We start from the raw sequence: 115,343 nt of genomic DNA, 5'->3' as shown, positions 1-115,343 counted from the left end.
CATGGACCGCGTGCCCTACATGGCCCCGGGCCTCGTCGGCCCCGAGAAGGCCGCCCGCGGCAAGACGCCCACGGACGTCTGGTGGCACACCATCGTCAGCCCCAACGGCAAGGAGAAGACGGGCTACCCCACGCAAAAACCCCTCGGCGTGCTCCGGCGGATCATCCGGATCCACTCCGAGGCCGGGGACCGGGTGCTCGACTTCTTCGCTGGCAGCGGGACCACCGGCGAGGCCGCGGTCCGGGAGGGGCGCGACGCCCTGCTGATCGATCGCAACCCCGAGGCCGTGGAGGTCATGCGCGCTCGGCTGGCGCAGTGGTTGATTGCGAGCGAGCAGGGCGACGAGGCGCCCCAGGAAGCCGCCGACGCCGACGCCGACGCCGACACGAACGCGACGCTCGACCAACCTGCGGACGCGCAGGCGGCCTCGGGAGCCGAGACTCCTGCGGCCCCGGAGAACGCCGAGACTTCTGCGAGCCCCGACCCCAGCCCCTCCCCCGCAGCGCAGACTTCCGACGCTCGAGCGCCTCGCTCGTCGGAACACGACGAGCGCGCCCAGACCGGCGCGCACACGCAGCCCCACGCCGAGCCCCCTGCTCTTGCGCCAAGGCCCGCGTCAGGCTGCGCCGAGCTCAGCGACCCCTCCGCGCAACCTCCAGCCGCCGAGCCCGCTGCTCCCGCGCCAGACTGCGCCGATCCCAGCGAGCCCTCCGCGCCCACGCGCGCGCCTGCGCCAACGAGCGCGCCCGCCGAGGGGCCGACGAGCGCGAGCGAGACCAGCGAGCCCTGACTGGCGCCCGCCGGCCAAATCGTCCAGCATCGCCCCATGGCCGAGGACACCTGGCTGCGCATCCAGGAGCGCTTCGTGTCCGTCCAGGGCGAGGGCGCGCTGGTCGGCGTGCCCAGCAGTTTCATCCGGGTCTCGGGCTGCAACCTGCGCTGCGCCTGGTGTGACACGCCCAGGACCTCGTGGGCGCCCGAGGGCGAGGCCGTCGAGCTCGACGCGCTGGTCCGCTGGTGCGCCGCCGGCCCGCGCCACGTGGTCTTGACCGGCGGCGAGCCCATGCTCTTCGCGGCCTCGGCCGCGCTCAGCCAGCGCCTGCGCGCCGCGGGGCACCACCTGACCATCGAGACCGCGGGCACCCGCCGCTGCCCGGGGATCGCCGCCGACCTGATGTCGATCTCGCCCAAGCTCGGGCACAGCACCCCTTGGGACCGGGCCCGCGCGCAGGCCAAGCTCGCCCTCGCCGAGCGCCACGAGCGAGACCGCCTCGACCTCGCCGTGCTCCGCGAGCTCACCGCTGGCTTCGCGTGGCAGCTCAAGTTCGTGGTCCGCTGCGCCGACGCGGCCAGCGTGCGCGCGGACCTCGACGAGATCGAGGATCTGCTCGCCGCGCTCGAGATCCCCGCGAAGCACCGCGACCGCGTGCTGCTCATGCCCGAGGGCGTCGACGCGGCCGACCTCGAGGCGGGCTACCGCGTGGCCGCCCCCCTGATCGTCGAGCGCGGCCTTCGTCTGGGCCTGCGCCTGCACATTCAGCTCTATGGCAACCGCCCGGGGACCTGAGAAGATCCACGCGTGCCCGTCCTCGCCCCCACCATGGCCCGCGCGAAGCTCGACCGCGCGGCGGTCTACCTGCGCGCGGCGGCCCTGGCCACGGCCTTCGCCCTCGGCTTCTTGGGCCTGTGCTCCGGCGTCGACCTCAGCGAGCGCCCGCTGGCGGACGAAGGCCTGTGGGCCAAGGCCTACTACGCCCTGAGCTTGTTCGTGATCGGCGGGACCGACCTCGGCACGCCGATCGGCGGCCCCGCCTGGGGTCGCGCGATCTTGTGGGCCGCCTACTTTTTCGCCCCGCTGATCACCGCCAGCGCCCTCGTCGAGACCGCCCTGCGCATCCTCAACCCCGCGGCCTTGCGCGTGCGTCGGCTGCGGGGCCACGTGATCGTCGGCGGCGGCGGGCGCCTGGCCCTGCTCTACGTCAAGCGCCTGCGCGAGACCGAGCCCCACGTGCCCGTCGTCGTCGTCGAGCGCGACCCGGCCGCCCCGCGCCTGGCCGAGCTCCAGGGCGTCTACAAGGTCACCATCGTGCTCGGCGACGTGCGCAGCGACGAGCTCCTCACCGCCGTCGCGGTCGAGCGCGCGCGCCGGGTGATGCTGCTGACCGGCGAAGACTTCGCGAACCTCGACGCCGCCGCGCGCATCGCCGCCCGCGCCCCCGCCCTCCACGGCCACATCGCCGCCCACGTCTCCGACCTCGGCTTCATGCACGCCCTGCCCCCGGGCGCCGCCACCGACTACGAGATCTTCAACGGCCTCGAGTCCGCCGCCGTCCACCTGGTCAAGGAGAGCCTGCTCGCCCGCTTCGAGTCCACCGCCTACCGCGACCTGGTGATCCTCGCCGGCTTCGGGCGCTTCGGCCAGACCGTCCTCGACCAGCTCCAGACCCACGCCAGCGGCAGCTTCTCCGCCGTGATCCTCGTCGACCTCGAGGCCGAAGCCGAGGCCCGGCGCTTCGCCGAGCGCCCTGGCTTTGGCGACTACGCCTGCCACGTGATCGAGGGCCACGTCGGCGACTCGCTGATCTGGTCGGCCGTCGACGAGGTCATGGCCCGGGAGATCGGCGACCCGGTGATCGTCGTGGGCACCGGCTTCGAGGGCACGAACTTGCACGTGGCCCTGGACCTGATCCGCCGCTACCCGGGGGCGCACATCACCGTGCGGACCTTTGGCCAGTCGCCCTTCACCCGCCAGGTCGCCGAGGCCACGGGCCTGCACCCGATCACCTTGGGCCGGCTGATCGCCGGCGCCATGCCCCAAGCCTGGTTCGAGAGCTGAAGCCCCCTCTCAAACCACCCACGAGCCGGAAGGCGAGCGTTTGGGGTGAACGGAGGGCGGCTCGCCGCCCGCAGCCCCTTTCAAACTAGTAAACCCGATTGAGCACCATCTCGAGCTGCACGGAGCTCAGCTTGGCCCCGAGCGCGCGAAAGAAGGCCACGCTGACCCCACGATCGTCCCCGTCGTCGACCTTGTCGATGGTCAGCGTCGGCCGCCGGGCCGCCTCCTGGCAGGCGCGGACCAGCTCGGTGCCGATCCCCCTGCGGCGCAGGTCCTCGCGCACCGCCAGCTGCATGAGCTCACCGGCCTCGGGCTCGAGCACCGCGTAGCCCACGACCTCGTCGAGCCACAGCGCCTCGATAGCGACGCGCCCGGGCGTCCGCGCCACCGTCCAGGTGCTCCCGCCCCAGGCGGGCAGCAAGGTCCAAAAGCTCGCCCAAAGCGCGCCGTTTCGATCTTGCGCGGCCCCAGCCTCGGGGCCGAGGTGGACCTCGAAGCGCAGCTCCTCGATGAAGCGCTGGGCTCGCTGGAGGCGGGGGAGCTCGAAGCAAAACAGGTGGCGGTCGACGTCGAAGCCCAGGCGCTCGTAGGCGGCCCGGGCCCGCGGGTCGTCGAAGCGGACCTCGATCTGCATCTGCGTGACCTCGCGGTGATCGAGGGCCAGCTTGAGCCAGTCGAAGAGGGCCGTGAGCACCCCGCGGCGCTGAGACCCGCGGCGCACGGCGGTCAGCGCCCCATAGGCGCCGATGTGCTCGGCCGGCCACTCGTCGATCGCCGTCGTGATCGCGCCGATCAGCTTGCCCTCGTGGAAGGCTCCAAAGCTCGCGCTCCAGTCGACGCCGCGGCGCTCGAGCAGGCCGGCGAGGGCCTCGACGCCGAGCTCCCCTTCGAGGGGCGGGTAGACCACGAAGGCGTCACGGACGAGATCGTGGACCGCGGGCAGCTCGGCCTCACGCAGCGCACGGATCTCGAGGGCCGGCCTGCTCGTCACCCGTCTACGGTATCAGCTCGCGGGCCGGCTGGGATCGCGGGGCCGTCATGGCACGCGACAGATACAGCGCCCGCTCTCGTCCTCCGAGCCCCCATCCTCCGAGCCCGTACCAGCGTCCGGGTCTGCTCCCGTGTCACCCGTGTCCGTCCCCGTGTCGGTGTCCGTGCCCGTCTCGCCCGTATCGGAGCCGCTCTCTCCCGTGTCCGTCTCGCTCTCCCCCGTGTCCGTCTCGCCCCCCTCGCTGACGCAGCTCCCACCCACGAAGCCCTCGCCAAACACCTCGAGCTCGACGCAGAGGCGACGGCAGCGGTCGATGGTTCGCCGGCCCCACACGCAGGTGTCGATGATCTCCACGTTGACGCACAGATCGTTCGCCTCCTCTTCGCAGGTCGTCCCTGGGCCGTAGCCACACAAAAATTCCGGCTCGGGGTCCCCCGGCAGGCAGCCGTAGCCAAACTGAAAGCCCTCGGACTCGCAGGCGAAGTCGGCGTAACCCGAGACCTCGATCCAGCGCTCGCCGTTGCAGGCCCAGACCGCAGAGTTTTCGGGCGAGGGCGCGTCCTCGTCGACGACGCAAGTCAGGCTCTCGAGCTGGTCCTCGCCGCAGGGCAGCTCCGGCGCCTGAGCCCCGGTGTCGTCTGTCTCGCCGGCGGTGTCGGTGACCGCTTCGTCGGGGCAGCAGCTGAAGTCATCGAGGTCCTCGCTGCACCAGTCGTAGCCGCCCTCGCACACGCAGGAGTGGTCCGCGAGCAAGACGCTGTGGCTATCGGGATCCCCGCAACCACTGCGGTCGCCGCCCACGCCAGCTTCGGCGCTCTCGCCCGAGCGGCAGGCGAAGAGCGAAAAGATCGCGGCCAAGGCGACCGCGGGCGCGAGGTGAGCCAGAGCGCGCACCGCCACATTGTACAGCGCCAGGTGTACGTGCCAGAGTCCTCGCCCAGTCATGCACGACGCGATCGTGATCGGCTCGGGGGTCTCGGGCCTCAGCTGCGCCAGCGAGCTGGCCGACGCGGGTCTCCGCGTGCAGGTGTGGACCGCGGCGCCCCCGGAGCAAACTACCTCGCGGGTCGCGGCGGCCTTTTGGTACCCCTTCCGCGTCGACCCCGTGGAGCGCGTGGTCCCCTGGTCCGCGCACAGCTACGAGCGCTTCGCCGAGCTCGCGGCGGATCCGCAGCTCGGCCCCCAAAGCGGCGTGCTCATGCGCGAGGCCCTGGAGATCTTCCCGACCCCGGTGCCCGACCCGCCCTGGTCCCGCGCCGTGGACCTATTCCGCTACGCCCTGCCCGAGGAGCTCCCGCCCGGCTACGGCCACGGCCTGGTGTTCACGGCCCCGGTGATCGAGATGCCGCGCTACCTGCCCTGGCTGGCCGAGCAGGTCACCGCCGCCGGCGTCGAGATCCTCATCCGCCGCCTCGACAGCCTCGCCCCGGCCCTGGCCGCCGCGCCGATCGTCGTCAACACCACCGGCCTGGGCGCGCGCGAGCTCGTCGACGACGCCCGGGTCTACCCCCTGCGCGGGCAGATCCTCAGCCGCAGCCGCGGCGCGCTCGACCGCGTGCTCATCGACGAGCACAGCGAGCGCGGGATCACCTACGTGGTCCCACGCAGCGAGGACGTGATCCTCGGCGGCGTGAGCGACGAGGACTCCACCGAGCTACGCGAGGACCCCGAGCAGAGCGCCGCGATCTTCGAGCGCTGCGCCTCGCTCGAGCCCCAGCTGCGCGCGAGCGAGGCCCTCGACGTCTTCGTGGGCCTGCGCCCGTGTCGTGACGAGGTCCGCCTCGAGGCCGAGCGCGTCGACGGTCGCCTGGTGATCCACAACTATGGTCACGGGGGCGCCGGGGTGACCTTGTCGTGGGGCTGCGCCGCGGAGGTCCGCGAGCTCGCGACCGGGCGCTCGGCCTAGTGTGCGCGGCAGAGGACTTGAAGGGTCCCAGGCGCCGGACCGGTTGCTGACGAGGCGCGAGGAGGGAGTTTGTCGAGCACAAATGACTGACGAGCAACGAAGTCAGCGGCCGGTGCTCCAAGCCTGGGGCCCTTCAAGTCCTCTGCCGCGCACACTAGGAGCCCCTCAGACCCGCCGGAGGACGTCGAGGCGCTGCGGCGCCAGAAACTCCCCGCCATTGTCCGCGTGGTAGCCCTCGAAGCGCGAGCGCACCGCGGCCAGCGTGGCCTCGTCCAGCGCGTGGTCGGTGTGCGTCGCCCCGATCACCCGCTGCTCGAACACCTCGTAGCTCGAGAAATTCATCGGCAGCAAGAAAAAACGCTCCTCGACGAGCTCGAAGCCCCCGGCCTCGACCGCGCCCTTGAGCGCCGCGAAGGCCCGCTCGCGCACGAAGGATTCGTCGTGAAACAGGCGCAGGACCTCGTTGAACTCGCCCGCGAACACCGGCTCCGAAACATAGGCGACGCCCCCGGGCCGCAGGACTCGAAGCAGCTCGCGCATCGCCTGGGCCATCGCGTCGACTGGCACGTGGTGGAGCGACTTGAACATGAACACCATGTCGAAGGCCTCGGCCTCGGCGGGGATCGCCTCGGCGCCGCCGAGCCCGAAGCGCAGCTTGTCCATCGGCTCGGCCGCGAGGTTCTTGGTGTGCTGAATCCTGTCCATCTCCAGGGCGACGATCGACTCGACGTGGGGGCTGGCGGCGAGCAGGCGCGCGTTGTGGCCGTCGCCGCAGCCGAGGTCGAGCACCCTGCCGCCGACGCGCTCGAGCCAGGGCGTGAACATGTCGGCCTCGCTCGCGCGCTCGTGGACGTCGTCGCGGATCAGTTGCATCGGCCTCGATATAGCCCGGACGGCTGCCCCCCGCCATCGCGCACTCGCGGCCTCCAGCGCGGCGGCTCGAGCCCTCAGCGCGCGTCGATCTCGATCGCCCTCAGCCGCGTCTCACCGACGAGCTCCCGAGCCCGGGCCACGCCGATGTCTTCGTCGAGCGCCTCGTCCGTCTTCAGCGCGAAGATATAGCGGCTCTGCGCCGGGCCCTCGACGCGGCAGGCGACCCAGATCCCGGTGTAGTCCTCGCCGCCCTCGACGTCACAGATGAGGCCCGAGAAGTCGGCGACGGTGTCGAAGATCGTCCCGACCTCGACGCCGCGAGGATCCGCGAGGCCGGGGCCGAGCAAGGTCAGCGCTTCGAAGGGCTCACCGATCTCGGTCATCACCACCGCGACCTTGACGGAGCCGCGGTGGATGAACGAGCCATGGCGCCGACGCGGGCGAAGTTCGAAGTCCGGCAGCGCCGCCTCGATGACGGCCGCGCTGTTGAGGTCGCCCGCATGCAAGGCGTGCTCGGGCGCGCCGAAGATCTGGGCCAACAAGGCGGGTCCAGGCTCGGGCTGTTCGGGCTGTTCGGGCTGCTCGGGAGCGGGCGCCTCGCTCTCCGGCTCGACCGCCGGCTCGACCTCGGGCACGGGCGCCTCCGCGTCGGCCTCGTGCGCCTCCCTGTCCTTCTTCGGCGCGGTGCAGGCCGAGAGCGAGAGCAGCGCTGTGAACACGACGAGGCCTCGTCCATTCATGACGACGAGGATACCCCGCCGCGCGGCCGAGCACGCCGACCATGGCCGACAGATTCGCCGCTCACGCCAGCGGCGCGACGGCGTAGCGCCCGTAGGCCACGAACGCGACCAGCAGGAGCATGACGGCGCTCCACAGCAGCGGATTCTCGCCGCTCAACGTCAACGACTGCCCCGCATACACCCCGGAGATGATCAGCGTCTCGATCGCCAGCACGACCGCCGCCGCGGGGGTCAGCGCTGGCATCCACTTCGTCGCGGCGGGGACGATCAGCAAGACCGCGCCGATCATCTCGACGACGCCGAACACCAGCCAGCCGCCGCTCGGGATCGCGGGGAACTGACTGGCGAGGGTCTCGCATTGAGACGCCTTGTAGTATCCGCCTGCGAGATAGAGAAGGCCGAGGATGGCCTGAAGAGCCCAAATGACAATATTCATGCGTCTCCTGATCCTTGCTCGAGGATCGTTTCCAGTGCCCCGTGCATCAGCTTCCAGCCGTACGCTGCCCCCTTGAAAGCCTGGCTCTGCTCGAACCCAGCGTGCTCGAAGCGCACGCGCGTCCCGGCGCCCTCGGCCTCGAGGCGGTAGTGCACGCGGGTATCCAGGAAGTCACCGACGACCCAGGTGAACGAGAGCTCGCTCGGAGGGGCGCAGGTCAAGACTTCGCAGTGGACGACGAGCCCGCGCTCCAATTGGCGGGACGCGAAATGTGAATCGATGGCCGACTCGCGGCTCGAAGTCATTGGGGTACATCCACTCGGCCAGCGCCTCGCGGCTCGTCAGCGCCCGCCAGACCGTGTCTGGGTCGTGCGGGAACCACATGTCGCGGCGGATCGTGTGTGTCACTGGTCCGAGCCTTTCGCGAGGTGGCGGGCCAGACGATCGAAGTTGTCGTCCCAAAACCGCTCGTAGTGGGCGATCCAGTCGCGCACGGGGCTGAGCTGCTCCGGCACGAGCCGGTAGCGGCGCTCCCTCCCGCAGCGCTGCTCGGTGACGAGCCCCGCTTGCAGGAGGATGCGCAGGTGCTGCGAGACCGCTGGCCGGCTCATCTCGAAGTTCGCTGCGATCGCTTTCACGGGACGGTCACCGTCCACGAGGAGGTCGAGCATCCGGCGGCGCGCGGGGTGGCTGATCGCGCCGAATACTCCAGCTTGGCCAGCTTGGCCGGTCTGGCTCTGCATCATCACGAACCCATGATAGGTAAGGGCATGCTTACCTGTCAGCAAAATGCGTCTGCCCGTGAAATTCGCCCGAAAATGGCGAATTTCAGGATCGAGAGCCCGCGATCGCTAGCCACGAGTGCTCGAGTGTCAGGCCAGGAGCCCGACGCCAGGCCAGCTACTCTTCGACCCAAACACGCAGATCCTGGATCCCCCAGGTGTTCTGCCCGTGGTTGTGCAGATGCATCATCACCGACGCGCCCTCGGGCGCGTCGAAGGGCGCGGTGAAGCTCTCGGTGAACACCTGCGCGCTGCCGGGGATGTCGATCCACGTCTCCCACAAGAGCTCGCCATCGACGTGCACGGCGAGGTGCGCCTGAGCCGGCTCGGGGGCCGTCAGGTTGAAGTGGTAGAAGTCGAACTCCATCTCGGCGCCCTCGCGGATCTGCGCCAGGCTCGGCTGGCTCAAGGCGAGGTAGTTGCAGTAGGTGGTGTCGACCTCGAGCAGGGGATCGTCGACGTCCTCGCCCTCGATGTACCAGCCCGCGATGCCACACTCGACGCTCTCGGGGCGTTCGTCGACGAGGGGGTCGTCGGGGGCGTCGACGGTGATCCAGTTGGCGTGGTCGATGAGCGAGACGAAGCCGGCGTCGCCAGCCTCACTGGCCTCATCGGCGCTCTCGCTGTCTTCATCACCGGGCGCGGTGCAGGCGAAGAGCGCGGTGCAGGCGAGGGCGCAGCGAAGGGCGAGGGCGCGCGGCATGGCCCGAGCATAGCCGCTCGCGGCCTCTCCCGGCCGCGTCCCTTGGACGCAGGGCAGGTGATCGCGCCTAGTCGAACAGGCTCGAGATCGAGTCGCCGTGATGGATGCGCTTGATCGCCTCGCCGACCAGCCCGGCGATGCCGAGGACCTCGAGCTTGGTGCAGCGCTCGAGCTTGTCCTGCTGCGGGATCGTGTCGCACACCCAGACCTTGGAGATCACCGACTCGTTGAGGCGCTGGATCGCCGGGCCCGAGAGCACGCCGTGGGTCGCCGCCGCGTAGACCGCCGAGGCGCCGTGATCCATGACGGCCTTGGCCGCGTTGCACAGCGTCCCCGCGGTGTCGATCATGTCGTCGACCAGAATCGCCCGCTTGCCCTCGACGTCGCCGATCAGGTGGTGAACCTGGGAGACGTTGGGCGAGTCGCGGCGCTTGTCGATGATCGCCAGCGAGCAGCCGAGGAACTTGGAGTAGGCGCGGGCGCGCTCGGTGCCGCCGGCGTCGGGCGAGACCACGACAGTGTCCGAACCACCGAGGCCCTCGCGCTGGAGCGCCTCGCGGACCACCGGGGTCGCGTAGAGATGGTCGAAGGGGATGTCGAAGAAGCCCTGGATCTGCCCGGCGTGAAGGTCGACCGAGAGCACCCGGGTGGCGCCCGCGGCGGACAGCAGATCCGCGACGAGCTTGGCGGTGATCGGCGTGCGCGGCTTGACCTTGCGGTCTTGGCGGGCGTAGCCGAAGTAGGGGATGATAGCGACGATCGCGCCCGCGCTGGCTCGCTTCAGCGCGTCGATCATGATCAACATCTCCATCAAGTTGTCGTTCGGCGGGGAGCAGGTCGACTGCACGATGAAGCAGTTGACCCCGCGAACGTTCTCGCCGATCTCGACGAAGATCTCGCCGTCGGAGAAGCGCGAGACCTTGGCCGCGCCAGCAGGGATACCCACGTACTTGCAGATCTCGTTGGTGAGCGCAGGGTTGGCGTTGCCGCCGAAGATGGAGATCAGCCGATTCACGGGGCTCCCGGTCGGGTCTGGAGGTTGGGGGTGCGATCGCTAGGGGGAAAGGGACTGGGGCGGTAGGAGTCGAACCTACGTATGTCGGTACCAAAAACCGATGGCTTAACCACTTGCCGACGCCCCAAGAAGAGCGGATGACCCGCCAATCGCGCGCGTTTTATAGGGAGGCCATCGGTGCCTGTCAATCCTGCGTGATGTCCGCTAAGTGCCCAGATTTCCAGTGTTTTTTGAACGGCAATGGGCGCCAGGGTGGGGACTGCTGTGCCGCTGTGCGAGAACAGACTCCGGTGTGAGTGTTGTCCAGGTCCTTCGCGTGACGGATCCGGCCCGGTGAAACACGATCACTCGGCGCCCCGCGGAGCGATCGCTGGCACCTTGCCCCTTTTCGACCCAGAACATCTGTGGTTGGCGCATCCGAGACTGCCCTACATGGCCCTCTGCCCACGACTTCCCCTGCATTTTCTTCCCATCGACGCGACCGGTGGGGTACCGTGTCGATCGGCTGTGTAGGAGGTCTGTGCACGAATTGGCACACAAGATCTGCCCACGGTGCGAAGCGCGAGTGCTCGACGAGCACCGCTTTTGCCCTTCGTGTGGTTCTGACCTCTCTGGGGTTCAGATCAGCGATGGCGATCCCTACCTGGGGATGACCATTCAGGACCGATATCGCATCGAGTCACTGATTGGCACCGGGGCCATGGGCCGCGTCTACCGGGCCGAGCAGACCGCGCTACGCAAGCCCTTTGCGATCAAGATCCTCAGCCCCCAGCTGACCAACGACCCCGACTCGCAGGCCCGCTTCGCCAACGAAGCGCACAACGCCGCGAGCCTCAACCACCCCAACGTGGTCTCGGTCGTCGACTACGGGCGGACCAAGCAGGGGGTGACCTTCCTGGTCATGGAGTACATCGAGGGCCGCTCCCTCGAGCAGATCATCCAGGACGAGCACCCCCTCGAGCGCGCGCGCATCGCCGACTTGATCCTCCAGATCCTCGCCGCGCTCACCGAGGCCCACGGCCTGGGCATCCTGCACCGCGACCTCAAGCCCGAGAACATCCTGATCCAGAGCCTGCGGACCCGCGGCGAGCTGCTCAAGGTGCTCGACTTCGGCATCGCCAAGCTCATGGACGACGCGCCGGCGAAGGGCGCGAGGCCGGGGCTGACCAGCCAGGGGGTGGTCTGCGGGACGCCGGAGTACATGTCGCCGGAGCAGGCCTGCGGGCTGCACCTCGACCAGCGCTCCGACCTCTACGCCGTCGGTATCATCCTCTACCAGATGCTCACGGGCCGGCCGCCCTTCGAGAGCGAGTCGGCGGTGGAGATCCTCCACCGCCACATCCACGAGCTCCCGCGACCGCCCAGCCAGGTCCTGGGCGCGGCCCCCGATCCCCTCGAGGCGGTCTGCCTGCGCGCGCTCGCCAAGGAGCGCGACGCTCGCTACGCCGACGCCGGCGAGTTTCGTGACGCGGTCCTCAAGGCCACGCGCGTCGGCACGGCCACGGAGATCCACTGCGCCAAGTGCTCGGCGCTGATGCGACCCAGCGATCGCTTCTGCGCCGCCTGTGGCGCCCAGGCGCCGGACCAGCCGCTCGCGGCCTCGGGTCAGCGACGCGTGGCCCGACGCTCGACCCGTGCGCTGCGTCAGTCCTCCGGTGAGGCCACCGCCGAGGTCCTGCTCCGCGCCCTCCCCCAGCGCCTCGCCGGCGAGGCCGCCAACGCCCTGCTCGCCGCGGCCCAGCGCCGCCTCGACAACCCCAAGGTCGGCCTCCAGGCCCAGGCGATCAGCGGCCCGGCGGGCTCGGGCAAGACCCGCCTGCTCGACGAGATCGCCGACCAGGCCGAGGAGCGCGGCTGGCGGGTGCTCGCGGCGGGCTGCGAGCCGACCGGGGCCATGACCGCGCTGTGGCCGATCCGTCAGGCGATCGGTCAGCTCCTCGAGGTCGATCCGCGCGCGCCCTCCCCCGGCGACCTCGGCCGCGCGGCCAACCTGATCGGCCTGTCTTACGAGGCGCTGCCCGGGCTCAACGAGCTCTTTGGCCTCGGCGTGTCGGCGAGCGCCGTCGAGTACGCCGTGCGCCGCCGCGAGTGCTTCACCTCGGCGGTCCAGGCCCTGACCGAGGGCGCCGCCGGCAACCCGCTGCTGCTGGTCTTCGACGACGTCGACCGCTGGGACGCGCCCTCGCGGCGGATCGTCCAGCAGCTCGTGCGCGCCCGCGCCGAGGCCCCCGTGCTGATCTTGCTGGCCACCGCCGAGGAGCAGCGCGAGTGGCTGCGCTGCCCCGTCGTCGAGCTCCCCCGCCTCGACGCCGGCGAGGTCCGCCAGTGGGCCGCGGCCCTCAGCCACGAGGGCTCCCCGCTGCCCGACCGCCTGGCCAGCCACGTGCCCCTGACCCCCTTCGAACTCGAGCTGGCGCTGCGCTGCGTCCCCGTCGAGGGCGAGCCCATCGACCTCCCGACCGCCCTCGAAGACTGGCTCATCGGCCTGGCCGCCAACGAGCGCCAGCTGCTCGAGCTGTGCGCGGTGATCGGGGAGAACGTCGAGCGCAGCGAGCTCGAGGCCCTGTGCCCCCGCGACCCTCGCGGAGATCCCTGCGCCGACACCAGCCTCGACGCGCTGCTCGCCTCACTGATCCAAGCCGGGCTGCTCGCCGCCATGGACCGGGATCAGTGGGCGCTGCGCAACCGCAGGATCCGCGATCAGCTGCTCGCGGGCATCGAGCGCGAGCGCCTGCGCCTGCTCCACCGCGAGGCGGCGATCTGCACGGAGCGCGCCCAGCTCTCGCCCACGGTCCGCGCCCTGCACCTGCTGCGCGCCCAGCCCAGCCGGGCCCGCGACGCCGCCGATCGCGTGCAGGCCGTCGAGCTGATCGAGGCCCTGCGCGAGGCCGCGGTCGCCAGCGTCGCGGCCTTCGACGACCCCAAGGCGGTGCGCCTGCTGAGGACCGCGCTCAAGGCCTGCCGCCGCCTGCCCGGCGAGGATCGCCTCAACCACGAGGCCAACCTGATCGCCGACCTCGTCGATCCCTTCTGCTTCACCGACCGCGTGGACGAGGCGATCTACACCCTGCGCAAGCTCCTCGGCAGCGGCACGATGACCGACGCCGAGTCGGAGCTCCAGCGCGCCCTCGGCCGCTGCCTGGCCCGCAAGCGCGACTGGAAGGGCGCCGTCGATGCCTACCAGCGCGCCCTCGGCCCGCTCATCGCCCAGGGCCGGCGATCGGCCCTGCTCGAGCTCTACGCCGACCTCGCGCGCAGCCTCGACGCCCAGGGCGAACATCAGCGCGCGCTCTCGGAGCTCGAGGAGGGCCTCGACATGTGCACCCTCGGCGACGGGCCGCGAGCCAACGTCGACGTGTCCATGTGGCGCTACCTGCTGACCGCCTCGGAGCTGCAAGAGCGCCGCGGCGAGCTTCGTGAGGCGCGGACCTGGGCCGAGCACGCGCTCTTCCAGGCCGAGCGCCGGGGTGAGGACCTCGGCCGCATGCGTGGCCACGAGACCCTCGGTCGCCTGCTGCGCGCGCTCAAGCAGAACATGCTCGCCGAGCAGCACATCGGCCGCGGACTCGAGATCGCCCGCAAGCTCGGCGACCGTCGCACGAGCGCCGAGCTGCTCGTCCTCCGCGCCAAGCTCCGCGCCGCGGCCAAGCGCTTCGAAGAGGCCCACCGCTGCCTCGACGAGTCCGAACGCCTGTCCGCGCTGCTCGAGTGGCAGCGTGGCCTCGACCGCGTCACGCGTGTGCGCAAAGAACTCCCCGGCTGAGTCCCTCATTCGTAAGCCGCCCAACAACTCGGGGTAGCTCTAAAACGAACGAAGGCTCGCCGCTTCGGCGATCATTTTGCGGACGACTCGCACCTCGATTCCTGCCACACTGTGCACGGAGATTTTTTGTAGATGAGCAGCCGAAACGCTCGAGTGAACCGCATCGTCCGCGGATGGTTGGTGCCGATGGTCAAGACGTTGCCTCACCGCCTCGCGGCGCGCATCCGAGACGCCGACGAGGAGAAGCAAAAGACGGCCGTCGATCAATTGCGCCGCCGTGACCGGCCCGGCCTGATCGCGCGCAAGTCCATGGGCTTCCGCTCGCTCACCGACATGCGCCGCTCCGAGGTCGAGACCTCGCTCGAGTAGCCACCCTCGCCATGTGCGAGGCGGCGCGCACCTTCGACGCAACCCCTAGGAGCCCACGGCGAAGAGCGAGCGAGCAGCGGCACCCCGCCCTGGACGCGCGGGCCACCCCCGCGAGACAATCCGCCGATGGGGCGAGATCCAGGCGAGGGCGGGCGCGCGTCCAAGTCAAAGCTCGGCCTGGGGATCCACGCGGGCTACGGCGTAGGCGCCGTCGGCACGGGGATCTACGCCACGGTCCCCGGTCTGCTGCTGCTCTTCTTCATGACCGACACCCTGGGGATCCCGGCGTGGCTGGCCGGGGTCGGGATCTTCGTGCCCAAGCTCTGGGACGTGCTCACGGATCCGCTCATGGGCACGATCTCCGACCGCACGCAGTCGCGCTGGGGCCGGCGTCGGCCCTATCTGCTGGCCGGCGCCCTGAGCCTGCCGCTGAGCTTCGTGATGCTCTTCTCGCTGCCGGCCTTCGCGGATCCGATGCTGAGCTTCGCGTGGGTGATGTTCGCCTATTTGCTGGCGGCGACCTCGTTCACGGTGTTCAGCGTGCCCTATACGGCGATGCCGGCCGAGATGAGCGAGGACTACGACGAGGTGACCTCGCTGATGGGCTGGCGCATCGCCTTGCTGACCGTGGGCGTGCTGCTCTCGGGCGCCCTCGCGCCGCAGCTGGTCGCCCTCGGCGGCGGCGGCCGCTCGGGCTATGCGTCGATGTCCTGGGCCCTCGCCGGGATGATCTTCGCGGCGATGTTCCTGACCTTCGTGGGCACCCGCCGCGCCCCCAGCCGGCCGCGCCTCGAGCAAGATGCCCAGCCCCTGCTCGAGCAGATCCGTGGCGCCCTCGCGGTCCGTCCCTTTCGCGTGCTGCTCGGCGGCTACGCCATGCAGCTCGTGGGCGTGGGCGTGGTCCTGGCCTGCGTGCCCTACTTTGCCCGCTACACCCTGGGCGGCGACGACGACACCTTGACCTTCATGTTCGTGACACTCGTTGGCCCCGCGGTCCTGGTCATGCCCGTGTGGGTGAGGGTTTCACGCGCGATCGGAAAGCGTCGAGCCCTGCTCGCCTCGACGACATTGTTTGCTTGTGGCGCCGCCTGCCTGTGGTTTGCCCGCCCCGAAGGACTGGCCGTGGTTTATGCTTGCGTCGCCCTGATGGGCATCGGTTGGGCCGGGACCCAGCTCTTTCCCTTCTCCATGCTCCCCGACACCATCGCCGCCGATCGTCAGCAGAGCGGCCAACGTCGCGAGGGCGTGTTCACGGGGCTGTGGATGGCCGTCGACAAGGGCGGTCTGGCCGTCGGGGCCCTGCTCGCCGGGTTGGTCCTCGACTTTGGCGGCTTCGTCGAGAGCGAGGGCCAGGCCGTCGTGAACCAGCCGAGCTCGGCGCTGACCGCCATCCGCATCGGCGCCGCCTTGCTGCCCGCCATCTGCATGTTCATCAGCTTGCCGATCCTCCGCCGCTACGCCCTCGACCGCGCGGCCGTGCGCGAGCTCCAGCAGGAGGCCACTTGAGCGAGGCGCGTGCGCTCGTGCGACCCCGCGCCCAGGGTCGCGCACTGGCCGTCGCCCTCTCGCTCGCCCTCGGCCTCGGCCTCACGGCTGGCGAGGCCCTCGCGGCGCCGCCGACCGAGGCGTCCCCGCCCGATGACGCCGAGATCCCTCTCGGCCCGAGCTACGACCAGCCGCCGGTCGCCCTCGAGCCTCCGCCCGAGCCGGACCCTATCGAGCCAGACCCGAGCGTCGAGCCGCCTCGCCCCGAGCGCTTCGCCCCCGAGCCCGCGCCCCTCCCGGAAGAGGCGCCCCCCGGTGAACTAGGAGAGCGAGGTGAGCAGGGCAAGAAGGGCAAGAAAAAGCGCGACCCCAACGACCCCCACCGGCTCGAGTGGGGCGTGCTCCCGGCGGTCTCCTACGACATCGACCTCGGCCTGGGCTTTGGCGCCCTGGTCACCCTGGCCCGCTTTCACCCTGGCTATCAGCCCTACCGCTGGCGCCTCGAGATCCTCGCCCAGGCCACGGTCAAGAACACCCCCGGCGTGGGCCTCGGCCTGCCCTACCACAACGACTACGTCAAAGCCGACTTCCCCGGGCTGCTCGACGGCCGCCTGCGCATCAACGCCGCCGTCCGCTTCCGCCGCTTCCTGACCCAGGGCTGGTACGGCCTCGGCAACGCCTCGAGCAACCCCGAGCCGTGGACCGACATCGACCCCGACGAGGAGCCCGAGGCCTTCCGCGAGGCTCGGCTCTACAACCGCTACGATCGCATCTACCCCTCGCTGGACTTCAACACCCGGCTGATCCTCTGGGACCGCTCGCGGATCGGCAACGACGTGCCGCGCCCCTGCGGGCCCAAGCGAGCCGAGCGCTGCCCGCCCTACGCCTACAGCGGCCGCGGCGAGCCCGTCGCCCACAAGCAGCGCCTCGAGCTGCTGCTCGGGACCTCGATCTCCTACAACTTCATCAACACCTACGCCAACAGCAAGCTCGAGGCCGACATCGAGACCCGCGACGGTGAGGGCGAGGACGCCGAGACCCTCCAGGGCCTGCTCTACGGCACCGACAACCACGCGCTGTGGACCTTGAACTTCGGCCTGCTCTACGACACCCGCGACCACGAGTACACGCCCACCCGCGGGAGCTTCACCGAGCTCTCCGGTCAGATCTCCCCGGGCATCGACGGCGGCTTGTTGTTCGGCCACATCTACGCGGCCTCCTCGGTCTTCGTGCCGCTCTATGACGACTACCTCGTCCTGGCCACGCGCGGCTCCCTCGACATGCTCGTCGGCAGGCCGCCGCTCTACCAGCTCGGCCAGATCGGCGTGCTCGAACCTCAAGACGGCCCCGGCGGCAGCTGGACCCTGCGCGGGGTCCCGCGCCAGCGCTACTTCGGCAAGCAAAAGGCGATCCTCAACGTCGAGCTGCGCTCGATCTTCTACCGCTTCAACCTCGGCTCGCAGCGCTTCGGCCTCGGGGCCCTGGCCTTCGTCGACGCCGGGCGGCTGTGGACCGACTTCAGCCCGGTGTTCCTCGACGGCGAGGACATCGACGGGCCCTTCGGCGACATCAAGGTCGGGGTCGGCGGCGGGCTGCGGATCACCTGGGGCGAGACCTTGGTGATCCGCGTGGACCCGGCGTGGTCGCCCTCGGACGAGAACTTCGGCTTTTACCTCGACGTCGCCCAGCTGTTTTGAGATGAGCCCCGCCGCCCTCACCCTCGCCGCTCTGCTCGCGGGCTCCGGCCCCGGCGAGAGCTCGCAGGGCGAGGCCGCGCTTCAGGCTCGAGCTGCGGCTGCGAGCGCCAAGACGGACGCCACAGAGCCAGAGCCAGAGCCAGAGCCAGAAGTGAGCTCGAGCTCTCGCGCGCAGGCCCGCCCATCTCTGGTCGTCCACCTCCACCCCTGCCTGGACGGTCGCGTCGCGCTCGAGACCCTGCACGAGTCCCTGCGCCACGAGCTCGGCGCGGGCCTCGAATTCCGCGGCGCGGCGGCGGGCCAGGCCGGCGACACCCAGCTGCTGATCGACTGCGGCAGCGGCGGGGGCAGCAAGGGCGACGACAGCCTGCTGCTACGCGTCATCGATCCGCTCAGTGAGGCCGCGCTCACCCGCGCCCTGCGGCTCGAGGCCCTCGACGCCTCCCCCGAGCGCGCGGCCGAGTCCTTGGCCCGCAGCGCCGCGGCCTTGCTGCGCGCGCTGTGGATGGACCTCGTGCTCGACCGCGAGGCTGTCAGCGACTCTTCCCCCCGCAGCCCCGCCTCCTCACCGAGGGTGCTGCGCCGGGCCCGTCGCATCGCCCGGCGCCCGAGCTCCCCCTGGCAGCTCGGCGACGCCTTCATGGCCCGCACCTTCCTGGGCGAGGGCGCCCCCGCCTGGATGCTCGGCGAGCAGGTCCAGGCCGTGCATCGACCCCTGCGCCACCTGGCCTGGCGCGCCGACGGCGAGCTCGCCTTTCGCCGCGTCCGTGTCGACCTCGAAAGCGGCGCGTCGCGGATCAACACATTGATGATCAGCGCCGCCCCCAGCTTGCTGGGCTGGGCCGAGTTCCCCGGCTCAGGCCCGCGCGGGGCCGGGACCGCGGCGATCTACGCCGGCGCCGGGCTGCGCGTGGGCGCCGTCCGCATGCGCAGCCCCGACGACCCCGGGCACTTCGAGACCTTCGCCGGCCCCCTCGCCACGGCCAGGGCCAGCGTCAGCCTGGGTCGCTTCGTCCGCCTGGCCCTCGACGCCGAGGCCGGCTGGGCGCTGATCGGCCCCGAGCACGCCGAGGCGGACCTGCGCCTGCGCGGGCCGTGGCTGTCCGGCGCCCTCTCGCTCGTCAGCTCCTTTTGACGCCACCCGTTATAGTGTCGGGGATGTCCGACGCGACCATCCGGGTGCTGCTGGCCGAAGACCACACCATCGTCCGCGAGGGCCTCAAGGCCCTGCTGACCGCGACCGAGGACCTCGAGGTCGTCGGCGAGGTCGCCGATGGGCGCGAGGCCGTCGACGCCTGCGCGCGCCTGAGCCCCGACGTCGTCGTCATGGACCTCAACATGCCCAAGCTCAACGGCGTCGACGCGACCCGGGAGATCCGCGAGAAGCCCGAGGCCCCGCGGGTGCTGATCTTGAGCATGTACGACGGCGAGGAGTACGTGCGTCCGGCGATCCGCGCGGGCGCCAGCGGCTACCTGCTCAAGGGCTCGGGGCTCACCGACCTCGTCAAGGCGATCCGCGAGGTCGCCGGCGGCAACGCCTTCTTCTCGCCGGCCGTGGCCAAGATCCTGCTCGCCGACAGCCGCGGCGAGCAACGCCGCGAGGACGAGCCGACCGACCCCGCCGACGGCCTGACCAAGCGCGAGCGTGAGGTCCTGACCCTGGTCGGCGAGGGCAAGTCGAGCCCCGAGATCGCCAAGATCCTCAACCTCAGCGTGAAGACCATCGAAGGTCACCGCGGGCGGATCATGGCCAAGCTCGGGGTCCACAACGTCGCCGGCCTGGTCCGCCAGGCGATCCGCATCGGCCTGGTCTCGGCCGAGGACTGAGAGTCTGTGAAGCAGGGCGCAAAAGCGCGCAAGGCGCATGACATGGCATGATCCCCCCATGCCCGCGTCTGCGTCTGCGTCTCCACGTCGTCCGCTCCAGCGCCTGCGCTTCGTCCTGCTCCCCCTCTTCAGCCTCGCCTGCGTCGACTCCCCGAGCAGCGCGGACGACGAGGCCAGCGCCTCGACGACGAGCGCGGACGCAGGGACGAACACCGACGAGAGCAGCTCGAGCGAGACAGCCAACACGAGCGAGTCGGCCGAGACCAGCGCCGAGACCGAGTCGAGCGGGTCGGCCGAGACCGAGACCGACTCCGGCTCGAGCGAGTCCGACTCCGGCTCCACCGAGACCGAGACCGAGACCGAGACCGAGACTGAGACCGAGACCGGCGAGCCCGAGCCCTACGTCTGCGACAACCCCACGCCGATCATGCAGTGGCAGACCGAGGTCCCCAGCGGCTGGGTCACGTGCGCCGACGGCTTCGAGCACCGCGTCGAGGCCATCGAGTGCGTCGATCCGCAAGAGCAGTCCAACGCCGGCTGCGCAAACTTCGGCGTCGCGTCGTGTCACACCGTCGAGGACTGCACGGAGCACGCCTACGGCGCCTGCGTGTTCGCCCCCCTGGTCAACTGCGAGTGCACCTACGGCTGCCAGTCCGACGCCGACTGCGAACCGGGCACGATCTGCGCCTGCGCCGGGGTCGCGGGCAGCAGCCCGCAGTGCATCCCCTCGAACTGCGAGAGCAGCTCCGACTGCGGCGACGGGCTGTGTGGCCTCAGCAGCTTCGCCGGCCTGTGTTCGAACATCTACCAGGCCGGCTGCGCCGACCCTTACGCGGACTGCCACGTCGACGACGACTGCGACGGGCCGCCCTGTGAGCCGCCCGGGGGCGAGTGCTCCCTGGGCACGACGCCCGGCAACGCGTGGGACTGCAACGTGCCCTCGGATTGCAACGGCGAGTGCTGAGCCCAAACGCCCGAACGCCCAAACGCCCAAACGCCCAAACGCCCAAACGCAAGGAGCCGGCCGTGCGACGCACGACCGGCTCTCTCTTGGCCCCTCGTGACGGCTAGGAGCCCGTGGTGAAACCCAACACGACACCTGGCTTGGTCTTTTCGCCGAAGGCTTTGTCGCCAAAACTTGCAGTACGCCCGGTACAGCGGCGTTTTGGCTTCGCGCCCTCGACAAAAATCCCGGCGCCAGGAGCCGCGCTGGGTTCCACCACAGGCTCCTAGAAGCGGTAGAGCAGCAGCACGCGCAGGTCCGAGCGGCGGTCGACGCCGTCGGGGATCTGGGTGCTCGGCGCCCGCTCGACCCAGCGCTCGCGCCACACGACCTGAGCCAGGAACACGTTGCGCCAGATGTAGATGTGCGCGGCGACGCGGTACTGGAGCTCCTGAAGCTGACGCCGCAGGTCCGTGCCCAGCTCGTCGGGCGGGTTCTCGAAGGGCGTGGCCAGGTACTGGCCGAAGTCGGCGGCGAAGAGCAGGCGGCGCTTGACCGCGAGCACGCCGGCCTGGACGTTGTAGGCCACCTGCCAGTTCTTGAAGTTGAGCTCGCGCTTGGCGTAGACCTCGCCGAGGAGGATCAGCCGCTTGTAGCGGAACACGCTCTGGAAGTTGGCCGCCGGGTAGCGCTCCTGGCTGCGCTGGTCGTACTTGGCGCCAAAGGTCAGGGTGAAGGTGGTCGGCGCCGAGGTGTAGAGCATCGGCGAGTCGAAGCGGTTGTAGTAGCCGACCAGGTTCATGTGCACCTGGGCGCCCGCCGACCACGTGAAGTTGCGGTTGTCGTCGGGGAAGTAGGTGCCGCCGACGTTGCCCGCGTAGCGCCCGCTGCCGCCGGCCAGGAAGGTCCGGTAGATGAAGCGCCCGCGCTTGTCCAAGGGGCCGCCGAACTCGAGCGCGGCGCCGTTGCCCTGCTCGAAGGCGTTGTAGACGTAGTAGGCGGGGTCGACGAGCATCCGCTTGTGGACCGAGCGGACGAGCTCGAGGCTGAGGCCGCCGCCGCCGCTGTTGACGTTGACGTAGTGACCGTTCTTGATCGGGATCTGGAAGGTCGCAAAGGTCAGGCGCGGCGACTTCTCGGCGCGCATCGACAGCAGGAAGAAGCTGTTTTGGATGAAGGGCAGCTGGCCGAGCACCCGCATCTGCAGGCTCTCGAACTCGGTGTTGAACAGGCTGCGGTTCTCGTCGGTGCGCGGGTCGCCCTCGGAGTTGCTCTGCTGGATGAGCGCGTTGGTCCCGAACTCGGGGCCGGCGAAGTTGAACTCCTGTGAGATCCGCGCGACCACGGAGAAGCGGATGTCCCCGGCGGGCTGGCAGATCGTCACCTCGGTGCCGAGCTTGCAGCCGAGGTCGTCGCAGTCGGTGAAGCCGTCGCCGTCGTTGTCGACGCCGTCCGAGCAAAAGTAGTTGTTGCGCTCGCCGTCGTTGTCGCCGCCCTGGCCGAGCAGGTCCTCTTCGGCCTGGCCCTTGGTGAGCGTGACCTCGGCGGGGCTGCCCCCGCTGGGCGCGCTCGTGCCGTTGTTGGCCGCGACCTTGCCCGAGGCCTCGCGGTCCCACGAGCCCTCGCAGACCGACATGCCGTTACAGTCGATGTCCTCGCAGTCGAGGAAGCCGTCGCTGTCGTTGTCGATCCAGTCGTGGCAGCGCTCGTCGCTGTTCTCGGGCTGGCCGTCGGGCTGGCAGACGGCGGCCTCGCGGCAATCGTTGTCGCCGCAGTCGTAGACCGTGTCGCCGTCGTCGTCCTCGCCGTTGGCGCAGTCGCGCTCGACCGCGGGCGCGCTCGGGCTCGTCGCGCTCGGGCTGGCGACGCCGGTGGTCACGCCAGCGACGGCGTCCGCGTCATCCGACGCAGCGTCGTCCGCGGGCGCGTCCGCGTCCGAGGGCGGCGCGGCCACGGCCACGGCCGGCGAGAGCAGCACCAGGCTGGTCAACAAGGTGAAGAGGGCGAGCAGCCGCGTGCGGCGCTGGAGACAGGGGGATCCCGCTCGGTGAGTCATGATCGTGGGGTGCGGTCGCAGAAGGTCGCAGAGGGTGCGGTCGGGGGTCGGCGCGAGGGTCAGCGCGAAGCTCGAGCTGGCTCGCTCGGAGTCTGTGAATTTTTCCCGCACGTCGTCAGGTGCGTCGTCGTGCGGGAGAGATTCACAGACGCTCAGTTCTCGCAGATGCCGACGCCGCAGACGGTGACTTCGGGGTTGTAGGAGCAGTCCCAGTCCTCGCAGTCGACGAAGGAGTCTCCGTCGTTGTCGAGGCCATCGGAGCAGCGATCGTCGGCGCTGGTCTCCGCGTCGGCCAGGCTCTCCTGGCAGACCTGGCGGGTCTCGATGTCGTCGGACTGCGAGCACGAGTAGTCGGCGCAGTCGATGTAGCCGTTGCCGTCGTCGTCGAGGCCGTTTTGGCACTTCTCCGGCGAGTTCTCGAGGATCGAGTCGCAGTACTCGAGGATCTCGGCGTCCTCGGCCTGCGAGCACGAGTAGTCGGCGCAGTCCGTGTAGCCGTTACCGTCGTTGTCGACGCCGTCCGAGCAGGTCTCGAGCGTGTCCTCGCTCGGCAAGCTCGCGCAGTACTCGAGGATCTCGGCGTCCTCGGCCTGCGAGCACGAGAAGTCCTCGCAGTCCGTGTAGCCGTTGACGTCGTTGTCGATCCCGTCCGAGCAGGTCTCGAGCGTGTCCTCGCTCGGCACGTTCTCGCAGTACTCGAAGACCTCCGGGTCCTCGGACATCGAGCACGAGAAGTCCTCGCAGTCCGTGTAGCCGTTGCCGTCGTTGTCGACGCCGTCCGAGCAGGCCGCGAGCGTGTCCTCGGTCCCGGTCCCGCCGCTCTGGCAGGCGTTGGTCCCGGCGCAGTTCGAGTCGTCGCAGTCGATGTCGCCGTCGCCGTCGTTGTCGATGTCGTCGGAGCAGGTCGCGTTGGTGTTCTCGCTGCAGACCGTGACGAACATGCCGCCGCTACAGCCGAAGTCCCGGCAGTCGGCGTAGCCGTTGCCGTCGTTGTCGATCCCGTCCGAGCAGGTCTCGTCGGTGAACTCGCGCAGGCAGCAGGTCTCGGGGATGTCCTTGCACTCGTCGTCCCCGCAGTCGAACTGACCGTCGCCGTCGTTGTCGATGCGATCGGTGCAGGCCGAGAGCGTGTTCTCGGGCTCGTCGACCGGCAGCTCGGGGATGTCCTCGCCGCACAGGTGCGAGAGCTCGAGGCAGTCTGGGTCCGCGCAGTCGATCAGCCCGTCGACGTCGTTGTCGACGTAGTCGCTACAGCTGATGTCGTCCTTCTCGTAGCCGAACACCGGCGTCGAGGGGATCTCGTAGCAGGCGCTGACGACCAGGCCGTAGCCGAGGCCGAGCGCGAGCGCGAGCGCGATGCGCTTCACTTGAGGCACTCCGCCTTGCCACCGCCAAAGCGACGCTGGAAGGGCACGTGGATCATGCACGCCGACTCGTGCTCGACCTGGGTCCCGAAGCGACCGGCGTCGGCCCAGGTCGTGAGCAGGGCGTCGAGGGCGTCACGATCGTCCTCGGGGATCTCGCGGTTGATGTGGCGAAAGCGCGCGAACTCGAGGATCACCGAGCGCGCGGCCGCGTCGTCGAGCTTGGCCAGGTAGGGCGAGATCTCGGCGTCGCTCCGGGCGGCGCTCAGGACCTCGTCGACCGTCGCCGCGTCGACCTCGTACTCGTAGTGGCAGACCTTGTCGCACTCGCGGTAGCGCGTGCTGTGCCGCCACTTGACCGAGTGGCCGTCGAGCGAGGAGACCAGGCGGTTGTAGGTGCCCTTGCCGTCGACGTCCTCTTCTTTGGAGTGCAGCGAGGTCAGCACGAACTCGGGCACGCCGTGGGCCCAGATCCCCCGGCGCGCGGCGATGGCGTCTTTTTGGGCCTCGACGAGCTCGGGGATGCCCGGGTTGTCGTCGATGCTCATCACGTGGGCGTAGCCCTTGCGAATCTGGTCCTCGGCGAGCTTCGGGCACCAGACCAGGATGCGGCCGTAGGTGTCGGTCTTGCCGTCGGTCTCGCACTCCCACACGCCGTCGCGGCCGTTGTAGGTGCCCATCTTGGCGAGCACGAAGAGCTCGCGGGCGGTCCAGTCGCCCCACTGGTGAACGGCGCCGTAGGACTCGAGGGTGTTGTAGCCAAACAGCCGCGCCTTGGCGTCCTTGTAGCTGCCACCGAGCACGCGGAAGGAGTCGCCGTCGTTGAAGTAGACGGGGACGGTCTCTCCGTTGAGGATGACCTTGGTCTGAGCCTCGGCGGCCTCGCCCTGCTCGGGGCCGCCGAGCAAGGCCAGGGCGGCCAGGCCCAGGGTCATGAGCTTCAAGGAGGTGCGGAGCACGGGGCGGGCTCGCAGCCCACGCGCCTCGCCGCGCCCGTCGTTGTGTTGGGTAGCCTTGGCTTTGCTCGACATGATCGCCCGCCTCGAGACGGGGCCCCGGGGCGGGGCCGCGGGCATGATTGCCGCAGGCAGCGGCAGCGAGCAACGCGTTTTTTGGCGCGCAGTGGTCCGCGTCATGAACGCCGCGCCCGCCTTGCGGGCCTGCCTGCGCCGGGGTATCTCGCGGTCGTACACGCCCGTGAAACGCAGCCTCCAGCAGCTTTGCCGCGCTCGAACCCTGCTCGCCACCCTCTGGCTGGGGCTCGCGCCGATGATCGCCAGCGCGGGCTGCAGCGCGCAGCAGCACGCCGCGGAGAAGCTCGTGGATCCCCGCTTACGTGCTCAGGGTGTGCTCTTGGAGCACAACGCGGGTCGCTCACGTCAAGGAGATCTCGACCTCGGCGGGTACCGAGTCAGCGCCTTCGACCTGCGCGAAGAGCCCCAAGACGTCGCCCTGCTCACGCCCGAGGCGAGCGGACGCACACGTCCAGGGCAGCAGTTACAGCTGCGATTCGAACTGCTCACACCCGCAGGTGCGCGCTGGACCAGCGCCTGCGTGGCCGAGCGCCGCCAGCCCGCCGACCACGATCTCGCGGCCGTCGCCGACGAGGCCCACGAGGAGATCGCGCTGCGCTGTACGCTCGCCCCCCTCGGCGAGGACCCGCAGCGCTGGACGCTGTCGCTCGCCGGGAGCCTCGACGAGAACCTGCTCGGCAGCCTCGAGCCCGACGACGGACCGAACACACAGGCCGACACGGACACGCCGCCAGCCCGGGCCCACGCCGTCGAGGTGATGATGTGGCGCGAGCTCTTCGACCTCGACCTCGCGCGCAAGCGCCTGCCGGCCTCGCTGGCCGTCGTCCGCGGCGAGCAGAGCGAGGCCGCGCTGATCCTCGACAGCCCCGAGCGCGCCTGGTTGGACCCGGCCCTCGACGAAGGCCAGCGCGCCCTCGTGCTCACCGCGCTGATCAGCTTGCGCCTGCTCCCCCTCGGCCTCGACTGAGCCGCTCCAGTCACCCTCGGCCAGCCCCCCGCCCAGCGTCCTCGCGCCATGTCGGGCCCGGCGCCGCCCCGCCCACTCTTGTCTCCAGCACCCCCTGCGCGGCCTCCTGAGCGGCCTGAGCCGCCCCCGCCAGCTGGCCCGGCGCGCAGAAATCTCCGTGCTATGGTCGAGTCCATGCGCCGCCTCGCTGAAGTCGCCCAGTCGCGCCTCGAGCAGCCCCTGCCCCAGCCCCGGCCGGAGACCGAGCGCCTCGAGCAAGTCCTGGCCGAGGTCCGCGAGGACGCGCAGCGTCGCCCCGGCGACTACCAGGGGGACACGCGCGTCCCCGCTGGCGGCGAGTAGGCCATGCTCGAGCGCCTGCTCGGTCTCGAGACCGAGTATGCGATCCGCTACTCGGACCCCGGCGGACCACGCCCGAGTCACCGACTCATCTTCGAGGCCATCTCGGCGTCCGTCGCCGCTCGCGTCGCCACCGTCCCCGGCCAGCGCGGCAGCAGCCACGGCCAGCGCTTCGTGGAGAACGGTGGGGCGCTCTACTACGAGTTCGTCCCCTCGGCCCCGGAGGGCGGCGTGGTCGAGGCCAGCACCCCAGAGTGCCGCGGCCCGAGCCAGCTGCTGCTCTACCAAAAGGCCCAAGAGCGCCTGCTCCTCGACGCCCTGCCCGACGCCCAGCGCAAGCTCGCGGCCGTGGGCTTCACCGGCTCCTTGGGCCTGGTCAAGAACTGCCGCGACGCCGAGGGCCACATCTATGGCGCCCAGGAGAACTACGAGGTCGAGCTCGCCAGCGGCCCGAGGCTGTGGGTCTATCGCCTGGGTACGAGCCTGCTCATCCCGCTGATCCTCGCGCTCTCGCTGCTGACCTTGGTCCTGGCCGTCGCCCTCGGGCTGACCTTCGGCCTCACCCTCATCGTCATGGCCGCCGGTGGCCGGCGCCTACGCGAGCGCCTGGCCGCGGGCCAGGGCGAGCTCCCCGTGGCGAACGCCTTCCTCCGCCTGTTCAACGGACTGGCCATCGTGGTCACGAGCCCCGGCGCGTGGCTCTACTCGCTGCTCTTTCGCGCGACCTGCTGCCGGAGGATCCGCCGCGACGCCCTGGCCTTCCTGCTCAGCCGCCCGCTGCTCTCGGGCGCCGGCAGCTACGAGCCGCGCACCGGCGACTTTGCCCTGTCGGAGAAGGGCCTGGGGATCCGCAAGCTCGTGCGCACCGGGGTCATGCCGGCGGACCGCTCGGTCTTCGACATCGGCCACCTGATCAAGGCTCTCTACGCCCCCACCTATCTCCAGCTCCGCCCGCTCTTCGGCCTCTTTGCTCGTCGCCAGCGCCTCCAGCTCGGGCTCTCGGACTCGAACCTGGCGCAGAGCGCCGAATATCTCAAGGTCGCAACCACGGCGCTGGTCTTCGACATGGCCGAGGCCGGAGCCCTGCGCCGGCTGCCTCGACTGCGCCGGCCGCTGATCGCCCTGCGGGTGCTCAACGCCGACCCCACGCTGCGCGCCGAGGTCCCCTGCACCGACGGCGTGTCGCGCAGCGGGCTCGCGCTCCAGCGCCTCTACCTCGACGCCGCCCGCGAATTCGTGGCCAGCTCGCCGACCTGCCCGCTCGAGGCCCACGAGCTCCTGCGCCGCTGGGCGGAGGTCCTCGACGCCCTCGAGGACGAGCCAGCCCGGCTCTTCGGCCGCGTCGACTGGGTCAGCAAGCGCGCGCTGATCGAGCAGGCCGGGGCCGGCCTCGACCCCGCCGCCAAGAAGAAGATCGACCTCAAGTATCACGAGCTCGGCGACGGCTACTTCGCCGCCCTCGAGGACGCCGGCCTGGCCCCCACTCTGGTCAGTCCCGACGAGGTCACCGCCGCCGTACACACGCCCCCGCAGGACTCCCCGGCCCGCCGGCGCAGCCAGCTGCTGCGCAGCTTCGCGGCCGCCGGGGTCGCGGCCAGGGTCAGCTGGGACCGCGTCGAGGTCCCGGCCGGGCGCCTGCGCAAGCAGGTGATCCGCCTCGACGACTATCGCCGTCGCTAGCAACCGACCCGCGGCGATCCTCGGCTCGCCGTGATCGCGGCTTCGCAGTCACGCCAGCGTCGAAGCCAGCTTGCCTCCGAGCGTCGCAATGGCGCACGATTCGAGGGGTGTCGTCGCGTCTGTTTTCGTCTTGGATCGCCCTCGCCGTGGCCATCGAGGCCGCCGCCTGTGCCGGCTATCGCTCGGACGGCGAGGACGATGACGCCGTGCTGACCTTGGGCAACGACGAGCTCGGCGTCGACGATGGTGATGGCACCAACACAAACGCCGACACCGACGAGTCCGACGCCGAGGACAGCGAGAGCGGCCCGGGCGTCAAGCTCGACATGATGGAGAGCGAGACCGGAGCCGGGACCGGCTCGGGGGAGACCGCGGGCTCGGAGTGCGGCGACATCGTCGCCAGCTTCCGCGACTTCAAGGTCGAGCACCCCGACTTCCAGGTCTTCTCTGGCGACGTGGCCAGCCCTGGCCTGGTCGAGGACGCCCTCGGCCCCGACGACAAGCCGGTGTTCAGCGGCGCCGTGGTCGAGCCGCCGCAGATGACCACGGCCGAAAATTTCGACCAGTGGTACAACGACGTCGAGGGCGTCAACTTGAGCTTCGAGATGCCCCTGGTGCTCGTCGAGGACGGCGACATCCGGGTCTTCGACGATCAGACCTTCTTCCCCCTCGACGGCGTGGGCTGGGGCGACGAGGGCCTCACCGACGGCGGCGGCGTCCCGCATAATTTCTTGTTCACCACCGAGATCCACACGGCCTTCACCTACGAGCCCGGCCAGACCTTCACCTTCATCGGCGACGACGACCTGTGGGTGTTCATCGACGGCCAGCTGGCCATCGACCTCGGCGGCCTGCACCCCGCCCAGTCGGGCACGGCGATCCTCGACGAGCTCGGCCTGAACCCGGGCGGGGTCTACCCCATGGACATCTTCCACGCCGAGCGGCGCTCGACCGACTCGACCTTCCGCATCGAGACCACCATCGGCTGCTTCATGCCGGTTGGATAGCACCATGCCAAGCAGGCTCTCCCCCATCTTCGGCCTGATCCTCGGCTCGTCTCTGCCCTTGACCCTGACCGCCTGCGGCGACGACGAGGGCGACGACGAGGCCTTTGGCGCCGACGTCGGCGTGGGCACCGGCGAGGACACGGCGACCACGGGCTTCACCACCAGCGACTCGGGCGAGGACGAGGTCGACACCGACTCGTCGAGCGAAGACAGCGGCTCGACCAGCGACGAGACGGACACGGGGACCGAGACCGGCGACACCGACACCGACACCGGCGAGGCGGACTCGGGCGAGGACGACAGCGGCGGCGAGCTGCTCGGCGAGCGCCCGGTGATCTACGAGCTCGTCGTCCGCCACTTCGGCAACGACAACCAGACCCGGGCCGAGAACGGCTCCCTGGCCCAAAACGGCGTCGGTAAATTCAACGACATCAGCGACGCGGCCGCGGCCGCGCTGGTCGAGCTCGGCGTGACCCACGTGTGGCTCAGCGGCGCCCTGCGCCAGGCCTCGCTGACCAACTACGCGGGCTACGACATGCCGGCCGAGGACCCCGACGCGGTCCGCGGCCGCGCCGGCTGGCTCTACGCGATCCGCGACGCCTACGACCTGAGCCCCGACTACGCCCTCGACCCGACCATGCGCGCCGAGGAGTTCGCGGCCCTGCTCGATCGCCTCCACGCCGTCGACCTGCGCGTGCTCATCGATCTGGTGCCCAACCATGTCGCCCGCGGCTACGCGTCGGTGATCCAGCCCGCGACCGACTTTGGCCTCGACGACGATCAGAGCGTCGACTTCGACCCGAACAACAATTTTTACTACCTGCCCGGCGAGGCCCTGAGCCTGTCGCGGCCGGGCAGCTACAACCCCGCGGGCTTCACCTTCGACGGGGCCTACGCGCCCGAAGACGGCGCGGCCGGGGCCACGCCCAGGCGCAGCGCGAGCGGGCCGGCCACCGCCTCGCCGGCGGCCGAGAGCTGGTACGACTCGGTCCGCCTCGACTGGGGCTACGACCCCGAGGCCGACCTCGGCGAGTACTCGCCGACCCCCGACACCTGGCTGAAGTTCGACGCGATCGTGGCCCACTGGCAGGCGGTCGGCGTCGACGGCTTTCGGGTCCTGCACGCCGACCTGGTCCCGGCCGAGGCCTGGACGTGGCTGATCGACGCGGCCCGGGCCCGCGACGCCGAGGTCGTGTTCTTCGCCGACCTCGCCGAGCCCACGGACAACGACGCCGCCTTGGCTTCGCCCGAGGACCTGCTCGACGCGGGCTTCGACGCCGTCGACCACGACGCCGGCTACGCGGCCCTCAAGCAGATCTACCAGGGCGCCGGCTCGCAGAGCGACTACGCCGCGGCGATGTTCGCCCTCGACGACGAGCTGCGCCCGCGCCACACCCAGTACCTCGAGCAGCACGACGCGCGCCGCCTGGCCTCGCCGGTGGTCGCCTCGCCCAGCCCCGCCAGCGCGTCCGGCTTCGGCTCCAAGGCGGCCGGCTATCAGCTCGCGCCGCTGGTCTACCTCTACGGCGACGGGCCGATCCTCGTCTACAACGGCCAGGAGGTCGGGGAGCTCGGCGCTGGGGCGGAGGGCTTTGGCCGCGAGGACGGGCGGACCTCGGTCTACGACTACTGGTCGCTCGAGGCGCTCTCGCGCTGGGCCAACGGCGGGGCCTTCGACGGCGGCGAGCTCAGCCAAGACGAGCTCGCCCTGCGCCACTTCTACGCCGACTTGCTCGCCCTGAGCCAAGACGAGTCGGCCGTGGCCAGCAACTACTGGGGCCTCGAGTACTTCAACAACCCCGGGGTGTTCGGTGACTGCCCCGACGGCTTTTATAGCTTCGCGCGCTTCGAGCCGGGCTCGGGGCGGGCGATGGTCGTGGTCGCCAACTTCAGCCCCGGGGCGAGCGCGTCCGGGCAGCTGCGCCTGCCCGAGGATCTGCTCGAGGCGGTGGGCTTCGCCAGCGAGGTCGGCGTGCGCATGGTCCTCGACGAGGGCGGCACCACGGACGAGCAGCTCTTTGCCGGGGCGAGCAGCGAGCTCGCCAGCGCGGGCTTCTCGGTCAGCCTCGGGGATCAGCGCGCGGCGGTGTTCGTGATCGAATAGCCGCACTGATCGAGCGCCCCTCGTCGCCTGCGACCTGCCCCCTTGCTTGGCCAATCGGCGGGACGCTGGCCCGTAGGTAGGCCGGGATGTCTTCCTCGCGTCCTTGAAATTACCTCGTTTTCCGCTGGCCCGGCGCTTGCGAAGGCTTCCTGTCGTGCCCAGCACACTGCATCAAGGGGTCGCCCGCCTCCTCATCGACGAGCCCAGCCTCGGCTTTCGGATCTTGCGTGAGGTCTTCGCGGTCGAGCTCCCCGCGCTCCAAGATCTACGTGAGCGCCACGCCGTCATCGACCGCTTCTCGCCCTGTTTTGGGGACACGCATGAGCTTCGTCCGGACGGCATTTTATCCGGAGACCACCCAACGGATCTGCACGGTGGCGTGGCCATCGTCGTCGAAGCGCAGCGCCAGCCCGATCGCAAGAAGGCCGCGCGGCTGTGGGTCTACTGGGCCCTGGTCGCCGAGCAGATCGGCTACGTGACGGCCTTGCTCGTGATTGCGCTGTCTGGCGAGGTCTCGCGCTGGGCCCAGCGCCTGGGCGAGCATCGGCTCTCGCCCCATGAAGCGCTGCTGGTCTTGGACCAGAAAAACATGCCAGTCGTCACCGAAGTCGAGGATCCCGAGCGCCCCGGCTGGGCCGTGCTCTCGGCGCTGATCCACGCCGCGCATGGCAACTTCGAGCCCTTTGCCGTAGCGTTTCAGGCGGCCCTTCGTCTCGAGGACGAGCGCCGTGAAAGATATGCCTCGTACCTGCTCGCGGCCCTCGACGAAGACGCCCGCGAGCTCATTTTTGGAGCGATGAAGATGCAGACAAACGAGATCAGCGACATCGAGCGGCGCAGCGTCGCCTTTCACGACGGCCTGCGCATGGGAAAGGCCGAAGGCCTCAGCGAAGGTCGTGCCGAAGGCCTGCGCCAGCTCGTGCACACGATCTTCGAGCTGCGGGGCCTCGAGCTCTCCCCCGAGGCCCACGCCCGGCTCTCGGCCTGCAGCTCCCTCGTCCAGCTCGAGCGCTGGCGTGAGCGCGCCAAGACCGTCGACCACGCAGACGCGATGTTCACTTAGTTTGCGATGCAGAGGACGCCGAGCCGCCGGTTGTCGACGCGCACGAGAGCCCCCCTCCGAGCCGGGCGTGGCGTGGCGCCCTCACCCGGGTCACACTCGACTCCGTGCGCGCCCCAACCTCGCACGCTCGGCGCTCGCGCCCGGCCACGGCACAGATCCCGCCTCGGTCCCGTGCGTGTGCTCCCCAGGTGCCCAGCCAGACGCTCCGCAGGACCCTCGGCCTCGCCTTGGTGCTCGCCGCCTCGCTGCTGCCCGCCGACGCCGACGCGAACACCGACGCCGCGCACGGGCCCAGCGCCCTCGCCACGGCCGGCGAAGGCGCCCTCACCCTCGCCCTCGCCAAGCCCACGCGCCCGCCCCCGGAGCCCTTCGTCTACACCGCCGAGCCCCACTACGAAGCCGCCCACTTCGTCACGGGCGAGCCCGGCAGCAAGCGCGCCGCCAAGCTCTTCGAGCTCGCCCAGACCATCGCGCGCGAGGGCAGCGACCTTCGCTACTCGCACCGCACCAAGATCCGCCGCGGCGAGGGCGTCTACCACTTCGACTGCTCGGGCATGCTCAACTGGATGCTCGCCCGCGTATCCAAGCAGGCGCTCGCAACCCTCGACCGCGAGCGCCCCGTGGCCGCGACCTACGCAAAGACCATGGCGCGCGCGCCAGGACACAAGCGCCGCGACGGCTGGCGAGAGGTCGAGCGCATCGAGGACCTCCGCCCCGGTGACATCTTCGCCTGGAGGCGCCCCACCAGCTGGCCCAAGGGCGGCAACACCGGCCACGCGGGCATCGTCGCCGCGCTCCCCGAGCCCGTCGACTTCATCGCCGGCGCCTACCTGGTCCGGATCTATGACTCCACGCGCTACGCCCACCAAGACGACGCGCGCGCCGAGAGCGGAGCCACGGGCTTTGGCAGCGGGACGATCTTGTTCATGGCCGACGACCAGGGCGAGCCCATCGGCTACGCCTGGTACGGCTCACAGAGCAGCGGGTGGTACCGCACGGAGGTCGCCTTTGGGCGGATCTAGCCCGCGATTCATGGCATGATCCGCGCGGATCATGTCCAGCCGCGATCGCCAGCGCGAGAAGACCCGAAGGCGCCTCTACGAGGCCGCCTTGGCGATCTTCCGGCGCGACGGAGTGCAGTCCTGCCGTACCGAGGACATCGCCAACGCCGCCGGGGTCAGCCGCGGGAGCTTTTACTTCCACTTCCCCACCAAAGAGCACGTGCTCCTCGCCCGCATGGCCGAGACCGAGGCCCTGATCTGCGCCAAGATCGAGGCCCTGCCCGAGGGCGCGAGCCTCGACGAGGTGCTCGCGACCCTCAACGCCGAGATGGCCGCGATCTGGCAGCACGACCCGGCCCTGCTCCCAGACGTCGCCGGCGCCGCGCTGCGCTCGACGGCCACGGCGATGCACGACCAGGAGTCCACCCCGCTGCGCTCGCTGCTCGCCGATCGTTTCGGTCGCGCGGTCGCGCGTGGCGAGGTCGCGGCCCGGCTGCCCGCGCAGATCCTCGGTGACCTCTACCTCGCCAACACCCTCGCCGGCATGCTCGCCTGGTATGGGACGCCGACCATGTCCCTCCAGGTCGTGCTCGGTGCGGTCACCGAGCTGTTCTGGGGCGGCGCCAAGGCCCCAGCGACCAAAGCCCCCGCCAAGCCCCCCGCCCCTCCCCGCGCCAACCCCCGCGACGGCAGCTGACCGCCCGGGCGGCCGAGCTTCGACATACACTCGTCCTCGTGGGCGACGCAGGCGCGAGCGAGGGGGTCGAGTACGACCGGGTCGACGACAGCTATCTCGACGAGCGCAAGCTCGAGCGCTCGGCCGGGGCGCTGCTGCTCTGGGGCCTGGGCGTCGGTTATGTGATCGCCGGCGACTTCTTCGGCTGGAACTACGGGATCAACGCGGGGGGCTTTGGCGGGCTCGTGATCGCCACGCTGCTCATGGCCACGCTCTACCTGGCGATGATCTTCTCGATCGCCGAGATGGCCACGATGATGCCCGTGGCCGGGGGCCCCTACGCCTTCGCCCGCCGCGCCATGGGCCCCTGGGGCGGGTTCTTGACCGGCCTGGCCGTGACCATCGAGTACGTCGTCGCGCCCGCGGTGATCGCCACGGGCATCGCCGGCTACATCGCGGGGATGTTCGCCGCGCCGCCGGCGTGGATCGAGACCTGGGTGCCGATCGCCCTCTACGCGCTCTTCATCGCGATCAACGCCATGGGCAGCAAGACCTCGCTCGCGCTGCTCTTGGTGATCACCGCGGCCTCGGTGCTCGCGCTGCTCGCCTGGGCGGCGGCGATGCTGCCCCACGTGGATCCTTCGCGCTGGCTCGACATCGAGCCCGATCCCGGTCGCTCGCGCTGGCTGCCCCACGGCTGGGCCGGAGTCGTCGCCGCGCTCCCGGCCGCGGGCTGGTTCTACCTCGCCATCGAGGGCGTCCCCCTGGCCGCCGAGGAGACCCGCGACCCCTCGCGGGTGCTGCCCCGAGGGATGATCGCCGCGATGCTCTCGCTGGTCGGGCTCTCGGCCCTGACCTTGCTGCTCGCGCCCGCGGTGACCGGCAGCGCGGCCCTGGCCACCGCCGCCAACCCCCTGCCCGCGGCCGCCGAGGTCGCCTCTGGCGGGCGCGGCTGGGTCTACTGGCTGACCACGATCGTCGGCCTGGTCGGGATGATCGCCAGCTTCTTCTCGATCATCTTCGCCTACTCGCGGCAGATCTTCGCCCTGTCCCGGGCCGGCTATCTGCCGCGCTGGCTGTCCAAGACCAACCGCCACGGCGCCCCTCACCGCGCGCTGATCGTCCCGGGCGTCCTCGGCTACGTGACCATCCTGGTCGTCGAGCGCCTCAACGACGGCGCCGTCGCGACCGGCGACCTGCTCATGCAGATGGCCGTGTTCGCCGCGCTGATCTCCTACGTGATGATGATGGCGAGTCACTTCGTGCTCCGCCGGCGCCACCCCGAGCTGGCCCGCCCCTACCGCACGCCGGGTGCCCCCCTGACCCCGGCCATCGCGCTCGTGCTCTCGCTGCTCGCCCTGAGCTCCACACTCTTTTACGGCGAAGCCGCGCTGCTCTCCGTGCTCGGCGTGCTCGCGGTCTACGCCCTCGGCCTGGCCTATTTTGGCGTCTACAGCCGTCACCACCTCGTGGCCTCCGCGCCCGAGGAGGAGGCCGCGCTGATCGAGCGAGCCGAGCGCGAGCTCGACGCGTGACCAGCCCACGGTCGAGGGCGTGAGCCCGCGTGACGCGCCCCCGCTGCCTCGGGCAAGATTGCCTTCGACATGAAGCTCGAGGGCAAACTCGCGGTGATCACGGGTGCCAGCCAGGGTATCGGCGCAGCCACGAGTCGGCGCTTCGCCAGGCTCGGCGCTCGGGTGATCTTGATGGCGCGGACCGAGGCCAAGCTGCGCGCGCTGGCCGATGAGATCCGCGAGGCCGGCGGCGAGGCACACGTACGCGCTTGTGACCTGAGCGACCCCGAGCTCGCTACCGCGACCATGGAGTCGCTCGTCGCCGAGTTCGGCGTGCCAGACATTTTGGTCAACAACGCGGGCGCCGGCCGCTGGCTGGCGATCGACGAGACCGAGCCCGCCGAGGCCGTGGCGATGATCGGCGCGCCCTACCTCGCGGCCTTCTTCGCCAGCCGCGTGGTCGTCCCCGGGATGATCGCCAGGCGAGGCGGCGTGATCGTCAACGTCCAATCTCCCATGAGCCGCCTGGTCAGCCCCGGCGCGACGGGCTACGCCGCCGCGCGCTGGGCCCTGCGAGGCTTCACCGCCGGGCTGCGCTCCGACCTGATCGGCACCGGCGTGAGCGTGGTCGAGGTCATCCTCGGCGAGGTCGAGTCCAACTACTGGGCCAACAACCCCGGGGCCAAGGAGCGCATCCCTGGCCTCGCCCACCAGCTGATGCCCCCGCTCTCGCCCGAGCGCGCCGCCAAGGCGATCGTTCGCGGGGTCGAGTGCGAGCGAGCCGTCATCTACGATCCGCCGATGTTGTGGCTGCTCTCTGGGATGATCCGGGCCGCACCCAGGCTGGTCCAGGCGCTGATCAACCGCACAGGCTGGCAGCGACCCCAATGACGCGGCTGCCCTGTGCGATCGACCGCAGGGGCTGGCCACCGCCTCGCTGACTTCACTACTTTTTGCGATGTAGTCACGCCGAACACCTCTCGGCGCGCGAGAGCCCGCATTTTTGCCGACACCAGCGTTCCAAAGCGCGTGGCGTTTTGGGGCAGCTATGCACTTTTTAGCTGCTTGACCGAGCTCCATATCGATGCATTGCTGATAGTCGGTGATGGCAGGCGTACAGTCCAATTCGGGTCTATACATGCGTCGACGCCAGCGAGGCGCGACCTCCATGCGTCGTCGACAACGAGGCGCGACCACCATGCGTCGACAGCGAGGCGCGACCACCATGCGTCGACAGCGGGGCGCGACGATGGTCAGCGTCATGCTGCTCACGGTCTCGCTGCTCACGGTCGGCGTGCTGGTCGTGCGCACGGCCAACCGCGAGGTCTCGCAGGCCAACGCTTTGGTCGCGCGCGAGCGGGCGCTGATGGCCGCCCAGGCCACCGTCGACCTCGGCGCGGCCCAGCTGCGCGACGCGATCAACCAAGGCGCCGCGATGCAGACGGTCCTCGACCAGGCGCTGATCGGCTACAACCCGGCCGCGGATCCAAACGCCTGCGCGTCGATCTTCGAGGACTGCATCCCTGGCGGCGACGGCAGCGGCGACGCCCCCGGCACCGGTCAGAAGAACCGCTGGGTCACGGGCAAGTCGGACTGCGCCGGGCGGCCCTGCATGCGTCAGGGCGCGATCGCCCGGCTGCCCGACGCCAACGGCGTGGACATCGACTGGGTCCAGGTCCCGCTGCGCGACCTCCTGCCCGGCGCCGACGCGGAGGCGCGGGTCAGCTTGTGGATCCGCAACAACTCGGCCGACGCCATCGACGGCGGCGGCGCGGGCAGCTGGACCACCGACGGCGACGGCCGCGTCGTGCTCACGGGCATGGCCACGCTGCGCAACACCACGATCGCCGTGGAGCAGGAGTTCGTGCTCGCGCCCGGCGGTGACAAGCAGGCCTGGTCGATGAGCTCGCCGGACCTGGGCTACGGCGGCGGCCACAACAACGACAACGTCACGGCCGACGTCTGCATCGAGAACTTCCTGGGTTACGAGGGCTGAGAGGTGAGGACGATGACTACGCGCAATCAACATCAACGTCGTCGCATGAAGGGCGCGCTGACGCGGGGGCTGGTCCACGCGCTCGCGCTGGCGATGCTCGCCTTTGGCGTGTTCGGCTACGCCGCGCGCAGCGAGGCGCGCCTCGATCCCTTCTACATCATCCGCGGCCAGAGCTTCGGTCAGGTCAAGCCGCGGATCTTGTTCTTGCTCGATAACTCGGGCTCGATGGGCATGGACGAGACCTACAAGCCCGGCGCGACCTACCCGGACACGAAGTGCTGGTGGGACAATTGCGAGGACGAGGACGCGGGCTTCTTGCAAAGCCGGATCCACGCCTCGCGCCAGGTGATCCGCGAGCTGATCGCCGACAACGAGGACCGGGCCGACTTCGCGCTGATGACCTTCGGCAACGCGGTCCCGCCCACGAGCGTGGACACGATCCCGGAGCCCTGCATCGACCTCGACACCGCCGAGGAGCGCCGCTTCACGTGGATCGAGAACGTCAACCAGCCCTACTCGACGCAGTGGAAGCCGGCCTCGAACCCCTTCGGGGGCCAGGGCTTTTGGCTGCTCTGCGGTGACAACCGGCCCTTCCCCTACCTGCGTCACGACGACCTGGGCGGGATCTCGATGCCCAACAACAGCACCGCCGAGCTCGCGGATCAGCCGCTCTACCTCAGCGAGGGCACGCTGACGGACTACGAGGACTCGAGCAACTACGTGCGCAAGGTCCAGTTCTTCCCGCGCTTCGTGGGTCGGCGGGCCAACCTCGACTGCTCGGACAGCAACCAGGAGGCGATCGCCCTCAACAGCTGGGGCGACTGGGGCAACGACGACGCGGCCAAGCTGTCGAGCGTCTGCGGCCGGGACTTCTACTACTGGCCCTACGTCGACGGGAACCCTGGCTACTCGTACTACGACGGCCAGAGCGCCAACAACTTCTCGCACCAAGAGTGCACCGACAACGACACCTGCGCGACGGAGACGGACGAGACGCACCGCCTGGGCGTGGTCCGCCGCAACCAGCTGATCGGCACGACCTTGTACGCGCCCTTCTACTCGCAGGCGGTGATCGACGACCCCGGGATCGCGGCGGCGGACAAGGGCCCGCTGACGACCGAGGACGCGCGCTTGATGCTCGACGGGATCACCGACAAGCAGTACGCGGGCGGCTCGGACGTCACCGGCGGCACGCCGATGAAGGTCGCCATGGGTCAGCCCAAGTACGCGGTCTACCTCGACGCGGACAACAACATCACCGGGCTCAAGGCGGTGGTCCCGGTCTCGAACGCGCCCTTCGCCCACGAGACGGTGGCGCACTACCTGGCGTTCATGCGGACCAACGGGGCGGACCAGGTCTGCCGGCCGCTCTCGCTGATCATCGTGACCGACGGCCAGCCGGATCCGTGGTGGAAGCAAGGCGGCTCGGATCTCTACGAGCGCCTGCGCGACACCAGGCGGATGCTCGGGGTGAAGACCTACTTCATCGCGCTCTCGGACGGCGTGGTCGCGGACGCGGAGACCTTCGACCGCGCGCAGCAGATGGCCTGCGCGGCCTCGGGCGCCGAGGACATCACCACGCCCTGCGCGGGCGCCAACGACCTCGACTGGGACACCTGCCGCGACCCGGAGGATCCCGCCAACGACTGCGCCTACCTGGCCAGCAACCACGAGGAGCTCAGCGAGGCGCTGGTCGACATCATCACGCAGGACGTGGACACGGAGGTCCCCGGCGGCGCGCCGACGGTGGCCAACGACTTCCAGCTCAGCGACCCCGACGATCCGCTCTCGGATCAGGCGGCGGTCCAGACCTCGATCAGCGCGTGGACGGATACGCCGCCGTGGCGCGGGCACGTGGTCCGCGAGGCCTGTGACGAGGAGGATCCCGACAACCCCGGCGTGCTGACGGACTACTGTCAAAACGCCAACGACCTCGCGATCGACACCGAGGAGGAGGAGAGCTTCGGCCCGTGCGCGATCGGCCGGGCCTGGGACGCGGGCGAGTGCCTGCTCGACACGGCGCCGACGGACCGCCGGCTCTACACCCACGACGAGAGCAACCAGCGGATCAAGATCCACGAAGCTGGCGCGGCGACGGGGGCGTTCACGTCCCTGGTCATGAGCCTCGACAGCCAGGGCAAGATCGATCCGCCGCTGACGGCGGGCAACGAGAGCGCGGAGATCCAGGCGATGGTCGATCTGCTGATCGGCGTGGATCTACCCGACGACTGGAAGCTGCCGGGGCTGTCGAACGCGGCCCCGCTGCTGGTCCGGCGCGTGCCGGAGCACGACAACAACTTCCTGCCGAGCGTGGGGATCAGCGATCCGCACTGCGCCGGCCGGCGCAACGCCCAGGGCGACGACGTGCCGGACACGCTCAAGTCATTCTCGAGCCAGGCGTGGGCGACGACCAGCGGGAGCGGCTTTGGGGTGCACTACGACTACGCGGAGGCGGTGCTGATCGGCGACGACTTCGGGGTCCTGCACGCCTTCCACTACGACAGCGGCAACGAGCTGTTCGGCTTCTTGCCGATGGCGCTGATCAACAACGCGCGGGTGCTCTCGGTCAACGGGCCGAGCAACTTCGGCCAGCCCAACTCGCTGGACGATCACGTGTTCGGCATCGCCTCGACGGCGAACGCCGGCTGGGTGTTCGACGACGACGCGAACAAGTGGCGGCACCTCGCGGTGTTCGGCCTGGGCGCGGGCGGCACGGAGATCGTAGCGATCGACGTGGCGCACATGGGCCGGCTGCAGGACGACGATCCCTTCGACGTGCTGTGGACGAGCTCGACCTCGGGGATCGCCGGGGACTACGCGGACACGCTGGGCGAGACCTGGTCGCGGCCGGCCTTGACCTACGGCGTGCCCAACCATCAGATGTCGCTCGAGCCCAAGGGTTACCTGGTGTTCGGCTCGGGCTACAGCGACGGGGTGGGCGACGCTCACCGCGGGCGGGTGATGTGGGTGGTCGACGCGATCACCGGTGAGACGGTGACCGAGAAGGCCTACCTCGCGCCGCCGGCTTCGGGGACGACCTACGACACGGACGAGGACGTCGCGGCGGTCTCGGACATCGCGGTGTCCTCCCACTGTCTGTCGCGCTACTGGGGCGAGATGGAGGAGGCCTACGTGGCGGATCCGGCGGGCCGACTGTACCGCTGGGACCTGGCCACGGAGACCTCGAACGTGTCGAGCTTCCCGCACGCGGCGGACAGCGGCGGGACCTGGGCCAAGGACGGTCAGGGCTACGCGCTGGCCACGGAGGCGTTCCGCTTCCCGGCCTGCCAGGGCACGGGGGACTTCTCGTGCACGATCAACGCGATCGGCTCGGTCGGGACCAAGGGTGACGTGTTCACCTACCCGCCGGCGGTGGTCGCCAACAACCGCATCGACAGCATCGAAGATCCGGGCGAGCTGCTCGCGGAGGAGGATCGGGATCAGTTCCTGATCGCGCTGGTGTCCGGCAGCGCGAGCGATGCCGCGGTCGACGGCGGCGACGAGGACAACGACTTCCACAGCAGCATCTACCTGCTGGCGGACGACCACCGCTCGCCCAACGAGGCGGCGGGCTTCGACATCCCCACGAACGCGCCGGCGACGGCCGCGGGGGATCACTCGCACTTCATGCGCCTGCCTCTCAACCAGATCTCGCGGACGCGGACGCTGACCTACCCGGACGACTCGACGGAGGTGGAGACGCGGGCGTTCTCGAAGATGGCGCGGCCGATCCGTGCGCCGGCGATCTCGGTGACGGGGCTGGCGGTGGATGGGATCCAGCAGGCGGTGGAGGTGTTCTACGTGACCTTCACGATCTACGAGCCCGGGGAGCAGAGCTGCGACTCGCGCTGGTACGACGACGAGGCGAACGAGTGGGTGTACGACCGGGGGGCGACCTATGAGGTGACCTTCCGGCTGGTGGTCGAGGACGGTCAGGCCTTCGACTTCCAAAATGGGTATACGCTGCCGGGGACCTATGGAGATGGGTTTGGCTCGGGGGGCGGGCTGGAGGGGCCTGTGGTGGAGCAGGTCGGGGAGTGTACGGACGGGAACTGTGGGGCGGTGTTGACGACGCCGGATTACTCGCCTTGTGATCCGAACGAGAGCGCGCCGCCGGTGGGGGGGATGACTTCGATTCAGACTGGGTCGAGTGAGTTGAACGGGTTTACGCCTTTGGAGATCCCGCTTTAGGGTACTGGGGCCCTGCGGGGTTGGGGGCTCCCTCGGTTTCGGGGGGGCCCTTTTTTTTGTTGGGGGTCTTGGGTTTCTTTGTTGGGGGTCTTGGTCTTTTTAGGAGGGTGGTGGTGATGGCGGGGAGGGTCTTGGTCTTTTTAGGAGGTGGTGGTGACGACGAGCACGCGCACGGGCCAGCAGGGGACCCTCTGGGCTCAGACAGGCTTGCGGACTCCGACGGGGTGGCTGTGAGAGGGTTTTTGGCCTTTGCGTGTGGTGTCGCTCCGAAGTTTGGGTACGTATGCAAAACTCGCCCAGAGGGTCCCCTGCTGGCCCTTTTGTGCGCGTCTTTGGCGGGGGATTTGGCCGCCTCGGACGGTGGAGAGGGTGGTGGCGATCGGGGAGAGCTGCCTGCTCCAGTTCGCTCGCTGTGTGGCGTGAAGGAGAGCGTCGCTGGAGGGAGAGCCGTCTGCTTCAGTTCGTTCGCTCTGCGTCGTGAAGGAGAGCATCGCTGGGGGGAGAGCTGTCTGCTCCAGTCGCAGTCGCTATGCTGCGTGAAGGAGAGCATCGCTCGGGGGAGAAGGACATCCCCATCGTCTGCGGCGGGCAGACCTCCCGCCGAAGACGCGCACAAAAGGGGCAGCAGGGGACCCTTCCGACGAGTTTAGCGTACGCACCCCAACTTCGGAGCGCCAACCCAGGCAAAGGCCACCAATCGCCGCCCCAAATTCGCCAGCAGTCAGCGATCTGTTTGAGTCGGAAGGGTCCCCTGCTGCCCCGTGCGCGTGCTCGTCGTCACCACGGCCCTCCTCCCAAAACCAGACCCAGCCCCCCACAAAAAACGACCCCCCACTGCAACCAGCGAGAGGCCGTCATCCAGCACCCCCGAAGCGCTCAGAGCAGCTGCAAGCGCGAGAACTCATCCCGCATCCGCCCCACCGCCCGCTCCTGCAGCTGACGGATCCTCTCCCGCGACAGCGCATAGCGCTCCCCGATCTCCCGCAGCGTCTCCTTCTCGACCCCCGACAGCCCATAACGTCGACGAAGAATATCCGCCTCCATCGGCCGCAGGCTGTCCAGCGCCCCCTCCAAGCCCAGCTCCAGCTCCGACACCTCCAAGCTCCAGCCCGGCCCCGGCGCGTCCTCGTCCTCGAGTAGATCCACCCCCGCCCGCTCATCGTAGCCCGAGACCGGCGCGTCCAGGCTGACCACCGGGCCGAGCTCGAGGGCGAGCACCTTCTCGACCTTGGCCAGGGCGATCCCCGTGTGCTCGGCGATCTGCTCCGTGCTCGGCTCGCTGCCGTGCTGCGCCCGATGGTTTCGGCAAAAGCGCGTGACCTTCTGGTGCACGTCGTGGACGTGAACCGGCAGCCGGACCTGGCGGGCCTTGTTGTAGATGGCGCGCGAGATCGCGTGGCGGATCCACCAGCTCGCGTAGGTCGAGAACCGAAAGCCCTTGCGGTGGTCGAAGCGCTCCACGGCCTTGAGCAGGCCGATGTTGCCCTCCTGGATCAGGTCTTGGAGCGACATCCGACCGTGGGCCAGGCGGCGCGCGAGGCTGACGACGAGGCGCAAGTTGGCCTGCACGAAGTCGTTGACGTACTTGCGAACGCGACGCTGCGCGCTGCGGCAGCGATCGAAGTAGACGCGGAAGGGCCGGCTGTCTCCGGGCATGCGCGCGACCTCGAAGCTCAGGTCTTCGCGCTCCCCCCGGGCGATCTTCTCGACGTCGGCCATCAGACGCTCGGCGAGCTCGCTGTCGACGTCGATCTCGACAAGGTCGGCGCCGACGAGGGCGCACAGCTCGGCGAAGGCGGCCTCGTTGGCCAGGGTCCGCCGAGTCCGAAATTCGTCGGCCGACTCGACAAGACGATCCAGGCGAGCGCGGAGCTCGTCGTCGACCTCGAGGCGCTCGTCGATCACGGCGCGGATGCCCGGCACGAAGGGCGGATAGGCGAGCAGCGCAGCCCAGCGAGAGCAGCGCGCGCTCCTGAGGTTCTGCGCGACCTGCTGCTCCCTCTCCGCGCTGAAGGTTGGACAATCTCCCATCGACTGGAGGTAAGAGCGAAGCGCGCTATCGGAGCGGTCCGCGTTGAGCTTCTTGCGCTTTTTACGGATCCGAACGGGCTCGGCGAGTTGAACCTCTAAACTCTCTGCAAACCTGGGATCCAACATCTTTTTGCTCTCCGGGTGCTCTTCAGCGGGCAGTGTGGCTCTCAGAGCCAACCCATGGACATGGCGTAGCATGTTTGTACATGCTTGTGCAAACCCTGGCCACCGCGATCCTCCAGGGGTACCCTGCTTGCACCATTGCTCGATTTCGCCGGCAGCCCCACCGCCAAGGTGCGCTCGAGACGCCCTTCGTTCTCTGCTTTTTATTGTCTTTTCAGGCAGTTAGTCGGCAAACGAGGCACCTTTGATTGCGGCGCTGTCTGCGGCGTGTCAGGCACCACGAGGACGCGAACACAAGCTTGGACAAAGCTTAGTGAGCATATGCACGGTCCTGTCCCACACTCAACCTTGTACAAACTCGCTCGGCGGGGATCTCCGCGGGTCGTCGTGGTGGGTGGAGGCATCGGCGGCCTGGTCTGCGCGGCGGTGCTCGCTCGAGCAGGCGTCGCGGTGACCTTGCTCGAAGCCCAGAGCTACCTCGGCGGGTGCGCCGGCACCTTCTTTCGCAAGGGCTACCGCTTCGACGCGGGGGCGACGGTGGCCTCGGGCTTTGGACCCGAGGGGCTGATGACTCGGCTCGCCGAGCGCCTCGAGGTCGAGTTTCGGGGGCAGCCCGCGGACTCGGTGATGCGCGTGCACTTACCCGGCCGGCTGACCGCGACCTTGCCCGCGGACCGCGAGTGTTGGCGGGAGCGTCGGCGCGAACTCTTTGGTCCGGGGGCGGCGAGCTTTTGGCGCTGGCAGGAGCAGACCGCGGCGACGGCCTGGCAGCTCGCGGATCACCTCCCGCCTTGGCCGCCTCGAGGAGCCGGCGATCTCCTGCGCTGCGCCGGCTCGGCCCTGCGGGTGCTCGCGCGTCGACCCCGGACCTTGGCGCACCCGGGGATCCTCCTCGACGCCCGGCGGCCGCTGAGCGTCCACCTCCCCGCGGCCGGCGATGATCCTCGGCTTCGAGATCTCCGCCAGGTCGTCGACGGCCTGCTGCTGATCTCCGCGCAGGCGACCAGCGCCAGGGCCCTGGCCGTCTACGGCGCGGCGGCCCTCGACTTCCCCTGGCGCGGCGTCTTTCACCTCCGCGGCGGCATGGGGGGCATGGCCGAGACCTTCGCCGAGGCGCTCCGCAAGCACGGCGGCGAGCTGCTCACGCGCAGGCGGGTCCGCGCCATCGCCCGCCGCGACGGTCGGGTCCTCGCCGTGCTCACCGACGCCGGCGAGCGCTTCGAGGCCGATCACGTCGTCGTCAACTCGACCCCCTGGAACCTGCGCGCGCTCCTCGATCCCCAGGACGGGCCGCTGCCCGACGCCCTCGCCGAGCTCCGCGATCCCGAGCGCGACATCGACGGGGCCTGGGGCGCCTTCGTGCTCCACTGCGGCGTCGACCAGCGCGTCCTCGACGAGGGCGCTCCCCTCCATCACCAGGTCCACCTCGGCGGGCCCATGGGCGAGGCCAACACCGCCTTCATCTCGCTCTCCCCCGCCTGGGACCTCGAGCGCGCCCCACCTGGCAAGCGCGCAGTCACGATCACCACGCACACCCGACTGGAGCCGTGGTGGCGCCTCGTCAACCGCGATCCCCAGGCCTACGCCGTGCACAAAGCCAGCTATCAAGATCGGCTCCTGGCGGCCGCAGAAGCGGCAATTCCGGGCTTTCGCCGCAACCTCGATCACGTGTTTGCGGGCACGCCGGTGACCTATCAATCCTACACCGGCCGAGCCCGCGGCTGGGTCGGTGGCGTCCCCCAGACCTCGCTACGAACCAGCTTTGGCTCGGCACTGGGTGGAGGGCTCCACCTCGTCGGCGACTCGCTCTTCCCGGGTCAATCCACCTTGGCCGTCGCCAGCTCGAGCCTTCGCGTGGCCTCGGGCTTGCTCACGGAGCTGGGTGCCGTCGAAGCATGAACTCTTGACCATCCTCGCGCCCCGCCCGCGTGCTGGGCCTTCCTATCCTGGGGTACACTGGTCCCATGGATCCGAAGGTCAACGCAGGGGAAGGCGGAGCGCCCTCGACAGAGGAGAGCCTCGATGGCGTCGCCATACTCCTGGTCGAAGACGACCCCCGGGCCGCCAAGTGGGTCAGCGTCGCCCTCGAAGATCAGGGCGCGAAGGTCGTGTGGGCCACGAGCATCGATCAAGCCCGCGAAGAGATCGAGCGTCACGAGCCCGAGATCGCCCTGCTCGACGTCTCCCTCCCCGACGGCAACGGCCTCGACCTCATCGTCGAGCTGCGCACGCTCCCTCGCCCTTGCGCCACCGTCGTGCTCACCGGCAACCCCGAGTCCGGCGTCGCCCGCATCGCGGCGGGCCTCGGCGTGACCGAGTTCCTCGCCAAGCCCGTCCAGCTCGACCGCCTGTTCACCGCCGTCGCCCAAGCCCGCCTGCGCGCCCAAGCCCTGCGCCGCTTCTGCGCCGAGTACGACAGCAGCGAGGCCCCCAGCGACATCGCCGAGGGCGTCGGCAAACACCTGGGCGCAGGCGGCAACCCCGAGCTCACCGCCGCCGAGCGCCTCGCCCGACTCACCGCCGAATTCGGCCTCAGCGCCCGCCAGGCCCAAGCCGTCGCCGGCGTCGCCGAGGGCCTGTCCGACGCCGACATCGCCAAGGCCATGAAGGTCTCCTACAGCCGCACCCGCCAGCTCCTGGCCGCGGCCTTCGCCAAGCTCGGCCTCAAGTCGCGCAACGACTTCATCCGCTTCCTCTGGGAACGCGGCGGCAAATTTTAATCCGCAGCCTCCCGCTGCCCCCCGATCCGAGGAGCCCCCACCGCCACCTCCGGTCGCGGCGTGCCCAGAGCCTCAGCCCCCGCAACGACGAGCAGCCGGCGCGGCGACCCAGCACCTGACCGAGGCCGCGAAGCTCCCCACCCCTTCGACCTCCGCCGGCCCCCTACCCGAGGCGGCAAAGCTCCCGCCCCCTTCGACCTCCGCCGGCCCTACCCGAGGCGGCGAAGCTCCCCACCCCTTCGACCTCCGCCGCCCCCCTACCCGAGGCGGCAAAGCCCCCGCCCCCTTCGACCTCCGCCGCCCCCCTACCCGAGGCGGCAAAGCCCCGCCCCTTCGACCACCCTCTCCCCCCTCTGACCGAGGCGGCAAAGCCCCCGCCCCTTCGACCTCCGCCGCCCCCCCTACCCGAGGCGGCAAAGCCCCCGCCCCTTCGACCACCCTCTCCCCCCTCTGACCGAGGCGGCCAATTCCCCCCGCCAAAGACGCGCACAAAAGGGCCAGCAGGGGACCCTCTGGGCGAGTTTTGCATACGTACCCAAACTTCGGAGCGACACCACACGCAAAGGCCAAAAACCCTCTCACAGCCACCCCGTCGGAGTCCGCAAGCCTGTCTGAGCCCAGAGGGTCCCCTGCTGGCCCGTGCGCGTGCTCGTCGTCACCACCACCTCCCAAAAAGACCAAGACCCTCCCCGCCATCACCACCACCTCCCAAAAAGACCAAGACCCTCCCCGCCATCACCACCACCTCCCAAAAAGACCAAGACCCTCCCCGCCATCACCACCACCTCCCAAAAAGACCAAGACCCTCCCCGCCATCACCACCACCTCCCAAAAAGACCAAGCCCCTCCCCGCCATCACCACCACCTCCTAAAAAGACCAAGACCCTCCCCGCCATCACCACCACCCTCCTAAAAAGACCAGAAACAAAAAGGACCCCCACCAAGGGAGCCCTCTTCAAAGCACCTCGCCCCAACCTAAACGTTGAACCGAAAGTGCATGACGTCCCCGTCCTGCACCACATACTCCTTACCCTCGATCCGCAACTTCCCCGCCGCCTTCGCAGCCGCCTCCGACCCCAGCTCCACGAGCGTCCCCCAGTCGATGACCTCCGCCTTGATGAACCCACGCTCGAAGTCGCTGTGGATCACCCCCGCCGCCGCCGGAGCCTTGCTCCCCCGGCGCACCGTCCACGCCCGGCACTCCTTCTCGCCCGCCGTGAAGTAGGTGATCAGATCCAGCAGCCGGTAGGCCGTGCGAATCACCGCGTGCAGCCCCGGCTGCTCGAGCCCGACCTCGGCCAGGAACTCGCCTTGCTCCTCGGGCTCGAGCGCCGCGATCTCGGCCTCGAGGCGCGCCGAGATCACCACGACCTGGGCGGGCGCCACGGCCTCGACCAGGCGCTGAACCAGCGGGTCTTCGAGGCCCGCGGCGAGCTGCTCCTCGCTGACGTTGGCGATGTAGAACACCGGCTTGGACGTGAGCAGGTCGAGCTCGCGCAGGATCCCGGCCTCGTCATCGCTGAACTCGAGGTCGCGCGCGGCCTTGCCCTCGTTGAGCTCGTCGATCACCCGCGCGCACAGCTCGAGCGCCAGCTTCTCGGTCTTGTCGCCGCTCTTGGCCTGCTTGACCGCCCGGGCGTGGCGCTTCTCGAGGCTCTGGATGTCGCGGAGGATCAGCTCCGTGTCGATGGTCTCGAGGTCCGCGCTCGGGTCGACGCGGTTGGCCACGTGCTGGATGTTGTCGTCCTCGAAGCAGCGGACCACGTGGGCGATGGCGTCGACGCTGCGGATGTGGGCCAGGAACTGGTTGCCCAGGCCCTCGCCCTTGCTGGCCCCGGCGACCAGGCCGGCGATGTCCACGAACTCGACCGTGGTCCGGACCGTGCTCTTGGGGGTGATCACCTCGACCAGACGATCGAGGCGCTCATCGGGGACGGGGACGATCCCGTGGTTGGGTTCGATTGTGCAAAAGGCGTAGTTCGCCGCCTCCGCGCCCGCATCCGAGAGCGCGTTGAACAGGGTGGACTTGCCAACGTTGGGCAGACCGACGATGCCGACCGAGAGCGCCATGGTCTGCGCTGCGTAGCACGTTCCAAAAACGAAGACGAGCGCGTGAGCGCCCGTCTTCGTTCTTGGGGTGGGGGATTTCGTCGACTCAGCCGGCGGCGGCTTTTTCCTGCACGGTCTTGTGCAGGAGCTCCACGAGCTGGTTGATGTTCTCCAGCTTGTTGAGCTCGGCGCGCGGCACCTTCACCTTGAGCTCCCGCATGCTGCAGGACACGACCTCGACGATGTCGAGGCTGTTCGCTCCGAGGTCCTTCATCGACTTGGCGGGGTCGATCTCGACGCCCTCGAGTTCTTCGATGGTGTCCACCAGGTGGCGCTTGACGACCTCGAGCACATCTTCGCGGGACATTGCTTCTCCTCGTTCTCTTCTCGGTATCGCCCTGTTGGGGCGGCGTGCGGGCTCAGGGAACGCGCTCGGAGCGCGATGTTCGCCCGTGGGTGCGTGAGTCTCTCACAGTCCGTAGCGTTCGCGCTCGGTGAAGAGACGGACGACGTTGTCTGAAAAACCGAAGCCCCTGTCCAGCAGGAGGACCTGACCACGCACGCCATCCATGAGCCCGCTGCACAAGGCCAACGCGGCCTCCGCGACCTCTCGGGGCTGGATGAAGAAGCCTTCCGCGTACCATTTCTTACAAAATGGCGCGAATTCCGGGCCAAAAGTGGCTTCGAGCGACTCTGTCTCCACGGGGTTGGCGCGCAGCACGTTGATGCGAATGTCCTCGTCGAGGAGATCGCTCGTGAGGTAACGACAAAAAGTCTCCATGACCGCCTTGGACGCAGCGACGAAGTCGTAGCCGGGCAAGAAGTACTCCGGGCCGCGCGAGGACATGCCGATGGCGTAGCGTGGCAGCCGACCAAAGCGCTGCTTGGCGTGCTGGAGGTAGGAGACGAAGGGCCACGCGCTGTAGGTCAGCGAGCGCTTGAGGCCCTTGAAGCTGAGATCGTGGTGCTCCTGGCTGATGTGCGCGAAGGAGACGTTGCTGATCAGCACCTCGAGGCCGCCGTCGCCGACGTCGGCGTGGACGCGCTCCATCAGCGACGCGGTGTCCTCGTCGAGGCTGGCGTCGGCTTCGAGGATCACCGGCGCGGGCGCGCCGACCTCTGCGAAGGCCGAGGCGATGGCGCCCTCGTCGGCGGAGCCCCAGCGATTGGTGAGGTAGGTCCGCGCGCCGCAGGAGCCAAAAGCCAGACCGCAGGCCAGACCGATGCCCTTGGTCCCGCCGGTGATGATCACGGCCTTGCCCTCGAGGCGCCGGCGCATCAGCGCGCGGACGCTGCCAGCGCCCTCTCCCTCCGCGCTGCCGAGCTCGATGATCGCGGGTGCCGGCGCCCGCGGCGAGGGCTCGGGCTTGGCCTCGCCAGCGTCCGACTCACCGAGCAGGCGCCGGCCCATGGTCATCACGTTGTCGACGAAGGCCGCGCCGCGATCGAGCTGGAGGACCTGACCGCCAAAGGAGTCGAACAGCCCGCTGCACAGGCCCAAGGTCGTGGCCGCGACCTCCTCGGGGGTCACGGAGAACTCGGCGAAGCGGGCCGCGAGCGCGGTGTTGTCCTCGCCGAAGATCTGCGCGTAGCTGTCCGTGGGCACCTGGCGCGTGCGCAGGGCGTTGACCTTGACGCCCTGCTCGCGCAGGTGCGTGGACATGTAGCGCACGAAGGTCTCGAGCACCGACTTGGCGACCGCGACGTAGTCGTAGTGCGGGTAGTGCTGGTCCGGGCCGTCGGAGCTCATCGCGATCGCGTACTCGGGGTAGCGACCGAACCCGGCCTCGAGCTGATGCAGGTAGTCGACGAACGGCCAGGCGCTGTACTCGAGGCTCTTGAGCAGCGCGCGCTCGCTGTGCGCGTCGAGGCCCTCGCCGCGCACGACCATGGCGACGTTCGAGATGAACACGTCGACGCCCTCGACCCCGGCCTCGCGCATGCGCTCGATCAGCGCCTTGGTCTCGCGCTTCTTGGACGCGTCGGCCTCGACGATCACCGGCGCGCGGGCGCCGACGCGGGCGAAGGCCTCGCGCAGCTCGTCCTCGTCGGCGGAGCCCCAGCGGTTGGTCAGCCAGCACTGGGCCCCGAGGCGCGCGAAGGCCAGGGCGCAGGCCCGGCCGATGCCCTTGGTGCCGCCGGTGATCAGCACCACCTTGTCGCGAAAGTCGTTGAGCGTGAGCGCGTCGTCTCGAGTCATGCGTCGTCGTCCGTGGCCCCGATGTAGTTCTCGCGGATGCGCTCGAGGGTCTCGGGCGCGGCGAAGCAGACCTGATGCATCATCGACTCGGCGGTCCGAGCCTGCTCGAAGGCCGTCCGCCGGGGCAGGGCGAGCTGGCGCTTGAGCAAGGTGATGGCCAGGCGCGGCTTGTCGGCGACGCGAGCCGCGAGCTTGCGGGCCCGGTCGAGGACCTTGGCCCGCGGGAGCACGTAGTTGATCTGCCCGCGGCCCTCGAAGTGGCTGCCCTTGAAGTACTGGCAGCCGAACATCATCTCGGCGGCCAGGTACTCGCCGACCGCGAACTGGAGCAGGCCCGTGGTCCCCATGCCCGGGGTGAAGCCGAGGTCCATGAAGTTCGAGCCGTAGCGGCTCTCGCGGGCGAGCACGACCATGTCGCAGGCCAGGCCAAAGGTCAGCCCGCCGCCGACGGCGTGGCCCTCGATGGCGGCGATGGTCGGGACGGGGATCTCGAGCAAGCTGCGGGTCAGCTCGAGGTCGTAGGGCTCGAGCTCGCCCTCGGCGAGGTCGAGGAGCACCGAGCGGTCGCCCCCGGCCGAGAACACCTCGGGCAGCCCACGCAGCACGCAGACCTTGGCGCTGGGGTGACGCTCGAGCTCGGCGAGGCGCTCGCGCAGCTCCTGGACGAAGGCGGCCGAGAACGCGTTGTTGCCGTCCTCGTCGCGCATCCACAGCTCGGCGACACCCTCGGCGTCGACCTCGAGGGTCACGCGGGGTGCAGACGAGCGCTGATCTCCAGTCTCGGTCATCGGCTGCACTCTACTTCCCTCGCCCGCCGCCGCCGGGGCGGTAGCGCTCGAACCACACCGGTGACTCACCGGACATGAACCCGCGGATCGCGGCGATCGTCTCGAGCTCGAGCAAGTCCTTGGCGGTCTGCTCGGCGCCGAGCTCGAGGGCCTCGCTGCGGCCCATCGGCGCGATCTCGCTCGAGTAGCGCTTGAGCCGAGCCACGGCGCGCGGGCCCGCTCGCAGCAGGCGCTTGAGGTTGCGGCGCAGGGCCTGCTCGAGCTGGATCGGGCCCTCGACGAGCTCGTCGACAAGCCCGATGCTCAGCGCCTCCTCGGCCTTGACCCCGCGGCTCGACAGCGCCATCCACCGCGCCTTTTGCACGGGCATGCGCTCGCACAGCAGCGGCAAGACCATGGCGGGGATCAGCCCGAGCACGCACTCGGGCAGGGCGAAGACCGAGCGCGAGGTCGCGATGACCACGTCGGCGGCCGCGGCCAGGCCGACGCCGCCGCCCATGGCCTCGCCGTCGATCAGGCAGATCACCGCCTTGCTCGACCCGCGCAGCCGGTCCATGCAGCGCGCGTAGGCCAGCAGCTTCTCGGACTGGTCCTCGCCGGCGTGGGCGACCAGGAACTCGAGGTCCATGCCCTTGCAGAACACGCCGGGGTTGCTCTCGATCACCAGCACCCGGCAACGCCGGGACTCGTCGGCGTCCTGGAGCAGCCGATCGAGCTGCTCGAGGCCGGCGCCGTCGAAGGCGACCTCTCCTTTGCTCCCCGGCTCGAGGCGAACCCGCCAGACCGAGCCATCGCGCGCGTCGCAGCGTAGGCGCATGCTCCCCTTCCCTTTCATCCAAAGCCAGGCTCAGCTGAGCCGGTAGCGCCGCTCCCAGTGCTCGACGCCGTCGAGCACGCACAGGCCCTTGCCCTCGTAGGCCGCGGCCCAGTGGCCATCGGGCCCAGCGGGGCTCGACTTGTCGACGCTGAAGGTGTCGAGGTCGATGTTCGCCGCGCGGGCGCGCTCGATCGCCTCGTACTCGTCGACGCTGACCTGGCGGCGGGCGTCGAGCAGGGCGTCGAGCTTCGCCGCGGCGACGACCTCGCGCGCGCGCGGGCCGACGCGGACCGGGTAGAACTCGGCGCAGGAGCCCGAGCCGTAGGAGAACACGGTGATCTCGTCGCCGGGGGCCAGGGCCTCGCCGGCGCTGGCGATCGTGCCCATCATCGCCAAGAAGGTGGCCGAGGTGTAGCTGCCGCCGATGCGCCGGTTGTAGCGCAGCCCCGGCTTGCTCTTGCGCTCGAAGTGGGCCTTGATCTCGCGCTTGGGCAGCTGCGGGAGGTAGCGGCGGACCACGGCGCGGTGGGCCCGGTAGGTCATCGCGCCGAAGGGCACGTGGTAGATGTGGCGGGCGAAGGCCTCGTAGTCGGGCTCGCCGGCCACGCTCATGAAGTGCTCGGCGGCGCCCTCGACGGCCTCGAGGTAGCCGAACAAGCTGGTGTCGGCGTGGCCGACCTCGTCGCGGGCCGTGGGCCGGTAGGTGTCGCTGATCTCGTTGGTCCAGTAGCCGTGCTTGTCGAGCTGGAACTCGAGCACCTCGGGCCGGTCGGAGATCAGCATCGCCGTGGACGCGGCCCCGAGCACGAACTCCCACGGCTTGCCGAGGTGCATGCGGCTCTGGTCCGCGCACACGACCACGGCCTTCTTGCCGCGGTTGAAGCCGCTAGCGACCCAGTGCGCGGCGGCCATCAGCCCGCCGGTCCCGCCGTAGCAGGCGTGCTTGGTCTCGAAGTTGCGGCAGTTGGGCCCGACGCCGGCGAAGCGCTGGACCCAGGTCGAGATCGGCTTGCCGTAGTCGACGCTCGACTCGGTCCCGACGATGATCAGCTCGACCTGCTCGGGGTCCTCACCGGCGAGCAGCCCGCGGGCCGCGTTGACGGCCATGGTCACCGGGTCCTCCCAGACCGGGTTGAGCGAGCGCGACTCGACCCACAGATCGTCGAGCGGGTGGCCAGGGTCGACCCCGCGCGCCTCGGCGAGGGCGACCATGTCGAGGCTCAAGGTCCCCGGGTAGGCGTAGATCTTCTCGATACCGACGGACCTGCTCATGGCCATTCGACCTCAGTATGTCCAGCCGAGGCCACCAGTGACGTTGATGACCTCGCCGTTGATGAAGCTGTCGCGCTGGGCCAGGAAGTCGACGACCGCGGCCAGCTCCTCGACCTTGCCCATGCGCCCCTTGGGCATGGGGCAGTACTGCTTCCAGTAGTCTTTGTTGACCTGCGGCATGGTCTCGCGGGTCATGTCCGTGTCGAAGAAGCCCGGGACCACGACGTTGGCGGTGATCCCCCGGCGCCCGTACTCCTTGGCCAGGGTCTTGGTCAGGCCGTGGAGCCCGGCCTTGGCCGCCGCGTAGTTGGCCTGGCCGGTGCCGCCCTCGTGCTGGATCGACGAGATGTTGATGATCCGCCCGAAGCGGTTGGCCATCAGCTCGTTGAGGAACTGGCGGCACACGTAAAACGGACCGTCGAGGTTGGTGGCCAGGACCTCGCGCCACTCCTCGTTGCTCATCGAGACCACGAGGTTGTCGCGGTTGACCCCCGCGCAGTTGACGATCACCTCCATGGTCTCGAAGTCCTCGAGCACCTCGTCGGCGACCGCCTCGACCGCGACCGGATCCTTGACGTCGAGCTGATAGGCGCGGACCTGGACCTCGTGGCCGGCCTCGCTCGCCGCGGCCTTGGCCGTCGCTACCGTGCGCTCGGCCGCCTCGGCGTTGGCGACGTAGGTGAAGGCGACGTGGTGCCCGCGCCTCGCCGCGTACTCGACGATGCCGGCCCCGATGCCCCGCGAACCTCCGGTGACGAAGTAGTACATGGAGGTCTCCCTAGAGCGAGTTGGGGTCGAAGCGGCGGTAGAGGGCGCAGCAGTTGAGCCCGCCGAAGCCGAAGGAGTTCTTGAGCATGACCTGAATCTCGTGGTCGACGGCCTCGTTGGCGCATACGTCGAGGTCGATCTCCGGGTCTTGGGTCTCGATGTTGATCGAGGGGTGGAGCTTGCCGCCGCGCATCTGCAGCAGGCCAGCCACGGTCTCGACCGCCGGCGCCGACCAGCAGGTGTGGCCGAGCATCGACTTGGGCGCGTTGACCTTGAGCTTGGTCGCGTGGTCGCCGAACACCGTCTTGATCGCGTTGACCTCGGAGCGGTCGCCCAGCGGGGTCGAGGTCGCGTGCGCGCACACGAAGTCGACGTCCTCGGGGCGGACCGCGCAGCGCCGCAGCAGCCGCGTGATCGTCCGCGCCTGGCCCTCGGTCGAGGGCGAGGGCAGGTGCGAGCCGTCGGAGGTCGAGGTGCAGCCAAGGACCTCGGCGTAGATCCGCGCGCCGCGCTCGAGCGCGTGGCCGAGCTCCTCGAGCACCAGGCAGGCGGCGCCGTGCGAGGGCACGAAGCCCTCGCGGTGCAGGTCGTAGGGGCGACTGGCCCGGGCCGGCTCGTCGTTGAAGCTCTCGAAGGTGATCGCGCCCATCAACGCCATGGCGTGGGGGCCCATCTGCGAGAAGTCGAGCACCGGGCCGACGACCAGGGCGAGGTCGTGGTCGTGGTGGCGGATCTCGTCGATCGCGCTGCGCAGGGCCACGTTGGCGCTGGCGCAGGCGCCACCCAGGGTGTAGGCGGCGCCCTGGCAGCCGATCACCTCGCAGACCGTGCCCGCGTGATCGGTGTCGAGCATCAGCAGCGCGGCCATCGAGTCGATGTAGTCCGGCTCGTCGAGGAAGGTCTCGTAGTTGCTCGCGAAGTAGCGCTCGTTGAGGTTGTGCCCGCCGATCAGCGTGGCCTGGCGCGTGGGGTCGAGGGACTCCTCCTTGCCCGCCAGCCCGGCGTCGATCCACGCGTCCGCGGCCACGAGGGCCGAGATCTTGGTGGAGAAGGGCGCCTTCTTGGTCAGCTGACGCAGGCGCTTGTGGGTCGCCGCGCTGAGCTTGCCCTTGAGCGCGCCGACCTTGGCCTTGGCGTCGTACTCGCTGAGGTCACCGCCGACCTTCGAGTAGACCTCGGGGTTCTTCAGGAATTTCCAGCGGGTGATCGCCGACTTGCCGGCGATCAGGTTGGCGTAGAAGTCGTCGAGGTTGTCCCCGATGGGCGTGTTGATGCCCATACCGGTGACGACGATGCGCTTTGCTTGCGAGCTCAAGATTCCAGGCTCCTTGGGGGGTGGTGCTCGGCCACGGGCGTCAGCCCTCGTCCTCGAGCATGAAGACCTCGTAGATGGCCATGGCCTGGACCTGCTCGTTTAGCAGGGCCTGGCCGGCGCAAACCGAGACGTAGTCGCTGTTCTCGATCGACTTGGCGACCAGCGTGAGCTCGTCGCCAGGCCGGACCGCGCCTTGGAACATGGCGTGCTCGACCTTGAGCAGGCGCAGGGCGCGGGGCTGATCGTCGGCGGCGATGCGCACGGGCTCGCCGGGGGTGCAGGCGTCGAGCAGGTGCTGGAGGCAGATCCCGAGCTGGCCGACCATCTCGAGCAGCAGCACGCCGGGATAGACCGGGTCGCCGGGGAAGTGGCCGGCGAACACGGGGTCGTCGGCGGCGATCTTGCGCCGGCCCTCGACGACGCCCTGGACCAGATCCACGCGGGTGATCGCGTCGATCAAGAGCATCGGGTCGCGGTGCGGGAGCATGCGCTCGATGTCCGCGCGGCCGAGCGCCGCCGGCTGGGTGGTCTCGCTGCTCGTGAACAGCGAGCGCCGGCGGCCCGACTTGATCACCTTGCCGTACAAGCGCTCAGCTCCTGCCGGTTGTGGTCGGGCTCGCGCACGAGCGGCGACTCGGGCTCGGGCGCGCCGGCGTGCAGCAGCAGCTCGGCGACGACGCCCGCGAAGTGCTCGGCCGTGTCCTCGCTGCTGTCCGTGTGCAGCTTGCGGTTGCTCAGCCACTTGCGGTGCATGAGGTTGGAGAGCACCGCCTTGGGCCCGACCTCGACGAACACGGCCTCGGGACAGGCCACGGCGATGTGCTCGATCGACGCGCGCCAGCGCACCGGGGCGCACACGTGGCTCGACAGCAGCTCGACGAAGTCGGCCTGCGTGGGCGAGGCCAGCGGACGCCCGATGCGGTTGGGCAGGTAGGGGCGCTTGGGCGCCGCGAAGCACAGCCCGCGCAGGTAGGTGGCGAAGCGCTCGCCGACCGGCTCGAAGAGCGAGCTGTGCATGGGCACGTTGCGGTCGATGATGTGGGTCTGGGCGTAGTGCTCGTCCTCGACCAGCTCGATCGCCGCCTCGACGGCGGCCCGCTCCCCGGCGATGACCTGCTGCCGCGGCGAGTTGAGGTTGACGATCTCGACCACGCCGAAGCTCGACGCGCGCTCGACGACCTCGCGCAGCTCGTCCTCCGCGATCGGCTGGACGGCGGCCATCCACCCGCGCGGGCCCTCGTCGTAGCAGCGCCCGCGGACCTCGACGGCGCGCAGGGCGTCCTCGAAGCTCAGCGCGCCGATGTGCACGAGGTGGTTCCACTCGCCCAGGCTCAGGCCCAAGGAGCGCCCGGCGTGGACCCCCATCGCCTCGAGCGCGCGCAGGTACATGTGGTTGGCCAAGAACACGCCGACTTGCACGTCGACGTTGCGCTCGAAGGCCTGTTCACCGGCGTCGACGGCGTAGTGCGCCGCGAGGTCACGGCCGAGCAGCTCCGAGGCCCAGCGCAGCAGCTCCGCGTTGGGTCGGTGGAGCTCGACGAGCTTCTCGAACATCCCCGGGTAGCGCGAGCTCTGGCCGGGGAACATCAGCACCAGCGCGCTCACGAGCCTCGCTCCTTGCGCAGCTTGGACAGGCCAGCGCTGAGCTCGCGCCAGTCGAGCTCGCCGGCGGCGCGCAGCAGCCGGTCGTAGGCCGAGGAAGGATCCCGGGCGCGCTCGACGAAGTGGTCGTAGGCCATGGACGAGAGCTGGGCGATGCGCGCGCGCTTGTTGCTCGAGTGGGCGATGGCCGTGGCCTGGCGGGCCAGGAACTTGGCCATGCTCTGCCAGCTCGCGGCGCCCTCCTGGCGCTTGCCGCTCCCGCGGCTCGAGGCGCGCTCCTGGGACTCGCCCAGGGTCCCGGCCGCGCGCATCGCCTTGACCACGGTCTGGTCGAGGATGTCGAGGGCGCGGTCGAGGTCGACGATCTCGTGGCCGGCGGTGATCGCCACGCGGTAGCGCAGCGAGTCCTCGGGCACCGAGGGGTAGTCGACGGGGGCCAAGAAGAGCCCCGCCTCGTTCATGGCCACGCACTGCTCGTAGAGCATCTGGCGGTCGCCGCCGATGATGATCGGAAACACCTGCGAGTCGCTCTCGCCGAGGTCGAGACCCAAAGACCTGGCGCCCGCTTGGAAGTGGCTGACGTTGGCCCACAGCTTCTCGCGCAGCGAGTTGTCCCGGGTCGCGATCTCGAGCGCCTTGAGGATCCCGCCGACGATCACCGGGGGCAGCGCGCAGGAGAAGGCGTAGCCGTTGACGTAGTAGCGCAGGTAGTCGATCAGCTCGCGCTTGCCGGCCACGAAGCTGCCGGTGTGCGCGAAGGACTTGGAGAAGGTCGCGTACTGCAGGCCGATGGCCGTGGGCGGCATGCCGTAGTGCTCGACGCAGCCGCGCCCGCGCTCGCCGAGGGCGAGGATCGAGTGGGCCTCGTCGAGGAGCACGCCCACGCCGTGGCGCTCGGTGACCGCGAGCAACTCGTCGAGCTTGGCCGTGTCGCCGTCCATCGAGTAGACGCCCTCGAGCACGACGAGGCGCCGGCGGCCCTCGGTCTTTTGCAGGGCCTCGTCGAGGGCCTCGGCGCTGTTGTGGGTGAAGAACTGGAGCTTGGCCTTGGCGAGCTTGACCCCGTCGACAAGGCACAGGTGGCACTTCTCGTCGAGGATCGCCACGTCGCCCTTGCGCAGCAGCCCGCTGAGCGTGCCCAGGCCCCCGCCGAAGCCGCTGTTGAAGAGCATGACCTCCTCGTGGCCCGTGAACGCCGCCAGGCGCTGCTCGAGCTCGCGGTGCAGGTCGCTCATGCCCGAGAGCATCGGCGAGCCGCAGGCCCCGGTCCCGTAGCGGGACAGGGCGCGCTTGCCCGCCTCGATCACCTCGGGGTGCGTGGCCAGGCCGAGGTAATTGTAGGAGGACAGGTTGACCACCGTCCGGTCCTTGCCGGCTCGGCGGATCTTCATCACCGGCTCCACCGCCCCCAGCATCTCGGGCTCGAAGAGCTCGAAGGCCCAGGCGCCGTCCTTGGTCCACTGGCCGAATTCGGGCGGCGGGACCAAGGGGTCCTCGGTGTCGGTGAAATAAAAGTCGGCGAGGCTGTACTGGGCTTCGCTGCTCATGTCGAAGTGCGGACCGTCAGGGGGTGGGGGAGCGCTGGAAGGCCCTTTCTCGGCCTCTTTAGCGGCGGTGACGGCGACAGCCGACCCTTTGGTGACGGATGCGGCATCTTGCGAGCTGAAGCACCGGCGGTCGAGAGCACGACCGGCCCCGTGACGTGAGTGTTGCGACGTCGCGGGCCGTGCTCACTGAACGCCGTTGCGGTCCCGGGGGCAACTATCAAAAGCGCCTTCATCGATTCGCGAACGATACTTTTTCGTTTGAAAACAATGACTTGCTCCAATGCGTGGGCCACGCTTGGACCCATTGAGCGAAGTCCGTTCACACGATCTCCATCCGCCCTCAGCGCCGACCGTCCTCTTGCACCAAGCAGCGCCTGTTTACCCACCTTTGACTCTCGCCCGAACCCGGCCTATTCGCGGAGCCCGCCATGCGCGACGTCGAAATCATCAAGGTCTCGCTGCGCGATCGCAAGCTCGTCAAGCGCTTCATCCGGGTCCCCTGGACGATCCACAGGGAATTCTTCCCCCAGACCCGCTGGGTCCCGCCCCTGCTGATGGACCGGCAGGAGTTCCTGGATCCGGACAAGAACCCCTTCTTCGACCACGCAGAGGTCGCGCTGTGGATCGCCCGCAAGGGCGGCCGCGACCTCGGGCGCATCGCCGCGGTCAAGGACCAGGCCTGGCTCGACTTCCACGGCGATCACACCGGCTACTTCGGGATGTTCGAGAGCGTCGACGACCCCGCCATCGCCGGGGCGCTCTTCGACGCCGCCCGCCGCTGGCTCGAGGCCCGCGGACTCGATCAGATGATCGGGCCCATGGACCTGTCGACCAACTACCAGTGTGGGGCGCTGATCGACGCCTTCGACCGGGACCCGGGCATGCAGATGCCCTACAACCCGCCCTGGTACGGCGCGCTGATCGAGGGCCAGGGCCTGGAGAAGGCCAAGGACCTGATCCAGTGGGGCATCGACCTCGGCCAGCCGATCCCCCCGCGGGTGGTCCGCATCGCCGAGAAGATCCGCAAGCGCGAGGGCGTGCGCGTGCGCGCCATGAACTTCGACGACTGGGACGCCGAGGTCGGCCGGGCCTTCGAGGTCTACAACGCCGCCTGGGAGCGCAACTGGGGGTTCGTGCCGGTCAGCGAGGCCGAGTTTCGCTTCATCGCCAAGGACCTCAAGCTGGTCCTCGACCCCTCGCTGCCGCTGATGGCCGAGGTCGACGGCCAGCCCGTGGCCTTCGCGCTGACCATCATGAACATCAACCCCTCGCTCAAGAAGCTCGACGGCAAGCTCGCGCCCTTTGGGCTGCTGCGCCTGCTGTGGGACCTCAAGGTCCGCAAGGTCGTCGACTCGGGCCGGCTGATCTTGCTGGGCATCCGCGAGGGCTACCGCCGCCGCGGCCTCGACTCGATCTTGTTCCTGGAGATGGCCCAGCGCGCCAAGGCCCTGGGCTGGTGGGGCGGCGAGATCGGCTGGACCCTCGAGGACAACCACATGGTCAACCGGGCGATCCAGACCTTCGGCTGCGACGAGGTCGCGCACTACCGGATCTATCAGCAGGCCCTGACGCCGACGACCCACCAGCGCGACGAGGCCGTCCAGGGCAACGAGGGCATCTCCAACGCCGACTCGAGCTGCGGCGGCGAGGGGGGCTGAGGTGTCTCGACATCGCGCGCTCGTCACCGGGGCCAGCGGGTTCATCGGTAGCCACCTGTGCGAGGTCCTGCGCGAGCGCGGCCACGACGTCCGGGCCATGGTTCGCCGCAGCTCTCGCCTCGACAAGCTCGAGGACGCCGCCAAGGGCGAGCCCTTCGCGCTCGCCTACGCGGGCCTCGACGACGTCGCGGCCCTCGAGCAGGCCGTGCGCGGCGTCGACGTCGTCTATCACGTAGCCGGCAAGACCGCGGCCTTCGACCGCGCGGGCTTCGACGCCGCCAACGTCGACGGCGTCGGCAACCTCTTCGAGGCGATCGCCCGGGCCAAGCGCGCGGGCGAGGGACCGCGCCGGGTCGTGCTCGTGTCCTCGCTGATGGCCGCCGGACCCTCGCACCCCAAAAACCCCCGCCGCGAGCACCACCGCGTCGAGCCCGGGTTCACCGACTACGGCGACTCCAAGCTCGACGCCGAGAAGCTCGCCCTGGCCGCGGCCCGCGAGGGCGAGCTCGAGCTGGTGATCGTGCGCCCGCCGCTGGTCTACGGCCCGCGCGACGAGGACGTGCTCCAGATGATCAAGTCCGCGGCCATGCGGGTCGTCGCCCAGCCTGGTCTGCGCCCGACCTGGATGTCGGCGATCCACGGCCGCGACCTGGCCGCGGGCATCGCCCTGGTCGGCGAGCGCGGCTGCTGTCTGCCCGCGGATCCAGTCGTCGACGAGGACGTCCACGTGCTCGCCGGCGGCGGCGTGGATCCGGCGACCCCCGGGGCCGTGCTCGACCCGCGCGGCGCGGGCATCTACTACGTCAGCGACGGCGGACGCACGAGCGTCGCCGAGTTCGGCCAGGTCAGCGCCGCGCTCCTCGGCCGCCGCGCCCTGACGATCCCCATGCCCGCGATCGCGGTGCGCTCCGTCGGCTGGCTCAACCAGGGCATCGGCCGCGCGCGCGGCCGCGTCCCCGCGCTGACCCTCGACAAGGCCCGCGGCAGCCTCTCGCCCGGCTGGTGGTGCGACGACGCCCGCGCCCGCGAGGAACTCGGCTGGGAGCAACAATTCGACCTCGAGCGCGGCCTCGAGGACACGATCCGCTGGCTCCGCGACCGCGGCGAGCTCTGACCGCTCGAGCCCGGGCCGCGCGCGCGAAATCGCTACATTTTCCGCCTCGGTGGGCCGCTCGGATCGAGAGCGCTCGGCGTCGCTGGCGCTCTCGCGCGTGCCTGCGCAGGCGTGAGGGGCGCTAGCCCCCTCTGGAGGTCAGTTTGGAGCGATCTCCAAAAAAGAGAGCTGACTCACAAAGCTGTTTTTGGGCTCAGACGCTCCAGTTCTGGATTGCGCACTTTACGCTGTTTCGTACCGCCGTTCTTTTGGACAAGCCGCCTGGTCCCACGACCAGTGAGTGATATCGCCCAAATAACAATGTCACCTCGTTCCATCGCGCTCGATTACGCCCATCTCGGTGGCGCAAAACTCACGAACTTAGTTATGATAGTTTTGCGCAAAGACCCTCCTCAAGGCTGAGAGCGACGGCTCTGCTCGATGCTCTTCACTTTTGCGAGGGAGTTTTTCGATCTATCCTGTGACTCGCAGCCGTAGTCTGCCTGACGTCCAAGGAAGACAAGCCATGAGTCAGCACGCACACGAACAGGACGCCGTCGAACTCAAGGCCGAGCTCGATCGGCTGTACGAGCAGTCTGGGGACCCAGACATCTTTGGGCGCAGCCTCCTCTCTTTCCTCGACCAGCTTGGTCGAAAGGTCAGGGAGAGCGGCGAATCGAACAACGTGGTCGAGCAGCTCGCCGAGCAGATCGACCGCGCCGCCACGGCGACCCTCGCTGCCGGAGCGATGCACGACCTGCGGTCCTTGGTGCAGGTCCTCATCGCGCACATCGACCACGCGCGAGCGGGCGTGCTCGGCATGGCGGCCGCGACCAACAACTCCGATCGTGCGCGCGACATCCTGCGAACCCTCGACGAGCTGCGCCTCGTCGCGGTGACCATGGCCAACATCACGCGTGACGGCGTCGCGCTCCAGCGTGCCGCTGGCGCCACGGCGATCGTCGAGCTGCCCGAGATCCTCAAGACCACGCTGCGCATGCACAGGCGCGTCGCCAAGGGCCGCCTGGTCCTCGAGGAGCCGCCTCGCGTCGACGTCCTCGCGCCCCGCGGCGCCCTGCTGCGCGTGCTCTCCAACCTGATCAGCAACGCCCTGGACGTGATCCCCGACGGCGCCGAGGGCCGCGTGACCATCTCGGCTTGGGTCGCCAGCGACGACGTCTTCGTGCAGATCGCGGACAACGGGCCGGGCATCCCCGAAGAGATGCAGCCCAAGATCTTCGACATGTTCTTCACCACCAAGGACAAGGGCTCGGGCGTCGGCCTGCCCGTCTGCCGCCGCTTGATCGAGGAGTGGGGCGGCAGCCTCCAGCTCCAGTCTCGCGTCGGCGTGGGAACCCGGTTCACCTTCGGCATCCCGCGCGCATGATCTGATAGAGTGCGAGTGCGCGTGAGCCTTGATGGCGACGAACAATTTCGCACCTCAAGATCTCGGTCGTCGCTCGGAGATTGACCAAGACAAGCTCGCTCCCGGGGTCATCCTCTGGGAGCGCTTTTGCGTTGTCGAAAAGGCGCGCCAGGGCAGCATCCCGATCACGGACCTCGAGCGGATGCTCGGCCGCGCCCCGGGGCACCTGCTCGAGCTCTTCTTGCTCGAGCTCCCGCCGACCACCGAGGAGCGGCTCAGGCTTCGCCGCGCGCTGACCGTCGAATCTCGGACGCAGCAGCGGGTCTACGCGACCATCGAGACCGGCCGCGAGCTCGCGCTGATCAGCGAGCCGATCGGCGGGCGCAAGCTCGAGCACGGCCCGCGGATGATCGGGCCCGCGGGCATCAGCACGGTCGAGGTCGACAGCCGGACGCTGATCACCTTGGCCAACGACCTGTCCGCGCTGCTGATGCGCCTGCACGCCGCCGAGGTCCATGGCGTGGCCTTCTCCCCCGACGCGCTGTGGCTCGAGCACGGCCGGCTGATGCTCGCCGGCTTCGACCACCTGCTCGACGAGGCCCGGAGCCCAGAGGAAGACCTCGCCAGCCTCGTCGGCTTGCTGCGCGAGGTCGGGGGCAAGGCCGCGGACCCGCTGCTGCGCCCGGAGCCCGAGAGCACGCGAGAGCTGTGGAAGCGCGTGCGTGCCCTCGCCGGCCGCGGCGCCCACGATGACGACGCCCTCGAGCTCCCCGCCGAGCCGCCCTTCGTCGGCCGCCAGGACGTGATCTCCTCCCTCGGAGACGGCCTGTCCCGCGCCCAGATCGCCCAGCCCACCTCCCTCATCATCCGCGGGAACCGAGGCGTGGGTAAGTCTCGTCTGCTGCGCGAGTTCGTCACCCAGCGCCTCGAGGCCGACGACGCCTTCGTGCTCACGGGCACCTGGCAGCCGCGCAGCGCCGACACCCGCGGCGGCCTGCTCGGCTCCCTCGAGCAGCTGGCCTCGGTGATCCACAGCCTCGAGATCGGCGAGCAGGAGAACATCCTCCACCGCATCAACCGAGCGACCCGCAACCTCGGCGCGATCGTGACTCGCAGCGCGCCCTCGCTGGGCGGCGTGCTCCGGGTCATGGACGAGCTCCCCCAGGTCGAGCTCGCCGGTGACTTCAGCCGACACACCGCGGTCATCGCAGACCTGCTGCGCTCGATCGGGACGCAGCGCCGCCCGCTGGTCCTCGTCCTCGACAACCTCGAGAACGCAGACTCGCGCTCGCTCGCCGTGCTCCGCCTGCTGTGTCAGCCGCGGCCCGCTCACCACACCCTGGTCGTCGCGGGCTTGCGCGACGAGTCGCGCGCCTACGAGCCCGAGTTCGACGCCGAGATCGTCGATCTCCAGCCGCTGACCACCGACGAGATCAGCCTGCTGCTCAAGCAGGTCCTGCTCGGGCGCATCGACGATCGAGAGGGCCTCGCCGACGCGCTGCTCTCGGTCAGCAACGGCTACCCCCTGGCGATCTGGGCCAACCTGCGCGCGTGGCTCGACCGCGGCCTGCTCGTGCACGAGGCCGAGGACACGACCTGGCGCGCGCGCAAGTCCCTGCGCGAGGAGATCGACTACGAGCCGGACATCCGCGACCTGTTCGGCTTCCGCCTCGCGGGCGCCGAGCCCAAGGTCCGCGCGCTGTCCTTGCGCATGGCGGTGCTCGGCCTCGAGCTGAGCATGACCAGCGCCCGCGCCCTCGCCGAGCCCGAGGACGGCGTCGACTTCGACGCGGCGATCAACGACCTGGTCGAGCGCGGGATCCTGACCCGGACCAACCGCGGCGTCCGCTTCCCCCACGACTCGATCCGCGAGCTCGTGCTCGAGTCCGTCGACGCCAACCAGCGCCGCGAGGCTCACCAGCGCGTCGCCGTGCTGCTCTCGCGCCAGCAGGCACCGATCGCGCAGGTCGTCTATCACCGCGACCTCGGCTTCGACCGCGAGGCCGCCACGCCCGAAGAGTTCGACCGCCTGTCCACGCTGCACATCGAGGCCGGCCGCGATCGCCTGGCGATCTACGACCTCGAGCGCGCGCGCTGGCACCTCGAGCGCGCGCTCGAGACCAGCCGCGACTCCGACCAGCGCAACCTCGCCGCCGAGGCCCTCGCCGATGTCTGTCTGCTGATGGACGACAACCACACGGCGATCTCGCTGTTCACGGCGATCATCGCCGCCGCCGACAAGCTCTCGGCTGCGCGCGCGGCCAGCAAGGCCATCCACTTCCTGTTCTTCAACTCCAGCGCAGACAGCGTCCAGGAGATCGGCGACATGGCCCTCGAGGTCGTCGGTGAGCCGATGCCCAAGACCAGCTTCCGCAAGCTGCTCAGCGTGGCGTGGACCGCCTTCATCTCGCGCTTCAAGTCCCCCCCTTACTCTCGGGACATCCGCGACACCCTTTGTCACATGTACCCGACCCTGATCGCGGCCAACGTCAGCTCCGACCCGCTGCTGACCATGAACTACGCCTTCCGGGCGCTGTGGATGACCAAGGACCTCGACACGCCCTCGGTCGCCTCGGTGCTCTCGTTCATGGGGGCCATCCGCGCGACCTTGGGCCACTACCAGGCCGCCGACAGGTACTTCATTCAGGCCACCGAGATCGCCAAGCAGGCCCAGGACTCGTGGAGCCGCGGCGTCACGGCGCACAACTGGGGCCACACCTCGCTGCTGCCCTCGAACCGCTACGAGGAGGGCCAGGACGTCCTCGACGACGCGCTGGGCTTCTTCCGAGAGACCGGCGACATGTCCGTCGCGCTGCTGACCTTGGCCTACAAGGCGCTCTTCGGCCGCGACCGCGAGCCCCCGGACACGGTGCTCAGCTGGCTCGACGAGGCGATCTCCACCGCCCACCGCAACGGCAGGGACAGCAGCCTGCTCTCGCTGCACTCGATCCGCATGGTCATCCTCGCTCGCCAAGGTCGCAGCGACATCTCCGTGCGGATCATCGACCTGTCCGACGGCGTCCAGGACAACGCGATCCCGGTGTTCGACCGGATCATCGGCGCGACCCAGCTCGCCCTCGCGGCGCTCGAGATCGGCGAGCGCAAGCTCGCCTACGACCTCGTCGTCTCTGGCAACCAGCTCATCGCCGACATGCCCGGCGTGCCCGAGTTCGCCCAGGAGCTCTACGCGGCCACCGCCTTGGTGATCCTCGGCCGCCAGCTCCCGACCCGCGAAGAGAGCAAGCTGCTGCGCCGGTCGCTGCGCAAGCTCAAGCGTGGCGCCAAGTCCTCGCCGCGCCTGTCCGTGATGTACGAGCTCGTCCAGCTCAAGCAGGCCATGGCCGACCGCGACGAGCCCAAGATCCGCTCGCGCGCGTCCTCGATCATCGGCGGCTACGAGACCCACGGCAACATCTACGCCTCGCGCGAGGCCCACCGCGCCCTCTCTCAGCTGCTCAAGGTCAACGACGTGCTCGCGGCCGCGGAGCACGAGCGGATCTCTCGCAACCTCGGCCGCCGGCTGGGCTTTGGCGAGCAGGCCCTGATCAGCGAGTTCAGCGAGTCGATGGAGCTCGGCGCGCTCGGCCCGGTCAGCAGCTCGAGCATGTCCTTCGAGGCCCCCAGCGCCTCCGTCCCTGCCGCGGGCATGCTCGACTCGACGCTGGTCGAGGCCAGCCACAGCTCGACGAGCATCGTCGACGGCGACCACGACGAGATCCTCAAGGCCTGGGCGCTGTCCGGCGAGGACGTCAAGAACGAGACCGAGCTCAGCGAGGTGATCAAGCCGGTCAAGGACGCCCTCGCGCTGACCATGTCCGAGGCCAAGCTCGAGATCAGCTGCCCGGATCCCAGGCAGCTGATCCCGCTCGCGGCCAGCGACCTCCAGGTCCTGTTGATCAACCTCGTGCTCAGCGCGCGAGATGCCGCCGGCAACGACTCCGAGATCAGCGTCGAGCTCGAGCGCGTCAACTCCGAGGAGCCCGACCAAGCTGGTCGCGCGCTGATGATCCGCGTGCACGCGCGCGGCAGCGGCCAGCAAGTCCCGATGATCGGCGGGTTCTCGGCCTGCGAGTCCATGCTCAAGAACATGGGCGGTGAGCTGATCGCCTCGACCGGGCGCGCCCGCGTCAACCTCGTCGGCCGCGTCCCGCTCAAGGCCCCCGTCACCCCGAGCGAGACCTCGAACTACATCAAGGTCGTCATCGTTCACCCCGACACCTCGATCCGCGAGACCATCAGCACCGCCTTGCTGGAGCTCGACGTCGACCTCACCGAGCTCGCCCCCGCAGACTTCGAGCCGGGCGCGCTCGAGGGCGTGGACGCGCTGCTCGCCGACGGCGGCACCTTGCGGGGGCTTCAGGTGCTCGAGCCGCTGATCGAGGCAAAGCTGATCGAGATCGTCAGGCGCGGCTCGGATCCCCTGAGCGCGGACAGGACCACGCTGCGCGTGCCCTTCGCGCTCTCGGAGCTCAAGGGGATCCTCGGCCTAAACGCGGCCGCCCCAGCGTAGCGCCAGGCTCGAGAAGGTGATCCCGCTGCCGCCGGCCTGGGTCACCACGACGTCGCCCTCGCGCAGCACCCCCTCCTTGGCGGCCGCGTAGAGCACGAAGGGCACGTTCGCCGACGACATGCTCGCGACCTGCGTGAAGGTGTCGAAGCCGCGGCAGTGCTCGAGGCCCGCCGCGGTCTGGGCCACGCGCCGATACCAGGGGAAGGCCTGGTGCGTGGCGATGAAGTCGGCGTCCCCGGGCTCGAGCCCGGCCTTCTCGATCGCCCCGAGCATGGTCGCCCGCGCGCCGGCGGGGACCCCCGCGAGCATCCTCCGCGAGTTGCCAGAGTCGGTGTTGTAGAAGATCGACCGGCCCTCTTCCCACCAGCGCCTATCCGGCACCCCCGTCACCAAGGTGTTGCCGATCGTGCCGTCAGTCCTGTTACTGAAAGACAGCAGCTCGCGGCCCGCCTCGACCTCGCCGAGCAGCACCGCGGTCGCGCCGTCGCCGAACCACGGCGAGTGGGGGGTGTCGGGCGGGACCACCCGCGACAGCGAGCAAGACTGGACGAGCAGGGCCGTGCGCGCACGCCCGGCGGCGATCATCGCCTCGGCGAAGATGACCTGCTGGTTGAAGCCGTTGCAGGCACACTCCACGCTCATCGCCAGGGCATGCGCGGGTAGCCCGAGCGCGGCGTGGATGGTGCAAGCGGTGTTCGTCGACAGGTAGTCGGGGATCGTCGACTGCACCAAGATCAGGTCGATCTCCGACGCGGGCATCGAGCAGCGCGCGAGCACCTCGCGGCTCGCGGCGATCTCCATGTCGAGGGCATTCATGCCCTCCGGCATGATCCTGCGCTCGATCGAGCCGCCAAAGGGGTCGTTGGACAGCCCCTCCTGCGCCGCCCAGATCAGGTGCTCGAGGGGGTCCTCGGGCTCAGGCCGCTCGATCCGCTTCAGCCGCGCCCGCCAGCCGTCGACGACGGACTCCGGCCACCAGCTGTTGGTGCGAATGTTGTCCGGCAAGAACGCGCCAATACCGAGGATGCCGATCATCTGTAGCTCCTGCCCGCTCAGTCTTCGCCGCCAAGCACGTCGACGCGGGGGTTGACCGGCTTGATGTTCGGGTTGATGGGCACGTCGAGGAGCAGCGGCTGCCCGCGGTGAGCCTCGATCGCGTCGCGGACCTGGGTGAGGCTCTCGATGCGCACCGCCGCCAGGCCCATGGCCCGCGCGTAGTTGACGAAGTCGATGTTGGGGCTCTGGAAGTCGGGCGAGGCCCGACCGTAGAGCGCCTGGAAGCCGTCCTCGACCATGCCCCAGCGGCGGTCGTCGAACACCACGGTGATCAGCGGGATCTGGTAGCGCGCCAACGTCGACAGCTCGCTGCCGGACATCAGCAGGCCGCCGTCGCCGATCATGCACACGACCTGGCGAAGGTAGCCGTAGGCCAGCTGCATGCCGATCGCCGTGCCCAGCCCCGAGCCCATGCCGCCCAGGCCCTGGGACACCCAAAAGCCCTCGGGCTGATCGATCGCCAGGTTCTGCGCGGTGAACAACATGTGGTTGCCGATGTCGCAGCTGAACACCGCGTCGGGACCGATGATGTCCTGGACCAGGGGGGCGATCAGCCGCGGATCATGGGGCGCGCGGCTGTCCGTGCGGACCTCGATCTCGGGCACGCGGCTGCGGTACTCGCGAACCATGCGGTCGCGGTGCAGCAAGGTCTGCGGCGGCAAGGTGGGCAGCAGCTCCTGGATCAGCTGGACGCTCAGGCCGAGGTCGGCGCACATCGCCACGTCCGGCGCGTAGGCCCGCCCGAGGCGCTCGGGGTCGTGGTCGAGCTGGATGAGGATGCCGTTGTCGGGGCGCAGGACCTCGGCGTAGCCGGCCGTCGAGGTGTCGTCGAAGCGACAGCCGATCGTCAGCATGAGGTCGACGGGCTCGGCCAGGTAGGCGTGCGCGCAGCCGCGGGCGCCCACCCCGAACACGCCGAGCGCCAGGGGGTGGCTCTCGGGGAACACCCCCTTGCCCTCGAGGTCGGTGAACACCGGGATGCGCATCGACTCGGCGATCTCGAGGATCAGCTGGCCGATGCCCGCCCGCTTGGCGCCGACGCCCAGCATGATCGCCGGGCGCGAGGCGTTGGCGAGCATGCTCGCGATCCGCCGGCAGGTGGCGCGGTCCGGGTCGAGGCCGCGGGTGATCATCGCCGGCATCCGAGCCGGCTGCGTCATCACCTGGGTGAGGTTGACCGGCAAGCTGACGAAGGCCGTGCCGAAGGGCGCCTGGTTGACGGCGGCGAGCGCCTGGTCGATGACCAGCGGCGCCCGCTCGGGGCGCAGCGCGAGCTCGGCGAACTTGGTGATCGGCCGGACCATGGACATCAGGTCGAGACCCGCCGCGCTGCCGTCTTGCAGCGGCGCGCGACCGAAGTTGCGGATGTCGGTCTCGCCCGAGAGGATCAACACCGGGAGCTCGTCACCGCAGGCGGCGGCCAGGCCCGTGAGCGCGTTGAGAGCTCCGGGGCCCGAGGTCACGGCGACCACCGCGGGGCCGCCCGTCGCCCGGGCGTAGCCGGCCGCGGCGTAGACCGCCATGGTCTCGTGCTGGCAGGAGACGAGCTCGATGCCTGCGCCGAAGAGCGCGTCGTAGACAGGAGAGATCGTGCCACCGGGGATCCCGAACACGCGGTCGATCTTGTGACGCAGCAGCACCTCGGCGATCTGGTCGGCGATCCGCCGCTCTCGCTGGGCCGGCATCGGTTGGTGGCCGAGCTTGTGAATGGAGTTGAGGCTCATTGGTCTGCTCCACCAAGGTGGTCGATGTCGGGGCTCGAGCTGGCGCCCACAATGGGCGCAAACGATTGAAGTAGCTCTACAAGCATTCGATCCACGTCACCGTCTATCAGGGAGGTTATCTCTTTTGCCGCCAAAAGACCAGCACTGCCCTTCCGCGTGCGAAAAAAACCGACAATGCTCTCCGGTCACATTTAGCGTGTGGGGCGGAGTGAGCACGAGTGAGCCTATGCTCATACCTCGCGAATCAAATGACCAAAAACGCACCATGTTTTTTAGACTCACCAAAACCCTCCGCCGGGTAGAAACCATCGCCCCCCAGCGCGCGGTGAGCCGCTCGCGTCGAGCTTCACGTCGAAGCGCCCAGTCATCCCAAGCTCGCCGCGCCCCGTCCTCGGACCTGCGCCGCGCGGCCCGAGCAGCCGCGGCCCGAGCAGTCGCGGCGTGACCGCGACGCCCATCATGTCGAGGCCGAGCTCGAGCTCGAGCCCTCGTCGCGCCATGCACTCGGTCGCCTCGAACATCCCCATGATCGTAGCCGCGTCGTCCAAGAGTTCGGTCAGGTAGATCACCAACTGGGTGATAAAAACGACGCGCTGTCGCGATCATCGATCGTCCTGGCTCGGCACGGAGGATAGGTTCGCTATCGCCCCGGTGGGTCCAGTCTCCACGGACAGCTCGCCCCACGCGAGGTCGATGACCAAGCGCGTGAGCGTTACTCACGTTGCTCACATTGCTCGATCGATGCTCGTTCCAAGTGTCCATCCGCTTCGGAAACGCGATCGGCCCATCCCCAAAGACGGCTCGCAGCAGCCCCTGAAGTGCCCGTGAGGGGGCGAAACAGCCACCTGCTCGATCGCAGCACCTCCACGTCGACGCGCCCTCGGGCCGTCCTCGGACACCCTGGCACGCGAGAGCATGTCGCTCAAGCGAGACCACCCTCCGCTCGCGAACGCGTCCACGCCGCGGCATCTGTCGGTACTCCAGCAGCCTCGCGCGCGCAGCTCGGTGAGCGTCGAGGCCCGCGTGCTTCGGTCCTCGCTCGTCGGACACACACCACAGGGCGGGGTCGTGCGCTGCGATCCCCTCGACGCGCGCGCCACGAAGCGTCGACACCGCGTCGACGAGGCTCGAGCCCGGCGCTTCGCCCAGCGATCGTTCCACACCAAAGACGCCCGAAGCTCGGCCAAGCAGATCCCCCTCCCGAGGCAGTGTAGGCAACCCGCGAAGTTGCCGCAGATGCACACTCACTCGACGACACATCCGCGGAGACTCTCGCCTTGCCAGGACATCTTCGTGCCGCTCGCGAAGCCGCAGCTGCGGCGACGACGTGCGCTGCTTCGGCAGTCCATAGCACTTTGGCTCGGGCGACATGCGTGCGATTGAAGTTGCAAGTACGAAGCCGACTCGAACCCCTTCGTATTCTCGACTGTGCATTTTAACCTGCGATCGAAGCGCACCCTCGACTCACTGCACCACCATCGCTTCGTGACAGCTCCCAGAGGCCACGCAGGTCGCTGCGCTTGGGCCGACCATAGCCACGAAAGCGCCGAGAATGGGGAGAACTCGTCCTCGAGTCGGGGGCCGGCCTCGCTCGCTTCGTCCGGGGAAAAATGCCCCGGGGGCCCATTCTGAATCGGCTCAACTAGCTACACCTGGCGATTCGAGTTCGCGAAGCGTAGGCCAATGGAGCCTGCTCACTCGCACTACAAATGGGTAGATCCATCAGGGGTCCGCAGAACACGCCTCAACAAAATTTTTGGCCAGAGGAGATCTCCCCGACACGCGCCTTCCCCGGACCTGCCGAAAACGTGCGCTGGTCACGGCGACATGGTAGCGACCGGCAAAGGTGTCGGCGCCAGATCCAGCTCCTGCGGCGGCTCCAGCCGCTGCGCTCGACGAGGGCGCGACGCCGACCGGCGGTGCGAAAACCGCATCGTCTCCGCGCTGGTTTCGCAGCCCTCACCTGTGGGTCTCGACGACCTACTTTGGCGAGGGCTTCCCCTACACGGTTGTCACCAGCATGGCCGAGATCCTGTTCAAGGAGCTCGGCGCGTCCTTGCAGGTCATCGGGCTGACCTCGCTGCTGCACCTGCCCTGGAACTTCAAGTTCCTCTGGGGTCCCTTTCTCGACAGTCACGAGAGCAAGCGCCGCTGGCTGCTCGCTTGCGAGCTGGCGATCGTCGCGGTGCTGGCGACCATCGCCCTGTCGCTGACCTGGGCCGGCAACAACTTGATGCCCCTGGCCGCGGGCTTCCTCGTGCTCGCGCTGCTCTCGGCGACCCACGACATCGCGATCGACGGCTACTACCTCGAGGCCCTCGACGACGCCGAGCAGTCGCGCTTCGTGGGCTACCGGGCGGCCGCCTACCGCCTGGCGATGCTCGCCGTCGGCGGCCCGCTGCTCGCAATCTGTGCGCGCCTGGGCTGGACCACGGGGCTGCTGCTCACGGCCGCGGTCATGGCCGCGCTCGCCCTCGCCCACGCCTTCATCCTGCCCAAGGTCGAGGCCCGCGGCCGGCCGTGGTTCGCCCTCGCCCGCGGCCTGCTCGGCTGGCGGGCCCTGACCTGCCTCGTGCTCGCGGCCTCGCTCGTCGCCCTCGAGGCGCTGTGGGATGTGGGCTCGAAGCTGCGCCTCGCCCTCGAGCCCCTGGCGACTTCGCTGCCCTGGCTCGCCCAGCTCGGCGTCGGCGCCTGGGCGGGGATCATCTTGCTCGTCGCGCTGCTGGCCTTGCTGACCTGGCTCCCCCGCCTGCGCCGGCGCCTCGACGCGGCCCGCGAGCGCGGTGAGCTCTCGGACTATGCCCACAGCTTCGTCAGCTTCCTGGATCAGCCCAAGATCGGCGTGACGATCGCCTTCGTGCTGCTCTTTCGCACCGGCGAGTCCTTCTTGCAGAAGATGCGCTGGCCGTTCTTCTCGGACATCGTCCACCTGCCCCTCGAGGTCTATGGGATCGCCAGCGGGACCATCGGCGTGCTGGCGTCCTTCGCCGCGACGATCATCGGCGGCCGGCTGATCGCCCGCGACGGCCTGCGTCGGTGGATCTGGCCGTTCGTCCTCGCCCAAAACGTGCTCAACTTGCTCTACATGGGCGTGGCCATGCTGCCCGATCCCACGGTCCTCGCCGGGGCCGGGGCCGTGGCCAGCGATCCGAGCAGCTGGCTGGCCTGGGCGCCGCTGACCGTGATCATCGCCTGCGAGCACGCCGGGGCCGGCCTGGGCACGGCGGTGTTCATGGTCTACCTGATGCGGACCTGCGCCCCAGGCCACCGCGCGGGGCACATGGCCATCGTCACGGCGCTGATGAGCGTGGGCTTCACCCTCGCCGGGGTGCTCAGCGGCTACCTGGCCGCGGCCATGGGCTTTGCGACCTACTTTGGCTTCACCTTCCTGGCGACCTTGCCGAGCATGGCCCTCGTCTTCTTCATCCCGCACCTCGACGGGCGCGAGCCCTGAGAGTCTGTGAATCTTTCCCCCACGACGCCATGCACACCTCTGGACCCCGATCCCGGTGTCCCGAAGCCTCGAAATACACCCCGGGGGAATGACCCGAGCGAGCCGCACGTCGCGGCAGCCCATGCGCCCCCACCTCCTCGCCTCCTCGCGGCTCGCGGTCTCCACCGCCCTGCTCGTCCTGATCGCCTCCTCCGGCGCCTGTGCGGACGCGCCGGACCCCGCGTCCGTGTCCCGCACCTCCGCGCCCACATCCTCCGCGCCCACACCCTCCGCGCCCACACCCTCCGCAGATGGAGCACCGGGCGCCGCGGACCCGCGCGCAGGCGCGGACCAGCCCATCGCCCCGCCTCCCGACGGCCGCGAGGCCCAGGCTTGGCGCGCCGAGCAGCCGACCTTGCCCGAGATGCTGTTCATGGCTGGGGCGGCCAAGCAGACGCTCGAGGCGCTCGAGATCAGCGGCTCGGCCGTGCTCCTCGACGCGCGCACCGGCGAGCGCATCGTCCAGGTCGACCACGAGGCCAAAGCGCCCCTGCCCACCCAGCCCTGGTCCCCCGGGTCCTCGATCAAGCCGCTGCTCGTCGCCAACGCCCTGCGCCTGGGCGCGATCCAGGACGATCTCCGCGTCGCTTGCGACGGCCACTACGAGGTCGATGGCCAGGTCATGAGCTGCTTTTCGAGCCACGGCGAGCTCGACCTCGCCGGCGCCCTCGCAACCTCCTGTAACGAATACGCCTACGAGGTCGCCCGCCTCCTGGGGGCGCCGGCGCTGCTTCGCTCCTTGCAGGGCTTCGGCTTTGGCCAGGACTCCGGCAGCTTGCCCGCGCCTCCTGGCCCGGATGACGCGGACGTCTGGGCCGTGACCGAGGGCGTCGGGCACGGCGAGCTGCGCGTCACGCCGGCGCAGCTCGCCACGGCCTACGCCGACCACCTCGCGCCACCAGGTGATCCCGCTCGCGAGGCCGTCGTCGCGGGGATGATCGCGGCGGTCGAAGACGAGCGCGGCACGGCCACGGCCGCCGCGGTCCCGGGCTTGCGCGTCGCTGCCAAGACCGGCACCACCGAGGGCAGCACCGAGGGCCTCTACGACTCCTGGCTCGTGGCCATGGCCCCCGCCGAGCGCCCCGACGTCGTGCTCGTGGTCTTCGTCCACGACGGCCCGGTGGCCTCACAAATCGCCGCGCCGGCGGCCGGCCAGATCCTCGCGGCATGGAGCGAGCGCCAGGCCGCGCTGACCGATCAGGCCGCGACTCAGAGTCTGTGAATTTTTCCTGCACGTCGTCAGGTGCGTCGCTGGGCCCCGAGGCCTAGGAGCCCGTGGTGGAACCCAGCGCGGCTCCTGGCGCCGGGTTTTTCGTCGAGGGCGCGAAGCCAAAACGCCGCTGTACCGGGCGTACTGCAAGTTTTGGCGACAAAGCCCTCGGCGAAAAGACCAAGCCAGGTGTCGTGTTGGGTTTCACCACGGGCTCCTAGGACCGGAGCCGAAGGCATACCGGGTGTATTTCGAGGCTTCGGGACACCGGCATCGGGGTCCAGCGGCGTGCATGCCGTCGTGGGGGGAAAGATTCATAGACTCTCAATGAAGGACACGGCCGAGAGCGAACTCGCGCCCGCGCCTGCTCGCCCTGCGTTACTCTCGCTGCGATGACGACCTTCGGCCCGATCTTCGAACTGGTCGACGCGACTGGAGGCGGCGCCTGTCGGCTGCGCCCCGACGGCGGCATCGAGGCGATCTCACCGGGCTTCGCGGCGCTGTGCGCCGCCTCGGGCGAGGTCACGGGTCGCCAGGCCAGCGAGCTGCTCGCCGAGCTCCCGGCCCTCGACAGCCTCGGCCCGCGGGTCAGCGCCGACGCCGAGGTGTTCCGCGCCGTGGGCAGCGACGGCGTCGGGCGAGAGCTCAGCGCCGCGCGCATCGAAGACCCCGAGGGGGCCTGGCTGGTGCTCGTTGACCGCAGCGGCGAGGCCCGGCTGCGCCGCACTCGAGACCGCCTGGGGCGACAGATCGACGACCTCAAGGCCGAGCTCGCCGCCCGCGAGCGCGCGCCTCGACGCGCCCAGGTCCGCTCGATGGTCGACCTCGCCCGGCGCCTCGACGAGGCCCTCGCGCGGGCGCGGCGCTATCAACATCCGGTCTCGGTGATCGCCATCGCCGTCGACCTCGGCCAGCTCCCCGACCCCCAGCTGTCCACGAAGATCGGCGAGACGATCCTCGCCAGCATCCGCGGCGTCGACGACCTCGGCCGCGTCGACGCCGGCCACTGGGTCTTGCTCCTCCCGCACACGCCCCTGGCCGGCGCCGAGGTCGTTGGCAAGCGCATCCAAGAGCGCCTCGCCGCGCTGCAGGTCCAGGCGCCCGGGCTCGGCGTTGCCCAGGCGGGCCGCGAGGAGGCCGGGAGCGCCGTGGTCGAGCGCGCGGATCAGGCCTGCAGCCAGGCCCGCGAAGGCGGCGGCGGCATGCTCCTCGCCGTCGCTCTCGTCTGAGTCGAGCCTATTTCTCGGCAGCCGCGCGGTCCTGTAAGATGCGGCGGCCTTGCTCGCCCCCGCGCTCATCGCCGCGTTGCTCTTCGCGCCGCCCCAGGCGAGCCCAGCACCGCCCGAGCCATCGACGCCCGCCTCCGAGGACGCCTCCCCCAGCGAGGGCGGCGAGCCCAGCGAGCCCAGCGACCAATATAGTGGTGAGTTCGGCCCGCTCGCGGCCGACCCCGACGCGCCCGAGGACCCCGACGCGCCCGCCCCTGGTGAGGCGAGCCAGGACGCCCCCACGAGCGCGGCCGGCTACGGCGAGCTCGCCCCCCTGCAGAACTACGGCCAGGGAGGCGTCGACGCCCCGCCGCCCAAGCCCATCGAGGCGGCCCCCGGCGTCGAGCTGCGCCGGTCCAAGAAGAAGGAGCAGGGCTTCCAGGAGCCCGAGGACTTCGGGCCGTTCTTCGAGCCCAAGCCCGTCAGCGAGGTCGAGTTCCCCGGCTACGGCGGCCCCCTCGACCGCGAGGAGAAGCCCTTCGCGTCCGTGGCCGGCGGGCTGTTTTGCTTCGTCGAAGACAGCCGCTGCGGGGCCTCGCTGATCGCCGACGTCGACGTCGGCGTCGGCATCAACATGATCACCAGCTCCCGCGGCCTCGACGTGCCCTACACCCAGCTGCGCTTTCGCGGCGGGCTGGTCGTGCGCCCCCTGTCCCTGGCCCGGCGGGTCTGGCACCCCTGGGGCGTGGGCGTGGTCGGCAGCTACTCCATCGCCTCGCCCTCGATCACCGCGACCACCCAAGACCCCAGCGATCCCTTCGTGGGCATCTCGGAGACCGGCCCGATCACCGCCGCCCGCGTCGCCATCGTCAACCAGCTGTGGCTGTCCCAGCGCCGCAACGCCCTGCACCTCGACTTCAGCATCGGCGGGGTCAACAGCTCGGTGCTCAACGCCTCCGGGCGCTACTGGGGCTCCCACGCCGAGCTCGGCGTGGGCCTTGGAGGCTGGGGCGGGCTGTTCTTCGCCGGCGACTTCCTCGACCAGGACACGCGCCTGGTCCTGGGCATGCGCGGCCACGGGATCTTCAGCGTGCCGATGGTCGCGCTGATCCTCCTCGGCCTGGTCGCGGGAGGGGTGGCCCTGTGAACCTCTTGTCGAGTGCCTGGTTGGGCCTGTGGCTCGCCTGGGCGCCGCCCGAGCAGCCCCCTGATGACGCTGGCGATGCTGGCGACACTGGCGACACCAGCGACGCTGGCGACACCAGCGACGCTGGCGACGCCAGCGACGAGCTCACAGCCGACCCCCAGCCCGCCACGCTCAGCAACGCCAAAGCCGAGGACATCGCCGCCGCACGAGCCGGGCGAGCGGCCGACGCAGCCCCAGCCCCCGCCGGGCCGCCCTACTACAGCGCCGAGGACATGGCCAAGCTGCGCGCCCGCTACGACCTCCAGGTCGAGGCCGAGCTGCCCGAGCCCATCCTCGAGCCCGCCAAGCCGCGCTGGCGCTGCCTGATCCCGGATCCGCGCTGTGGCTTCGGCGTCGAGCTGCTCGCGACCTCGGCCTACGCCTACCGCCTGCGCCAGGGCGACATCAGCGTCGACGGTGCCTACTCCGACTGGCACTCCTTCCGCGTCAGCTACGAGCTGTGGATCAACTTCCCGGCCCACGTCGAGACCCGCGGCCGCTATAAGTTCACGCGCCTGACCCTGGGCCCCAAGGTCGCCGTGGTCGCCGGCGACAACCAGGATCTGTGGGGCAACTTCGGCATCGCCGGGCGCTACTGGTTCGGCCGCGGCGAGTGGGCGCCGGCCTTCGAGTTCAGCTCGGCGCTGAGCTTCAAGCTGACCGAGGAGGGCCCCGAGGACGCGACGATCCGCCCCGAGCGCTCGCCGATCGGCGTGAGCGTGGACTTTGGGCTCAACGTCGGCGGCTGGGGGGCGATCATCGTCGGCGGCCAGTACGACGCCCCCCTGGCCCGCGAGGACCTGCCCGAGCGCTACCGCAGCGCCTCCGCCGGCCAGATCTTCGTGGGCTTCCGCGGCAACATATTGTGGGGCTTCCCGGCCGCGGCGGCGCTGACGACCCACGCCGTGGGCCTGCGCAGCCTGCCGAATCAACCCTGAGCCCGCCCCCTCACCCGGGCACCCACGCCGCGGGCTCGCGCACGCCACGGCTCGCGCAGCGCCGTGCAATTCGACCTGCGCCCGGCGATGTCACCGCCCAGCGGGGGATCGCGGGCGAGCCTCGCATGCAGCGGCATACTCTCGGCAATGAACGAGGCGGACTTCATCGAGCGCGTGCGCGCGCGCAACCCCAACGAGCCCGAGTACCTGCAAGCCGTCGAGGAGGTCGTGGCCTCGCTGTGGCCGTTCTTGCAGGACGAGGGCCGGCGCTACCTCGACGCCGGCGTGCTCGAGCGCCTGACCGAGGGCGACCGCGCGATCAGCTTCCGCGTGGCCTGGATCGACGACCAAGGCGAGGTCCAGACCAACCGCGGCTACCGGATCCAGTGGTGCGGCGTGCTCGGACCTTATAAGGGCGGGCTGCGCTTTCACCCCTCGGTGAACTTCGCAATCTCGAAGTTCCTCGCCTTCGAGCAGACCTTCAAGAACGCCCTGACCACCCTGCCCCTCGGCGGCGCCAAGGGGGGCGCGGACTTCGACCCCAAGGGCAAGAGCGACGAAGAGGTGATGCGTTTTTGCCAGTCCTTCATGACCGAGCTGTCCCGCTACATCGGCCCCGACGTCGACGTGCCCGCCGGTGACATCGGCGTCGGCGGGCGGGAGATCGGCTACCTCTTCGGTCAATATCGACGGATGACGGGGCGCTTCGAGGGCGCGCTCACAGGCAAGGGGGTCGGCTGGGGCGGCAGCGAGATCCGCACCGAGGCCACGGGCTACGGGGCGATCTTCTTCGCCCAGGAGATGTTCGCGGCCCGCGACGAGGGCCTCGAGGGCAAGACCGTGGGTATCTCGGGCGCCGGCAACGTCGCCCAGTACGCCGCCGAAAAAGCGATCGCCCTCGGGGCCAAGGTCGTGACCATGTCGGACTCCTCGGGCTTCATCCACGACCCCGCCGGCATCGACCGCGACAAGCTCGAGTGGATCAAGGCGCTCAAGAACGATCGCCGCGGACGGATCCGCGAGTACGCCGAGCAATTCGACGCCGAGTACCATGAAGGCAAAAAGCCGTGGTCCGTGGCCATGGACCTCGCGCTGCCCTGCGCCACGCAAAACGAGCTCGGGCGCGAGGACGCCGAGGCGCTGGTCAAAAACGAGTGCGCCGCGATTGTCGAGGGCGCGAACATGCCGTGCACGGCCGCGGCCGCCAAGCTGATCCGCGAGCGCGGCCTGCTCTACGCGCCGGGCAAGGCCGCCAACGCCGGCGGGGTCGCGACCTCGGGCCTCGAGATGACCCAAAACAGCCAGCGCATGTACTGGGGGCGCGAGCGGGTCGAGGACGAGCTCCACGAGATCATGCGGGACATCCACCGGGCCTGCTGCGAGCACGGCAAGGGCGAGGACGGGCAGATCGACTATGTCCGGGGTGCCAACATCGCCGGCTTCATCCGGGTCGCCGACGCCATGATCGCCCAAGGTGCGATCTGAGGGGCGCCATGCGATAGTCCAAGTCATGGACTTCGCGATCCCAGCGCACCTCGAGCCCAAGCTGAAGGCCATCCGCGCCTTCGTCGACGAGCACGTGATCCCCGTCGAGGCCACGATGCTCGCGGGCGACGACTTCGGCCCCGCCGAGCAGGCGATGATCGAGGTCCGCCAGCACGCCAAGGCCGCGGGCCTGTGGCTGCCGCAGATGAGCGCCAAGCACGGCGGCATGGGCCTGAGCCTGCTCGAGCACGGCTTGGTCAGCGAGGCCCTCGGGCGCAGCCCCCTCGGTCACTACGCCCTCAACTGCCAGGCCCCCGACGCCGGCAACATGGAGATCCTCGCCGAGTTCGCGACCGACGAGCAGCGCGAGCGCTACCTCGACCCGCTGCTCGCCGGAACGATCCGCTCGTGCTTCGCGATGACCGAGCCCGACCGCGCCGGCAGCAACCCGGTGTGGCTGTCGACCACGGCCCGGGCCGATGGCGATGCGTTCGTGATCGACGGCCACAAGTGGTTCACGACCGGCGCCGACGGGGCCGAGTTCGCCGTGGTCATGGCCGTCACCGACCCCGACGCCTCGCCCTACCAGCGCGCGAGCATGCTCTTGGTCCCGACAAACACCCCCGGCTACGAGCTCGTCCGCAACGTGCCGATCATGGGCGAGGCCGGGAGCGGCTGGGCGAGCCACGGCGAGGTCCGCTTCGAGGGCTGCCGCGTCCCCGCCCACGCCATGCTCGGCGCCCGCGGGGCCGGCTTCGCGATCGCCCAGGCTCGCCTCGGCCCCGGTCGCATCCATCACTGCATGCGCTGGATCGGCATCTGCGAGCGCTCCTTCGAGCTGATGTGCCGGCGCGCCGCGACCCGCGAGCTCAGCCCCGGCAAGCTCCTGGGCGAGAAGCAGACGATCCAAAACTGGATCGCCGAGAGCCGCGCGGAGATCGACGCCGCCCGCCTCGCGGTGCTCCACGCGGCCTGGCGCATCGACGCCGTCGGTCAAAAGGCCGCCCGCGTCGAGGTCTCGGCCATCAAGTTCCACGTCGCCGGCGTGCTCCGCCGCGTGCTCGAGCGGGCGATCCAGACCCACGGCGCCATGGGCATCACCGAGGACACGGTGCTGAGCTTCTTCTACCGCCACGAGCGTGGCGCGCAGATCTACGACGGCCCCGACGAGGTCCACAAGACGGTTGTCGCCCGCAAGGTGCTCGAGGGCTACGGCCTCGACCCCAAGCGCCGCGCGAGCAAGGGAGCGTCGGCGTGAGCGCGACCATCGACGGCGCCAAGCCGGTGCGCGAGGGCGAGGCGCTCGACCTCGACCAGCTCGCCGCCTGGCTCGGCGTGCGCCCGGAGCTCGGCCTGCTCGGGGAGATCCGCGTCGAGCAATTTCCCAGCGGCTACTCCAACCTCACCTACCTGCTGACCATCGGCCCGCGCGAGGTCGTGCTCCGCCGCCCGCCCTTTGGCAAGACCGTGTCCTCGGGCCACGACATGAGCCGCGAGCACCGGGTGCTCTCGGCCCTCGCCCCGGTCTACCCCCTGGCCCCGGTGCCGCTGGCCTTTTGCGACGACCCCTCGGTCCTCGGCGCGCCCTTCTATCTGATGGAGCGCCGCCGCGGGGTGATCATCCGCCGCCAGCCGCCCAAGGGCATGGTCATCGACGAGCGCCGCGCTCGCCAGCTCTCGACGGCGCTGATCGACGGGCTCGCGGACCTCCACGCCATCGACTGGCGGGCCGCCGGGCTCGCGGACCTCGGCAAGCCCGAGGGCTACGCGCGCCGGCAGATCAGCGGCTGGACCCGACGCTGGCAGGGCGCGCAGACCGACCCGCTGCCGGTCATGGACGAGGTCGCCGCGTGGCTCGACGCCGAGCTCCCGGCCCAGGCCGACGCCACCGGCGACGGCGGGCCGGCGCTGATCCACAACGACTACAAGTACGACAACGTCGTGCTCGAGCTCGGCGACGCGGTCGGAGATTCGACTGGCAGCCGAGCCGCCCCCGCGCGGATCACCGCCGTGCTCGACTGGGAGATGGCGACGATCGGCAGCCCGCTGATGGACCTCGGCACGACCTTGGGCTACTGGGTCGACCGCAGCGACGACCCCCGCCTGCAGGGCGCCGCCTTTGGCCCGACCAACCTCCCAGGCAGCCTCGACCGCGCCGGGCTGGTGGAGCGCTACCGCGAGCGCAGCGGGCGCGAGGTCGCGGATCCGCACTACTACTACGTGTTCGGCCTGTTCAAGATCGCGGTGATCGGCCAGCAGATCTACGCCCGCTACCGCCAGGGCTCGACCAAGGACCCGCGCTTCGCGGCCCTCGGTCACTTCGTCTCGGTGCTCGCCGAGGTCGCGGCCGCTGCCATCGAGCGCCAGCGCCTGTGAGCCCGGCCAGCGCCCGAGCCCGCCTTCACAACCTCGCCCAAACCGTTCGGGGGGTTACTCCCGGATCCCTCGTCGCGCGGGAGGCGACCACGGCCGGGTCCACGGGTAAAATCCGATCCATGGACTTCTTCAAGCGCGACGGGCGAGCGGCCCGACCCCGCGGCCTCGCTGCGCCGTGGCTGCTGGCGTGCATGAGCGCCGCGAGCACGACCGGCTGCGCCGACCCCTGCGTCGACGACGGCCTCGGACAAAAGTACTGCCCCGAGGACGACGCGACCGACACCGGGAGCGGTGCCGACGCGGCCGAGGGCGACGAGCTCGGGACCGGCCAGGAGTCTGGAGACGACGCCGCCGAGGGCTGCCCCTCGCTCAACGTGATCTTGATCCCCCAGACACCGACCATGGTCCTGCTCGTGGATCAGTCGGGCAGCATGGACTCGGACTTCGGCAGCGGCTCGCGCTGGACCACGATCCAAGACGTGCTCGCCGGTCAAGGCGGCATCGTCCAGCAGTTCGCGGCCAGCATCCGCTTTGGCCTGACCCTCTACAGCTCCATGGACGGCAACGAAGGCGGCGAGTGCCCCATGCTCACCGAGGTCGCGCCGGCCCTCGACAACTTCACGGCGATCGAGTCGACCCTGCTCGGGGCGGCGCCGATCGACGAGACGCCCACGGGTGAGAGCCTCGGCGTCGTCGCGGATCAGCTCGCCGCCCTCGACCTCGCCGGCGGCAAGTACATCGTGCTCGCGACCGACGGCGAGCCCGACACCTGCGCCGAGCCCAACCCGCAAAACGGCCAGCAGCAGGCCGTCGACGCGGCCACGGCGGCCTACCAGCAGGGCATCGAGACCTTCGTGATCTCCGTGGGCGACGAGGTCAGCGAGGCGCACCTCCAGGACATGGCCAACGCCGGCCGCGGCGTCGCCGAGGGGGATGCCGACGCGCCCTTTTATCAGGCCCTCGACGAGGCCGCGCTGATCTCGGCCTTCGAGGAGATCGTCGCCGGCGTGCGGACCTGTCGCCTCGACCTCGACGCCTCGCTGAGCGCCGAGCAGGCCGCCGACTGCACCGTCCGCGTCAACGGAGACGAGGTCGGCCTCGACGACGCGGACGGCTGGCAGGTCAGCGGCACCCAGGAGATCGAGCTGCTCGGAGCCGCCTGCGACGCGCTCCAGCAGGACACCTCCTCGGTCCGCATGGAGTGCGCCTGCGCCGAGGGCTGAGGCCCGAGCGCCTCCCCTTCGGCTCAATGAACCAGGGCCCTGACCTCGACCAGGGTCCAGGCGTTGTAGCCGTGGTTGTGGAGGTGAAAGACCACCGGCGCCCCCGCGGAGATCGCCGCGCTCGCCTCCCACTCGAAGCGCAGGACCTGGGCCGCGCTGGGGATGTCGACCTCCTGCTCGCCGATGATCTCGCCGTCGACGAGCAGCGCGACGTGGGCCACGGCCGGCTCGGCCGCGTCGAGGGCGTCGTGCCACAGATCGACGACGACCTGATCCCCGACCTCGAGGTCGACGAGGCTGCCCTGACCCAAGGCCAGGTAGTTGCAGACCCCCGTCTGGACCTCGAGCTCGCCGTACTCCTCTCGCCACGCGCCCAGCGGGCATTCAATGGTCTCGGGGCGATGGTCCGCCAGCGGATCCGCCTCGGCGTCGAGCACCGCCCAGGCCTCGAGGTCCCCGACCTCGACCAAAGCTAGCGCCTCGACACCGCCCCCGTCATTGCCCCCGCCCTCGTCAATCCCCTCTCCATCTCCCCCTCCCCCGGGAGCACAGGCCGAGCTAGCGACCACGACCCACAGCAGGGTCGAGCCCAGCGTGGAGACCAGCGCCGAGACCGAGCTCGACCTGCGCGCGCAGCTAGCCATGGACATGCTCACGGCCGGCTGAGGGTGACCACGGACAGACACATCTCGTCGCGGGTGCCCTCGCCCCAGTAGACGTCGGTCGGCTCGACGAGCTCGCCGTCGATGATCGGCTGGTTCATCACGCTATTGTCCCAGGTGCACTCGAGGCCGATCTCGTCGCCGGGGTGGATGCGGATCGGCTCGACGAGGTCGTAGGCGCCCTGCCAGCCGAAGTCCCAGCTCGGGATGTCGAGCACGCACTCGGTCCCGGCGTCCTCGGCCCGGTTGATGGTCAGCTTGGCGTGCGCGCCGAGCTCGTGCATGTGCAGCCCGGCGAAGTGCAAGAGCAGGTCCTCGCCCTCGGCGGCCCCGGTCTCGGCGATGGCGTTGGCCCACAGCGAGTCCGAGAGGTCGATGGTCGTCGCGTGCTTGACCTCGGCCTCGCCGGCGGGGATCAGCATCGGCTCGTAGCCGAGGATCCACCCGGGGTTGGCCAGCGGCTGGTTGACCAGCGGGCGCTCGACGGACTCGGCCACGCTGAGCTCGAGGGTGCTCTGATCCGCCACCGGCGCGCTCGACGAGGTGTTGTAGTGGACCTGGATAATCAGCTGCGAGCCGGGGTCGAGGCGCACGCCGGTGCCCTCGGGGTAGGTCATCCCGCGGCTGCCCGGCGCCCAGCTCGCGACCCAGCGCGCCCCGGGCAGGCCCGCGCCGCCGTAGCAGGTGTAGCCCGGCCCCTCGTCCTGGGCGTCGAGCTGCGCGACGGCCTCGAGCTGATCCGGATCGGCCGCGAAGGCGATCACGTGGTGGACGATGCTGCGCTGATCCGGGAGCACGCGAAAGCCGGTGACGTAGGGCTCGGGCCCCTCCCAGTCGACGGGGAAGCAGCGGTAGTCGTCGGGCTCCTTGGTCGGGACATAGGGCTCGGGCAAGCTGAGCGTGACGTCGGCCGAGAAGCTGTCTGCTTGATCCCCGGCCTCCGCGGGCGCGTCGGCGGGGTCGCCCTCGGGCGCGCCCTCGGCCAGCCAGGTCAGCAGGATCTCGCGCTCCTGCTCGTCGAGGGAGCGATCGTGGCTGTACTCGTTGCAGGTCTCCGAGGGCGGCCAGGGCGGCATCGAGCCCGACTCGATCGCGCCGGGCAGCACCGCCGCGACCGCGCTGACCTCCCCGTAGCTCGACAGCGAGAAGGGGGCGATGTCCCCGTCCACGTGACAGGTCGCGCACTTTTGATCGAGCACGGTCTTGGCGTCGGCCCAGTAGGTGTAGGTCGCCTGCGCGCCGGCGTCGCTGTCCCCGGACTCCCCAGCCTCGCCGGACTCCCCGGCCTCGTCCTCACCAGCCTCGGTCCCCCCACAAGCGCTGGCCCCGAGGCCGAGCAAGACACAGCCAAAGAAGGCGACCCGGGCGCGCCGAACATACGAGCAATCTGCGTCATCCATCATCGCAAGGGGTCTAGCGCGCCAGCCGCGACGAACGCCAGCACGATCCGATGAAGAAGTGTTTCTGTCCATGTCGAGCGCCGCGTTCTTCTAAGCTAGACCCATGCCCGAAGACGCCGACGCGCCCATCCAGGTGTTGATGGTCGAGGACGACGAGCGCCTCGCCCAGCTGACCGAGCGCTACCTCGCCAAGCACAACCTGGTGATCACCCGGGTCGCCGACGGCGAGCGGGCGATCGCGGCGGCCTCGGAGCACCGCTACGACGTGGTCCTCCTCGACCTGATGCTCCCCGGCTGCGACGGCCTGACGGTCTGCGAGGCCCTGCGCGAGCACGACGACGTGCCGATCATCATGATCAGCGCCCGCGGCAGCGACGACGAGCGCGTCGCCGGGATCGAGCGCGGCGCCGACGACTACCTGGCCAAGCCCTTCAACCCCCGCGAGCTGCTCGCCCGGGTCAACGCCATCGTCCGCCGCGAGCGCGGCCAGCTCGGGCCGACCCAGCGCATCCTCGAGGTCGGCGAGCTCGTGCTCGAGCCCAAGCAGATGCGGGCCCACCTCGCCGGCGCGGCCCTCGACCTGACCGCCTACGAATTCCGCCTGCTCTACGCCCTCGCCGAGCACCCCGGGCGCCCGCTCTCGCGCGAGCGCCTGCTCGACCGCGTGCATCGGGGCAAGGCCGAGGAGGCCTTCGAGCGCTCGATCGACGTCCACGTGTCTCGCCTGCGCCGCAAGCTCGGCGCCGCGTGGATGCTGCGGACGGTCCGCGGCCAGGGCTACATGCTCCTCGACGACGCATCGCAAGCGAGGCGAGGATGAGGCGCCTGCTCACCCGCCTGTTCCTGATCAACTTCTCGACCTTCCTGCTAGTGAGCGCGGCCGTGCTCTTCGTGCGCTGGACCGCGGATCCAGGCCTGACCCCGCTCGGGCGCGCGCGCGAGGCCATCGCCATGGCCGTGGACGCCGGGCAGCCTCCCGAGCAGCTCCAAGGTCGCCTCGAGCTCATGCGCAGCCGGCTCGGCGGGCACACCAGCGTCTACGACCTCCACGGCCGGCTGCTCGCCTCCAACGTCGAGCCCCCGCTCCCGCCCGAGCCCACCAGCCAGCTCAGCCGCTTCCCGACCTACGCCAACGACGGCACCCAGACCGGCTGGGCGATCTACGGCTCCTTGCCCGACCGGGTGATCAGCGAGACCAGCGTGATCCTGGCCCTGACCTTGAGCGTCGCCGGGGTCTTGGGCCTCGGCCTCGCGGCCTGGGCGACGCGGCGCCTGGTCGGGCCGCTGCTGAGCATGACCGAGGCGACCCGGGCCATCGCCCGCGGCGACTTCAACGTCCAGCTCGACCTCGCGCGCAGCGACGAGCTCGGCTCCCTCGCCCGGGCCTTCGACGACATGACCCAAAAGCTCGCCCGCCTCCAGCGATCCCAGCGCGAGCTGCTCAGCTCCGTCTCCCACGAGCTGCGCACCCCCCTCGCGCGCATGCGCCTGGCCCTGACCATGCTCCAAGACGGCGAGGAGCTCGGCGACATGCTCCCCGAGCTCAGCGCCGACGTCGACGAGCTCGAGCGCATGACCAGCAGCGTGCTCGCGGCCGCCAAGCTCGACCTCGACCTCAGCCGCGGCGCCCCGATCGCCGTGGCCGCCCGCGAGCGCGTCGAGGTCTCGGCCTTCGTCGAGCGCGTCGCCGCCCGCTTCCGCCTCGCCCACCCCGAGCGCGAGCTCGACGTGGACCTCGGCGAGCACCCCGAGTCCCTCGGCGCCCTCGCCCTCGACGTCGCCGCGCTGCTGCGCGCCTGCGAGAACCTGCTCGACAACGCCTACCGCCACGGCCCCGCCGACCGACCCGTGCGCATCGCGGCCAGGCGCGGGGGCGAGCGCGGGGGCGAGATGATCGAGCTCGCCGTCATCGACGAGGGGCCGGGGATCCCCGCGCAGCTCCAGGAGCTCGTGTTCACGCCCTTCTTCCGCGTGGACCCCAGCCGCAGCCGGGTGACCGGGGGCTTGGGCTTGGGTCTCGCAATGGTCGCGAGGATCGCCGAGGCGCACGGCGGGAGCGTGGGGCTCGAGTCGACGCCTGGCGAGGGGGCGCGCTTCGTGATCCGCCTGCCGGCCGCGGAGGTTTCAAAAGAGTCCTAGGGACTACGCGGCTCGGGCTTCGACCGGGCTGCGGTCTTGGGCTAACCTGGGTCGGACCAGGCTAGCCCATGTCGAACTCGAAAGTCTACGCAAACGGCCGCAGCATCGTCCACGCGGGCGACGGCCAGACCAACACCTCGGCGCCTCCAGACGTGTGCAAGACGCCCTCTCCTGGCGGCCCTGTCCCCGTACCCTACGTCAACGTCGCCAAGAGTAGAGACCTCGAAGCCGGCACCAAGCGCACCAAGATCGGCGGTAGCTCGGTCGCCATCCAGGGCGCGACCCTCTCGACGAGCACCGGCGACGAAGCAGGCAGCGCCGGCGGCGGGCTGCTCTCGTCCAAGACCAAGGGCAAGCTGTCCTGGGCGACCAGGAGCCCCAACGTCAAATTCGAGGGCAAGGGAGTCGTCCGCTTCATGGACACCACCTTGCACAACGGCAACACCTTCAACACATCGTTCATTCAGCAAGGCGGGACCGGCCTGGCCTATGGCGACGACTTCGAGGGGCCCTGTCCGCTGTGCGGGAAGTCGGCGGACAAGCACCGGATCAAGGAGATGAAGGCGTCGAGCGCGGCGATCGCAGCGGATATCGTCAAGCGCCTTCATGCGAACCCTCGCCGCTATGCAAAGACCGTCAAGAGCAAGCATGGTGACAAGCTCAAGGGTTATATGGTCGGCGTGCTCGTGTGCAACTGCAAGACCTGGGCGACGACCTCGGGGATGACTCAGGAACACTTCCACGAGGCCGCCGAGGGCTGCGTGACCATTGGCGGAGGCGGGGTGGATTCAAGCACCCTCGCCGGCGAAAACGATCGAGCTTATGGCCTGATCATGAGCACAGTCGATCACATAAACAAAATTCGAAAGAGCAATTCCAAGGAACTCATCGAGCTGCGCAATCAGACCTCGAAACCCGGGACATGCGCAGCGCAAAAACTCCTCGCCAGGGCCAAAGGCCACGAAATACTATCTATGACCGAGATCATGTGGCGGCCCGAGGGGAAGTGGACACAGCGTTACTCATTGAACCTCGCAAAGCCAACCAATACTCGAAAACGAACATTTACCTTCAGCGACTACACACCAGATGATGCTGCTCGGAGGATCACGAGCAAGGCCGTCGGCTCTTGCTACTCCTGCCAGCTCATCCTCCCGCTCTTGCTCTGCGATCTTGGAGACTGGAAATGCTGACCGCCAAAGACTGGCAGCACATCATCAACTTCATCGATGAACGCGCCCCTGGATTCGGCGCGCGCATCCGCGGTGCAAGCAGCGAGCGCATTGCCGAACTCCAAGCCATTCACTTGGCAAAGCTCCCCCAGGCATACGTCGATTTTTTATCTCTCATGGGTGAAAACCATGGCGGCTTCGAACTCAGCTGGGAGCGCTACTCGACCATCAGTGAGCTGATCTTCAACTCGACATCGCCTCGAGGGTGGCGGCCCGATCATCCCGAGCCGAGGTTCGTATGGATCGCAGGCCAGAAAAATGAAGAGGACGAGAGCTACTGGGGAGATCTCTATCTGGACCTCGAACTCGGCGCCCGAGAAGACCCCCCCGTGGTCGCGCGCGACTTCTCCGAGCAAGACCCCGCTCTTCTCGACCCAGAGGTCGTTTTTGCGCTCTCATTTACGGACTTCGTCCAATCGACAGCATACTCCGACTATGAGCAAGTCAAGAACATGTATCAGTACGAGCTTCCCCTTTCTTTTTCAAAGAAGAAGCACGAGCTGACATGGTTCAACCTCAGGGCCTCGCTGCGCGCCCTCGGCTGGCGCGAGTGCCTCCCGGGCAGCGAGAACACCTGGTTCGGCGAGCACGACGACCCCATCTCCCTCGACGCCGAGTCCACCCGCCTGGGCATGATCCGCCTGCTCATCGGCGCCAACGACCGCAAGCTCGTCCTGTCCATGGCCGAGGAGATCAAAGACGACTTCCCCACCATCGCCAGCCCCGGCGAGTGGTTCATCGACCGAGACGAGGACGAATGGACAACCTGACCCCCTTCGCCGCGACCTGCATGCCCTTCATGACCCCGCGGAACCTCGAGTCCGCCCTCATCATCGTCGCCGGTCGCTTCGACCTGCCCCCTCCAGGTGCAGGCACGGCGGCGAAGATCTGCGAGCAGCAGTCGCTCCCACCTCTCGAAGACGTCCACTACGCGGACCCCGAACACTCGAGCTTGAAGCGAGAGGGCCTCGCCTCGTGCCCGCGCTCCGGCACCGATATCCTCGTCTACGGCGACGCCTGGACCCCAGGCGGCCGCCCGGCTGCGCAGGCCCTCGTCGAGGTCCGCGTCGGCCCCTGTCGGCGCGCGGCCGTCGTCTACGGCGACCGCTGGTGGCGGCGAGGCTTCGGCGGTCCGCGACCGAGCGCGCCCCGATCTTTCGAGCGCGCGCCTTTGGTCTACGAGCGCAGCTTCGGGGGCTTCTTGGCGGGTGCCCGAGGAGCGCGGCGCGAGGCCTGCGAGCGCAACCCCGTGGGCCTCGGGCTCATGCCCAGCTTGACCGCGGCGGTCGACCGCGCCCTACCCAACATCGAAGATCCGCAGCAGCTGATCCAGACCCCCTCGGACCTCCCATCCCCCGTGGGCTTCGGACCCATCGCGCGTAGCTGGGGCCCGCGCAGAGCCTTCGCCGGGACCTACGACGACGCCTGGACCGCCGAGCGCGCCCCGCTGTGGCCAGACGATCTCGACGAGCGCTTCTTTCGAGCAGCCCCGCCCGAGCTGCGCGCGACCAAGCACCTCGAAGGCAACGAACAGCTCCGCCTCACCGGACTCCACCCCGGCGGCGTCATCGAGCTCCCCCTACCTCACCAGCGCCTGCTCGCCAAGCTCCGGACCGCGACGCAGACCCTGCGCCTGCCCCTTCCCCTCGACACGGTCATCATCGACGCAACCGAGATGACCCTGACCATGATCTGGAGGGCGCAGGTCATCTTGCGACCGAGCTTTCTGATCCTCGAGGAGATCCTCGTCCGCTCGTTGCGAGATCGGAGCACCGCGTGAACACGCTATGGATCGACGCCGTGGGGATGGCCTGCCCGGTGGGGCTCTACTCGGCCGCGGCCCTCGCGGCCATGCGCGCGGGTATCGACGGCTTCACCCTCGACGAGGCCGACTTCAGCTTCAGCAGGAGTGAGCACATCGAGCCAAGCGCGGATCGGACACAGCGGACGCTCGCCCTGATGGAGGCGGCCTTCCTCGACCTGCTGCCAGCGCTGCGCGAACACAGCGCGCGCGCCCTCCCCTTCATCCTGGCTCTGGGGGGCCCCGGCGAGCACGTTCGCCGCGTACAAGCCCGCGCCACGACGCTGCTCTCGCGGCTGGGCGCGGGCACCCTCGAATTCATCGACATCGCCAGTCGTGCTCCCGTCAGCGCCGGTCGTGCCAGCTTCATGGTTGCGCTCGCGCTCGCGCGCGCCTATCTGGAAGCGAACGAGCTCCCCTTCGTCGTCGTGGGCACCTCCGACTCTCTGGTCGACCCCGCCTCGCTCGAAGCGCTCGACGCTCGCAAGCTGCTGCTCTCGCCGAACAACCCCGACGGCCGGATACCGGGCGAGGCCGCGGTCTTCTTGCTGGTCAGCAAGCGCCACTCTCCGCGGGCCATCGCGCTCTCGGCGATCGAACACCTCGAGCATCCAGAGAGCTTCGCGGCCTACTCCAGCGGACGAGCACCGGCCCACGCCCGCGGGCTGACCGAGCTCTTTGGACGCCTCGGCCGGTCCTCTCCAGCGCGGGTCGACGGCGTGTTCTCGGGTCAGCCGCACGGTGAATTCTGGGGACGGGAGTTTTGCTACGCCTATCTTCGAAACGCTCGCGTCATGCCCGAGCCGCTCTACCACCGCGACGTCGGCTCCGAGCTCGGTGATGTGGGCGCGGCCGCTGGCGCGGTGGCGATCATGCAAGCCATCGACGAGCTGCGTCCGCCCGCGCGGCTGCGTCCCTACATGCCTGCCCGCGAGCGCGCGCTGGTCTACGCGGTCTCCGATCGCGGAGAGTTTGGCGGCTGCATCCTCCAACGCACCCCCGCACCACGAGACGGCCCCCGGGGCTGACGCGCGCGCGGATCTCTGGCAGCGTTGCCTACCGTGGCTGATCCCGAGCCCAAGCCCGAGCCCGCGAGCGCGCCCTCCACACCAAAGAGCAAGCGCCTGCTCGGCCTCGACGCCCTGCGCGGCGTGGCCGTGTTCTTGATGATCGAGCAGCACCTCGGGGTGTGGCTGTGGGAGGGCCCCAAGGTCGGTGAGCGGTCCGTGGACTACCTCGGGCTGTTCATCTTCAACGCCCTCGGCGGCGGCGCGGCCCCGGCCTTCGTGACCCTCGCCGGCATGGGCTCGAGCCTGCTTGTCCAAAAACGCAGCGCCGGCCCGCGCTCGCCGGACAAGACGCTGATCGTCCGCGGCCTGGTGGTCATGGCCTTCGGCTATGCGCTGAGCCTGCTGACCCCGAGCTGGTTCACGATGCGCTCGTGGTTCGTGCTCCACCTCATGGGCCTTGGCATGCTGACCACCCCGCTGTGGCGGCGGCTCTCGACCCCGACCCTGCTCGCCCTGGGCGCGGGGATCATCGCGGTCAGCGGCGCCCTCCAGGCCCACTTCGAGGTGCCCCTGGCCCTCGACAACGCCTACATGGCCGGGCGCGCCCCGGGCTCGCCGCAGCAGTGGGCCGGCCTGCGCATCGCCCTGCTCGAGGGCCAGTTCCCGGTCTTCCCGTGGTTCTCCTTTTACCTCGCCGGCCTGGTCGCGGGGCGCTTCGTGGCCGCGCCCGAGGGGCTGCGGACCTTCGCCAAGCTCGCCGCGGGCGCCCTCGCCCTGGGCGGCGTCGGCCTGGCGTTGCGGGTGCTGCCCTCGGACCCCGCCAGCGCGCTCGGCCGGACCACGAGCCTGCGCGTCCCCTTCTTCCCGGCTTCCCCGACCCTCGTGGCCCTGCTCCTCGGCGTGGTCTTGCTCGGCTGCCTGGCGGTGATGGCCTGGGACCACCGGCGACCGCTCTCGGAGCGCAACTTGCTGGTGACCCTGGGCCGCTCCTCGCTGACCTTGCTGCTGCTCCACGTGTGGGTGTTCCGCGAGCTGACGCGCACCGACGGCTGGTGGCAAGCGCACGTGGGCCCGCTGCGCTGGCTGGGGCAGCACATGGCGTGGTGGCGGGCGCTCTCGGCCCAGGAAGGGCTGGCGGTGCTGGCGACCTTCCTGGTGTTCGCGGTGTTCGCCTCGCGGGCCTGGCAGCGCGTGGGCTACCGCTACGGGGCCGAGTGGCTGCTGCGCAAGCTCTCGCCCTGAGGCTGCGACTGCTCTGAGCTCGTCGCCACGAGGCCGAGCGTTCAGTCGGCCTCGGTCCCGCCCCCAGGCCCATGGTCGGCGCCATCGACGGCGCCCGATGTCCCGACAGCGTATGACAACGCCTCGGCCACGCTCGCGTCAGCTTCCTCGCGGCGGCCCAGCTCGAGCAAGACAGCGCCGCGAGCTTCGAGCGCCGCGGCCAGGCTCGCCGCGACCTCGGGGAGCTCGTCGCCCACGAACCGCCGGTAGAGCGCGCAAGCTTCGTCGAGGACTTCGAGCGCCTCCTCGACGCGTCCCCCCTTCCGCAGCCAAGTGACGAGCCGCTCGAGGTTTTGGCTGTATACACGGACGAAGCCCTCGGGCTGAGACGCCACGAACTCGGTGTAGATGGCCAGGGCCTCGCGGGTCGCTGCGATGGCCTCGTCGAGCTGCCCATGGCGAATCGAGAACACGCCCAGATTATCCAAGGAGACCCCGAGCACCCAACGTGTCAGCCCGGAGTCGCGCTCCCCCCGTGAACGAAGCAGCTCGATCGCCTCCCCTGCCGTGGCCAGAGCGTCCTCGTGCTCGCCGAGCGAACTCTCGGCCGCGGCGACATTGTTGAGCGCCGCAGCCAACAAGACAATAAAGCGCTGCGGATCCGCGCCAGCGAGCTGACGATAGATGTCCACGGCCTCGCTCGCGCGCTCACGGGCGAGCGCGAAGCACCCTACGTTGCCAAGCGAGGTCGCCAGGGCCACCAAGGACGACCCCAGCTGTGAGAGATATTTCGAGCCGCCCACACGAACGATTTGACGACGCAAGTCGACCGCGCGCTGATAGGCCTCGAGCTCGTGCTCTGGGTCAGCCAAGCTTTCCAACGCTTCGCCAAACAACGTGAACATCGAGCCGAGGTGATCGAGCTCCGCCAGTGAGCGCGCTTCGGGCTCGACGGAGCTCGAGAGCGCGTCGGCCAGCGCGAGCCCTTCCTTGGCGAGCGAGAGCCCCTCCTCGCGTTCGCTGACCTGGGCCAACAGTGAGAGGGCCCGCGCGAGCGCGAAATCATCTCCGCTCGCGCGCGCTCGCGCGATCTCCTGGCGCTGGAGCTCGGGGTTGATCGTGCGAGAGAGCGGACGAAACAACGAAGGCACCTTCAGAGCAGACTCGAGCTCGAAGCCCATCCCCGCCACGCGCAAGATCATCGCCCGTACGGACCACAGATCCGGCGCCAGCATCGGGCTCGCGTCGAGACGGTCCCCCGTCGTGACCAGCACGATCCCACCGCCCTCCCACCTGCGCCGCAGCCACTCCCGCCGCTCGTTGAGCCGCATCAACCCTCGCTCCCAGCTCGTCCGCCAGACCGGCGCCTCGGGCTTCGCGTCGTGGCGAACCATGTCGACCCACGCCACCGCTCGCGCCTCGCCGTCGGCCAGAGCTTCGCGCAGATCCTCATCGGGCGCGGGCCGCAGCCCGACGAAGCGCCGCCCGGCCCCCTCGATCTGGGCCTGCGTCCGCCGGGCGAGCTCCTGGCTCACGCGCGGATCGTTCGTGAACACGAACACGATCCAAAACGCGTCCGCCCACTCGAGGTGGAGCTTCAGCCGCGTCCAGGCCTCCTCGAGGCTCAGCGCCTCAGTCAAGCTTCGCGCTCGCTCGACTCTCGTGCCAGGCGCGAGCGCGGCGCTCCACGTCGGCACGAATCACCGGATGGACACCATACCAATCCTCGCCGTTGCGATAGGCCAAGAGCACGTGGGAGTCGAGGAAGCGCGCGAGCTTGAAGTGGTGCCCCGGCTCATCGACATCAAAGGTGCCGGTATGCTCGATCTGCTGTAGCCAAACGGCCTCCTGGTTCGTGAAGCCGCGCAGCCCACCACGCAGGTCGGCGATCGCCAACGCCCGCACCTCGTCGCTCACGGGCGTGTCCGTCCCCGCGGCCTGCCTGACCACGAAAGACAGCAGACGAAAGAGGTCGCGCAGGTAGCCGCCCGACGCTCGCGCGAGCTCATCGAAGGCCGCGCGCTCGCCGAGCAACCAGCTCATGTCTCCGCGCTTGCTGGCCACCTTCCACAGGACGTCGAGGCCGACCGTGTTCGAGGCGTCGGCGTCATCGCGCGCGCGGACCTTGACGCAGGGGATCTGGCAGTAGTCGTCAAAGCGGTCGCCGACCCCCGCATACTGAAGACGCAGCCAGGGCGGCACCGTGAACACGGTGTGCACGGCGGGGAAGCGCAGCGCCTCGACGTGCCCCCGAAACAGGCGCTCGACCGAGGCCGCGACCTGCTCGGCGTTGGTCGTGGTCCCGCGCAGGTGCTCGATGCTGTCGTAGACCACGACGAGCTCGGTGTCCTGCCCGTGACGCTCGCGCAGCCGGAGCAGACAGTCCTGAACGAAGCTGTGAACCTCGGCTCGAAACGCGCCGACCCGGAGCTTCATGCGCTCGCGGATCCGCTTGCGAAATTCGGGGTCGTCCTTGAGGTTGAGCTTGACCCCGAGCCCGGCCTCGGCGCCGAGGCTCCCATCCGGCGCACCGGCCTTGGCCTTGGCCGTGATGCCCAGCTCGCTGACCTCGATCTTCTGGCTGCGCAGCCAGCCGGTGAAGCGAGCCCAGTAGTTGTTGACCGGGTCATACGCGAGGAGCTCGGAGGTCGAGAGCGCGTCGGACAGGGCCCCGGCCGCGGCGAGCAAGAAGTCGACGACGTCGACCTCGTCGGTCATCGGGAGGTAGTCCTCCATGTCGCAGATCACAACCTTGTACTTGGGATCCCGCTGAAGCCGCTCCCGCAGTCGGCGCAGCTGCGTTGTCTTGCCCGTGCCGCGGTGGCCGCTGAAGAGCTGCGCGGTCTCGAGCGCAGCAAATTCGATGCTCAGCGCCATGCGCTCGACCGGATCGTCGGCCGAGAGCGCGCGGGTCTCGAAGAGCTCGACGTAGGCCGAATCGTCCGGAGACAGCGGCCGATCCTGAAGCGCCTGGTAGAGCGCCCGTAGCCGCCCGCGGGTCTCGGGATCAACCATGGATGTCGATCCTACCTGCGCCCAGAGCTCCCCACAACTTGGAGTCATGTCCCCTCGCCTCCAGCTCGAGTGTCCCCGATCCGCGCTGCCAAAGCCGCCCGGTCGCCAGGGTGCGCGTGGGCCAGGACCACCTTGCGCCAGCGCAGAAACTCGAGCCAGCCCGCGCCAATGGGCGCGCTGCCCTCCCCCCGCGCCTGCGCTTCTCCTCCACCCTCCGTCGCTCCTCCTCCCTCACGCTCGTCCCCGTCCTCCAGATCCTCGACCTGCGCGAGCCCGGCCAAGGTCGCGGCGCAGACCTGGCGATCGTCGCGGCCATGGACGACGGACGAGAGCAGCGCCAGGGCCGGCCGGCGCGAGGCGACGCTGGGGTCGCGGACGCGCGGGACCTGGGCGGGGCCGATCACCGACAGCGCCGACCCCGGGAGCGCCGCGAAGGCCCGGGCCAAGATCGGATCGCAAGTCATGACCACGGTGTGCGCAGGGCAGCGCAAGCGCGCGCCGATGCTGGCGCGGATCCGCCTCCAGTCCTTGGCCCAGGCGGCGGCGCAGGCCCGGGCGTGCTCGACCGCGGCCGCGCCCGCGTCGCCCTCCCCGAGGCCGGCGCGCTTGGGCCGGGGTCGCTCGGGCGCGTGGACGCACACGGCCAGGCGCGGAGGACAACCCATGTCCTCCTCGATGTCCCGGTGCGCGTGGGCGATCAGCAGGCGCGGCGGCCTGGGCTGGGTGAGGGCCTCGAGCGGGTGGGCCAGGACCAGGGGGTCCCGGGGCAGCGCGTCGAGCCGGTGGCGCAGCAGCGCGAGGACCAGCTCGGGGTCCCGGGTGGCGAGGGTGAGGAGGAGCTCGGATCGTTCGGCATCGTGGACCATGGACCGGGTCGTTGCGAGATCCGGACCGCGGTAATTTTGCCGTGATCTCGGGGGTGACCCCGAGGCCCGGTGGTCCGACATCTGGCCACCGTCCCGGCTACGGGCCGGCTTTGGAATTGGCTACCATCGCGTCCTCGTGAGCAACGCACCCGTCGGCAAGTTCAACTACCCCACGCCCTACCGCATCGGCCCCGGCCGCGCCCGCGAGCTCCCCGACGCCTGCCGCGAGCTGGGCATCGAGCGCCCGCTGATCGTCACCGACCCCGGCCTGGTGACGATGCACTGGTTCGCGGACATCGAGCGCAACCTCAGCCGCCCCGCGGACCTCGACGCGAAGGTGTTCTCCAAGCTGCGCCCAAACCCCAGCGGCGAGGACGTGGCGGCCGGCGTGGCGGCCTACCGGGCCCACGGCGCCGACGGGCTGGTGCTCGTGGGCGGCGGCTCGGCCCTCGACGTGGGCAAGTGCATCGCGCTGATGGTCGACAACCCCGGCGAGGTGTTCGACTACGAGGACGTCGGCGACAACTGGACGAAGATCGACCCCAGCAAGGTGCCCGCCAAGATCGCGGTGCCGACCACGGCGGGCACGGGCTCGGAGGTCGGGCGGGCGTCGGTGATCACGGATCCCAGCCACAACAAGAAGATCATCTTCCACCCCAAGATGATGCCGGAGCTGGTGATCGCGGATCCCGAGCTGACCTTTGGCCTGCCGCCGCGGCTGACGGCGGCGACGGGGATGGACGCGCTGGCCCACTGCTTCGAGGCCTACTGCGCGCCGGGCTACCACCCGATGGCCGACGGCATCGCGCTCGAGGGGATGCGGCTGATCAAGGACAACCTGCCCAAGGTGTTCGCGGATGGGCGCGACGTGGAAGCGCGCACGCACATGCTGATGGCGGCGACGATGGGGGCGACGGCCTTTCAAAAGGGGCTCGGGCTGGTCCACGCGCTGAGCCACCCGCTGGGCGGGGCGCTGGATGTCCACCACGGCACGGCGAACGCGATCTTCTTGCCCTACGTGATGGTCTATAACCGCGAGGCGATCGCGGACAAGATGGACGCGCTGGCGCGCTGGCTCGAGCTGCCGGTGGCGAGCTCGGGCTTCGACGCGGTGCTCGGGTGGATGATCGCGCTGCGGCGGGATCTTGGGATGCCGCATACGCTGGAGGGGGTGCAGGGCTTTAGCGAGGACGTGGCGCGGCGGCTGGCGCCGCTGGCGGTGGAGGATCCTTCGATGGGGGGGAATCCGGTGCCGGCGGGGGTTTTGGAGTGTGAGCGGGTGTTTTTGAAGGCTCTGGTGGGGGATCTTTCTCCTTAGAGCGGCGACCGGTTTGAAGGCGCGCCGTCAGGTGCGTCTGGGCGGCTCCGTGGCTAGGAGCGAGGCCGAAGCTGTGGTGGACCCACTGCGAGCGCCGAGCGACAACGACCACGGGGCCGCCAAGATGTGCCTGGCGGTGCGAATTCAAACCGGTCGCCGCTCTAGGGCTTTGCGGGGGCGTGGGGGGCAGCGTCTCGACCGCGGATGGCTCGGGGGTCTCTTGCCTGCTTCTTCCCGACCGCGGACGGCTCGGGGGTCTCTCGCCTGCTTCTTCCCGACCGCGGACGGCTCGAGGGTCTCTTGCCTGCTTCTTCCCGACCGCGAACAGGCGCACGGGCCACCAGGGGACCCTTCCCACTCGAACAGATCGCTGACTGCTGCCGCTTTCTCGCGGCGACCTTCTTCCTCGGTGAGGTGCTTCGCGTCGAAGTTGCACTTCGTACGCTAAACTCGCGGGAAGGGTCCCCTGGTGTCCCTTTTGTGCGCCTCTTTGGCGGGGAGTCTCTCCGCGTCCGGCCGGGGGGGAGGGTCTTTGGTTTCGAGTGTGGGGGTGAGCGTCTTTGGTTTCGAGGGGGTCTTTCGACCTCGACCGTGCTCGGTCTGCGACTCGAGTTCTTCCATCGTGAAGGAGGGCAACGCGGGGCTCGACCGAGGTGAGCTCGCCTTGCGCCAAGGCGAGTCGGCCGTAGCCAGCCGCTGCTGAGGAGCTCTGGGCTCAGCGCTTCGAAGCGGGCTCGGGGAGGGAGCATGCTCGTGGTCATCAGCTTGTTGGGTTGCTTGGCCAATCGGCGGGACGCTGGCCCGTAGGTAGGCCGGGGAGCTCTCCTCGTGCCCTTGAAATTACGTCGTTTTCCGCTGGCCCGGCGCTTGCGAAGGCTTCCTGTCGTGCCCAGCACACTGCATCAAGGGGTCGCCCGCCTCCTCATCGACGAGCCCAGCCTCGGCTTTCGGATCTTGCGCGAGGTCTTCGCGGTCGAGCTGCCCGCGCTCCAAGATCTACGTGAGCGCCACGCCGTCATCGACCGCTTCTCGCCCTGTTTTGGGGACACGCATGAGCTTCGTCCGGACGGCATTTTATCTGGAGACCACCCGACGGATCTGCACGGTGGCGTGGCCATCGTCGTCGAAGCGCAGCGCCAGCCCGATCGCAAGAAGGCCGCGCGGCTGTGGGTCTACTGGGCCCTGGTCGCCGAGCAAATCGGCTACGTGACGGCCTTGCTCGTGATTGCGCTGTCTGGCGAGGTCTCGCGCTGGGCCCAGCGCCTGGGCGAGCATCGGCTCTCGCCCCATGAAGCGCTGCTGGTCTTGGACCAGAAAAACATGCCAGTCGTCACCGAAGTCGAGGATCCCGAGCGCCCCGGCTGGGCCGTGCTCTCGGCGCTGATCCACGCCGCGCATGGCAACTTCGAGCCCTTTGCCGTAGCGTTTCAGGCGGCCCTTCGTCTCGAGGACGAGCGCCGTGAAAGATATGCCTCGTACCTGCTCGCGGCCCTCGACGAAGACGCCCGCGAGCTCATTTTTGGAGCGATGAAGATGCAGACAAACGAGATCAGCGACATCGAGCGGCGCAGCGTCGCCTTTCACGACGGCCTGCGCATGGGAAAGGCCGAAGGCCTCAGCGAGGGCCGTGCCGAAGGCCGTGCCGAAGGCCTGCGCCAGCTCGTGCGCACGATCTTCGAGCTACGCGGGCTCGCGCTCTCCCCCGAGGGCCACGCGCGGCTCTCGGGCTGTCGCTCCCTCCCCCAGCTCGAGCGCTGGTGCGAGCGAGCCAAGGCCCTCGATCCCATGGACGAAGACGAGCTCTTCACCTAGGAGCCTGGCCCCACCCTCGACCGCTGGCGGTCAGAAGAACACCCGGGCTTCGAGGTAGATGTTCAGGGGAGACAGGCCGAATTCGCTGCCCAGCTCGAGGCTGCCGGTGAGCAGGTCGTAGGCCTGCAGGCCCTTTCCCCAGGGGACGTAGACGCCCAGGATCAGGTCCGACTCGTCGGCGACGTTGTAGGCCAAGGACAGGCCCGCCATGCCCGAGCCGTCGCCAGCGTTGACGAGGCCGACGGCCGAAGCGCGCAGGAGGGGCATGAGCTCGAGGCCGGCGGCGAGGCCGGCGTAGTGGCGGCCGAGGTAGGGGAGGTCGTCGGCGTAGCCGCTGAGGGCGCGGTCGATGTAGCCGGTGGGGGAGGCGGCGCCGTCGGAGGCGAACATGTATTCGGCGACGAGGTTGGCGTTTTGCCAGGCGAAGGTCACGCCAAAGCCAGCGGCGACGCGGCCGTAGACGGGGGCATCATCGCTGTCGTGGCCGTCGCCTTCGGCGTCGGGGATGCCGACGTGGAATTCGCTGCGCAGGGTCAGGGGGCCGGCGTCGCCCTGGATCGAGCCGCCGGCGACCCAGCGCTCGGACAGCTTGCCGCCGAGGGCCGCCCACTCGAAGCCGGCGCCGACGATCGCGGCGCGGGTGAGGACGGCCGTATGAGCCCAGCTGGGACGGCCCCAGCGCTCGTTTTCGATGGCGCTGCCGTCATCGGCGTAGTCGCCGGTGTACTGCGGTTGGTAGCCGAGCACGCCGATCACGTCCCAGCTCGCGCGCGGGCCGATGCCCGCCGAGACGCGCAGGGCGTCGACGCCGGGCTTGTAGATGGTGTTGACCGCGGTCGCGCTGAAGGGGGCGAAGAAGTCGTTGGTCGTGAACATGGTGGTGACGGCGTAGGTCACCGGGAAGCGGCCGAGCTCGATCTGGAGCGGGCCGGTGTGAACGCGCATCGACGCTCGGTCGACGCCGAGCTGGCCGCCGACGGAGTCCTCGTCCCAAAAGCGCCAGCTGAGGTAGCGGGTCCTGTAGGCGCTCTGGGTGCTGCCGGCGCTGGCGAAGGTGCCCTGGCCGCTGGTCACCGAGGGGCTGCGCGAGAGCTCGAAGAAGCCGTTGAACTCGAAGCGCAGGACCTCGGCGACGTCGGCCCGGACGAGCACCCGGCCCAGGGCCACGGCGAGGGCGTCGGCGCGCTCGGGGAAGAGCTCGGGGGTGTCGTCGAAGCGCAGGTAGGCGCCCATCAGGCGCAGGCTGCCGCCGAGGATGTCGCCGACCGCGGGCTTGGACGCGCCGCGCTCTTCACCGTCCTCCCCATCGCCCTCCCCCCTGAGCTCGAGGGTCGCGCTCGATGTCGCCGGACTCGGGCTCTCGCCACCGCTTTCATCACCGCTCTCGCCACTGCTCTCGCCACTGCTCTCGCCACTGGGCGGCCCCCAGCCCGCCGCCTCCCAGGCGCTCGCCGAGCCCTCGCTCGGCTCCCCACCATCACCACCCGCGGGCGCGCCCCAGCCCGCCGCCTCCCAGGCCGCGGCCGAGTCCGAGTCGGGGCCCGCGGCGGACCCGTCCTGTCCCGCTGCGCCCTGTCCTGCTTCGCCCTGCCCGTCTTCCCCCCCTGCCCCGCTCGCGTCTTCGCCAGCGCCCTTCACAGGCTCCTGCGCGGGCCCGTCCCAGCCTGCCGCTTCCCAGGCCGCCCTCGTGTCCGCGTCGGGGCCGGACTCGTCCTCGACCTCCTCGCCCGAGCCCTCGGCGTCCGGCGCCGCGTCAGCGGGCGCGCCATGGAGCGCGAGGATCAGCCAGCCAGCGACGAGCACGGCGCGCTCACTCTCGACGTTCGTCGGACACGATCTTGCCGTCGACGAGGCGGACGATTCGCCGCGCCCGGGCCATCACCCGCTCGTCGTGGGTCGAGAAGATGAAGGTCACGCCGCGCTCTCGGTTGAGCGTCTCCATGACCGTCAGCAACATCTCGGCGGTGACCGAGTCGACGTTGGCGGTGGGCTCGTCGGCGAGGGTGACCACGGGGTTGGAGGCGATCGCCCGGGCGATGGCCACGCGCTGCTGCTGGCCGCCGGACAGCTCGTTGGGGCGGCGGTTCTCCATGCCCTCGAGACCCACCTCCTTCAGCAGGGCCATGACCCGCTCGCGGCGCTCGCCGGCGTCGGCGCCCTGGAGGCGCACGACCATCTCGGCGTTCTCGAAGGCGGTCAGCACCGGGACCAGGTTGTAGGCCTGGAACACGAAGCCGATCTTGTCGCGGCGCATGCGACTGAGCTCGCCGCGGCTCATGGTCGAGAGGTCGCGGCCCTCGACGAAGGCCCTGCCCTTGGACGGGGTGTCGAGGGCGCCGATGATGTTCAGCGCGGTGGTCTTGCCCGAGCCCGAGGGGCCGGTCAGGGCCATGAACTCACCGCGGCGGACCTCGAGGTCGATGCCGCGCAGGGCGTGGACCTCGATCTTGCCCTGCATGTAGGTCTTCTCGACGCCCTCGAGCTCGACGATCACGGGGTCGCTGTCGCGTTCGGCTTCAGTCATGGTGGCGGTTCCTAGACAATTCGGATGACCTTCACGGGCTCGACCCGTCCGGCCCGCAGCGCGGGGTAGATGCCCGCGAGCAAGGTCGCGGCGATGATCGCCCCGGCGATGACCAGGGCGTGGGGGGGATAGAGCTCGACGTAGAGGATCGGGTCCATGGTCACGCCGGAGACCTGCGCGCCGCCCTCTCCGAGGATCGCCGAGTAGTCCATGCCCTCGGTCGAGAGCTTCCAGTACGGCCAGGCCGTGAGCACGACCCCAGCCGCGAGGCCGCACAGCGCGACCCACAGGCTCTCCCAGATGATCAGCACGAACAGCTGTAGCGACGAAAAGCCGATCGCGGCGAGGATCCCAAACTCGCGCAGGCGCTCCATCACCGAGACGAACAAGGTGTTGAAGATGCCCGCGGCGATCAGCACGGTGATGATCCCCTGGAGGACCATGTTGCCGGTCTCCTTCATGGTGATGAAGCCGGCGAGGTCGGGCAGGGCCTGATCCCAGGGCAGGGCGACGGCCTGCTCGCCGAGCTCGACTTGTCCCGTGAGCGCCGCGGCCACGGCGTGGGCCTGGCGGTGGCTGTCCAGGAACACGGCGATCTGCGTGGCCTCGTCCGCGTCGTAGCCCAGGGTCTGGCGCAAGCTCCCGATCGGCAGCAGACAAGTCGCGCTGTCGACCTCCGGGGCGCCGGTGCGCAAGATCCCCGAGACCCGGGCCAGGCCGCTGGTGATCTCGCCGTCCTTGCCGGTGACCGTGTAGACCACCTTCTTGCCGAGCTCGACGTCGAGGTTCTCGGCCAGCTTGGCGCCCAAGATGATCCCCGGGTCGTCAGCCGTCGCGAACATCTCCCCCTCGACCAGGTGCTCGACCAGGCCCAAGGTGGTCTCGTCCTCGAGCGCCGGGTCCATGGCCAGCACGCCCGCGCCCACGTTGTTGGCCGAGGTCGCGAGCATCACCCCGCCGGTGATCCGCACCGAGACCGCGCGGACGTCGTCGCGCTCGCGGAGCTCGGCGAGGGTCTGGGGGTCGGCGCGGACCGTGGACTTGAGCGAGGGGTGATCCGCGTAGTCGGCGTGCTGGATCACCACGTGGCCGCCGCCCAGGCGCGAGGCGTAGTCGATCATCTCGGAGTAGGAGGAGTCGCCGATGCCCGTGGAGATCGTCGCCAGGAGCACGCCGAAGGCGATGCTGAACAAGGTGATCGCCGTGCGCCGGCTGTTGCGCCACAAGTTGCGCCAGGCGAGGAGTGGGAGTCGTGGTCCGGCCATGGTGAGGTCCTGCTGGCTGCTAGTCGCGGATCGCGTCGAGTGGCTTGATCCAGGCGGCGCGCGACGCCGGGTAGAGCACGGCCAAGATGATGATGACGACCAGCGCCGTCACCGGGGTCGTGTAGGTCGAGGCGTCGACCTTGGACCGCCAGATCGGGTCCATGGCCACGTTCATCACGGACATGTCGCCCAGCGAGCTCAGGTCGATGCCCGTGGTCGTCATGTAGTAGTTGAGAGGCACGGCCAGGAGCACGCCGAGGGTGACGGCGAACGCGGCCTGGATCGCGGTCTCGAACATGATCAGCCGGAACACCTTGCCCGGGCCGAAGCCCACGGCCTTGAGCACCCCGAACTCGCGGGTGCGCTCGAACACGGCCATGAGCATGGCGTTGAGCACCACGATACCCACGGCGATGTAGATGATGCCCATCATCACGGCCATGGCGCCCTGGGTGGACTCGAGCATCGTGGCCATGCTCGGCTGGAGCTGCTTCCAGCTCGAGACCTCGACGCCCGCGGGGGCCATGGCCTGAGCGGCGTCGACGGCCGCGTCGAGCTCGACGCCCTCGGGGATGCGGAAGATGATCTGGTGGACGCCGCCCTCGTAGACCATCAGCTCGCGGAACTTGGCCGAGGTCATGAACACCCCGCCGCGGTCGACGGCCTCGGAGATGCCCCGGAGCAGGCCGCGGACCGGGTAGACCTCGTTGGCCATGGATCCGTCGGCGCCCTGGGAGAGCACCACCAGCTCGTCGCCCACGCCGAGGCCGAGCTCCTCGCCCAGGCGCCGGCCGATGACCACGCCATCGTCGTCATCGCTCAACCACGCGCCCTCGTGGAGCTGCTCGTGGATCTTGCTGACCCCGCGGTGCGCCTCGACCTCGAGGCCGACGATCTGCACACCCGCGGAGTTGTCCTCACCGGCGCCGAGACCCGCGGCCAGCAGCCGCGGCGAGACCCGGTAGCCGGCATCGCGCAGCTTGGCGAGCAGCGGCTCGGGGTCCTCGATCGCCGTATAGAGCGAGGGCTTGGCGCGATACTCCTCGGCGAAGATCTGCCCGTCGCCCATCTCGAGGTCGAGGATGTTGCGCTGCAGGCCCTCGACGTAGCCGGTGACCATGCCCGAGTAGAAGATGATCACCAGCAGCGCGAGCGCGGCCGCGGCGATGGTCACCACGCTGCGCCGAGTGTTGCGCCACACGTTGCGCCAGGCGAGTCGAAGGTCGTCGAGCATGATCTTGATCCGCGGCTGACTAGAGCGCCTTGAGCTGCTGCACGCTGAAGAATTCGGGCTTCAGATCGATGTCGAACTCGAGCTTCTCGTAGCTGACCTCGGTGTACTCGCCGGACTTGTCGAGCGGGGTCATGCGCATGCGCGAGGGCACGATCCGCGCGCCCTGCGTGCGGTAGCCGCTGAACTCGAGCTTGCGGACCGGCTTTTGGTCCTCGTCGTAGAACAGCTCCGCCGCCGGCATGCGGTCGGACTTGCGGACCATGACGTCGATCCGCCCCCACACGACCACGGCCGAGGGCTTGGGCATCAAGACCACCGCCCAGGTCGCCTCGCCCTCGATCGTCGGCCCCTCCTCGAGCTTGTAGTCGAAGTCGTCGGCCAGGCGGCTGTCCTTGATCAGGTCGTCGTTTGTGAAGTGGCTGCCCATCCACGACCCGCCCATGGACGCGCCGGAGATCTTGATGGTTCGCCCGGTCTTGCTCAGGTAGGTGAACAGATCGCCCTTGGACTTGAGCGTGGCCGTGCCGCGCTCTTTTTTGGGCTCGAGGATGCGGATCAGCGAGTAGTCCTCGCCCAGGCTCCAGCTCTCGAGCTTCATCGAGCGCTCCCAGTGCTCGGTCTTGACCTTCATGGTCATGTCCGCGTGGCTCGAGCGCCCGCGGTGGACGTCGTCGACCTGGTCGAGGAGGTAGCGCGGAAACTCGGGGTCGCCGGGCTCGGGGGGCGGGGCGGCGAGGCTCGTGCGAGGCAAGCTCGCTAGCGCGGCGGCCAGAGGCAGCGCGAGCGCGGCGGTGAGCAGGGTGCGGCGTGACGTGGTCATGACGGCTCCTCGTTTGGGTTCGAGATTGTGGGGGCGGAATTCTGGGTCTGGGTCTGGCCGTGCTCCGAGCGCGGGCGCAGGCCGTCGACCACGAGGTCGGCGAGGATCATTGCGAAGCGCTGCGGCGTCATCCCGGGGCGGATCCACTCCTGGCGAATGGCCGGCGCGAGCACGCCCAGGGCCGCGACCACGTAGGCGCGATCCTGGAGCTCGACGGCGCTCCAGCGGTGGTCACCGGCGACGGCGTCGAGCAGCGGCGCGAGCAGATCCGTGCGCAGAGCCTTGCTGTCTCCCATCAGCTCCGCGGGGATCTCGGCCATGACCTCGGCGAGCTCGCCCTCGACGATCCTCGTGTTGAGCGGCGCCTCGGCCGGCCAGGTCAGCATCACGACCAACCACTGCTTGAGGCGCTCTTGCGCGGACAGGCCCTCGTCGAAGGCCCGCGCGAGCATGGGGACCAGCGCCAGCTTCTCCCGGGCGATGCAGGCGATCAGCAGATCGATCTTGCGCGGGAAGTAGAGGTAGAGCGTGCCCTTGGCGACCCCGACCGCCACCGCGATCTCGTCCATGCTGGTCTCGCGGTAGCCCTGGGCCACGAAGCGCTCGTGAGCCGCCTCGAGGATCGCCACGCGCTTGCGACCCTTGGCCCGGCTCGGGTCGACGTCACCCATGTAGGTGCGGAGCCGCTCGGCGGCGTCTTCGAGGCTCATGGACACGATGACTGATCTACGCCTTCCAGTCAGTTTTTCAAGATTAAAGCCTTCGAAAGCAATTTAATGTCTGACCAGATGGCCACTTCTGGTCATTTTCGTGAATTTGGCGCACTTTTTGCGGGGCCACTTCATCGATCCCTTCTGGCGCCACGGTGAGGGTCGAGACAGCAAGTTCGGCGCACCTCGGCCAAGATGGCCCATGCCGCGCCCATCGAGCACCTCCACCCTCGGCGGCCTCGCCCTCCTCGCCGCGTTGCGCTCGACCGCCTGCACGGAAGACGCCGGCGCCGAAGAGACCCAAGGCGCGAGCGAAGACGAGGCCGCCGACTCGAGCTCGAGCTCGAGCTCGGGCGCCAGCGAGAGCTCGGGCGCCAGCGAGAGCTCGGGCGCCAGCGCGAGTGAGAGCGAGAGCGACGCCGTCGACAGCGACGACGACCCGACCAGCAGCGACGCCGCCGACAGCGACGATGACCCGAGCAGCAGCGCCGCCGACAGCGACGATGACCCGACCAGCAGCGACGCCGACAGCGACGACGACCCGAGCAGCAGCGACGACGACTCGAGCTCGAGCACCGGCGCGCTCGACTGCGAGCTCGCCGAGATCATCGACCAGCCGGTGTGGGACGAGCTCTTCTTGCACAAGGACGACGCCGCCTGCTCGGGGGCGGTCTACACCCTCCAGGGCCTGCTCGACGCCGCCGCCGACTACCCGAGCTTCGCCTGCGAGGGCGACGCGGCCACGCGCCGCCGGGAGCTCGCCGCCTTCTTGGCGCAGATCTCCCACGAGACCACCGGCGGCTGGGCCGACGCGCCCGACGGCCCCTACGCCTGGGGCCTGTGCTTCATCGAAGAGCTCGGCTGTGAGAACAACGCCTGCCCGCAGTACTGCGACGCGAACTCGGCCATGTACCCCTGCGCGGCGGGCAAGACCTACCACGGCCGCGGAGCCATCCAGCTGAGCTGGAACTACAACTACGGCCAGGCCGGCGACGCCCTCGGCGTGGATCTGCTCGCCGACCCCGACCTGGTCCGCGACGACAGCAAGCTGGCGATCCAGACCGCGCTGTGGTTTTGGATGACCGAGCAGGCCCCCAAGCCCTCGGCCCACGACGTGATGACCGGCGCCTGGCAGCCCAGCGCCGACGACCAGGCCCTCGGCCGCCTGCCCGGCTTTGGCATGACCACCAACATCATCAACGGCGGGCTCGAGTGCAGCATGCCCGGCAACGCCAAGGTCGCGGATCGCGTGGGCTTCTTCGAGCGCTACGTCGAGCTGCTCGCGACCGACGTGGGCGAGAACCTGTGGTGCGACGAGATGACGCCCTACTGACGCGCGCCCCCGCGCGGCGTGACGCCGCGGCGGGGATCCGCTAGAAGCTGCCCGTGCCCGAGCAACCCGCCTCGATCCCCAACATCGTCGACGTCGAGCTGCTGCGCGGGGCCGAGCACGAGGGTGGCGCGCCCAGCTTGCTGGTCGAGGTCCCCCACGGCGCCGACGAGCGCGCCCACTACGAGCAGCTGCGCGGGCGCCTGCGCGGGGCGCTGCCCGAAGACCTCGAGGAATTCTTCTTCGTGAACACCGACGTCGGCGCGTGGGCCTACGGACGCGCGACGGCCCAGGCCCTGCTCGCGGCCGAGCCCAAGCGCGCCGCGCTGATCGTCCGCAGCCTGATCCCCCGGACCTTCGTCGACTGCAACCGCCCCGCCGACTATGGCGACGGCCGCCTCGGCGAGGGCGCGCTCACCCCGGGGATCCCACCTTATGTCCGCGACGCGGACGATCGCGCGCTGCTGACCACCCTGCACCGCCGCTACGTCGAGGCCGCGCGCCAGGCCTACGCGCTGGTCTGCGGCGCCGGCGGCCTCGCCCTGGTCCCGCACACCTACGGACCGCGCACCCTCGGCATCGACGCGATCGACGACGAGATCATCACCAAGCTGCGCTGGGCCTGCGCGCCGGATCGCCACGACAGCTGGCCGCTGCGCGCCGAGGTCGACCTGCTGACCCGCGACGCCGAGGGCCGCTGCTACGCCCCCGAAGGGCTCGAGCAAGCGCTGCTCGACGCCTTCGCGGCCGCCGGCTTCTCGCCCGTGGCCAACGAGGCCTACTACATCCACCCGAGCACCCTCGGCTACACCTGGTCGGCGCAGTACCCGGGGCAGGTGCTGTGCCTGGAGCTGCGCCGGGATCTGCTCGTCGCGGCCTGGACTCCGCTCGCGGCCATGCACGTCGACGCGGGCAAGTGCGCGCGGGTGGCCGAGGTGCTCGCGCCGGCGCTGCGCGAGCGGCTGACCGGCGGCCGCTAGGAGCCCGTGGTGGAACCCAGCGCGGCTCCTGGCGCCGGGATTTTTGTCGAGGGCGCGAAGCCAAAACGCCGCTGTACCGGGCGTACTGCAAGTTTTGGCGACAAAGCCTTCGGCGAAAAGACCAAGCGAGGTGTCGTGTTGGGTTTCACCACGGGCTCCTAGCTCGCGCTCCACGAGTACGGACGAGGTCCTGACTCGCGCCGCCCCTCGATCCCGCGGCGACCAGGGCCGAGGTGGTAGCATCGGCTCATGCGCCGCAGCTCGAGCACCCTCGCCACCTCCGCGGCCCTGGCCCTGTGCACCGCAGCCGGCGCCGCGCAGGGCAGCCAGCTCACCGCGACCTGCGAGGGGCTCGCAGCCGCGCCTGTCCTGCTCAGTCTTCAGGTCGAGGAGCTCAGGGTCGAGCGCGCCCCCAAGCGCCTGCGCACCAGCTTTCGCCAAAACGGCCAGACCGGCGACGCCGCGCCCCTCGTCCGCCTACCCTGAGCCCCCATGGCCAGACCGATCATCGACGCGGTCATCGACGCCCTGCGCTCGGACAGCTTCGCGCGCGAGCATAGAGATCGTCGACCGCTGCACCTGCCCTGCGAGCCCGGCCAGGCCCACGACTTCTCGAGCCTGCTGAGCCTCGACCAGCTCGACGCGATCTTGTCTCGCGGGGCGCTCACTCCCGAGCAGGTCTCGCTCTCGCGCGGCGGCGCCCTGCCCCCCGAGGACTTCACCAAGCCGGGGACCTTGCTGGAGGTCGAGCGCGTCGTCGACGTCCAGCGCGTCGTCGAGCTGCACAGCCGCGGCGCGACGATCGTCGTCAACGCGATCGAGGAGCACGCCGAGCTGCCCTTCTTGCTGTGCCAGGCCGCCGAGCTCGCCCTCGGCCTGCGCGCGAGCGCCAACGCCTTCTTGACCCCGCCGGGCGAGCGCGGCTTCCCCCGCCACTGGGACACGAGCGACTCCTTCGTGATCCAGCTGCGCGGGCGCAAGCGCTGGCGGCTGTGGGCCTCGGGCCACCCGCTCCCCCTCGCCCATCACAGCTACTTCGACCAGGGCGAGGACAGGCGCGAGCGTGGCCAGCCCCTCGAGCTCGAGCTCGGCCCCGGCGATCGCCTCTACGTCCCGCGCGGCTGGGTTCACGAGGCCCAAAACCCCGGCCCCGAGACCTCCTTGCACCTCGCCTTGGCCCTGCACCCCCACCGCTGGATCGACCTCATGCGCCGGGCCCTCGCCCGCGCCGAGGCGGACCCGCGCTTTCGTGAGGCCCTGCCGCCCCCCGCCGAGCGCGAGCCCGAGCGCCTGGCCGCGCGCTTCACCGAGCTCGGCCAGCGCATGCTCGCGACCATCGACCCCGCCGCCGAGGTCGACGCGCTCTCGCGCGAGCTGCTCGCCAGCGCCCCCCGCTTCGCCCGCGGCCAGCTGGCCAGCGTCGTCGGCCTCGCGGCCCTCGGCCCGTCCACCTGGCTGCGCCCGCGCGTCGACCTGCGCTACCGCCTGAGCACCCGCGACGAGCAGCTGATCTTGGACGTCCCCGACCACGGCACCCTCGAGCTGCCCGAGCGCGTGACCAGGGCGCTGCGCTTTTGTCTGGAGACCCCGCGCTTTCGCGTGGCCGACATCCCCGACCTCGACGCGGACGGCCAACACACCATCGCGCTGCGCATGGTCGTCGAGGGGCTGCTGCTCCTCGACGAGGCCGTCGAGCCGGGGACCTGAGGCCGATCATCCCTGCCCCCGCCCCTCGCCCTCGCCCTCGCCCTCGCCCTCGCCCTCGCCCTCGCCCTCGCCCTCGCCCTCGCCCTCGAAGGGCAGATCAGCCAAGGCCGCCACCTTGCGCGGGGTGTGCTGCCACTCGATCGGCAGCGGGATGAACTTGTTGAAGGTCAGCCGGGTGTCCGCCAGCCGCTTCGGCGCCACGTAGTCGGGGCGATACATGCTGTGCCACTGCCAGCCCGGGAAGACCACCAGCCGGTTGAAGCGCTCGGGCACCAGCGCGAGCAGCTCGAAGTCCTCACCGCCCATGTCCTCGGGCCGAGTCACGGCCGCGAGCTGCGTGGACACGCGCATGTGCTCGATGATGTCGACCCACAGCTCGGCCTGGGCGCCGTAGAGCGCGCCCAGGGCATGGAGGGTGCGCACGCCAAATAGGCGCTCGAGCAGCAGGTGGTGGGCGATGTCCGGGCGCGCGACGAAGGAGCTCAGGCCGGTGTCGATGTGGCGCCAAAAGGCCGTGCCCCCCGGCTGCTCGCGCTGCGGATCCGAGAGGTAGACCACCGCCGTCAGCCACGAGCCCGGGTCGGTGTGGATCGAGGCGTAGCGCTCGTCGGGGTGAGGTGCGTAAGCGCCGAAGGAGAACGTCCCATCGCGGTGGGTGAGCGCCTCGCCCCAGCGTCGAAAGGACCAGTCCGCGTGGGCGTCGGGGAGGCCGTAGAGCTCGCGCCAAAACCAGGTTTGGAGCGCGTGGGTCAGGGCCGCGACCGCGGGCTCCGGGGCGTGGCCCGAGCAATAGTAGCCCTGATAAAACTCCTGGGCGTTCGCGCTGCGCCACCGAGACGAACCCAGGGCCCACGCCCGCAGGGCGTGCGGATCCCTGAACAGGTCGTCGATGACGAGCACGGGGTTTTGCGCCGCGCCGAGGCGCAAGACCTGCCTGGGCAGCGAGCGCAGGGGCCGGGTCTCGAAGCACACGCGGCCCAGTATAGACGCGAACCCGAGCTCACTTTCTGCGCTCGCGCTCGCGCAGCAAGACGTCGCGCAGCCTGGTCAGCCCGCGCTCGACCATCTCCTCGCACCAGTCCTTGGCGTCGACGCCCAGGCGTCTGGAGATCTCGACGACGAGCGCCTCACGGGCCGCCCGCAGCCGCGACTTGACCGTGCCCTCGGGGATCCCCAGGACCGCCGCGACCTCGCGCTGCGACAGCTCGTAGAAGTAGTGGTAGTCGATCACCTCGAGCTGCTCGATGGAGATCGCGTCCATCGCCGCGGACAGCAGGCCGAGCTCCTCGATCACCAGCGACTCGGACAGCACCCCCCGGGTGCCGACGCAGCACAGCGAGTCGCGGTAGGTGTCGAGCTTGCGCGCGCGCCCACGCAAGCTCTCGTAGAACAGGTGACGCGCGATCCCAAACAAAAACGAGCGCACCGTGGCCCGGCCCTCGAAGCGCTCGAGGGCGCTGATCATGCGCAGGAAGGTCTCCTGGATCAGCTCCTCGGGCTCGTACTCGGGCAGCCGACGCAGGAAGTACACGCGCAGATCGTTGAAGTATCTCGCGACCAGGCGACCGCCCGCTTCGCGGTCGCCTCCGCGCCAGCGCTCGAAGAGCGCGAGGTCGGGATCGTGATCGAGGTCGGGGTCGCGGCCCGCGGATCTAGGCTCGGCGCCCTTCGCCTCGGCGTCCTCCAGCTCGTCCTCGCGGCCATCATCTTCGGGTCTCTCACTCATGTCGCTCAGCATGACATCACAGCGCCGCCTCGTCACGGCTTCGTCGCCCCCAGACGCAGCGGATCCCCGAGCGCCCGCCCTGACTGCGCGGCCGGTCGCATCCCCGGGTGCCAGTCGGCCGCGGGGCCTGATAGGCTGCCCCCGCCGTGGGGAAGCCCGAGCCACTGTCTGTCAACGACGCCCTCGAGCGCCTGGTCAATCAGTTCTCGGACTCGATGGCCTTCTTCCGCGAGCTGATTCAAAACGCCCTCGACGCCGGCTCCGAGGAGGTCGAGATCCGCTTCGACTACCGCGAGGGCAAGATGGTCATCCACGTCGACGACTGGGGCGCGGGCATGAACCGCGAGATCATCGACACCCGGCTGACGCGGCTGTTCTCGTCGAGCAAGGACGGCGATCGCACGAAGATCGGAAAGTTCGGCATCGGCTTCGTCTCGGTGTTCGCGATCCAGCCCGAGGCGGTGTGCATCGACACCTCGCGCGACGGCGAGAACTGGCGGATCGTCTTCGACGCCGAGCGCCGGTTCTCGCTGGTCCGCCGCGAGGCGCCGACCGAGGGCACGCAGATCCAGATCTTCAAGGCGCTCTCGCCCAGCGAGTACGCGGACTTTCGCGCGCGCGCCCGCGAGGTCGTGGGCTACTGGTGTAAGCACGTGTCCGGCGAGGTCCGCGTCGAGGGCGAGCTGATCAACGAGCCCTTCGAGCTCGGCGCGCCCCTCGAGGTCCGTCAGCAAGGCGGAGCCGGGGGTGGGAGCGAGAGCGGGAGCGGAGACAGCGACGAGCTCGTGGTCGTCGGCCACCTCGCCGATCGCGGCTCCTTCGCGGGCTTTTACAACCGCGGGCTGACGCTCATCGAGCAGGAGATGATCCCCGGCCTGGCCTTCAAGGCGAGCTCGGCCAAGCTCGAGCACACGCTGACCCGCGACGACGTGATCCGCGACCAGGGCTTCGACCGGCTCATGGCCCAGGTCCACGCGCTGGTCGCGGGCGAGCTGTGCGAGCGGGTGTTCGCCGAGATCGACGCCGCGGTCCGCCTGCTCGACCCCAGCGCGGGCCTCGACGACGCCTCGACCGAGCGCCTCGAGTACCTGTGGGCCGCGGCCGCGTGGCACGAGCAGGCCGAGCACGCGCTGCCCGAGAGCGTGGCCGAGCGCGCGCTCTTTCGCAGCCCCGCGGGGCGGCTGATCAGCCTGGCGAACCTGCGCCGAGCCAGGCGCAGCGCCGCCAAGCGCCCGGTGCTCGCGTCGGCGCCCAGCGAGCTCAGCGAGGCCATGGAGCGCGCGGGCTACCTGGTGCTCTGGCTGCCCCCGACCTGCGCGGCCGGCTGGACCCTGGCCGATCGCGTGGGCCGAGGCAGCCTGAACATCGACGCGTGGTGCACCGCCACGCCGGCCAGGGACTCCGAGGAGGCGCTGCGCTGGCAGCCGCTGACCGCGGCCGTGGCTCGGCTGCTCGACGGCTGGGGCGCCAAGGTCCACGGCGTCCACCTCGGCCACCTGCACAACCCCGACCCCGCCCTGCGCGAGCGCGTGGCGATCACCCAGGCCGAGTTCGGCGAGCTCACCTTGGTCGCCGAGGCCAGCGCCCTGGGCACGGGGCTGCTCTCGACCCGGCGCGCGCTCGTGCTCAACGCCGACCACCCGACGATCCGCGGCTTCGCCGAGCTCGCGCGCAGCGAGCCCGAGCTCGCCGCCTACTTCACCGTCAAGGCCTTCTTCCTGGGCGAGCGCCTCGACGCGCGCACCGACGAGGCCCTGGTCCAGCTGACCCACGACGCCCGCTCCCTCCGCACGGCCTGATACGGCCTGACACGACTTGATCATGGCGCTGCTCGAAGAGCTCGAATCCGCCGGCGAGGTCGAGGCCCGCTCGCACTTCTCCATCGACGCCGAGAAGGCGCGGGAGAAGCTGCGCGCCTACCAGCTCGCCGATCCCCACCGCTACGTGTTGCTGCTCGTCGAGGCCGCGCTGCTCGCCGGGGCCGAGCGCCTCGACTTCTCCTTCGACAGCGACGACCTGCACCTGCGCTTCCTCGGCCGGGCGTTTCGCTACGCGCAGCTCGCCAACGTCTACGGCGCGCTCTTCGTCGAGGCCGACCAGCTCGACCAGCTCGACCAGGACGCCCGCGCGCGCCTGCCCGCCATGCAGCAGCTGGCCTACGCGATCAACTCGGCCATGGCCCTCAACCCGCGCTGGGTGCGAGTGCGCAGCGTGGACGCCGAAGGCCGCGGCGCCGCCTTGACCCTGCGCCCGGACCAGCCCGACGAGGTCGAGGCCCTCGAGGGCGCCGAGCCGGGGATCCACATCCACGTCCGCGACCGCTTCCGCCCCGGCCTGGTCGTCGAGTTCTTCCGCAGCCTCGGGGGGACGATCGCCGAGGCCCTGCTCCTGCGCAGGCACTGCCGCTGGGCGAAGACGCCGATCTTCATCGACGACGAGCAGATCTCCGGGGCGGACCCCTTTGGCGCGGACTACTGGCACGGCCGGGAGATCCGCGAGCTCGACGCGGACGGGCAGGCGACCGGGCCGGTGATCGGCCGCGCGGTGCTCGGCCTGCGCGACGCGACCCAGGCCGACGGCCTCGCCCAGCCCAGGGTCGAGGTCCTGTCCAACGCCGTGTTCATCGAGTCGGCCGAGCTGCCCGGGGCGGTCCCCGGCTTCGCGGCGATCATCGACGGCTCGCGGCTGCGCAAGGACGTGTCCCAGAGCCGGCTGCTCCGCGACGAGCACTACGAGGCGATCCTGCTCGCGGCCCACGACGCCCACGACCACCTGATCGCGCGCCTCGCCGAGCGCCAGGGCGCGGAGCTCCAGCTCGACTGGGCCGAGCGCTGCCTGAAGCTGTGGCTGAGGCGGTGGACCGAGCTCGGCGAGGACCCCTGCGAGGCCCTGGCCGAAGACGAGGTCTTCGCGGCCATCGCCGGCGTCCCGCTGTGGCCCACGGTCGGCGCCGGGCGGGTCTCGACCCGCGCGCTGCTCGAGTCCGAGTGGCCGGTGCGCTACGCCTCCAAGCACCACGGCTTCGCCCCCCTCGACCTGCCCTTCGTGGTCTACCTCGACGAGGAGAATCTCGACCTCGCCGCGCTGCTCGAGCGCCTCTTTGGCGCCAACACCAGCGACTACACCGAAGCCCTCGCCCGCGAGCACGAGCGCCAGCACCGACGCCTGGCGTTCATGGCCCGCACCCACCTGCCCGAGCTGCCCGAGGGCTACTTCCTGGTCCGCGAGCCGATCCGCGTCGAGCTCGGCCCCAAGCGGGTGATCCGCGGCGAGCTCGGCCTGCGCTCGCTGGGCACGGCCGACAGCTGGCTGCGCCTGCTCGCCGAGGGCTGCCTGCTCGCCGAGCGCCACTTCGACGAGCTGCTCCCGGGGCTGTGTGTGGTCGTCGAGGCCCCGCTCAGCCTCGACACCAGCAGCTACGAGTGGGCCAAGGCCGACGAGGTCCTCGCCGCCAC

95 protein-coding genes, 1 tRNA gene and 2 pseudogenes (2 of these 98 only partly in view) are annotated in these 115,343 nt (G+C 69.7%); 55 read left to right on the top strand and 43 right to left on the bottom strand.

Features of this window, described 5'->3' with window-relative positions; all coding sequences use genetic code 11:
- From G6O69_RS42095 to G6O69_RS12880, 3 genes and pseudogenes are all read left to right on the top strand, one after another.
- A pseudogene (locus G6O69_RS42095) lies at positions 1-319 on the top strand (DNA methyltransferase) (its annotated part extends 533 nt beyond the left edge of the window); the annotation flags it as partial.
- Positions 320-826: 507 nt separating this feature from the next.
- The gene (locus tag G6O69_RS12885; protein ID WP_217909817.1) at positions 827-1,567 is read left to right on the top strand and encodes a 7-carboxy-7-deazaguanine synthase QueE; all 741 of its coding nucleotides are present in this window, start codon (positions 827-829) and stop codon (positions 1,565-1,567) included.
- 12 nt (positions 1,568-1,579) lie between these two features.
- The gene (locus G6O69_RS12880) at positions 1,580-2,836 is read left to right on the top strand and encodes an NAD-binding protein (protein ID WP_172303800.1); all 1,257 of its coding nucleotides are present in this window, start codon (positions 1,580-1,582) and stop codon (positions 2,834-2,836) included.
- A gap of 85 nt (positions 2,837-2,921) precedes the next feature.
- Here G6O69_RS12880 and G6O69_RS12875 read toward each other — a convergent pair whose 3' ends face one another.
- Positions 2,922-3,827 (bottom strand): GNAT family N-acetyltransferase, encoded by a 906-nt coding sequence (locus G6O69_RS12875; RefSeq protein WP_172303799.1) that lies wholly within the window; start codon positions 3,825-3,827, stop codon positions 2,922-2,924.
- Between the two features lie 45 nt (positions 3,828-3,872).
- A complete protein-coding gene (locus G6O69_RS12870) occupies positions 3,873-4,721 on the bottom strand; it encodes a hypothetical protein (RefSeq protein WP_172303798.1) in 849 nt (282 codons plus the stop codon).
- A gap of 49 nt (positions 4,722-4,770) precedes the next feature.
- On the opposite strand from G6O69_RS12870, the gene G6O69_RS12865 reads away from it, so the two are divergent.
- The gene (locus G6O69_RS12865) at positions 4,771-5,733 is read left to right on the top strand and encodes an FAD-dependent oxidoreductase (protein WP_172303797.1); all 963 of its coding nucleotides are present in this window, start codon (positions 4,771-4,773) and stop codon (positions 5,731-5,733) included.
- A 165-nt stretch (positions 5,734-5,898) separates the two neighbouring features.
- Here G6O69_RS12865 and G6O69_RS12860 read toward each other — a convergent pair whose 3' ends face one another.
- The 9 genes and pseudogenes from G6O69_RS12860 to G6O69_RS12825 form a co-directional block, all read right to left on the bottom strand.
- On the bottom strand, positions 5,899-6,606 hold the full coding sequence (locus tag G6O69_RS12860; protein WP_172303796.1) for a class I SAM-dependent methyltransferase: 708 nt from the start codon (positions 6,604-6,606) through the stop codon (positions 5,899-5,901).
- 74 nt (positions 6,607-6,680) lie between these two features.
- Positions 6,681-7,346, bottom strand: coding sequence for a hypothetical protein (locus G6O69_RS12855; RefSeq protein WP_172303795.1), 666 nt, complete (start codon positions 7,344-7,346; stop codon positions 6,681-6,683).
- Between the two features lie 61 nt (positions 7,347-7,407).
- Positions 7,408-7,782 (bottom strand): DoxX family protein, encoded by a 375-nt coding sequence (locus G6O69_RS12850; RefSeq protein ID WP_172303794.1) that lies wholly within the window; start codon positions 7,780-7,782, stop codon positions 7,408-7,410.
- The gene (locus tag G6O69_RS12845) at positions 7,779-8,087 is read right to left on the bottom strand and encodes an SRPBCC domain-containing protein (protein ID WP_255215771.1); all 309 of its coding nucleotides are present in this window, start codon (positions 8,085-8,087) and stop codon (positions 7,779-7,781) included. The genes G6O69_RS12850 and G6O69_RS12845 overlap by 4 nt, the downstream gene beginning before the upstream one ends.
- A gap of 19 nt (positions 8,088-8,106) precedes the next feature.
- A pseudogene (locus G6O69_RS42090) lies at positions 8,107-8,166 on the bottom strand (hypothetical protein); the annotation flags it as partial.
- A 20-nt stretch (positions 8,167-8,186) separates the two neighbouring features.
- Positions 8,187-8,528: a metalloregulator ArsR/SmtB family transcription factor gene (locus tag G6O69_RS12840; protein ID WP_255216279.1), complete on the bottom strand. Its 342-nt coding sequence runs from the start codon at positions 8,526-8,528 to the stop codon at positions 8,187-8,189.
- Positions 8,529-8,682: 154 nt separating this feature from the next.
- Positions 8,683-9,267: a hypothetical protein gene (locus tag G6O69_RS12835; RefSeq protein ID WP_172303793.1), complete on the bottom strand. Its 585-nt coding sequence runs from the start codon at positions 9,265-9,267 to the stop codon at positions 8,683-8,685.
- A 67-nt stretch (positions 9,268-9,334) separates the two neighbouring features.
- Positions 9,335-10,282 (bottom strand): ribose-phosphate pyrophosphokinase, encoded by a 948-nt coding sequence (locus G6O69_RS12830; RefSeq protein WP_172303792.1) that lies wholly within the window; start codon positions 10,280-10,282, stop codon positions 9,335-9,337.
- Positions 10,283-10,336: 54 nt separating this feature from the next.
- A tRNA-Gln gene (locus G6O69_RS12825) sits at positions 10,337-10,409 on the bottom strand.
- A 522-nt stretch (positions 10,410-10,931) separates the two neighbouring features.
- Between G6O69_RS12825 and G6O69_RS12820 the strand changes: the two genes are divergently transcribed.
- The 7 genes from G6O69_RS12820 to G6O69_RS12790 all read left to right on the top strand — a co-directional run bounded on the left by G6O69_RS12820 (position 10,932) and on the right by G6O69_RS12790 (position 20,387).
- Complete coding sequence (locus G6O69_RS12820) at positions 10,932-14,045, top strand: serine/threonine-protein kinase (protein WP_172303791.1); 3,114 nt, start codon at positions 10,932-10,934, stop codon at positions 14,043-14,045.
- 132 nt (positions 14,046-14,177) lie between these two features.
- Positions 14,178-14,414: a hypothetical protein gene (locus G6O69_RS12815; RefSeq protein WP_172303790.1), complete on the top strand. Its 237-nt coding sequence runs from the start codon at positions 14,178-14,180 to the stop codon at positions 14,412-14,414.
- Between the two features lie 126 nt (positions 14,415-14,540).
- Positions 14,541-15,920, top strand: coding sequence for an MFS transporter (locus G6O69_RS12810; RefSeq protein WP_172303789.1), 1,380 nt, complete (start codon positions 14,541-14,543; stop codon positions 15,918-15,920).
- Positions 15,917-17,596, top strand: coding sequence for a BamA/TamA family outer membrane protein (locus tag G6O69_RS12805; RefSeq protein WP_176396802.1), 1,680 nt, complete (start codon positions 15,917-15,919; stop codon positions 17,594-17,596). Before G6O69_RS12810 ends, G6O69_RS12805 begins: the two co-directional genes overlap by 4 nt.
- 1 nt (position 17,597) lies before the next feature.
- On the top strand, positions 17,598-18,731 hold the full coding sequence (locus tag G6O69_RS12800; protein WP_176396801.1) for a hypothetical protein: 1,134 nt from the start codon (positions 17,598-17,600) through the stop codon (positions 18,729-18,731).
- A gap of 23 nt (positions 18,732-18,754) precedes the next feature.
- Positions 18,755-19,423: a response regulator transcription factor gene (locus G6O69_RS12795; protein WP_172303786.1), complete on the top strand. Its 669-nt coding sequence runs from the start codon at positions 18,755-18,757 to the stop codon at positions 19,421-19,423.
- Positions 19,424-19,481: 58 nt separating this feature from the next.
- Complete coding sequence (locus tag G6O69_RS12790; RefSeq protein ID WP_172301242.1) at positions 19,482-20,387, top strand: hypothetical protein; 906 nt, start codon at positions 19,482-19,484, stop codon at positions 20,385-20,387.
- A 103-nt stretch (positions 20,388-20,490) separates the two neighbouring features.
- Here the strand turns inward: G6O69_RS12790 and G6O69_RS12785 are convergent, their stop codons facing one another.
- From G6O69_RS12785 to G6O69_RS12770, 4 genes are all read right to left on the bottom strand, one after another.
- The gene (locus G6O69_RS12785; RefSeq protein ID WP_176396660.1) at positions 20,491-20,643 is read right to left on the bottom strand and encodes a hypothetical protein; all 153 of its coding nucleotides are present in this window, start codon (positions 20,641-20,643) and stop codon (positions 20,491-20,493) included.
- Between the two features lie 9 nt (positions 20,644-20,652).
- A complete protein-coding gene (locus G6O69_RS12780) occupies positions 20,653-22,422 on the bottom strand; it encodes a hypothetical protein (RefSeq protein WP_172303785.1) in 1,770 nt (589 codons plus the stop codon).
- 152 nt (positions 22,423-22,574) lie between these two features.
- The gene (locus tag G6O69_RS12775; RefSeq protein ID WP_172303784.1) at positions 22,575-23,789 is read right to left on the bottom strand and encodes a hypothetical protein; all 1,215 of its coding nucleotides are present in this window, start codon (positions 23,787-23,789) and stop codon (positions 22,575-22,577) included.
- Complete coding sequence (locus tag G6O69_RS12770) at positions 23,786-24,817, bottom strand: thermonuclease family protein (RefSeq protein WP_172303783.1); 1,032 nt, start codon at positions 24,815-24,817, stop codon at positions 23,786-23,788. The genes G6O69_RS12775 and G6O69_RS12770 overlap by 4 nt, the downstream gene beginning before the upstream one ends.
- A gap of 103 nt (positions 24,818-24,920) precedes the next feature.
- On the opposite strand from G6O69_RS12770, the gene G6O69_RS12765 reads away from it, so the two are divergent.
- From G6O69_RS12765 to G6O69_RS12710, 12 genes are all read left to right on the top strand, one after another.
- Positions 24,921-25,787 (top strand): hypothetical protein, encoded by an 867-nt coding sequence (locus G6O69_RS12765; protein ID WP_176396800.1) that lies wholly within the window; start codon positions 24,921-24,923, stop codon positions 25,785-25,787.
- 174 nt (positions 25,788-25,961) lie between these two features.
- Entirely contained in the window at positions 25,962-26,129 is a 168-nt protein-coding gene (locus tag G6O69_RS12760) for a hypothetical protein (RefSeq protein WP_172303781.1), read from the top strand.
- A 3-nt stretch (positions 26,130-26,132) separates the two neighbouring features.
- Entirely contained in the window at positions 26,133-27,806 is a 1,674-nt protein-coding gene (locus G6O69_RS12755) for a proteasome accessory factor PafA2 family protein (protein ID WP_172303780.1), read from the top strand.
- Positions 27,807-27,913: 107 nt separating this feature from the next.
- On the top strand, positions 27,914-28,813 hold the full coding sequence (locus tag G6O69_RS42085) for a fibro-slime domain-containing protein (RefSeq protein WP_172303779.1): 900 nt from the start codon (positions 27,914-27,916) through the stop codon (positions 28,811-28,813).
- 4 nt (positions 28,814-28,817) lie between these two features.
- Complete coding sequence (locus tag G6O69_RS12745; RefSeq protein WP_172303778.1) at positions 28,818-30,917, top strand: alpha-amylase family glycosyl hydrolase; 2,100 nt, start codon at positions 28,818-28,820, stop codon at positions 30,915-30,917.
- A 154-nt stretch (positions 30,918-31,071) separates the two neighbouring features.
- Positions 31,072-31,980 (top strand): hypothetical protein, encoded by a 909-nt coding sequence (locus tag G6O69_RS12740; RefSeq protein ID WP_172303777.1) that lies wholly within the window; start codon positions 31,072-31,074, stop codon positions 31,978-31,980.
- Positions 31,981-32,168: 188 nt separating this feature from the next.
- Complete coding sequence (locus tag G6O69_RS12735; protein ID WP_172303776.1) at positions 32,169-33,002, top strand: hypothetical protein; 834 nt, start codon at positions 32,169-32,171, stop codon at positions 33,000-33,002.
- Positions 33,003-33,033: 31 nt separating this feature from the next.
- Complete coding sequence (locus G6O69_RS12730; protein WP_172303775.1) at positions 33,034-33,678, top strand: TetR/AcrR family transcriptional regulator; 645 nt, start codon at positions 33,034-33,036, stop codon at positions 33,676-33,678.
- A gap of 38 nt (positions 33,679-33,716) precedes the next feature.
- Positions 33,717-35,192 (top strand): ethanolamine permease, encoded by a 1,476-nt coding sequence (eat, locus tag G6O69_RS12725; protein WP_172303774.1) that lies wholly within the window; start codon positions 33,717-33,719, stop codon positions 35,190-35,192.
- Positions 35,193-35,261: 69 nt separating this feature from the next.
- Positions 35,262-36,062, top strand: coding sequence for an SDR family NAD(P)-dependent oxidoreductase (locus G6O69_RS12720; protein ID WP_172303773.1), 801 nt, complete (start codon positions 35,262-35,264; stop codon positions 36,060-36,062).
- Positions 36,063-36,369: 307 nt separating this feature from the next.
- The gene (locus G6O69_RS12715) at positions 36,370-37,167 is read left to right on the top strand and encodes a hypothetical protein (RefSeq protein ID WP_255215770.1); all 798 of its coding nucleotides are present in this window, start codon (positions 36,370-36,372) and stop codon (positions 37,165-37,167) included.
- 12 nt (positions 37,168-37,179) lie between these two features.
- Positions 37,180-41,358, top strand: a complete 4,179-nt coding sequence (locus tag G6O69_RS12710; protein ID WP_255215769.1) for a type IV pilin biogenesis protein — start codon at positions 37,180-37,182, stop codon at positions 41,356-41,358.
- A gap of 876 nt (positions 41,359-42,234) precedes the next feature.
- Here G6O69_RS12710 and G6O69_RS12705 read toward each other — a convergent pair.
- A complete protein-coding gene (locus G6O69_RS12705) occupies positions 42,235-43,389 on the bottom strand; it encodes a sigma-70 family RNA polymerase sigma factor (RefSeq protein ID WP_172303772.1) in 1,155 nt (384 codons plus the stop codon).
- Between the two features lie 444 nt (positions 43,390-43,833).
- Here G6O69_RS12705 and G6O69_RS12700 point away from each other — a divergent pair, with 444 nt between their 5' ends.
- Positions 43,834-45,411, top strand: a complete 1,578-nt coding sequence (locus G6O69_RS12700) for an NAD(P)/FAD-dependent oxidoreductase (protein WP_176396799.1) — start codon at positions 43,834-43,836, stop codon at positions 45,409-45,411.
- A 65-nt stretch (positions 45,412-45,476) separates the two neighbouring features.
- The gene (locus G6O69_RS12695; RefSeq protein WP_172303770.1) at positions 45,477-46,232 is read left to right on the top strand and encodes a response regulator; all 756 of its coding nucleotides are present in this window, start codon (positions 45,477-45,479) and stop codon (positions 46,230-46,232) included.
- Positions 46,233-47,207: 975 nt separating this feature from the next.
- Here G6O69_RS12695 and ychF read toward each other — a convergent pair.
- From ychF to G6O69_RS12640, 11 genes are all read right to left on the bottom strand, one after another.
- Positions 47,208-48,302 carry a redox-regulated ATPase YchF gene (ychF, locus tag G6O69_RS12690; RefSeq protein WP_172303769.1) on the bottom strand — a complete coding sequence of 365 codons (1,095 nt, stop codon included), beginning with the start codon at positions 48,300-48,302 and terminating at the stop codon, positions 47,208-47,210.
- A gap of 85 nt (positions 48,303-48,387) precedes the next feature.
- The gene (locus tag G6O69_RS12685; protein WP_172303768.1) at positions 48,388-48,648 is read right to left on the bottom strand and encodes a phosphopantetheine-binding protein; all 261 of its coding nucleotides are present in this window, start codon (positions 48,646-48,648) and stop codon (positions 48,388-48,390) included.
- A 102-nt stretch (positions 48,649-48,750) separates the two neighbouring features.
- On the bottom strand, positions 48,751-50,481 hold the full coding sequence (locus G6O69_RS12680; protein WP_172303767.1) for an SDR family NAD(P)-dependent oxidoreductase: 1,731 nt from the start codon (positions 50,479-50,481) through the stop codon (positions 48,751-48,753).
- Positions 50,478-51,269: a polyketide synthase gene (locus G6O69_RS12675; RefSeq protein WP_172303766.1), complete on the bottom strand. Its 792-nt coding sequence runs from the start codon at positions 51,267-51,269 to the stop codon at positions 50,478-50,480. The genes G6O69_RS12680 and G6O69_RS12675 overlap by 4 nt, the downstream gene beginning before the upstream one ends.
- A 10-nt stretch (positions 51,270-51,279) precedes the next feature.
- Positions 51,280-52,086 carry an enoyl-CoA hydratase/isomerase family protein gene (locus G6O69_RS12670; RefSeq protein ID WP_172303765.1) on the bottom strand — a complete coding sequence of 269 codons (807 nt, stop codon included), beginning with the start codon at positions 52,084-52,086 and terminating at the stop codon, positions 51,280-51,282.
- Between the two features lie 30 nt (positions 52,087-52,116).
- On the bottom strand, positions 52,117-53,358 hold the full coding sequence (locus G6O69_RS12665; RefSeq protein ID WP_172303764.1) for a hydroxymethylglutaryl-CoA synthase family protein: 1,242 nt from the start codon (positions 53,356-53,358) through the stop codon (positions 52,117-52,119).
- A gap of 12 nt (positions 53,359-53,370) precedes the next feature.
- Positions 53,371-54,126 (bottom strand): SDR family oxidoreductase, encoded by a 756-nt coding sequence (locus G6O69_RS12660; protein ID WP_172303763.1) that lies wholly within the window; start codon positions 54,124-54,126, stop codon positions 53,371-53,373.
- A gap of 10 nt (positions 54,127-54,136) precedes the next feature.
- Positions 54,137-55,441: a beta-ketoacyl-[acyl-carrier-protein] synthase family protein gene (locus G6O69_RS12655; RefSeq protein WP_255215768.1), complete on the bottom strand. Its 1,305-nt coding sequence runs from the start codon at positions 55,439-55,441 to the stop codon at positions 54,137-54,139.
- 40 nt (positions 55,442-55,481) lie between these two features.
- The gene (locus G6O69_RS12650) at positions 55,482-56,027 is read right to left on the bottom strand and encodes a 3-hydroxyacyl-ACP dehydratase FabZ family protein (RefSeq protein ID WP_172303762.1); all 546 of its coding nucleotides are present in this window, start codon (positions 56,025-56,027) and stop codon (positions 55,482-55,484) included.
- Entirely contained in the window at positions 56,012-57,046 is a 1,035-nt protein-coding gene (locus tag G6O69_RS12645; protein ID WP_172303761.1) for an ACP S-malonyltransferase, read from the bottom strand. Before G6O69_RS12645 ends, G6O69_RS12650 begins: the two co-directional genes overlap by 16 nt.
- Positions 57,043-58,590 (bottom strand): aminotransferase class I/II-fold pyridoxal phosphate-dependent enzyme, encoded by a 1,548-nt coding sequence (locus G6O69_RS12640; RefSeq protein WP_172303760.1) that lies wholly within the window; start codon positions 58,588-58,590, stop codon positions 57,043-57,045. The genes G6O69_RS12645 and G6O69_RS12640 overlap by 4 nt, the downstream gene beginning before the upstream one ends.
- A gap of 428 nt (positions 58,591-59,018) precedes the next feature.
- On the opposite strand from G6O69_RS12640, the gene G6O69_RS12635 reads away from it, so the two are divergent.
- From G6O69_RS12635 to G6O69_RS12620, 4 genes are all read left to right on the top strand, one after another.
- Positions 59,019-60,248 (top strand): N-acetyltransferase, encoded by a 1,230-nt coding sequence (locus G6O69_RS12635; protein ID WP_176396798.1) that lies wholly within the window; start codon positions 59,019-59,021, stop codon positions 60,246-60,248.
- Between the two features lies 1 nt (position 60,249).
- The gene (locus G6O69_RS12630; protein ID WP_172303759.1) at positions 60,250-61,362 is read left to right on the top strand and encodes an NAD-dependent epimerase/dehydratase family protein; all 1,113 of its coding nucleotides are present in this window, start codon (positions 60,250-60,252) and stop codon (positions 61,360-61,362) included.
- Between the two features lie 505 nt (positions 61,363-61,867).
- Positions 61,868-62,728, top strand: a complete 861-nt coding sequence (locus G6O69_RS12625) for a HAMP domain-containing sensor histidine kinase (RefSeq protein ID WP_172303758.1) — start codon at positions 61,868-61,870, stop codon at positions 62,726-62,728.
- A 31-nt stretch (positions 62,729-62,759) separates the two neighbouring features.
- Positions 62,760-67,217, top strand: coding sequence for an AAA family ATPase (locus G6O69_RS12620; RefSeq protein WP_172303757.1), 4,458 nt, complete (start codon positions 62,760-62,762; stop codon positions 67,215-67,217).
- Here the strand turns inward: G6O69_RS12620 and G6O69_RS12615 are convergent.
- The 3 genes from G6O69_RS12615 to G6O69_RS12605 form a co-directional block, all read right to left on the bottom strand.
- Positions 67,194-68,252, bottom strand: a complete 1,059-nt coding sequence (locus tag G6O69_RS12615; protein WP_172303756.1) for a 3-oxoacyl-[acyl-carrier-protein] synthase III C-terminal domain-containing protein — start codon at positions 68,250-68,252, stop codon at positions 67,194-67,196. The genes G6O69_RS12620 and G6O69_RS12615 overlap by 24 nt on opposite strands.
- Before the next feature lie 17 nt (positions 68,253-68,269).
- On the bottom strand, positions 68,270-69,997 hold the full coding sequence (locus G6O69_RS12610) for a thiamine pyrophosphate-binding protein (protein ID WP_172303755.1): 1,728 nt from the start codon (positions 69,995-69,997) through the stop codon (positions 68,270-68,272).
- 278 nt (positions 69,998-70,275) lie between these two features.
- Positions 70,276-70,566, bottom strand: a complete 291-nt coding sequence (locus tag G6O69_RS12605; RefSeq protein ID WP_172303754.1) for a hypothetical protein — start codon at positions 70,564-70,566, stop codon at positions 70,276-70,278.
- Positions 70,567-71,843: 1,277 nt separating this feature from the next.
- Here G6O69_RS12605 and G6O69_RS12600 point away from each other — a divergent pair.
- The 9 genes from G6O69_RS12600 to G6O69_RS12560 all read left to right on the top strand — a co-directional run bounded on the left by G6O69_RS12600 (position 71,844) and on the right by G6O69_RS12560 (position 83,116).
- Positions 71,844-73,451, top strand: a complete 1,608-nt coding sequence (locus G6O69_RS12600) for a hypothetical protein (protein WP_176396797.1) — start codon at positions 71,844-71,846, stop codon at positions 73,449-73,451.
- A gap of 121 nt (positions 73,452-73,572) precedes the next feature.
- The gene (locus G6O69_RS12595) at positions 73,573-74,712 is read left to right on the top strand and encodes a penicillin-binding transpeptidase domain-containing protein (RefSeq protein WP_172303752.1); all 1,140 of its coding nucleotides are present in this window, start codon (positions 73,573-73,575) and stop codon (positions 74,710-74,712) included.
- Between the two features lie 380 nt (positions 74,713-75,092).
- Positions 75,093-75,929 (top strand): hypothetical protein, encoded by an 837-nt coding sequence (locus tag G6O69_RS12590; RefSeq protein ID WP_172303751.1) that lies wholly within the window; start codon positions 75,093-75,095, stop codon positions 75,927-75,929.
- A gap of 49 nt (positions 75,930-75,978) precedes the next feature.
- Positions 75,979-77,055 carry a hypothetical protein gene (locus G6O69_RS12585; protein ID WP_172303750.1) on the top strand — a complete coding sequence of 359 codons (1,077 nt, stop codon included), beginning with the start codon at positions 75,979-75,981 and terminating at the stop codon, positions 77,053-77,055.
- The gene (locus G6O69_RS12580) at positions 77,052-78,032 is read left to right on the top strand and encodes a hypothetical protein (RefSeq protein WP_172303749.1); all 981 of its coding nucleotides are present in this window, start codon (positions 77,052-77,054) and stop codon (positions 78,030-78,032) included. The genes G6O69_RS12585 and G6O69_RS12580 overlap by 4 nt, the downstream gene beginning before the upstream one ends.
- 147 nt (positions 78,033-78,179) lie before the next feature.
- Entirely contained in the window at positions 78,180-79,517 is a 1,338-nt protein-coding gene (gene gdhA / locus G6O69_RS12575; protein WP_172303748.1) for an NADP-specific glutamate dehydrogenase, read from the top strand.
- A gap of 25 nt (positions 79,518-79,542) precedes the next feature.
- Positions 79,543-80,775 (top strand): acyl-CoA dehydrogenase family protein, encoded by a 1,233-nt coding sequence (locus G6O69_RS12570; protein ID WP_172303747.1) that lies wholly within the window; start codon positions 79,543-79,545, stop codon positions 80,773-80,775.
- Entirely contained in the window at positions 80,772-81,893 is a 1,122-nt protein-coding gene (locus G6O69_RS12565; protein WP_172303746.1) for a phosphotransferase, read from the top strand. Before G6O69_RS12570 ends, G6O69_RS12565 begins: the two co-directional genes overlap by 4 nt.
- A 119-nt stretch (positions 81,894-82,012) precedes the next feature.
- Positions 82,013-83,116, top strand: a complete 1,104-nt coding sequence (locus G6O69_RS12560) for a vWA domain-containing protein (RefSeq protein ID WP_172303745.1) — start codon at positions 82,013-82,015, stop codon at positions 83,114-83,116.
- Positions 83,117-83,139: 23 nt separating this feature from the next.
- Here G6O69_RS12560 and G6O69_RS12555 read toward each other — a convergent pair whose 3' ends face one another.
- Together G6O69_RS12555 and G6O69_RS12550 are read right to left on the bottom strand one after the other, a co-directional pair.
- Positions 83,140-83,766, bottom strand: a complete 627-nt coding sequence (locus G6O69_RS12555; RefSeq protein ID WP_172303744.1) for a hypothetical protein — start codon at positions 83,764-83,766, stop codon at positions 83,140-83,142.
- A 2-nt stretch (positions 83,767-83,768) separates the two neighbouring features.
- Entirely contained in the window at positions 83,769-85,178 is a 1,410-nt protein-coding gene (locus G6O69_RS12550; RefSeq protein WP_176396796.1) for a monooxygenase, read from the bottom strand.
- Between the two features lie 103 nt (positions 85,179-85,281).
- Between G6O69_RS12550 and G6O69_RS12545 the strand changes: the two genes are divergently transcribed.
- From G6O69_RS12545 to G6O69_RS12515, 7 genes are all read left to right on the top strand, one after another.
- Entirely contained in the window at positions 85,282-85,998 is a 717-nt protein-coding gene (locus G6O69_RS12545; protein ID WP_172303742.1) for a response regulator transcription factor, read from the top strand.
- On the top strand, positions 85,995-87,317 hold the full coding sequence (locus G6O69_RS12540; protein ID WP_172303741.1) for a HAMP domain-containing sensor histidine kinase: 1,323 nt from the start codon (positions 85,995-85,997) through the stop codon (positions 87,315-87,317). The genes G6O69_RS12545 and G6O69_RS12540 overlap by 4 nt, the downstream gene beginning before the upstream one ends.
- A gap of 68 nt (positions 87,318-87,385) precedes the next feature.
- The gene (locus tag G6O69_RS12535) at positions 87,386-88,510 is read left to right on the top strand and encodes a DUF4150 domain-containing protein (RefSeq protein WP_172303740.1); all 1,125 of its coding nucleotides are present in this window, start codon (positions 87,386-87,388) and stop codon (positions 88,508-88,510) included.
- Positions 88,504-89,319, top strand: a complete 816-nt coding sequence (locus tag G6O69_RS12530; RefSeq protein ID WP_176396795.1) for an SMI1/KNR4 family protein — start codon at positions 88,504-88,506, stop codon at positions 89,317-89,319. Before G6O69_RS12535 ends, G6O69_RS12530 begins: the two co-directional genes overlap by 7 nt.
- Complete coding sequence (locus tag G6O69_RS12525) at positions 89,307-90,329, top strand: DUF2169 domain-containing protein (RefSeq protein WP_172303738.1); 1,023 nt, start codon at positions 89,307-89,309, stop codon at positions 90,327-90,329. Before G6O69_RS12530 ends, G6O69_RS12525 begins: the two co-directional genes overlap by 13 nt.
- Entirely contained in the window at positions 90,326-91,378 is a 1,053-nt protein-coding gene (locus G6O69_RS12520) for a hypothetical protein (protein ID WP_172303737.1), read from the top strand. Before G6O69_RS12525 ends, G6O69_RS12520 begins: the two co-directional genes overlap by 4 nt.
- Before the next feature lie 33 nt (positions 91,379-91,411).
- On the top strand, positions 91,412-92,602 hold the full coding sequence (locus tag G6O69_RS12515) for a DUF418 domain-containing transporter (RefSeq protein ID WP_346017141.1): 1,191 nt from the start codon (positions 91,412-91,414) through the stop codon (positions 92,600-92,602).
- 41 nt (positions 92,603-92,643) lie between these two features.
- Here the strand turns inward: G6O69_RS12515 and G6O69_RS12510 are convergent, their stop codons facing one another.
- Genes G6O69_RS12510 through G6O69_RS12500 form a run of 3 tightly spaced genes read right to left on the bottom strand, consistent with a single transcriptional unit; the run spans position 92,644 to position 96,462 of the window.
- On the bottom strand, positions 92,644-94,221 hold the full coding sequence (locus G6O69_RS12510) for a tetratricopeptide repeat protein (RefSeq protein ID WP_172303736.1): 1,578 nt from the start codon (positions 94,219-94,221) through the stop codon (positions 92,644-92,646).
- Entirely contained in the window at positions 94,214-95,596 is a 1,383-nt protein-coding gene (locus G6O69_RS12505; RefSeq protein WP_172303735.1) for a hypothetical protein, read from the bottom strand. Before G6O69_RS12505 ends, G6O69_RS12510 begins: the two co-directional genes overlap by 8 nt.
- A 44-nt stretch (positions 95,597-95,640) precedes the next feature.
- Positions 95,641-96,462, bottom strand: coding sequence for a hypothetical protein (locus tag G6O69_RS12500; RefSeq protein WP_172303734.1), 822 nt, complete (start codon positions 96,460-96,462; stop codon positions 95,641-95,643).
- A gap of 136 nt (positions 96,463-96,598) precedes the next feature.
- Here G6O69_RS12500 and G6O69_RS12495 point away from each other — a divergent pair, with 136 nt between their 5' ends.
- The 3 genes from G6O69_RS12495 (at position 96,599) to G6O69_RS12485 (ending at position 99,592) form a co-directional block, all read left to right on the top strand.
- On the top strand, positions 96,599-97,780 hold the full coding sequence (locus G6O69_RS12495; RefSeq protein ID WP_346017035.1) for an iron-containing alcohol dehydrogenase: 1,182 nt from the start codon (positions 96,599-96,601) through the stop codon (positions 97,778-97,780).
- 550 nt (positions 97,781-98,330) lie between these two features.
- Positions 98,331-98,483: a hypothetical protein gene (locus tag G6O69_RS12490; protein ID WP_176396794.1), complete on the top strand. Its 153-nt coding sequence runs from the start codon at positions 98,331-98,333 to the stop codon at positions 98,481-98,483.
- A 182-nt stretch (positions 98,484-98,665) separates the two neighbouring features.
- Entirely contained in the window at positions 98,666-99,592 is a 927-nt protein-coding gene (locus G6O69_RS12485; protein WP_172303733.1) for a hypothetical protein, read from the top strand.
- 30 nt (positions 99,593-99,622) lie between these two features.
- Here G6O69_RS12485 and G6O69_RS12480 read toward each other — a convergent pair whose 3' ends face one another.
- Genes G6O69_RS12480 through G6O69_RS12455 form a run of 6 tightly spaced genes read right to left on the bottom strand, consistent with a single transcriptional unit; the run spans position 99,623 to position 106,145 of the window.
- Entirely contained in the window at positions 99,623-101,395 is a 1,773-nt protein-coding gene (locus G6O69_RS12480) for a hypothetical protein (protein ID WP_172303732.1), read from the bottom strand.
- A 7-nt stretch (positions 101,396-101,402) separates the two neighbouring features.
- Positions 101,403-102,116, bottom strand: coding sequence for an ABC transporter ATP-binding protein (locus tag G6O69_RS12475; protein ID WP_172303731.1), 714 nt, complete (start codon positions 102,114-102,116; stop codon positions 101,403-101,405).
- Positions 102,117-102,127: 11 nt separating this feature from the next.
- Positions 102,128-103,381 (bottom strand): FtsX-like permease family protein, encoded by a 1,254-nt coding sequence (locus tag G6O69_RS12470; RefSeq protein WP_172303730.1) that lies wholly within the window; start codon positions 103,379-103,381, stop codon positions 102,128-102,130.
- A 19-nt stretch (positions 103,382-103,400) separates the two neighbouring features.
- Entirely contained in the window at positions 103,401-104,615 is a 1,215-nt protein-coding gene (locus G6O69_RS12465; protein WP_172303729.1) for an FtsX-like permease family protein, read from the bottom strand.
- A 19-nt stretch (positions 104,616-104,634) separates the two neighbouring features.
- Entirely contained in the window at positions 104,635-105,435 is an 801-nt protein-coding gene (locus G6O69_RS12460; RefSeq protein ID WP_172303728.1) for an outer membrane lipoprotein-sorting protein, read from the bottom strand.
- Positions 105,432-106,145 carry a TetR/AcrR family transcriptional regulator gene (locus tag G6O69_RS12455; protein ID WP_255216272.1) on the bottom strand — a complete coding sequence of 238 codons (714 nt, stop codon included), beginning with the start codon at positions 106,143-106,145 and terminating at the stop codon, positions 105,432-105,434. Before G6O69_RS12455 ends, G6O69_RS12460 begins: the two co-directional genes overlap by 4 nt.
- A 202-nt stretch (positions 106,146-106,347) precedes the next feature.
- Between G6O69_RS12455 and G6O69_RS12450 the strand changes: the two genes are divergently transcribed.
- The 5 genes from G6O69_RS12450 to G6O69_RS12430 all read left to right on the top strand — a co-directional run bounded on the left by G6O69_RS12450 (position 106,348) and on the right by G6O69_RS12430 (position 110,162).
- Complete coding sequence (locus tag G6O69_RS12450) at positions 106,348-107,478, top strand: glycoside hydrolase family 19 protein (protein WP_176396793.1); 1,131 nt, start codon at positions 106,348-106,350, stop codon at positions 107,476-107,478.
- Positions 107,479-107,531: 53 nt separating this feature from the next.
- Positions 107,532-108,455: a hypothetical protein gene (locus tag G6O69_RS12445; protein WP_172303726.1), complete on the top strand. Its 924-nt coding sequence runs from the start codon at positions 107,532-107,534 to the stop codon at positions 108,453-108,455.
- Between the two features lie 9 nt (positions 108,456-108,464).
- Positions 108,465-108,617 (top strand): hypothetical protein, encoded by a 153-nt coding sequence (locus tag G6O69_RS12440; RefSeq protein ID WP_176396792.1) that lies wholly within the window; start codon positions 108,465-108,467, stop codon positions 108,615-108,617.
- 87 nt (positions 108,618-108,704) lie between these two features.
- Positions 108,705-108,941 (top strand): hypothetical protein, encoded by a 237-nt coding sequence (locus G6O69_RS12435; RefSeq protein ID WP_172303725.1) that lies wholly within the window; start codon positions 108,705-108,707, stop codon positions 108,939-108,941.
- A 6-nt stretch (positions 108,942-108,947) separates the two neighbouring features.
- On the top strand, positions 108,948-110,162 hold the full coding sequence (locus G6O69_RS12430; RefSeq protein WP_172303724.1) for a cupin domain-containing protein: 1,215 nt from the start codon (positions 108,948-108,950) through the stop codon (positions 110,160-110,162).
- A 6-nt stretch (positions 110,163-110,168) separates the two neighbouring features.
- Here the strand turns inward: G6O69_RS12430 and G6O69_RS12425 are convergent, their stop codons facing one another.
- Complete coding sequence (locus G6O69_RS12425) at positions 110,169-111,134, bottom strand: DUF6445 family protein (protein WP_172303723.1); 966 nt, start codon at positions 111,132-111,134, stop codon at positions 110,169-110,171.
- A gap of 28 nt (positions 111,135-111,162) precedes the next feature.
- Positions 111,163-111,888, bottom strand: coding sequence for an RNA polymerase sigma factor (locus G6O69_RS12420; RefSeq protein WP_172303722.1), 726 nt, complete (start codon positions 111,886-111,888; stop codon positions 111,163-111,165).
- A gap of 146 nt (positions 111,889-112,034) precedes the next feature.
- Here G6O69_RS12420 and G6O69_RS12415 point away from each other — a divergent pair, with 146 nt between their 5' ends.
- Positions 112,035-113,687, top strand: a complete 1,653-nt coding sequence (locus G6O69_RS12415; protein WP_172303721.1) for an ATP-binding protein — start codon at positions 112,035-112,037, stop codon at positions 113,685-113,687.
- Between the two features lie 22 nt (positions 113,688-113,709).
- On the top strand, positions 113,710-115,343 hold the start of the coding sequence (locus tag G6O69_RS12410) for a hypothetical protein (RefSeq protein ID WP_172303720.1). Its footprint extends 3,403 nt past the window's final position; 1,634 of the gene's 5,037 nt are visible here — the first part of the coding sequence; it begins with the start codon at positions 113,710-113,712; its stop codon lies beyond the right edge, outside the window.

The organism is Pseudenhygromyxa sp. WMMC2535, from assembly GCF_011083025.2.
The sequence above is the reverse complement of the archived record's forward strand: the minus strand, read 5'-3'. Positions and strand labels throughout refer to the sequence as shown.

Excerpts from the sequence above, each read along its gene's own strand:
- G6O69_RS12885 (WP_217909817.1), top strand. The coding sequence starts at position 827 with ATGGCCGAGGACACCTGGCTGCGCATCCAGGAGCGCTTCGTGTCCGTC.
- G6O69_RS12865 (WP_172303797.1), top strand. The coding sequence starts at position 4,771 with ATGCACGACGCGATCGTGATCGGCTCGGGGGTCTCGGGCCTCAGCTGC.
- G6O69_RS12860 (WP_172303796.1), bottom strand. The coding sequence starts at position 6,606 with ATGCAACTGATCCGCGACGACGTCCACGAGCGCGCGAGCGAGGCCGAC.
- G6O69_RS12855 (WP_172303795.1), bottom strand. The coding sequence starts at position 7,346 with ATGAATGGACGAGGCCTCGTCGTGTTCACAGCGCTGCTCTCGCTCTCG.
- G6O69_RS12850 (WP_172303794.1), bottom strand. The coding sequence starts at position 7,782 with ATGAATATTGTCATTTGGGCTCTTCAGGCCATCCTCGGCCTTCTCTAT.
- G6O69_RS12845 (WP_255215771.1), bottom strand. The coding sequence starts at position 8,087 with ATGACTTCGAGCCGCGAGTCGGCCATCGATTCACATTTCGCGTCCCGC.
- G6O69_RS12840 (WP_255216279.1), bottom strand. The coding sequence starts at position 8,528 with ATGATGCAGAGCCAGACCGGCCAAGCTGGCCAAGCTGGAGTATTCGGC.
- G6O69_RS12835 (WP_172303793.1), bottom strand. The coding sequence starts at position 9,267 with ATGCCGCGCGCCCTCGCCCTTCGCTGCGCCCTCGCCTGCACCGCGCTC.
- G6O69_RS12820 (WP_172303791.1), top strand. The coding sequence starts at position 10,932 with ATGACCATTCAGGACCGATATCGCATCGAGTCACTGATTGGCACCGGG.
- G6O69_RS12815 (WP_172303790.1), top strand. The coding sequence starts at position 14,178 with ATGAGCAGCCGAAACGCTCGAGTGAACCGCATCGTCCGCGGATGGTTG.
- G6O69_RS12810 (WP_172303789.1), top strand. The coding sequence starts at position 14,541 with ATGGGGCGAGATCCAGGCGAGGGCGGGCGCGCGTCCAAGTCAAAGCTC.
- G6O69_RS12800 (WP_176396801.1), top strand. The coding sequence starts at position 17,598 with ATGAGCCCCGCCGCCCTCACCCTCGCCGCTCTGCTCGCGGGCTCCGGC.
- G6O69_RS12795 (WP_172303786.1), top strand. The coding sequence starts at position 18,755 with ATGTCCGACGCGACCATCCGGGTGCTGCTGGCCGAAGACCACACCATC.
- G6O69_RS12790 (WP_172301242.1), top strand. The coding sequence starts at position 19,482 with ATGCCCGCGTCTGCGTCTGCGTCTCCACGTCGTCCGCTCCAGCGCCTG.
- G6O69_RS12780 (WP_172303785.1), bottom strand. The coding sequence starts at position 22,422 with ATGACTCACCGAGCGGGATCCCCCTGTCTCCAGCGCCGCACGCGGCTG.
- G6O69_RS12770 (WP_172303783.1), bottom strand. The coding sequence starts at position 24,817 with ATGTCGAGCAAAGCCAAGGCTACCCAACACAACGACGGGCGCGGCGAG.
- G6O69_RS12765 (WP_176396800.1), top strand. The coding sequence starts at position 24,921 with ATGAACGCCGCGCCCGCCTTGCGGGCCTGCCTGCGCCGGGGTATCTCG.
- G6O69_RS12760 (WP_172303781.1), top strand. The coding sequence starts at position 25,962 with ATGCGCCGCCTCGCTGAAGTCGCCCAGTCGCGCCTCGAGCAGCCCCTG.
- G6O69_RS12755 (WP_172303780.1), top strand. The coding sequence starts at position 26,133 with ATGCTCGAGCGCCTGCTCGGTCTCGAGACCGAGTATGCGATCCGCTAC.
- G6O69_RS12745 (WP_172303778.1), top strand. The coding sequence starts at position 28,818 with ATGCCAAGCAGGCTCTCCCCCATCTTCGGCCTGATCCTCGGCTCGTCT.
- G6O69_RS12730 (WP_172303775.1), top strand. The coding sequence starts at position 33,034 with ATGTCCAGCCGCGATCGCCAGCGCGAGAAGACCCGAAGGCGCCTCTAC.
- G6O69_RS12720 (WP_172303773.1), top strand. The coding sequence starts at position 35,262 with ATGAAGCTCGAGGGCAAACTCGCGGTGATCACGGGTGCCAGCCAGGGT.
- G6O69_RS12715 (WP_255215770.1), top strand. The coding sequence starts at position 36,370 with ATGCGTCGACAGCGAGGCGCGACCACCATGCGTCGACAGCGGGGCGCG.
- G6O69_RS12710 (WP_255215769.1), top strand. The coding sequence starts at position 37,180 with ATGACTACGCGCAATCAACATCAACGTCGTCGCATGAAGGGCGCGCTG.
- G6O69_RS12705 (WP_172303772.1), bottom strand. The coding sequence starts at position 43,389 with ATGGGAGATTGTCCAACCTTCAGCGCGGAGAGGGAGCAGCAGGTCGCG.
- G6O69_RS12700 (WP_176396799.1), top strand. The coding sequence starts at position 43,834 with ATGCACGGTCCTGTCCCACACTCAACCTTGTACAAACTCGCTCGGCGG.
- G6O69_RS12695 (WP_172303770.1), top strand. The coding sequence starts at position 45,477 with ATGGATCCGAAGGTCAACGCAGGGGAAGGCGGAGCGCCCTCGACAGAG.
- ychF (WP_172303769.1), bottom strand. The coding sequence starts at position 48,302 with ATGGCGCTCTCGGTCGGCATCGTCGGTCTGCCCAACGTTGGCAAGTCC.
- G6O69_RS12685 (WP_172303768.1), bottom strand. The coding sequence starts at position 48,648 with ATGTCCCGCGAAGATGTGCTCGAGGTCGTCAAGCGCCACCTGGTGGAC.
- G6O69_RS12680 (WP_172303767.1), bottom strand. The coding sequence starts at position 50,481 with ATGACTCGAGACGACGCGCTCACGCTCAACGACTTTCGCGACAAGGTG.
- G6O69_RS12675 (WP_172303766.1), bottom strand. The coding sequence starts at position 51,269 with ATGACCGAGACTGGAGATCAGCGCTCGTCTGCACCCCGCGTGACCCTC.
- G6O69_RS12670 (WP_172303765.1), bottom strand. The coding sequence starts at position 52,086 with ATGCGCCTACGCTGCGACGCGCGCGATGGCTCGGTCTGGCGGGTTCGC.
- G6O69_RS12665 (WP_172303764.1), bottom strand. The coding sequence starts at position 53,358 with ATGAGCAGGTCCGTCGGTATCGAGAAGATCTACGCCTACCCGGGGACC.
- G6O69_RS12660 (WP_172303763.1), bottom strand. The coding sequence starts at position 54,126 with ATGTACTACTTCGTCACCGGAGGTTCGCGGGGCATCGGGGCCGGCATC.
- G6O69_RS12640 (WP_172303760.1), bottom strand. The coding sequence starts at position 58,590 with ATGAGCAGCGAAGCCCAGTACAGCCTCGCCGACTTTTATTTCACCGAC.
- G6O69_RS12635 (WP_176396798.1), top strand. The coding sequence starts at position 59,019 with ATGCGCGACGTCGAAATCATCAAGGTCTCGCTGCGCGATCGCAAGCTC.
- G6O69_RS12625 (WP_172303758.1), top strand. The coding sequence starts at position 61,868 with ATGAGTCAGCACGCACACGAACAGGACGCCGTCGAACTCAAGGCCGAG.
- G6O69_RS12620 (WP_172303757.1), top strand. The coding sequence starts at position 62,760 with ATGGCGACGAACAATTTCGCACCTCAAGATCTCGGTCGTCGCTCGGAG.
- G6O69_RS12615 (WP_172303756.1), bottom strand. The coding sequence starts at position 68,252 with ATGATCGGCATCCTCGGTATTGGCGCGTTCTTGCCGGACAACATTCGC.
- G6O69_RS12610 (WP_172303755.1), bottom strand. The coding sequence starts at position 69,997 with ATGAGCCTCAACTCCATTCACAAGCTCGGCCACCAACCGATGCCGGCC.
- G6O69_RS12595 (WP_172303752.1), top strand. The coding sequence starts at position 73,573 with ATGCGCCCCCACCTCCTCGCCTCCTCGCGGCTCGCGGTCTCCACCGCC.
- G6O69_RS12590 (WP_172303751.1), top strand. The coding sequence starts at position 75,093 with ATGACGACCTTCGGCCCGATCTTCGAACTGGTCGACGCGACTGGAGGC.
- gdhA (WP_172303748.1), top strand. The coding sequence starts at position 78,180 with ATGAACGAGGCGGACTTCATCGAGCGCGTGCGCGCGCGCAACCCCAAC.
- G6O69_RS12570 (WP_172303747.1), top strand. The coding sequence starts at position 79,543 with ATGGACTTCGCGATCCCAGCGCACCTCGAGCCCAAGCTGAAGGCCATC.
- G6O69_RS12560 (WP_172303745.1), top strand. The coding sequence starts at position 82,013 with ATGGACTTCTTCAAGCGCGACGGGCGAGCGGCCCGACCCCGCGGCCTC.
- G6O69_RS12555 (WP_172303744.1), bottom strand. The coding sequence starts at position 83,766 with ATGTCCATGGCTAGCTGCGCGCGCAGGTCGAGCTCGGTCTCGGCGCTG.
- G6O69_RS12550 (WP_176396796.1), bottom strand. The coding sequence starts at position 85,178 with ATGGATGACGCAGATTGCTCGTATGTTCGGCGCGCCCGGGTCGCCTTC.
- G6O69_RS12545 (WP_172303742.1), top strand. The coding sequence starts at position 85,282 with ATGCCCGAAGACGCCGACGCGCCCATCCAGGTGTTGATGGTCGAGGAC.
- G6O69_RS12540 (WP_172303741.1), top strand. The coding sequence starts at position 85,995 with ATGAGGCGCCTGCTCACCCGCCTGTTCCTGATCAACTTCTCGACCTTC.
- G6O69_RS12535 (WP_172303740.1), top strand. The coding sequence starts at position 87,386 with ATGTCGAACTCGAAAGTCTACGCAAACGGCCGCAGCATCGTCCACGCG.
- G6O69_RS12530 (WP_176396795.1), top strand. The coding sequence starts at position 88,504 with ATGCTGACCGCCAAAGACTGGCAGCACATCATCAACTTCATCGATGAA.
- G6O69_RS12525 (WP_172303738.1), top strand. The coding sequence starts at position 89,307 with ATGGACAACCTGACCCCCTTCGCCGCGACCTGCATGCCCTTCATGACC.
- G6O69_RS12505 (WP_172303735.1), bottom strand. The coding sequence starts at position 95,596 with ATGGTTGATCCCGAGACCCGCGGGCGGCTACGGGCGCTCTACCAGGCG.
- G6O69_RS12500 (WP_172303734.1), bottom strand. The coding sequence starts at position 96,462 with ATGGTCCACGATGCCGAACGATCCGAGCTCCTCCTCACCCTCGCCACC.
- G6O69_RS12475 (WP_172303731.1), bottom strand. The coding sequence starts at position 102,116 with ATGACTGAAGCCGAACGCGACAGCGACCCCGTGATCGTCGAGCTCGAG.
- G6O69_RS12470 (WP_172303730.1), bottom strand. The coding sequence starts at position 103,381 with ATGGCCGGACCACGACTCCCACTCCTCGCCTGGCGCAACTTGTGGCGC.
- G6O69_RS12465 (WP_172303729.1), bottom strand. The coding sequence starts at position 104,615 with ATGCTCGACGACCTTCGACTCGCCTGGCGCAACGTGTGGCGCAACACT.
- G6O69_RS12460 (WP_172303728.1), bottom strand. The coding sequence starts at position 105,435 with ATGACCACGTCACGCCGCACCCTGCTCACCGCCGCGCTCGCGCTGCCT.
- G6O69_RS12455 (WP_255216272.1), bottom strand. The coding sequence starts at position 106,145 with ATGAGCCTCGAAGACGCCGCCGAGCGGCTCCGCACCTACATGGGTGAC.
- G6O69_RS12450 (WP_176396793.1), top strand. The coding sequence starts at position 106,348 with ATGCCGCGCCCATCGAGCACCTCCACCCTCGGCGGCCTCGCCCTCCTC.
- G6O69_RS12435 (WP_172303725.1), top strand. The coding sequence starts at position 108,705 with ATGCGCCGCAGCTCGAGCACCCTCGCCACCTCCGCGGCCCTGGCCCTG.
- G6O69_RS12430 (WP_172303724.1), top strand. The coding sequence starts at position 108,948 with ATGGCCAGACCGATCATCGACGCGGTCATCGACGCCCTGCGCTCGGAC.
- G6O69_RS12420 (WP_172303722.1), bottom strand. The coding sequence starts at position 111,888 with ATGAGTGAGAGACCCGAAGATGATGGCCGCGAGGACGAGCTGGAGGAC.